At 61.7% G+C, this 89,967-nt stretch carries 76 protein-coding genes, 3 tRNA genes, 3 rRNA genes and 1 pseudogene (2 of these 83 only partly in view); 51 read left to right on the forward strand and 32 right to left on the reverse strand.

The window, feature by feature from the left end; all coding sequences use genetic code 11:
- Window positions 1-455, reverse strand: partial view of an FAD-dependent monooxygenase gene (locus tag K3758_RS01980; RefSeq protein ID WP_259947219.1) — the start only. It extends 772 nt beyond the left edge of the window; 455 of the gene's 1,227 nt are visible here — the first part of the coding sequence; the start codon lies at window positions 453-455; its stop codon lies off the left edge, out of view.
- Between the two features lie 85 nt (window positions 456-540).
- Between K3758_RS01980 and K3758_RS01985 the strand changes: the two genes are divergently transcribed.
- The 4 genes from K3758_RS01985 to K3758_RS02000 all read left to right on the forward strand — a co-directional run bounded on the left by K3758_RS01985 (window position 541) and on the right by K3758_RS02000 (window position 6,905).
- Window positions 541-1,875 carry an amidase gene (locus K3758_RS01985; protein ID WP_259949951.1) on the forward strand — a complete coding sequence of 445 codons (1,335 nt, stop codon included), beginning with the start codon at window positions 541-543 and terminating at the stop codon, window positions 1,873-1,875.
- Between the two features lie 124 nt (window positions 1,876-1,999).
- Window positions 2,000-3,181, forward strand: coding sequence for an aminotransferase class I/II-fold pyridoxal phosphate-dependent enzyme (locus K3758_RS01990; protein ID WP_259949953.1), 1,182 nt, complete (start codon window positions 2,000-2,002; stop codon window positions 3,179-3,181).
- Window positions 3,182-3,193: 12 nt separating this feature from the next.
- Window positions 3,194-6,124: a DNA translocase FtsK gene (locus tag K3758_RS01995; protein ID WP_259947220.1), complete on the forward strand. Its 2,931-nt coding sequence runs from the start codon at window positions 3,194-3,196 to the stop codon at window positions 6,122-6,124.
- 175 nt (window positions 6,125-6,299) lie between these two features.
- Window positions 6,300-6,905, forward strand: a complete 606-nt coding sequence (locus tag K3758_RS02000) for an outer membrane lipoprotein carrier protein LolA (protein WP_259947221.1) — start codon at window positions 6,300-6,302, stop codon at window positions 6,903-6,905.
- 71 nt (window positions 6,906-6,976) lie between these two features.
- On the opposite strand, the gene K3758_RS02005 is transcribed toward K3758_RS02000, so the two are convergent.
- Entirely contained in the window at window positions 6,977-7,567 is a 591-nt protein-coding gene (locus tag K3758_RS02005; protein WP_067936426.1) for a lytic transglycosylase, read from the reverse strand.
- 306 nt (window positions 7,568-7,873) lie between these two features.
- On the opposite strand from K3758_RS02005, the gene hspQ reads away from it, so the two are divergent.
- Window positions 7,874-8,200: a heat shock protein HspQ gene (gene hspQ, locus K3758_RS02010; RefSeq protein WP_067261750.1), complete on the forward strand. Its 327-nt coding sequence runs from the start codon at window positions 7,874-7,876 to the stop codon at window positions 8,198-8,200.
- Between the two features lie 36 nt (window positions 8,201-8,236).
- Here hspQ and K3758_RS02015 read toward each other — a convergent pair whose 3' ends face one another.
- From K3758_RS02015 to K3758_RS02025, 3 genes are all read right to left on the reverse strand, one after another.
- The gene (locus tag K3758_RS02015) at window positions 8,237-9,814 is read right to left on the reverse strand and encodes a gamma-glutamyltransferase family protein (protein ID WP_259947222.1); all 1,578 of its coding nucleotides are present in this window, start codon (window positions 9,812-9,814) and stop codon (window positions 8,237-8,239) included.
- Window positions 9,815-10,037: 223 nt separating this feature from the next.
- A complete protein-coding gene (locus K3758_RS02020; protein WP_067631267.1) occupies window positions 10,038-10,502 on the reverse strand; it encodes an ATP-binding protein in 465 nt (154 codons plus the stop codon).
- A gap of 4 nt (window positions 10,503-10,506) precedes the next feature.
- Window positions 10,507-10,845 carry an STAS domain-containing protein gene (locus tag K3758_RS02025; protein ID WP_120352124.1) on the reverse strand — a complete coding sequence of 113 codons (339 nt, stop codon included), beginning with the start codon at window positions 10,843-10,845 and terminating at the stop codon, window positions 10,507-10,509.
- Window positions 10,846-10,932: 87 nt separating this feature from the next.
- Here K3758_RS02025 and K3758_RS02030 point away from each other — a divergent pair, with 87 nt between their 5' ends.
- The 4 genes from K3758_RS02030 (at window position 10,933) to K3758_RS02045 (ending at window position 14,171) form a co-directional block, all read left to right on the forward strand.
- Window positions 10,933-12,105, forward strand: coding sequence for an acetyl-CoA C-acyltransferase (locus tag K3758_RS02030; RefSeq protein ID WP_259947223.1), 1,173 nt, complete (start codon window positions 10,933-10,935; stop codon window positions 12,103-12,105).
- Window positions 12,106-12,179: 74 nt separating this feature from the next.
- On the forward strand, window positions 12,180-12,638 hold the full coding sequence (locus tag K3758_RS02035) for a GAF domain-containing protein (RefSeq protein ID WP_259947224.1): 459 nt from the start codon (window positions 12,180-12,182) through the stop codon (window positions 12,636-12,638).
- 48 nt (window positions 12,639-12,686) lie between these two features.
- Window positions 12,687-13,334 carry a pseudouridine synthase gene (locus K3758_RS02040; protein ID WP_259947225.1) on the forward strand — a complete coding sequence of 216 codons (648 nt, stop codon included), beginning with the start codon at window positions 12,687-12,689 and terminating at the stop codon, window positions 13,332-13,334.
- Between the two features lie 183 nt (window positions 13,335-13,517).
- The gene (locus K3758_RS02045) at window positions 13,518-14,171 is read left to right on the forward strand and encodes a peroxiredoxin (RefSeq protein WP_259947226.1); all 654 of its coding nucleotides are present in this window, start codon (window positions 13,518-13,520) and stop codon (window positions 14,169-14,171) included.
- A 7-nt stretch (window positions 14,172-14,178) separates the two neighbouring features.
- Here the strand turns inward: K3758_RS02045 and K3758_RS02050 are convergent, their stop codons facing one another.
- The 9 genes from K3758_RS02050 to rbfA all read right to left on the reverse strand — a co-directional run bounded on the left by K3758_RS02050 (window position 14,179) and on the right by rbfA (window position 22,384).
- On the reverse strand, window positions 14,179-14,931 hold the full coding sequence (locus tag K3758_RS02050) for a glycosyltransferase family 25 protein (RefSeq protein ID WP_259947227.1): 753 nt from the start codon (window positions 14,929-14,931) through the stop codon (window positions 14,179-14,181).
- Between the two features lie 53 nt (window positions 14,932-14,984).
- On the reverse strand, window positions 14,985-15,689 hold the full coding sequence (locus K3758_RS02055) for a glycosyltransferase (RefSeq protein ID WP_259947228.1): 705 nt from the start codon (window positions 15,687-15,689) through the stop codon (window positions 14,985-14,987).
- A gap of 61 nt (window positions 15,690-15,750) precedes the next feature.
- Window positions 15,751-17,892: a polyribonucleotide nucleotidyltransferase gene (gene pnp, locus K3758_RS02060; protein WP_259947230.1), complete on the reverse strand. Its 2,142-nt coding sequence runs from the start codon at window positions 17,890-17,892 to the stop codon at window positions 15,751-15,753.
- A gap of 278 nt (window positions 17,893-18,170) precedes the next feature.
- On the reverse strand, window positions 18,171-18,440 hold the full coding sequence (gene rpsO / locus K3758_RS02065) for a 30S ribosomal protein S15 (protein WP_067624299.1): 270 nt from the start codon (window positions 18,438-18,440) through the stop codon (window positions 18,171-18,173).
- Between the two features lie 168 nt (window positions 18,441-18,608).
- On the reverse strand, window positions 18,609-19,601 hold the full coding sequence (locus K3758_RS02070; protein WP_259947235.1) for a calcium-binding protein: 993 nt from the start codon (window positions 19,599-19,601) through the stop codon (window positions 18,609-18,611).
- Window positions 19,602-19,688: 87 nt separating this feature from the next.
- Window positions 19,689-20,198: a DUF1643 domain-containing protein gene (locus tag K3758_RS02075; RefSeq protein ID WP_259949954.1), complete on the reverse strand. Its 510-nt coding sequence runs from the start codon at window positions 20,196-20,198 to the stop codon at window positions 19,689-19,691.
- Window positions 20,199-20,204: 6 nt separating this feature from the next.
- Entirely contained in the window at window positions 20,205-21,131 is a 927-nt protein-coding gene (gene truB, locus K3758_RS02080) for a tRNA pseudouridine(55) synthase TruB (RefSeq protein WP_067626952.1), read from the reverse strand.
- A gap of 78 nt (window positions 21,132-21,209) precedes the next feature.
- Window positions 21,210-21,956: a phosphodiester glycosidase family protein gene (locus tag K3758_RS02085; RefSeq protein ID WP_259947237.1), complete on the reverse strand. Its 747-nt coding sequence runs from the start codon at window positions 21,954-21,956 to the stop codon at window positions 21,210-21,212.
- Window positions 21,953-22,384, reverse strand: coding sequence for a 30S ribosome-binding factor RbfA (gene rbfA, locus K3758_RS02090; RefSeq protein ID WP_067626238.1), 432 nt, complete (start codon window positions 22,382-22,384; stop codon window positions 21,953-21,955). Before rbfA ends, K3758_RS02085 begins: the two co-directional genes overlap by 4 nt.
- A gap of 97 nt (window positions 22,385-22,481) precedes the next feature.
- Between rbfA and dapB the strand changes: the two genes are divergently transcribed.
- Window positions 22,482-23,300, forward strand: coding sequence for a 4-hydroxy-tetrahydrodipicolinate reductase (dapB, locus tag K3758_RS02095; RefSeq protein ID WP_259947239.1), 819 nt, complete (start codon window positions 22,482-22,484; stop codon window positions 23,298-23,300).
- Window positions 23,301-23,377: 77 nt separating this feature from the next.
- Window positions 23,378-23,737: a dihydrodipicolinate reductase gene (locus tag K3758_RS02100; protein WP_259947241.1), complete on the forward strand. Its 360-nt coding sequence runs from the start codon at window positions 23,378-23,380 to the stop codon at window positions 23,735-23,737.
- Between the two features lie 6 nt (window positions 23,738-23,743).
- Here the strand turns inward: K3758_RS02100 and K3758_RS02105 are convergent, their stop codons facing one another.
- Window positions 23,744-23,944, reverse strand: a complete 201-nt coding sequence (locus K3758_RS02105; RefSeq protein WP_201722073.1) for a DUF1674 domain-containing protein — start codon at window positions 23,942-23,944, stop codon at window positions 23,744-23,746.
- A 199-nt stretch (window positions 23,945-24,143) separates the two neighbouring features.
- On the opposite strand from K3758_RS02105, the gene K3758_RS02110 reads away from it, so the two are divergent.
- Window positions 24,144-25,415 (forward strand): RsmB/NOP family class I SAM-dependent RNA methyltransferase, encoded by a 1,272-nt coding sequence (locus tag K3758_RS02110; RefSeq protein ID WP_259947243.1) that lies wholly within the window; start codon window positions 24,144-24,146, stop codon window positions 25,413-25,415.
- A gap of 3 nt (window positions 25,416-25,418) precedes the next feature.
- Here the strand turns inward: K3758_RS02110 and K3758_RS02115 are convergent, their stop codons facing one another.
- On the reverse strand, window positions 25,419-26,168 hold the full coding sequence (locus K3758_RS02115) for a phosphate/phosphite/phosphonate ABC transporter substrate-binding protein (protein ID WP_259947244.1): 750 nt from the start codon (window positions 26,166-26,168) through the stop codon (window positions 25,419-25,421).
- A 165-nt stretch (window positions 26,169-26,333) separates the two neighbouring features.
- Here K3758_RS02115 and K3758_RS02120 point away from each other — a divergent pair, with 165 nt between their 5' ends.
- The 6 genes from K3758_RS02120 (at window position 26,334) to K3758_RS02145 (ending at window position 33,484) form a co-directional block, all read left to right on the forward strand.
- On the forward strand, window positions 26,334-28,082 hold the full coding sequence (locus K3758_RS02120; protein ID WP_259947247.1) for a heparinase II/III family protein: 1,749 nt from the start codon (window positions 26,334-26,336) through the stop codon (window positions 28,080-28,082).
- Between the two features lie 16 nt (window positions 28,083-28,098).
- The gene (gene purH / locus K3758_RS02125) at window positions 28,099-29,685 is read left to right on the forward strand and encodes a bifunctional phosphoribosylaminoimidazolecarboxamide formyltransferase/IMP cyclohydrolase (protein ID WP_259947249.1); all 1,587 of its coding nucleotides are present in this window, start codon (window positions 28,099-28,101) and stop codon (window positions 29,683-29,685) included.
- A gap of 15 nt (window positions 29,686-29,700) precedes the next feature.
- Window positions 29,701-30,189, forward strand: a complete 489-nt coding sequence (lspA, locus tag K3758_RS02130; RefSeq protein WP_259947251.1) for a signal peptidase II — start codon at window positions 29,701-29,703, stop codon at window positions 30,187-30,189.
- A gap of 52 nt (window positions 30,190-30,241) precedes the next feature.
- The gene (locus tag K3758_RS02135; RefSeq protein ID WP_259947253.1) at window positions 30,242-30,754 is read left to right on the forward strand and encodes a DUF3035 domain-containing protein; all 513 of its coding nucleotides are present in this window, start codon (window positions 30,242-30,244) and stop codon (window positions 30,752-30,754) included.
- A 64-nt stretch (window positions 30,755-30,818) separates the two neighbouring features.
- The gene (locus K3758_RS02140; RefSeq protein ID WP_259947255.1) at window positions 30,819-32,165 is read left to right on the forward strand and encodes a pitrilysin family protein; all 1,347 of its coding nucleotides are present in this window, start codon (window positions 30,819-30,821) and stop codon (window positions 32,163-32,165) included.
- A complete protein-coding gene (locus K3758_RS02145) occupies window positions 32,162-33,484 on the forward strand; it encodes a pitrilysin family protein (RefSeq protein ID WP_259947257.1) in 1,323 nt (440 codons plus the stop codon). The genes K3758_RS02140 and K3758_RS02145 overlap by 4 nt, the downstream gene beginning before the upstream one ends.
- A 55-nt stretch (window positions 33,485-33,539) precedes the next feature.
- Here the strand turns inward: K3758_RS02145 and K3758_RS02150 are convergent, their stop codons facing one another.
- Together K3758_RS02150 and deoC are read right to left on the reverse strand one after the other, a co-directional pair.
- Window positions 33,540-35,885 carry an aldehyde dehydrogenase family protein gene (locus tag K3758_RS02150; RefSeq protein ID WP_259947259.1) on the reverse strand — a complete coding sequence of 782 codons (2,346 nt, stop codon included), beginning with the start codon at window positions 35,883-35,885 and terminating at the stop codon, window positions 33,540-33,542.
- 44 nt (window positions 35,886-35,929) lie between these two features.
- Window positions 35,930-36,943 carry a deoxyribose-phosphate aldolase gene (gene deoC, locus K3758_RS02155; RefSeq protein WP_259947262.1) on the reverse strand — a complete coding sequence of 338 codons (1,014 nt, stop codon included), beginning with the start codon at window positions 36,941-36,943 and terminating at the stop codon, window positions 35,930-35,932.
- Window positions 36,944-37,118: 175 nt separating this feature from the next.
- Between deoC and K3758_RS02160 the strand changes: the two genes are divergently transcribed.
- From K3758_RS02160 to K3758_RS02215, 12 genes are all read left to right on the forward strand, one after another.
- Window positions 37,119-38,108, forward strand: a complete 990-nt coding sequence (locus tag K3758_RS02160) for a metal ABC transporter solute-binding protein, Zn/Mn family (protein ID WP_409202614.1) — start codon at window positions 37,119-37,121, stop codon at window positions 38,106-38,108.
- Window positions 38,109-38,111: 3 nt separating this feature from the next.
- Entirely contained in the window at window positions 38,112-38,906 is a 795-nt protein-coding gene (locus K3758_RS02165; protein WP_259947264.1) for a metal ABC transporter ATP-binding protein, read from the forward strand.
- Window positions 38,903-40,108 carry a metal ABC transporter permease gene (locus K3758_RS02170; RefSeq protein WP_093927897.1) on the forward strand — a complete coding sequence of 402 codons (1,206 nt, stop codon included), beginning with the start codon at window positions 38,903-38,905 and terminating at the stop codon, window positions 40,106-40,108. The genes K3758_RS02165 and K3758_RS02170 overlap by 4 nt, the downstream gene beginning before the upstream one ends.
- A complete protein-coding gene (locus tag K3758_RS02175; protein WP_259947268.1) occupies window positions 40,105-41,034 on the forward strand; it encodes a metal ABC transporter permease in 930 nt (309 codons plus the stop codon). Before K3758_RS02170 ends, K3758_RS02175 begins: the two co-directional genes overlap by 4 nt.
- Before the next feature lie 283 nt (window positions 41,035-41,317).
- Window positions 41,318-43,204, forward strand: coding sequence for a DNA mismatch repair endonuclease MutL (gene mutL / locus K3758_RS02180; RefSeq protein WP_259947270.1), 1,887 nt, complete (start codon window positions 41,318-41,320; stop codon window positions 43,202-43,204).
- Window positions 43,201-44,445, forward strand: a complete 1,245-nt coding sequence (locus K3758_RS02185) for a DNA recombination protein RmuC (RefSeq protein WP_259947271.1) — start codon at window positions 43,201-43,203, stop codon at window positions 44,443-44,445. Before mutL ends, K3758_RS02185 begins: the two co-directional genes overlap by 4 nt.
- Window positions 44,446-45,459, forward strand: coding sequence for a pyridoxal-phosphate dependent enzyme (locus K3758_RS02190; RefSeq protein ID WP_259947272.1), 1,014 nt, complete (start codon window positions 44,446-44,448; stop codon window positions 45,457-45,459).
- A 138-nt stretch (window positions 45,460-45,597) separates the two neighbouring features.
- Complete coding sequence (locus K3758_RS02195) at window positions 45,598-46,917, forward strand: NAD(P)/FAD-dependent oxidoreductase (protein WP_259947273.1); 1,320 nt, start codon at window positions 45,598-45,600, stop codon at window positions 46,915-46,917.
- Window positions 46,914-47,702, forward strand: a complete 789-nt coding sequence (locus K3758_RS02200) for a DUF1365 domain-containing protein (RefSeq protein WP_259947274.1) — start codon at window positions 46,914-46,916, stop codon at window positions 47,700-47,702. The genes K3758_RS02195 and K3758_RS02200 overlap by 4 nt, the downstream gene beginning before the upstream one ends.
- Window positions 47,699-48,934 carry an MFS transporter gene (locus K3758_RS02205; protein ID WP_259947276.1) on the forward strand — a complete coding sequence of 412 codons (1,236 nt, stop codon included), beginning with the start codon at window positions 47,699-47,701 and terminating at the stop codon, window positions 48,932-48,934. The genes K3758_RS02200 and K3758_RS02205 overlap by 4 nt, the downstream gene beginning before the upstream one ends.
- On the forward strand, window positions 48,931-49,497 hold the full coding sequence (locus K3758_RS02210; protein ID WP_067629629.1) for a DUF3833 family protein: 567 nt from the start codon (window positions 48,931-48,933) through the stop codon (window positions 49,495-49,497). Before K3758_RS02205 ends, K3758_RS02210 begins: the two co-directional genes overlap by 4 nt.
- Entirely contained in the window at window positions 49,494-50,225 is a 732-nt protein-coding gene (locus K3758_RS02215; RefSeq protein ID WP_259947278.1) for an SDR family oxidoreductase, read from the forward strand. The genes K3758_RS02210 and K3758_RS02215 overlap by 4 nt, the downstream gene beginning before the upstream one ends.
- A gap of 3 nt (window positions 50,226-50,228) precedes the next feature.
- Here K3758_RS02215 and K3758_RS02220 read toward each other — a convergent pair whose 3' ends face one another.
- The 3 genes from K3758_RS02220 to K3758_RS02230 are packed head-to-tail and all read right to left on the reverse strand — an operon-like array spanning window position 50,229 to window position 52,581.
- Entirely contained in the window at window positions 50,229-51,284 is a 1,056-nt protein-coding gene (locus tag K3758_RS02220; protein WP_259947281.1) for a saccharopine dehydrogenase, read from the reverse strand.
- A complete protein-coding gene (locus tag K3758_RS02225) occupies window positions 51,281-51,904 on the reverse strand; it encodes a glutathione S-transferase family protein (RefSeq protein WP_259947283.1) in 624 nt (207 codons plus the stop codon). Before K3758_RS02225 ends, K3758_RS02220 begins: the two co-directional genes overlap by 4 nt.
- A gap of 26 nt (window positions 51,905-51,930) precedes the next feature.
- Window positions 51,931-52,581, reverse strand: coding sequence for a histidine phosphatase family protein (locus K3758_RS02230; RefSeq protein WP_259947285.1), 651 nt, complete (start codon window positions 52,579-52,581; stop codon window positions 51,931-51,933).
- A gap of 162 nt (window positions 52,582-52,743) precedes the next feature.
- Here K3758_RS02230 and fdhF point away from each other — a divergent pair, with 162 nt between their 5' ends.
- Entirely contained in the window at window positions 52,744-55,509 is a 2,766-nt protein-coding gene (fdhF, locus tag K3758_RS02235) for a formate dehydrogenase subunit alpha (protein ID WP_259947287.1), read from the forward strand.
- A 15-nt stretch (window positions 55,510-55,524) separates the two neighbouring features.
- Window positions 55,525-56,718: a Zn-dependent hydrolase gene (locus tag K3758_RS02240; RefSeq protein WP_259947288.1), complete on the forward strand. Its 1,194-nt coding sequence runs from the start codon at window positions 55,525-55,527 to the stop codon at window positions 56,716-56,718.
- A gap of 6 nt (window positions 56,719-56,724) precedes the next feature.
- Here the strand turns inward: K3758_RS02240 and K3758_RS02245 are convergent, their stop codons facing one another.
- The gene (locus tag K3758_RS02245; protein WP_259947290.1) at window positions 56,725-57,441 is read right to left on the reverse strand and encodes a response regulator transcription factor; all 717 of its coding nucleotides are present in this window, start codon (window positions 57,439-57,441) and stop codon (window positions 56,725-56,727) included.
- On the reverse strand, window positions 57,438-59,348 hold the full coding sequence (locus tag K3758_RS02250; RefSeq protein ID WP_259947291.1) for a PAS-domain containing protein: 1,911 nt from the start codon (window positions 59,346-59,348) through the stop codon (window positions 57,438-57,440). The genes K3758_RS02245 and K3758_RS02250 overlap by 4 nt, the downstream gene beginning before the upstream one ends.
- A 114-nt stretch (window positions 59,349-59,462) precedes the next feature.
- On the opposite strand from K3758_RS02250, the gene K3758_RS02255 reads away from it, so the two are divergent.
- The 9 genes from K3758_RS02255 (at window position 59,463) to K3758_RS02295 (ending at window position 70,531) form a co-directional block, all read left to right on the forward strand.
- The gene (locus tag K3758_RS02255; protein WP_259947292.1) at window positions 59,463-59,885 is read left to right on the forward strand and encodes a cytochrome c; all 423 of its coding nucleotides are present in this window, start codon (window positions 59,463-59,465) and stop codon (window positions 59,883-59,885) included.
- Between the two features lie 176 nt (window positions 59,886-60,061).
- The gene (locus K3758_RS02260) at window positions 60,062-62,032 is read left to right on the forward strand and encodes an AMP-binding protein (protein WP_259947295.1); all 1,971 of its coding nucleotides are present in this window, start codon (window positions 60,062-60,064) and stop codon (window positions 62,030-62,032) included.
- A 50-nt stretch (window positions 62,033-62,082) separates the two neighbouring features.
- Window positions 62,083-62,901, forward strand: coding sequence for an ABC transporter ATP-binding protein (locus K3758_RS02265; RefSeq protein WP_259949957.1), 819 nt, complete (start codon window positions 62,083-62,085; stop codon window positions 62,899-62,901).
- A 56-nt stretch (window positions 62,902-62,957) separates the two neighbouring features.
- Window positions 62,958-63,947, forward strand: coding sequence for a branched-chain amino acid ABC transporter permease (locus K3758_RS02270; protein WP_259947297.1), 990 nt, complete (start codon window positions 62,958-62,960; stop codon window positions 63,945-63,947).
- Window positions 63,948-64,145: 198 nt separating this feature from the next.
- The gene (locus K3758_RS02275; RefSeq protein WP_259947298.1) at window positions 64,146-65,222 is read left to right on the forward strand and encodes a branched-chain amino acid ABC transporter permease; all 1,077 of its coding nucleotides are present in this window, start codon (window positions 64,146-64,148) and stop codon (window positions 65,220-65,222) included.
- A gap of 82 nt (window positions 65,223-65,304) precedes the next feature.
- Window positions 65,305-66,585 carry an ABC transporter substrate-binding protein gene (locus K3758_RS02280; RefSeq protein ID WP_259947300.1) on the forward strand — a complete coding sequence of 427 codons (1,281 nt, stop codon included), beginning with the start codon at window positions 65,305-65,307 and terminating at the stop codon, window positions 66,583-66,585.
- A 66-nt stretch (window positions 66,586-66,651) separates the two neighbouring features.
- Window positions 66,652-67,488 (forward strand): ABC transporter ATP-binding protein, encoded by an 837-nt coding sequence (locus K3758_RS02285; protein ID WP_259947301.1) that lies wholly within the window; start codon window positions 66,652-66,654, stop codon window positions 67,486-67,488.
- 91 nt (window positions 67,489-67,579) lie between these two features.
- A complete protein-coding gene (locus K3758_RS02290; RefSeq protein ID WP_259947302.1) occupies window positions 67,580-68,806 on the forward strand; it encodes a phenylacetate--CoA ligase family protein in 1,227 nt (408 codons plus the stop codon).
- A gap of 54 nt (window positions 68,807-68,860) precedes the next feature.
- Window positions 68,861-70,531 carry an iron ABC transporter permease gene (locus K3758_RS02295; RefSeq protein WP_259947303.1) on the forward strand — a complete coding sequence of 557 codons (1,671 nt, stop codon included), beginning with the start codon at window positions 68,861-68,863 and terminating at the stop codon, window positions 70,529-70,531.
- A 260-nt stretch (window positions 70,532-70,791) separates the two neighbouring features.
- Here K3758_RS02295 and K3758_RS02300 read toward each other — a convergent pair whose 3' ends face one another.
- The 4 genes from K3758_RS02300 to K3758_RS02315 form a co-directional block, all read right to left on the reverse strand.
- Window positions 70,792-71,808: a Fe(3+) ABC transporter substrate-binding protein gene (locus tag K3758_RS02300; protein ID WP_132444155.1), complete on the reverse strand. Its 1,017-nt coding sequence runs from the start codon at window positions 71,806-71,808 to the stop codon at window positions 70,792-70,794.
- Window positions 71,809-71,937: 129 nt separating this feature from the next.
- Entirely contained in the window at window positions 71,938-72,813 is an 876-nt protein-coding gene (yghU, locus tag K3758_RS02305; RefSeq protein WP_259947307.1) for a glutathione-dependent disulfide-bond oxidoreductase, read from the reverse strand.
- Window positions 72,814-72,940: 127 nt separating this feature from the next.
- Window positions 72,941-73,066, reverse strand: coding sequence for a type B 50S ribosomal protein L36 (gene ykgO, locus K3758_RS02310; protein ID WP_005850168.1), 126 nt, complete (start codon window positions 73,064-73,066; stop codon window positions 72,941-72,943).
- Window positions 73,067-73,141: 75 nt separating this feature from the next.
- Window positions 73,142-73,216: transfer RNA gene (locus K3758_RS02315), tRNA-Val, on the reverse strand.
- Window positions 73,217-73,361: 145 nt separating this feature from the next.
- Between K3758_RS02315 and K3758_RS02320 the strand changes: the two genes are divergently transcribed.
- Window positions 73,362-74,222, forward strand: a complete 861-nt coding sequence (locus K3758_RS02320; protein ID WP_067630037.1) for an N-formylglutamate amidohydrolase — start codon at window positions 73,362-73,364, stop codon at window positions 74,220-74,222.
- 1 nt (window position 74,223) lies between these two features.
- Here K3758_RS02320 and K3758_RS02325 read toward each other — a convergent pair whose 3' ends face one another.
- Window positions 74,224-75,477: a DNA polymerase IV gene (locus K3758_RS02325; protein WP_259947309.1), complete on the reverse strand. Its 1,254-nt coding sequence runs from the start codon at window positions 75,475-75,477 to the stop codon at window positions 74,224-74,226.
- Between the two features lie 60 nt (window positions 75,478-75,537).
- On the opposite strand from K3758_RS02325, the gene K3758_RS02330 reads away from it, so the two are divergent.
- Window positions 75,538-75,960: an NUDIX hydrolase gene (locus K3758_RS02330; protein ID WP_259947311.1), complete on the forward strand. Its 423-nt coding sequence runs from the start codon at window positions 75,538-75,540 to the stop codon at window positions 75,958-75,960.
- Between the two features lie 193 nt (window positions 75,961-76,153).
- On the opposite strand, the gene pyrF is transcribed toward K3758_RS02330, so the two are convergent.
- Entirely contained in the window at window positions 76,154-76,849 is a 696-nt protein-coding gene (pyrF, locus tag K3758_RS02335) for an orotidine-5'-phosphate decarboxylase (RefSeq protein ID WP_259947313.1), read from the reverse strand.
- Window positions 76,850-77,110: 261 nt separating this feature from the next.
- Window positions 77,111-77,425, reverse strand: a complete 315-nt coding sequence (locus tag K3758_RS02340) for an orotidine 5-phosphate decarboxylase (protein WP_067942287.1) — start codon at window positions 77,423-77,425, stop codon at window positions 77,111-77,113.
- Window positions 77,426-77,780: 355 nt separating this feature from the next.
- On the opposite strand from K3758_RS02340, the gene clpB reads away from it, so the two are divergent.
- Window positions 77,781-80,396 (forward strand): ATP-dependent chaperone ClpB, encoded by a 2,616-nt coding sequence (gene clpB / locus K3758_RS02345; protein WP_259947317.1) that lies wholly within the window; start codon window positions 77,781-77,783, stop codon window positions 80,394-80,396.
- 74 nt (window positions 80,397-80,470) lie between these two features.
- On the opposite strand, the gene K3758_RS02350 is transcribed toward clpB, so the two are convergent.
- The gene (locus K3758_RS02350; protein WP_259947319.1) at window positions 80,471-80,905 is read right to left on the reverse strand and encodes a DUF302 domain-containing protein; all 435 of its coding nucleotides are present in this window, start codon (window positions 80,903-80,905) and stop codon (window positions 80,471-80,473) included.
- Window positions 80,906-81,027: 122 nt separating this feature from the next.
- Here K3758_RS02350 and msrP point away from each other — a divergent pair, with 122 nt between their 5' ends.
- From msrP to rrf, 7 genes are all read left to right on the forward strand, one after another.
- Window positions 81,028-81,933, forward strand: coding sequence for a protein-methionine-sulfoxide reductase catalytic subunit MsrP (msrP, locus tag K3758_RS02355; protein WP_259947321.1), 906 nt, complete (start codon window positions 81,028-81,030; stop codon window positions 81,931-81,933).
- Window positions 81,934-82,006: 73 nt separating this feature from the next.
- Window positions 82,007-82,645, forward strand: a complete 639-nt coding sequence (gene msrQ / locus K3758_RS02360) for a protein-methionine-sulfoxide reductase heme-binding subunit MsrQ (protein WP_259947323.1) — start codon at window positions 82,007-82,009, stop codon at window positions 82,643-82,645.
- A 627-nt stretch (window positions 82,646-83,272) separates the two neighbouring features.
- Window positions 83,273-84,736: ribosomal RNA gene (locus K3758_RS02365) — 16S ribosomal RNA — on the forward strand.
- Between the two features lie 148 nt (window positions 84,737-84,884).
- Window positions 84,885-84,960, forward strand: a tRNA-Ala gene (locus tag K3758_RS02370).
- A gap of 163 nt (window positions 84,961-85,123) precedes the next feature.
- Window positions 85,124-85,200, forward strand: a tRNA-Ile gene (locus K3758_RS02375).
- 432 nt (window positions 85,201-85,632) lie between these two features.
- A 23S ribosomal RNA gene (locus K3758_RS02380) occupies window positions 85,633-88,466 on the forward strand.
- A 182-nt stretch (window positions 88,467-88,648) separates the two neighbouring features.
- Window positions 88,649-88,763: ribosomal RNA gene (gene rrf, locus K3758_RS02385) — 5S ribosomal RNA — on the forward strand.
- The 16S, 23S and 5S rRNA genes sit together here with 2 tRNA genes alongside, the layout of an rRNA operon.
- A gap of 505 nt (window positions 88,764-89,268) precedes the next feature.
- Here rrf and K3758_RS02390 read toward each other — a convergent pair.
- Window positions 89,269-89,967 (reverse strand): annotated as a pseudogene (locus K3758_RS02390) (IS3 family transposase); it runs 551 nt beyond the window's last position.

The following is an 89,967-nucleotide window of genomic DNA, read 5'->3' on the forward strand; positions in this document are numbered from 1 at the left end:
GTCAGGGTGATGCCGGTCGGCTCGACCGTTTGATCGGTGACGCGGGTGTCGTTCAACATGGTGATCGCCGGATCAGCCGCGACGGCCTTTAGCAAGGCGCGCCGCAGGTGGCGGTCTTCGACCATATGTCCCATCGGGCCTTCTTCGATCTCGGCATGGTCGAAATGCATGAACATGGGCGAGGGGCCGGTTCCGGCGCGCCCATCGGTGACCTTGATCTCAAGCATCGGCTGGGCGTCGCCGGCGATCTCGGGCCAGATGCCGATGCCTTCCATCAACCTGACCGAGGTCAGCGCCAGCGCATAGGCGCGGCCATCGAAGTCGGCGTTCTCAAAGGTCTGCGCGGGCAGGGCGTCAACCACCGCCACGCGCAATCCAGCGCGGCTGAGGGCCAGAGCAAGGGCAGGGCCGTTCAGCCCGCCGCCGATGATCGCGATATCGTGGTCAAAATCCATGGCCCTAGATATGACCTGCGCGCGGGGATTGTCCATGCGCCGAACGGTCGCTAGGTTCGCCAAGAACATCGGCAAGGGGTACGACATGCGCGAATGGTTGGAAATGACGGCAGCGGATCTGGGGCGCGGAATCGCGGCGGGCGATATCGACCCTGTGGCGCTTTGCGATACCTTTCTTGATGCCATCGACGCGCACCCGATGCGCGACCGCATCTATGCCCGCGTCACCCCTGACCGCGCCCGCGCCGAAGCCGCCGCAGCGGCTGAGCGGGCCCGCGACGGCCAGCGCCTGTCGCCGCTCGATGGGGTGCCGATCTCTTGGAAAGACCTCTTCGATACCGCCGGAACGGCCACCGAGGCGGGCTCTAAACTGCTGGAAGGTCGCGTTCCTGAGCGCGACGCCGAAGTGCTCGCCAGCGCGACGGCCTTGGGGCTGGTCTGCTTGGGCAAGACGCATATGAGTGAATTGGCCTTCTCGGGCCTTGGCCACAACCCCAGCACCGCCACACCGCCCTGCGTGAACGAGCCGGACAGCGTCTCGGGCGGGTCGTCCTCAGGCGCGGCGGCCTCGGTTGCCTTTGGCTTGGCGGCGGCGGCGATCGGGTCGGATACCGGCGGCTCGGTGCGCATTCCGGCAGCCTGGAACGATCTGGTGGGGCTCAAGACCACCGCCGGCCGTGTGTCCCTTGCCGGGACCGTGCCGCTGGCGGCGAAGTTCGACACGGTTGGCCCGCTTTGCCGTTCGGTCGAAGACGCGGCGCTGCTGCTTGCCGCCTTGGAGGGGGGCAAGCCTGCCGATCTGCAAGAGAGCGAGTTGGAGGGCAGCCGTTTCGCGGTGCTGACCAATGTTGTCATGGATGAGCTTTCCGATGAGCCCAAGGCTGCTTTTGACGCGGCGGTGGCGCGGTTGCGAGAGGCCGGTGCCACGGTAGATGAAATCGCCGTGCCCGAAGTCGAAGAGGCGATGCCGCTGAGTTCCTGTCTCTACACCACCGAAGCCTATGGGCTGTGGCGCGATGTGATCGAAGCCGACCCGGAAGCGATGTTCAGCGAAATTCTTGAGCGTTTCCGCCTGGGTAAGGGTTTCTCCGGCCCCGATTATGTCGCTGCTTGGGCCAAGCTTGATCTGGCGCGGGCAGGCTATGACCGGGCCGTGGCGGGCTATGACGCGGTGCTCGTGCCGACAGCACCCATGCTGCCGCCGAACATCGAGCGGCTGAACAGCGATCACGACTACTACCTTGCGCAGAATCTCCTATCCCTGCGCAACACGCGAGTCGCGAATCTCATGGGGCTTTGCGCGCTTACCTTGCCGACCGATACGCCCTCTTGCGGCATTTCTCTGATGTGCGCACCGGGGGCCGAAGAACAGCTTTTGCGCCTTGGTGCAGCGGCTGAAGCGGCCCTGCGCGAGGCCTAAGACTGCACGACCGAAAAGCCACAAGGGCGGCAAAACTCCCCGGTTTTTCTGGACGGGAGAGGCGCCCTTGGGTACCTTGGGGCAAACGGGGCGCGAATGATCCCGATCCGAGGCAGTTTTGATGATGTATACCGAGCGGTTTTCGAACCTTCCGGCCCACGTGTGGCCGCGCCTGCGCGCATTGCTTGACGGGCATGAGGGCGGCGGCACGCCGATCCATATGACCATCGGCGAGCCGAAACATGCGTTTCCGGCTTGGGTGACCGATGAGATCACGAAACACGCCGCAGGGTTCAACAAATACCCGCCGAACGACGGCTCGCCCGAATTGCGCGCGGCCATCGCTTCATGGATCGCGCGGCGCTACGGGGTCGAAATGGACCCCGAGAGCGAGGTGATGGCCCTGAACGGCACGCGCGAGGGGCTCTATAACGCCGTCATCGCGCTTTGCCCGCCCACCAAGAATGGGGAGAAATCGGCCATCCTGATGCCGAACCCCTTCTACCAAGTCTATATGATCGGCGCGATCTCCGGTGAGGCGGACCCGATCATGGTGCCCGCCACTGCCGAGACCGGGCATCTGCCAGATTTCGCGAGCCTGCCCGAAGAAGTGCTGCGCCGCACCACGGCGGCCTATCTCTGCTCCCCCGCCAATCCGCAGGGCGTTGTCGCCTCGCGCGATTACTGGGCCGATCTGATCGCACTGGCCGAGAAGTATGACTTTTTGATCTTCGCCGACGAATGCTATTCCGAGATCTACCGCGACACGCCGCCCACCGGCGCGCTGGAGGTGGTTAAGGAACTCGGCACCGACCGCAACCGGGTGGTGATCTTTCACTCGCTGTCGAAACGCTCCAACCTGCCGGGGCTGCGCTCGGGCTTTGCCGCCAGCGGGGCAGAGACGATGCGCGAGATCAAGCAGTTGCGCAACTACGCGGGTGCGCCATTGCCGCTGCCCTTGCAACAGGCCGCTGCCGCTGTTTGGGCGGATGAGGCGCATGTGGAAGAGAACCGCGCGCTCTACCAAGAGAAATACGCCATCGCCGACCGTATTTTCGGCAATGTGCCGGGCTATGCGAGCCCCGAGGCAGGGTTCTTCTTGTGGCTCCCGGTCGAGGATGACGAGGCCGCAGCGCTGAAACTGTGGCGCGAGACAGGCGTGCGGGTGCTGCCCGGCAGCTATCTGGCGCAGAACGTAGACGGGGTTAATCCCGGTCAGAATTACATTCGGGTCGCCTTGGTGGCCCCAAAAGACGAAACGACGCGCGGGTTGGAAGCCATCCGCGACTGTCTGTATTCGACATAAGCGAGGGACGACATGGCATATCAGACACGGGGACGCGATCCATTGCTAGACAGCAACATGGCCGAGGCAATCGAAAAGCGCGGTCGTGAACTGCTGGGGCTGGCGCTGATCATGCTGGGCATTATGGCTGCCATGATGATCGGCAGCTACACGCCCGACGATCCCAACTGGATGGTCTCGACCGATGCGCCGGTGCAAAACTGGATGGGCCGGATCGGTGCCTCCATTGCTGCACCGTTGTTCATGATCGTTGGCTGGGGCGCTTGGGGCATTGCCATTGTTCTGCTGTTCTGGGGCGGGCGTTTCGCGCTGCATCAGGGCGATGACCGCGCCCTTGGGCGTCTGATCTTTGCCCCCATCGCCGTGGCGCTTGGGGCCATCTATGCCGCCACGCTTGCCCCCGGTCAGGAATGGCTGCTCACCCATAGCTTCGGTCTGGGCGGGCTTTTTGGCGATACCGTCATGGGCGCGCTGCTGACGATCTTGCCCATTGGCTCGACCCTGACGGTCAAGCTGATGTCGCTTTTGATGGGCGTGGCGATTCTGGCTCTGGGTGCCTTTGTACTGGGCTTTACCAAGGCTGAGTTGATGCGCATCACGCGGTTCCTGCTGGTCGGTCTGATTATGGCCTATGCCGGGTTGATGACCTTGTTGGGCCGGGGGGCCAGCGGTGCCGTCGTTGCCGCGCAGAACCTGTCGGCCCGTCAGGCCGAACGCCGTGAGCGTCGCCGTCAGGAGGCTGAGGAAGCCGAGACTTGGGCCGCACAGGATGCTGGTCAGGATTATTACGCGCAGCAAGCCCCCATGGCCGAGCCGGAAGCAGAGCCGCGCAGCCTGTTTGGCCGCATGCCCGGTCTTATCAAACGGCCCGAAGCGGACGACATGCCCGAGCCGGAACTGATCGAGACCTACAGCGACGCCATCGTGGATGAGACTCCGGGCGAGGAACGCATCAAGAGCAAGATCGCCGATGTCATCAAGAACCGCGTCCGCAATGCCAATGCGATCCACACGCCCACAACCGCCCCGCTGACCAAAGGCCGGGGCCGTGGACCGGACCCGCTGTTGCTGAACACCAGTCAGCCTGCCACCCTGCGCGCCGAGCCGCCGCTGACCGCAGGCGCGGCCACCCTGCGCCCTGAGCCGCTGCTGCGCAAACCGCAGGTTCAGCCCGAGCCGGCACCGGCACCGATGCACGAAGAGCGGGTGATGCAAGAGCCGATGATGCAAGAGCCGATGGTTCAGGGCTACGAGGATACAGTGGCCTCTGAAACCCTGCCTTTGCAGCAAGCGCCTGCGCCGGAGGCGATGAAAATCCCCGTGGCCGAGCCGCGCAAAGTGGTGCAGCAGCCGGTCCGCAAGGCCGTCCAACCCTCGAAACAGGCGCAGGTCGAAGCGCAGCCCACCTTGACCTTCGACGACACGCACCCCGGTTTCGAATTGCCGCCGCTGAGCCTTTTGGAAAGCCCCGAGAGCGTGCAGCGTCTGCACCTGAGCGACGAGGCGCTGGAAGAAAACGCGCGGATGCTGGAAACCGTGCTCGATGATTACGGCGTCAAGGGCGAGATCGTCGCCGTGCGCCCCGGCCCCGTGGTCACCATGTATGAGCTTGAGCCTGCGCCGGGTCTTAAGGCCAGCCGCGTCATCGGTCTGGCAGATGATATCGCGCGCTCCATGGCCGCGCTGTCGGCGCGTGTTTCCACCGTGCCGGGCCGCAGCGTGATCGGCATCGAACTGCCCAACGAGAACCGCGAGAAGGTGATCCTGCGCGAGATCCTGTCGAGCCGTGATTTTGGGGACGGCAATCAGCGCCTGCCGCTGGCGCTTGGTAAGGACATCGGCGGTGATCCGGTTGTCGCAAACCTTGCGAAAATGCCCCACCTGCTGATCGCGGGGACCACCGGCTCGGGTAAATCCGTGGCGATCAACACGATGATCCTGTCGCTGCTGTACAAGCTGACACCGCAGGAATGCCGGATGATCATGATCGACCCCAAGATGCTGGAACTGTCGGTCTATGACGGCATCCCACACCTGCTGTCCCCGGTCGTGACCGACCCGAAAAAGGCCGTCGTCGCGCTGAAATGGACCGTGGGCGAGATGGAAGAGCGCTATCGCAAGATGTCCAAGATGGGCGTGCGCAACATCGAAGGTTACAACGGTCGCGTCCGCGAAGCGCTGGCCAAGGGCGAGAAGTTCTCTCGCACTGTGCAAACCGGCTTTGACGAAGATACCGGCGAGCCGATCTTTGAGACCGAGGAAAACACCCCCGAGGCGCTGCCCTATATCGTCGTTATCGTCGACGAGATGGCAGACCTGATGATGGTCGCGGGCAAAGAGATCGAGGCCTGCATTCAGCGTCTGGCGCAGATGGCGCGGGCATCGGGTATCCACCTGATCATGGCGACGCAGCGGCCCTCGGTCGATGTTATCACCGGCACGATCAAGGCGAACTTCCCGACGCGGATTTCCTTCCAAGTGACCTCGAAAATCGACAGCCGCACGATCCTGGGTGAGATGGGTGCCGAGCAGCTGCTGGGCATGGGCGACATGCTTTATATGGCGGGCGGGGCCAAGATCACCCGCTGCCACGGCCCCTTCGTCAGCGACGAAGAGGTCGAAGAGATCGTCAACCACCTCAAGCAGTTCGGTGAGCCGGACTATGTCGGTGGCGTGGTCGAAGGCCCATCTGAGGATAAGGAAAGCAACATCGACGCGGTGCTGGGCCTTGGCGGTAATACCGATGGCGAAGACGCGCTTTATGACACCGCTGTTCAGGTGGTCATCAAAGACCGCAAATGCTCGACCTCTTACATCCAGCGCAAACTGGCGATCGGCTATAACAAGGCCGCGCGTTTGGTGGAGCAGATGGAGGAAGAGGGGCTCGTGTCTCCGGCCAACCATGTCGGCAAACGCGAGATTCTGGTGCCGGAACAGGCATAAGGCTACGCGCCCCCTCCCCTCTCAAGGGGCGATCATAAAAAACACCGCCGGGCCTTCCTCCCGGCGGTGTTTTTTTTAGGGGCAGAGGCCGCGATAGCGAAAAACCGCCCCCTGATATCGAATATCACGCCCACCCGCCCTATGTCAGAACGTGAGGCAACACAGGACGAACAACATGCGTAAACTTACTTCTGCTATTCTGGCGGTTGGTCTGGCCGTATCGGCCCCCCTCGCGGCGGCGGCGCAGCAACTGTCGCTGAACGAGATCTCGGGCTATCTGAACCAGCTTCGCACCGCCAAGGGCGACTTTACCCAGATCAACGACGATGGGTCGATCAGCTCGGGCACGATCTATATCAAACGCCCCGGTAAGGTACGTTTCGAATATAACGCCCCCGATTCCGGTCTGGTCGTCGCGGGTGCCAATACGGTTGTGATCTATGACAAGAAATCCAACCAACCGGCAGAGACTTACCCGTTGGCGCGCACCCCGCTGTCGATCATCTTGGCGGAAAACGTCAATCTGGGCCGCGCCAAAATGGTGACGGGTCACAGCTATGACGGCACCGCCACTACGGTCACGGCCCAAGACCCCGCCAACCCGCAATATGGCAACATCCAGATGAAGTTCACCGGCAACCCGGTGCAGCTGCGTCAGTGGATCATCAACGACGGCAATGGCAGCGCCACGACCGTTGTGCTGGGTGACATGCAGGTGGGGGGCAATATCTCCAACAGCCTGTTTGACACCGCAGGCGCACGGGCAGGCAGCAAACGCTAAGCGGCCCTGCTGAACAAAAAAAACGCCCCGGCTGATCCAGCCGGGGCGTTTTGCATTGGATTAGATCGTTTTTACCAGCGGCCCAAACGGCAGCCGGCGATCTGTCTTTCATACAGTTTGGCGCGGGAATCGACCTTGCCCGCGACCCCGACCAGCCAAGCCTTGCTGTTGTAGCTCTGCCGGGAAAAACCCGTGTGCCCCTCGTGATAGGCGAGGTATTGGTTCCGGGCGTCGTGCAGGGAAATGCCGTTCCGGTCGCGCGTCAGGTTCATGTACCAGCCCATGAAATCGCTCGCGTCGCGGATCTCATCGCGCTTCGCACGCCAGCGGCCTTCGGATTCCAGATATTCATCCCATGTCGCGTCCAAGGCCTGTGAATAGCCAAAGGCGCTAGACTGGCGGCCCATCGGGATCACGCCCAGCACGTATTTGAACGGCGTCCGCGCGTCGGCCACGAATTTGCTTTCTTGATGGATGGTGGCCATCTGCACGTGGATCGGTACACCCCATTTGCGCTCGGTCGCGCGGAATGCCCTCAGATAGTCGGGGTGCTCTTTCAGGATCGTGCAGGCGTTATCCAGATCACGCGGGGCCGTTTGAGGTCCGCCGCCGCAGGATGCCACCAGCAGTACGATCATCATTGCGCAAAAATGCTTGCTCATCTGCCTCTCGCCTCTCGTTTTTTGTTAGGGGACGTTTTTTCAAAGGACTTTAACCGATTCACCCCCTTCATCACATCACTAAATTGGGAAATTACGCGCCGCGTTGCGCGATATTGCGCTGACCGCGCAGCCCTGCGCAGGCGGTATTCCGCGAAATTCCGACAAACCTGTTGATCGCCCGCGCAACGTGCTGCCGGAAACCCACTGTCGGTGCTGCGTTCACAGTCTGTTTCCCCGCGCAGCGCCGCCTTGATTGGACAAAAGCCCCTTGAAAGGGCTACCGTCGAGGGGTAGGGGCAGCATGTTATGATACGTACGCGCGCAAAATATCACCTCGGGCAAATCGTCCGTCACAAGAAGCATCCCTTTCGGGGTGTGATTTTTGACGTCGACCCGGAATTCGCCAATACCGAAGAATGGTATGAGGCGATTCCCGAAGAGAACCGTCCGGTGAAAGACCAGCCGTTCTATCATCTCTTGGCCGAGAATGATCAGAGCTACTATGTGGCCTATGTGTCCGAGCAGAACCTCGTGGCTGATTATTCGGGGGAGCCTGTGGACCACCCCGATATCCCCGATCTTTTCGGCCCCTTCACCGACGGTGCCTATCCGCTGCATTTCCAGATGAACTGAGCCCGGCGGGCCGTTGCCAGCCCGCCAGACGTTTCATCAATACCCCAAGGCACAGCCGTCCTTACGCGGGTCGCTCGCGCCTTCCAGCACGCCATCTTCGCGGATGCGGATCGCCTGTGCGCCGCCGATTGCCGTTTCAGGCACCTCAACCTTATGGCCCAGATCGCTCAAGGTTTGGCGGACCTCGTCGCCAAAGCCGCGTTCGACCTTCATCACTTGCCCATCGGCAAAGGCGCGCGGCGCGTCGATGGCGCTTTGAACGTCCATGCCGAAATCGGTGAGGTTCGAGGCAAAGCGCGCGTGGCCGCAGGGCTGATAGGCGCCGCCCATCACGCCAAAGGGCATGGTCACGCGACCGTTTTCGCGGATCATGCCGGGGATGATCGTATGCATCGGGCGTTTGCCGCCTTTCAGCTCATTCGGATGGCCTTGTTCCAGCGTAAAGCCCGCGCCACGGTTTTGCAGCAAGATGCCGAACTTGTCCGACGCGATGCCAGAGCCGAAGCCATGGAAGATCGAATAGATCAGCGAGACCGACATCCCGTCCCCATCCACCACGGTGATATAGATCGTGTCTTTGTGCACCGCCTCGCTGATCGGCGCGGCGGCGGCCATGGCGTGTTTGGGATCGATCAGCGCTGCTAGGGCGCGGGCGGTCTCAGGCGCTAACATATGCTCCAACCGCGTGGTGTGATCCGGGTCCGCCAGAAACCGGTTGCGCGCGTCATAGGCAAGCTTGGTGGCCTCGGCCTCGATGTGAAGACGTTCGGCTCCCAGTGGGTCCATTCCGGCGATGTCGAAGTGATCTAGGATATTCATCAGCAGCAGGGCGGTCGCCCCTTGGCCATTGGGCGGATGTTCGACCACTTCGAGGTCTTTGTAGTGGCCCGACACGGGCGTCGAGACCTCGGCGCGGGCGCTGGCGAAATCCTCGGCGCTATGGCTGCCACCTGCGGCTTGCAGGGTGGCGATCATGTCTTCGGCGATCTCTCCGGTGTAGAAGGCATCGCGCCCTTTCGCGGCCACGCGGCGCAGCACTTCGGCCTGTCCCGGCGCGCGGAAAATATCACCGACGCGGGGCGTTTTGCCGTTGATGAGGAAGTGGTCCCGCGCGCGCCCCTGAAGGGTGCCGCCGTCCGTGGCCCAATCAAAAGCCACGCGCGGGGCGATGGGTACCCCGGCGTCGGCATAGTGGATCGCAGGGGCCAGCAACGCGTCCAGCCCCAGCTTGCCGAGGCTGTCTGACAGGTGGCAAAAGGCATCTATGGCGGTGGGAATGGTCACCGCATCGGCGGAGCGCAGCGGCACCGTCTTCTCGCCCTTTTCGCGCAGCTTGGCGGCGTCCAGCGCCGCGGGTGCACGGCCTGAGCCGTTGAGCGCATGGACTTCTTCGCTCCCTGCCGGAGAGTAGAGCACGAAGCAATCGCCGCCGATCCCGGTCATCTGTGGCTCGCAAATGCCCAGCAGGACCGCCCCGGCAATGGCCGCGTCCATGGCGTTGCCCCCACGCGCAAGGATATCGACCGCCGCCCGCGCGGCGAGCGGGTGCGACGTGGCGCAGATGCCATTGGTGGCCAAGACCGGTGACCGGCCGGGAAAGTGAAAATCGCGCATGTGCTGTCCCTCGCTGATATATCAGCGTGACCCTAGACGGTCATTTCGGTTCTGCCAATGCGGGGAAAGATCCTCGGCACCGCGTACTGGGTGGGGGCTATTAAACACGGTGCCGAGGGAAGCTATTTGCAGCTACAGGCACTCTTTTGCCCTACAACAAAGGCGCAATTGTGATCCGAGCGGGGCCGTTTTGCGAAATCTGCTTGCTCCACTGCCGCAGGGGTTAACGCGGCGGCAACCCGACCGGGAGCCGCAGGTCGATCCGGTTCTCTTGGGCCAAACGGCGATAGCTCAGGTCTTTTGCCAGATCGCGGATCAGAAACCAGCCAAAGCCCCCTTCGGGAAGATCGCAGACGGGGCGGTCGATCTCCTGCGGCAGGCCCAAGGGCGCTTGCAGATCGGGCATCGGCAGCCCCTCGTCCGACACGGCAAGGTGCAGGCCATCGGGCGCATGATGACAGGCAATATGGATGGGGCCGGGAAGGTCGGCATCCGAATAGGCATGTTCGACGATATTGTTGAGCATTTCGGCGACGACCAATCGCACCACGCAGACCTCTTCGGCCTCAAGCGCAAGGCAGGTGAGCCCGTCCAGCAAGAGCGTCAGTGCCTCCCGCGCGGCGTGGGGGCCGCTGTGAACGGTGATCTCAAACGGGCAAAGCGCAGAGCGCGCGGCGGGCTGCCGCATGGCGCTATCCCCGGTGCGCGCTGAGGGCGGCGTCCAGCGTGTGAAAAATGCCAAAGACCGTATCCATCCGGGTAAGGGTAAAGACCTTTTCCACCGCCGGAGTTAGCCCGGCCAGCACCAAGGCCCTCTGCGGTGCCAAGTGTTTCATTGCCGCCACGATCGCGCCCAGCCCGCTGGAATCGATGAAGTTGACCCGGTGGAGGTCTAGGATCACCACCGATGGCGCTTGGGTCGTGGCGCGGCGCACCGCGTCCTTGAACTCCAGCGCGGCGGCGGCGTCGATCCGTTCGTGCAGCACGCTGACCACGCAAAAGCGGTCTTCTGTTTTGGCGGAAACTTCCATAAACATGCCTCGAGACTTTGAAGTTCGAGACGTGATTAACCGTAAAACCTTACCAACTGGTGTGCGGTGCAACTCTAGGAGAACGTGATGCGCAATGTCGTGATAACCGGTGCAGCCAGAACCCCGATGGGCGGTTTTCAAGGGGCTTTCCAAGGGCTGACGGCCGCGGAATTGGGCGGCAGTGCGATCAAGGCGGCGTTGGGAACGACGGACCCCGCCGAGGTGCAGGAGCTGCTGATGGGCTGCGTTTTGCCCGCAGGGCAGGGCCAAGCGCCCGCGCGTCAGGCCGGGTTCAAGGCCGGGCTGGGCGAAGAAGTGCCCGCCACTACGCTCAACAAAATGTGCGGCTCTGGCATGAAAGCGGCGATGATGGCCTTTGACCAGATCGCGCTTGGCCATACCGATGTGATGGTCGCGGGCGGCATGGAGAGCATGACCAACGCGCCCTATGTGCTGCCGAAAATGCGCGGCGGCGCGCGGTTGGGCCATGGGCAGGTGATCGACCATATGTTCCTTGATGGCTTGGAAGACGCCTATGACAAAGGCCGCCTGATGGGCACCTTTGCCGAAGATTGCGCCGAGCGGTTTCAGTTTACCCGTGAGACGCAGGACAACTATGCACTCGCGTCGCTGTCGCGGGCGATTGAAGCCCAAGAGAGCGGTGCCTTTGCCGATGAAATCGCCCCGGTTGAGGTGACATCGCGCAAGGGCAGCACCACGGTCGGCGCGGATGAGCAGCCTGCCAGCGCCCGGCCCGAGAAGATCCCTCAGTTGAAACCGGCCTTCCGTGAGGGGGGTACGGTGACGGCGGCGAATTCCTCGTCGATCTCAGACGGGGCGGCGGCGCTGTTGCTGGCGGATGAGGAGACTGCCAAGACCCGCGGCCAGACCATCCGCGCTCGGATCGTCGGCCATGCCAGCCACGCCCAAGCGCCGGGGCTTTTCACCACCGCACCCGTGCCCGCAGCGCAGAAACTGCTGGAGCGGATCGGCTGGAAGAAAGAAGACGTGGACCTGTGGGAGGTCAATGAAGCCTTCGCCGTGGTGCCGCTGGCCTTCATGCATGAGATGGACCTGTCGCATGACATCGTGAACGTCAACGGCGGCGCCTGTGCGCTTGGCCACCCCATCGGTGCCTCGGGGGCGCGGATCATGGTGACCCTGTTGAACGCGCTGGAGAAACGCGGGTTGAAGCGCGGTATCGCGGCGATCTGCATCGGCGGCGGCGAAGGCACGGCCATCGCGATTGAACGCCCCTGATCCCACGGCTTTTTGACGTATCCGAAAGGGGGGCATGCTGCCTCCCTTTCTCTATCTGCAATATGAGTTTTTCCATGACAGTCGACTACCAAACCCTATCGAAAACCATTGCCGCTTTGACGGAGGGCGAAGACGATGCCGTGGCGCTGATGGCCACCATCGCCTGCGAGGTACATCACGCAGATGACCGGTTCGACTGGACCGGGTTCTACCGTGTCACCGCGCCTGAGTTGCTTAAGATCGGGCCCTATCAAGGCGGACACGGCTGTTTGGTGATCCCGTTTTCGCGCGGGGTCTGCGGGGCTGCGGCCCGCACGGGCGAAGTGCAATTGGTGGAAGATGTCGATGCCTTCCCGGGGCATATCGCCTGCGCCTCGTCGACGCGGTCGGAATTGGTGCTGCCGGTCTGGAACGGCGCGGGGGACTTGCTGGGGGTCTTTGACATCGACAGCGACCAGCCCAATGCATTCACCCAAGCGGATGCCGATGCATTGGCCGCGATCCTCAAAGACAGTTTTGCCGCGGTCGCCTGACGGCCACGCGCCGCTTGATCCGCGGGGCGGCATCTGCGAGGGGGAGCCATGGATAGCGAATATAACCCGCCGCAGGACCCGCTGGTCATTCTGCACGAAGACGCCGAAGTTTTGCTGGTCGATAAACCTTCTGGTTTGCTGAGCGTGCCCGGCAAAGGCGAGCATCTGGCCGATTGCCTGATCGCGCGGGTGCAGGCGGTCTTTCCCGAGGCGTTGCTGGTGCATCGGTTGGATCGGGACACCTCGGGCGTGATGATCTTTGCGATGACGGCCCATGCACAGCGCCATCTTGGGCTGCAGTTTGAAAAGCGCATGACGCGAAAAACCTATGTTGCCCGGGTCTGGGGGGTGCCGGAAGAGAAGTCCGGCACGGTCGATCTGCCGCTGATCGTTGATTGGCCCAATCGTCCGCTACAGATGGTGTGCCATGAGACCGGCAAGCCCGCGCAGACCGACTGGAAGAGGATCAAGTCCGATGGCGAGACCGCGCGCATGCGCCTGTTCCCCAAAACAGGACGCAGCCACCAGCTGCGCGTGCATATGCTGGCGCTTGGGCATCCTATTCTGGGCGATCCGTTCTATGCCACCGGGCCTGCGCGAGATTTTCCGCGGTTGATGCTGCACAGTGAAGAGTTGCGGTTTAACCATCCGCAGGGCGGGGCATCGACCAAGGTCCGGGCGAAGGCGCCGTTCTGAAGGGCGCTTCGTGCCCAGCCTTTCGATGTGAGGCGGGCGCGGGATCGGTATTTAAGAAAGGATGAAGGGGAAGGGGCCGTGGCGCTGCGGTGAAGTTTTGCTTTGTGGCAATCGGGGGGTGAAAATGGCGGGGTTTGCGATTACCTCTAGCCTATCTGTTCACAGATTGACCCGGAGGATATCATGGGCTTGCGTATCAACGACACTATTCCCGACCTTACCGTCGAAACCGATCAGGGCAGTTTTTCGCTGCATGAGTTTGTCGGTGACAGCTGGGCGATCCTGTTCTCGCATCCGAAGGATTTCACCCCCGTTTGCACGACCGAATTCGGCGCCGTGGCGCGGCTCTCCGATGAGTGGGAAAAGCGCGGCACCAAGGTGATCGGCGTCAGCGTTGACGGGGTTGAAGAGCATAAAAAGTGGAAGGGCGATATTGAGAAGGTTGCGGGCACAAAGGCCGGTTTCCCGATTATCGCTGACGCAGGGCTGGAGGTGTCGAAGGCTTTTGATATGCTGCCTGCCGAAGCCTATATGCCTGATGGGCGCACGCCGAATGACAGCGCCACTGTGCGGTCGGTCTTTATCATTGGGCCGGATAAGCAGTTAAAGCTGAGCATGACCTACCCGATGAACGTGGGCCGCAACTTTGCCGAGGTTCTGCGGGCGCTGGATGGGTTGCAGACTGCTGGTAAGAATGGCGTGGCCACGCCTGCGGATTGGCAGGTGGGCGAGGATGTGATCATTCCCGCGACCGTGTCAGACGAGGACGCCAAGGCGAAGTTCGGGGCGTTCGATACTGTGTTGCCCTATCTGCGTAAGGCCAAGCTGCCGGGTTGATGCGCTGTTAGCGATGGCCCAGCTTATGCGCGAAGGCCATCGCTTTTTCATGCAGCAAGCGGCGCTGTTTGCGCAGACCATAGAGCGGCGACCGGCGGAACTGACCTCGGTTTCCGCCTGAACGGGCGGAAATGTCACTGTCGAACCGGCCAGCGGTCACGAGGCTTTGGGCGGTTGCCAGCCCCATGTCGGAACGTGTGAGGACTTGTCTTAACATGTTGTCTGCGGGGCAGAAAATTGGCTCGGAGGCGGCAAGGAAAGCATTGGCTCCGGCGCGGTTCCAGATCAGCGCATGGGCGAGCATGGGGAAATAGTGGGCGCGGAGCACCTCAATGCCTGCGACCTGGGCCATGGGGCTGGTGATTTTCAAGCGCGTTGCGCCCAAGTTGACGCAGTGCCAATCGTCGCGGGCGCGGAGCCATTCTATCAGTTGCGGCACGGCGGTTTTGAACTCAGGCTGCAGGGCGATATCATCTTCGAAAACGAAGCCGATCTCATCGCCGCTTTCTAGGAAGGCTGTGGCGGCGCGTTGGTGGGAGACGAAGCATCCGACCTCACCTTGGGTCATCGAGCGGCCCATGAACCGACGGGCTTTGCTATCATCATAGAGCGCGAACTGCGCAAGGTCGATTTCTCGCCCGTCAAATGCGTCGACGCGGATCGGGTCGATTTGCGCCCCGTCCAGTTCGGCCTTCGCGCTGTCCAGCCGCTGGGGGGAGGCGGCGAGATTGATGACGAATCCTTTGGGGCGCTGCGGCATGGATTTGACCTCATCCCTGTCGGCCCAGAGGGGCTGCGACAGGTTCTTACGGGTTAAACTTTGGGGGTGGGCCGCCCGCGCAGCCAGTTCTTGAATCGTTTGAAGGCGGAGGGCGGTTTGTGGGCGACGCTGACAAACCCGATGTGCTGGCAAGCGCCGGGTTTCAGGAAAGCGGTGAATTTACCCTGTTTGCGCAATTGGCGCGAGATGTGGCTTTCGCGTTTGAAACCGCTGAAGCCGCCGACCTCTTTCCAAAGGGAAAGCGGGGCCAGATGCGGATTAAAGGTATAGCCGTACCATTTAGGGCTGAGCGCATCCATCCGCGCATAGAGGATGCCGGCGCATTCTTCGGTGACGATCTGGGCGCGGGCCGCGTCTTCGATGAAGAAGTTATCGGTGTCGCGGAAACAGACCGAGGAAACATCGGGATGTGCCTCTAGCAGGCGCAGGGCGTCATCTAAAAAATCGTGGCGGGCGAATTCCCAGTCGTCTTCCATGTGAAAGACATAAGGCGTGCGCACCTTGGCATACATGGCGTCAACGGCGGGGTGGTGTCCGACCTGTTTGCCAAGATCAATGCGTGTGCCGTGGGGGCAGAGACGGTCGAAGACCGCACTTGTTTCGGCATCGCCAAAGTCGTTGATGCCAATGATGGGGAGCTTACGCAGTTCCGGGCCGAGGCTTTCGAGCGTTTGTTGCAGGACATCGGGGCGCAGCCCCATGGTGATGCAAATCGTGACCAGATTCTCTGCGCTCATGTCTTGTACTGCCCTGCGGGAAAAACTGCGGACCCCGGTGAGGGTCCGCAGCAGGTTCTAATCAACCTTCTGCCGGTTCTTTCTTCTCGGCAGCGACTTCTTCACCAGTCTCCTGATCGACAACTTTCATCGACAGGCGCACCTTGCCGCGATCGTCAAAGCCCAGCAGCTTCACTTTCACTTCCTGACCTTCCTTCAGAACGTCCGAAGGGTGGTTCAGGCGGCGGTTTTCGATCTGGGACACGTGGACCAGACCGTCGCGCTTGCCAAAGAAGTTCACGAAGGCGCCGAAATCGACGATCTTCACGACGGTGCCGGTGTAAACCGCGCCTTCTTCGGGCTCTGCCACGATCGAATAGATCATGTCATAGGCCTTTTTGATGGCTTCGCCGTTGGGGCTTGCGATCTTGATGATGCCTTCGTCGTTGATGTCGACCTTGGCACCAGAGACTTCGACGATCTCGCGGATCACCTTGCCGCCGGACCCGATCACTTCACGGATCTTGTCGGTGGGGATCTGCATGGTCTCGATGCGTGGTGCGTGCACGGAGAAGTCCGCCGCGCCGGAGATCGCTTTGTTCATCTCGCCAAGGATGTGGATACGGCCTTCTTTGGCCTGAGCCAGAGCTTTTTCCATGATCTCGGGCGTGATGCCTGCAACCTTGATGTCCATCTGCAGCGACGTGATGCCCGCTTCGGTCCCGGCCACTTTGAAGTCCATGTCGCCGAGGTGATCTTCGTCACCCAGGATGTCCGACAGGATCGCGTAGGAGCCGTCATCTTCGAGGATCAGACCCATCGCCACACCGGCCACAGCCGATTTCAGCGGCACGCCTGCGTCCATCATCGAGAGCGAGCCACCGCAGACCGATGCCATCGACGAGGAGCCGTTGGATTCGGTGATCTCGGACACGAGACGGATGGTGTAGGGGAAGTCTGTCGCTGCGGGCAGAACCGCCTGCAGAGCACGCCAAGCGAGCTTACCGTGGCCAACTTCACGACGGCCGGGAGGGCCCACGCGACCAACTTCACCAACCGAGTAGGGGGGGAAGTTATAGTGCAGCAGGAAGTTCGATTTGAAGTTGCCGTGCAGCGCGTCGATGAATTGCTCATCGTCGCCGGTACCCAGTGTGGTCACGACGAGGCCTTGCGTTTCACCACGGGTGAACAGTGCCGAGCCGTGGGTCCGCGGCAGGATGCCGGTTTCTGCCACGATATCGCGGATTTCGTCGGTGCGACGACCGTCGATACGCTTGCCGGTTTTCACCACGTCGCCGCGCAGGATGCTGGCCTCAAGGCCCTTCATCGCGGAGCCGAGGTTCTTGTCCTCAAGCTGCTCTTCGGTGAGCTTGCCTTTGATCGTCTCGCGGGCGGCGGCAACAGCGGCGGTGCGCTCTTGCTTATCGGCGATGGCGAATGCAGCGCGCATTTCGTCTTCGCCAGCGGCTTTAACGGCAGCTGACAGCTCAGAGTAATCGTCGGGCTGGAAGTCAAACGGCTCTTTCGCGGCGTCTTCGGCCAGATCGATGATCAGGTCGATGACCGGCTGGATCTGGTCGTGGGCGAATTTCACCGCACCCAGCATTTCCTCTTCCGACAGTTCATAGGCTTCGGATTCGACCATCATCACGGCGTCTTTGGTGCCGGCGACAACCAGATCGAGGCGCTGCTCAGGGTTCAGGCGCAGGTCCTGCATGTCGTCGATTGTTGGGTTCAGGATGTAATCGCCATCCTCATAGCCCACGCGGCAGCCAGCGATCGGGCCACGGAACGGCGCGCCGGAGATCGTCAGCGCGGCGGAAGCGGCGATCATCGCGACCATATCGGGGTCGTTGACCAGATCGTGGCTCAGCACGGTGCACATCACCAGAACTTCGTTTTTGAAGCCGGGGACAAAGAGCGGGCGGATCGGACGGTCGATCAGACGCGCGGTCAGTGTTTCTTTCTCGGTGGGGCGGGCCTCACGCTTGAAGAAGCCACCCGGTACTTTACCGGCGGCATAGTATTTTTCTTGGTAGTGCACGGTCAGGGGGAAGAAATCCTGGCCCGGCTTTTGCTGACGTGCATACGTCACGTTGGCCATAACGCTGGTTTCCCCCAGCGTGGCAATCACCGACCCGTCCGCCTGACGGGCAACCTTACCGGTTTCCAGTGTGAGCGTCTCTTCGCCCCACTGGATCGATTTTTTCGTTACATTAAACATCTACGTTTCCTTTTTGGCCCATTGGCCATTGCATAGGGGCCGTATTGCCCCTGACTCCGGTATCTTCTTTTTCAGGCGCAGGAGTCCGCGCGCCGGATTTCAGATTGCGCGGACATACAGGTTTTCAAGGCAAATGGGAAGCGTTCTATCGTGGCAGAGCTATAAGCGGCGGGTTCTTTCCGCTGCGCTATCGTGCAGGCTGCGCGTACAAAAAAACCTCCCGGCGCGGGCCGGGAGGTTTTATCAGTTCTGTCACCGGGTAACCCGGTGGCGTGCGCTTAGCGGCGCAGGCCCAGACGCTTGATGAGGTCCTGATAACGGGACTCATCTTTGGCCTTAACGTAATCCAGCAGCTTGCGGCGCGTCGCGACCATTTTCAAAAGACCACGGCGGCCGTGGTTGTCTTTTTTGTGGGTCTTGAAGTGCTCGGTCAGCGTGACGATGCGCGAGGTCAGAATGGCAACCTGTACTTCGGGCGAACCGGTGTCGCCTTCTTTGGTGCCGAAATCTTTCATGACTTTTGCTTTTTCTTCAGCAGTAATCGACATCGGGGTCTCCTTTCGAAAAGAGTTTAAATGGATGGCGCAGGCCGGGATGTCGTCCAGCTCAGGCCCATGGAGATATCACCCGCTGACGGAATCAGCAGGCGATGGGGGCGTATAGGAGGAATTCGCGCCTTTGGCAAAGGGTGATTTATGCGCCGATAGCGCGCCGTGTCACGCCGCAAGGCCAAGGTCAAAGGCCGCAGACAGCGGGATCAGCGCGATATCGTCCGTCGTGACGCTGTCGCCCACCACCCGCGCGACGATGATATCGTCCAGCAGGACAAGTGTTTGTCCCGCGTCTTCGGGGTCGGGCAGGATGGACAGCGGCGGCTCTGCCCCGTTGGCGCTGCTGTCGTCCCACACAAAAAGCAGCGAATCGTCATCGGCGTGATAATCCATGATTTGCGCCGCTCCGCCTTGGCCGATCCAGTCCCCCAAGGCGATTTGATCCGTGCCCTCGCCGGATGTCACCACGTCCCCGGCGCCCGCAACGATCAGGTCATCCCCGCCGCCGCCGTTAAGGTAATCGCGGCTTTGCAGGTCATCCGCTCCGGTCAGCGTATCATCGCCCCAGCCGCCAAAAAGCGTATCATCGCCCCAGCCGCCAAAAAGCGTATCTTCGCCCGCGCCGCCGCGCAGCGCATCATCGCCAAGCCCGCCTTGCAGCGCGTCATTTCCGGCTTCGCCATTCAGCAGGTCATCCCCCGCGGAGCCTTGCAGCGCATCATTGCCTGCGCCGCCAAAGAGGAAGTCATCGCCATTATGGCCAAAGACGCTGTCGTTCCCCGCGCCGCCAAAAAGGTCATCATCCCCGTCGTTGCCATGCAGATTGTCGCCGCCATCGCCGCCGCGCAGCGTATCATTACCGTCGTGGCCGTGCAGGTCATCAGCGCCGCCACCGCCCTGCAACAGATCATTCCCGCCGTAGCCGCCAAGCTGATCATCGCCCGTGCCGCCCTGCACCGTCTCGCTGTCATCGCTGCCTGAAAGGATATCTCCGACCGTGCCGGGACCGCCGTGGGGGATATCTCCCTCCGGCATCTCCTCCTCAGGTGGGGTTTCGATTTCTACGAGAGTGACAGCGCCGACCGCCATCAGACCCATTACACCAGCCAGCCACAACATGCGCAGTTCCACCCGTTCATTGCTTGATGCCCCACACATCATCCCGCCCTTAAAAGGGCATGCTGTGGCCGTAAAATCAAAGGAATAGCGGGGAAGTGGTTAACGAATGCCTGCCAGCGCGCGACGCTAGGGCTGCCACAAAACCGGCTCTTGTGTGTAGGGCAGGTAGAGGGGGTGGCGCGGATGTCCGGCCTTGGAGAGACCAAGATGGTAGAGCGGTTTGGCCCCCGCCGCCAGCTGTGCGGCAACGCTAATACCCCGGTCCAGATGGGCACCATGCACGCCCCAAGCGGCGATGATGAGGTCGGCCCAATCTGCTCCGTCGATCAGCGTGGCGTCGTTGTCGGGGCCGATCGGATCGGGGGCGGCCCGCATGTCGCGCGGATCGGTGGCGCGGAAGGCAAAGATATTGGTCACCCGGAAACCGCCGAAGCCCAGCACCCGCGCCCGACGCTCGCAACGCTCGACGGTGGGGTCGTTCTGCACCTCCGTCGCGGTGGAGGGATTCAGCATGACAAACATCACCCGCGGCGCAGCGCTGTCCCAGATCCGCGTGAGGCTGTAGCGATACTGCTCACAGGGGGAATAGACAGCGGTCGAGGGCGCATCGCCCTTGGTATGGCTGCGGGTGATCAGGGCCATTCAGCCCTCGTTCGTGTCCGGGGATAGGTTGAACACCCGGCTGGGGTGCAATTCGCCCGCCTTGAAGCGGCCCACGGCGACGGGCTGGCCATCGAGCGAGGCCCAGCATTCATCGCCGTATTCCACGTCATGAGCGATTACCATGCCGGGGTTGCCATTGCGCAGACGGGTGGCGCCTTCGGGCGTGGCTTTGACCTCGGGCAACTCCGCCAGCCCTTCGGCGAGCGGCAACAGATGCGTGTCCAGTTCCGGTGTGCGGGCGATTTCGTCGATCTGTGCCAGCGTCAAGGCATTTGCCGCCTCAAACGGGCCGGACCACGTGCGGCGCAACTCGCGGACGTGACCCAAGCAACCGAGTTTCTGCCCCAAATCGCGCGCGATGGAGCGGACATAGCCGCCTTTGCCGCAGACCATTTCAAGCGTAACGTGATCGGCGTCGGGCCGGTCGAGCAGCAGCAGGCTTTCCACCCAAAGCGGGCGGGCGGCGATCTCCATCTCTTCGCCATCGCGGGCGCGTTTATAGGCGCGCTGGCCGTCGATCTTCACGGCAGAGAACTGCGGCGGCACCTGCTGGATGTCCCCGATGAAGTCGCTCAGCGCGTCCTTGATGGCTGCATCGTCGGGGCGCAGATCAGAGGTGCCGATGACCTCGCCTTCGGCATCGTCGGTGTTGGTGGCAATGCCAAGACGCACGGTGAACTCATAGGCTTTCAGCGCGTCGGTGATATAGGGCACGGTCTTGGTCGCTTCGCCCAAGGCAATGGCCAGAACACCGGTCGCTTCGGGGTCAAGCGTGCCTGCGTGGCCCGCCTTCTTGGCCTCCAGCGCCCAGCGGACCTTGTTGACCACGGCGGTCGATGTCGGCCCGGCGGGTTTGTCCACTACCAGCCAACCTGAAATATCGCGACCCTTGCGTTTGCGTGCCATGTCTTGCCCCTTCGCCTTTGTGGTGCTGCCCTCTAACGGAGCCATGCCGCGCTGCCCAGCCCCCAAGCGGGGAAAAGGTCACTTTGCAGGCGTGACAATGCCGACGATCGGCCCCAGCGTGGTGAACCCCGCCCCGGTGCGGCGCAATCCCGGCGCGCGCAGGCGCGAGATATTGCCGTCGAAATACAGTGCGTTAGGCAGGTCCAGTTCATCCCGATAGAGTCGGGCAAACTCATGAAAGGTTACCACGTCATTGGAAATCGCAAAGACCGCACGTTTGCCATCGGTGCTGGTGCCAACCCCATTGCGGATATAGCGCGAGGTGCTGTCGGGCAAAAACCGCGGATGCAAAGCGCCATCGATTACCAGCATCGGGCCGGATTGCGTGGCAAAGCGGCAAGCGGGCCTGTTCCTAAGATAGCGCTTGGTCTCAATCACATCGGCGCGGCCATCGCGTAGGCAGAAGACGCCATTGGGCAGCAGGCCAAAGTTGCCGGGCCCCGCGCTGTCGATCACGCCGCGCGCCTCGACACCCTCTTCGACGTAATGCCCGACCGGAGAGCGATCCTCGTGGTACATGCCCGCGTTCATGGCAAAGCCCAGCCGCAAGCCCTGCGCCTTCAATGCCTCATCAAGCGAGCCGAAGAACCCATAGGGCGCGCCTGCGTCATCGTTGAGAAAGAGCCGCAGATCGTCACGCTCCAGATCGACCTCGCAAACGGTGTAGGAGCTGCCGTCGAACGTGATGTTGCGGCATTCAGCAGCGTCCGAAGGCGTGCCTTTCAGCGCGATCAGCGCCATTGCGATCAGACCGGCGCGGATCACTGATCCGGCGCGCTGTCTGCAGCGTCATCGTCTGGCGCGTCCGCATCGCGGCGCACCACATCTTGGTTCAACATCCGGCGCGTGTCGTCCATCCGGTCGAATGTCCGGTCCAATTGAAAGCGCAGATCAGGAGAGAACTTGAGCGTGAGTTTCTTAGCCACCTGTCGGCGCAATTCGTTCTTATTGCGCGCCAGCAGCTTGAGCACCTCATCCTGACCTTCACCACCCAGTGGCAGCACATAGGCCGTTGCGATCTTGAGATCAGGAGAGATGCGCACCTCGCCCACGGTGATCGACAGCCGGTTGAGATCGGTGTCATGCACGTCCCCACGTGCGAGAACATCAGACAAGGCGCGGCGGACGGTTTCGCCCACGCGGAGTTGTCGTTGCGACGGGCCTGCGCCCTCATGAAACTTGTTCTTTGCCATGAACCCCATCTAAGGCTTCGGTTGCACTTTGCCAAGCGCTCGCCGACGGGCTAAACCAGCCGAGCCATTCATGCCCCCGAACCGCAGGAGTTACCTCATGACACAGACCCCCGGCATCGCCGTTACAGGCGCCTCTGGCCGCATGGGCCAAATGTTGATCCGTGAGATCACCGCCAGGGACAAGATGCATCTGGCCGCAGCGGTAGAGCGGACGGGTCATGATTGGGTTGGCCGCGATGTGGGAGAGGCGATGGGCGGTGCGGCGCTGGGCGTCACCGTGACCGATGATGCCGCTGCGGCCTTTGCCAAGGTGCAGGCCGTGATCGACTTCACCGCGCCCCAAGCCACGATCGCCTTTGCCGCTGCGGCTGCGAAGGCCGGGATCGTGCATGTCATCGGCACCACCGGGATGACCGATGAGGAAATCGCGCAGCTTGCCCCAGCCGCCGAACAGGGGGCCATCATCATCCGTGCGGGCAATATGAGCCTTGGCGTGAACCTGCTGACACAGCTCACCCGTCAGGTCGCGGCTGCACTGGACGTGGATTACGACATTGAGATCATCGAATCGCACCACAACCAGAAAGTCGATGCCCCCTCTGGCACGGCTCTGATGCTGGGCGAAGCCGCCGCCGAAGGGCGCGGCGTAAAGCTGGCTGATGTGGCAGACCGGGGCCGCGATGGGATCACCGGCGTGCGACAGCAGGGCGACATCGGTTTCACCGCGATCCGGGGCGGTGACATCGTGGGGGAGCATGACGTAATGTTCGCCGCCGCCGGGGAGCGGATCATCCTGCGCCACATCGCGTCTGACCGCGCGCTTTTCGCGCGCGGCGCGCTGAAGGCCGCGCTTTGGGGGCAGGGGCAGGGGCCGGGCGAATATGACATGCTTGATGTGCTGGGCCTGAAACGCTGAACCAGATGCAGATTATCTGAAACTTTACCTCTTTTGCTTACGTGAATGCCAAAGGCAATTCACCAAGGGAGGTTTCGATGAGGATTACCTTTGCACTCGCCGCGACTGCGGTGCTGGCGCTAAGCGGCCTGCCCGCGGCGGCGGAGTATGCCCGTATTCAGAGCAAATCAGACTTTGTCGCGGCGGTGAATGGCAAAAGGCTGACCCGTCCGCTCGTTAATCTGCAGGTGACCCCCGGCGGGGCCATCGCTGGCAAGGGGGCCGCTTGGCAGATCACCGGCAGTTGGTCGTGGAAAGGCGGCTATTTCTGCCGCACGCTGGTCTGGGGCGGCAAGGATTTGGGCTATAATTGCCAGGTCGTCATGCGCGATGGCGCGAAAATCCGCTTCACCTCTGACAAGGGTGCGGGCGAGTCGGCGGTGCTGACCCTGCGCTAAGGCCGCTTAGAAATCGACGGCGATGCCTTTTTTCTCCCAATCGCCATAGCGCACCGGCTCTGGCCCATCGCGCCCTCCCAGTTCAGCGGGCAGGTCCAGCGCGGCTGCGGCCTTGCGGCGCGCGGCGGCCTCGGCCAGCGCGCGCTGTGCGGCGGCTGGTAGATCGGGGCCGGGCTGCGGCGTCGGGTCATGCGGCGTGTCGGGGATCGGCTTTGGCCCCGGTTTGGGTTGCGGTGGCAGGTCCGGCGCGGGGCTGGGCGTTGGGTCAGGGCCGGGTTTGCTGTCGGGAATGGGGCGTTGATCGGGCATCATGGTCCTCTTGAGCCAAGTTCTCCCTTGATATACGTCGCGCGCTGGCCCAGACAACCCGGCAACCCCTTAAGCGAGACCCAGATAGGACATGACCATGGCAGACACAGGCGTTCAGGCCCGCAGAAGCGCGGTATATCTGCTGGATCAGATTTTGGGCGAAGAGCCGCGGCTGATGTCCGAGCTTCTGGCCTCGGGTGCGCTGGACAAGCTGCCCCCCGATGACCGCGCCCGTGCCCAACGTCTGGCGCAAGACACGCTGCGCGGGTTGGAACGTGCCGACAGGCTGTTGCAAAAACACCTGCAAAAGGCCCCCCCGCTGACCGTGCGCAACGTGCTGCGCGTCGGCACGATTGAGCTGTGTCAGGGCGGCGCGGCGCATGGGGTCGTGAACACGATGGTCAATCTTGTGTCGCAGCATCGCACGCTGAGCCATCTCAAGGGGCTGACCAACGCCGTGCTGCGCAAGATCGCCGCACAGGGGCCTGAGGCTTGGGACGCTCTGCGTGCGCCGCGCCTGCCGAAATGGCTGCGCGGCCCGCTGGCCGAAGCTTGGGGCACCGACGCCATCGCTAAGATGGAAGAGGCGCATTTTGCGGGCGCACCGCTGGATCTGACCGCCAAGGGGGATCCCGCAGCCTTGGCCGAGGCCGTGGGCGGCGCGCTGTTGCCGACAGGGTCCGTTCGGGTGACGGGGGCCGGGCAGGTCTCCACCATGCCGGGATTTGCCGAAGGTGACTGGTGGGTGCAGGATGCCGCCGCCGCGATCCCGGTGCGGGTGCTGGCCCCGACGGAAGGCGAAATCGTGCTCGACCTCTGCGCCGCGCCGGGGGGCAAGACCATGCAGCTTGCCGCTGCGGGGGCTGTCGTGACCGCCGTTGACCAGTCGCATCCACGGATGCAGCGGGTGAAGGAAAACCTTGCCCGCGTGGGACTCAAGGCCAAGACGCTCACTAAGGACGCCCGTGCCGTAGAGGGCGCGTTCGACGCGATCCTGCTTGACGCGCCCTGTTCCGCCACCGGCACCATCCGTCGCCACCCCGATCTGCCCCATGCCAAGGATGGCTCGGAATTCGGGGACCTGATTGAACTGCAATCCGAGTTGATCGACCACGCATGGACTCTGCTGAAACCCGGCGGGCGGCTGGTGTTCTGTACCTGTAGCCTGCTGCCCGACGAGGGCGAAGTGCAGGTCGACGAAGCCTTAGAACGGCATGGTGACATGACGGTCGACCGCGGCGCGCTGGACCTGCCGGGGGTCGAGGCTGAGTGGGTCACCGAAGAGGGCGGGTTGCGTCTGCGTCCTGACTTTTGGGCCGATAAGGGCGGGATGGACGGGTTCTATATCGCGTGCCTGCGGAAGGGCTGACCCTCACGCCCCATCGGGTGGGGAGGGCACGGCGAGATATGCTGATTTCGGTATCTCGACCAAGCCGCGCAGGCCCAGCGTCGCGGCATCCTCGGGCGTAAGCCCTGCGATGGCATCGCGGACCGCCGCACATGTGGCTTCGCGATCGGTATCTGCCGCCGCGATATAGGGCAGGCCGGGCGTCGGCGTCGTGGTTTCCAGCACCCGCAAGCCACCCGCGAAAGCGTCATACCGCTGGATCAGCCGCCACGACACCTCGTCCAGCGCCGCAATATCCGCCCGCCCCTCGGCCACGGTTTTGGCAGAGTTCCGGTGCCCGTGGCTTTGACTGCGATCTGCAAACCAGAAACCCTTTGCGCTGCAATGCGCATAGGCGGCGGCGTAGCCTGACTGCGAAAACGACTGGTTGTAGGTGAACCGCGCCGCGCGAAAGTCGGAAATTGTTTCACGGGGATCATTGGCGCGGACCACGAAGACGCTGTGGTAATAGCCCGGCGGGCAGCCCTCGACGGCAAAGTCAGGTGTCCCGATCAGCGCAACTTGGTCGTGCAGCCACAGGCGGTAGGGCATCCCGCAGGTTTGCGAAAGGGTCAGGTCGCGGGCTTTCCAGACCGCGAATTCCTCTCGCGCATTGTCCAACCCTTCCGGGGCCACAACGCCCCGCGCACGCAGCCCATCGCGGATCAGCGCCCAGTAGCGGGCCGTGGCCGCGGCGGTTTCTGGCCGCAGGTACATCATCAGGCTGGCGATCATCGGTGCGCTCCGGTTGCGGTGCCCTTGTTTAGGCGGCACCCCTGCGGGCTGGCAACCGTCCGTTCCCCGCCGATCCCCCGGCGCGCGGGGAAAATCCGGTGACTCATTGCAGGGCCGCGGCTATGCTGCCGCCAAACGCCATCAGAGCGTCAGGGGCAGCTTGATATGATTAATCTTTCCAGCGTCATGGCCCGAAGGGTGCGGTTTTTGAACCGCTGGCACGCTTGGCGTGCGACCCGGGGCCGGGGGCGGGTGGCGGGTTTCACCGCGTCGCCCGAGCCGCGCACCATCGGCTCTTTCGCGCGGGGGCGGCAGTTGATGGCGGGCAATTACCTTTTTGCCGGCAGCCTGCTGACCGCGCCGCAGACCGCGATGTGGGATCTGACCCCGCCTGACCCTGCCTTTGCGGCGGAACTGCACGGTTTTGCATGGCTGGATGATCTTGCCGCCGTGGGGGATGCACGGGCGCGGGCGTCAGCGCAGGATTGGCTTTGGGGCTGGATCGACCGTTTCGGGCGCGGGCAGGGGCCGGGCTGGACCCCGGCGCTGACCGGTCGGCGACTGATCCGCTGGATCAACCACGCACTTTTCATGCTGCGCGGGACGGAGACCGCGCAGAGCGATGCCTTCTACCGATCCCTCGAACAGCAGACCCGTTTCCTGTCAAAACGCTGGCGCGCCTCTGCGCCGGGCCTGCCGCGCTTCGAAGCGCTGACCGGGTTGATTTACGCGGGCCTGTCGCTGGAGGGGCTAGAGGAACTGGCCGATCCCGCCATCAAGGCATTAGCACGCGAATGTGCCAGCCAGATCGACGCCGAGGGTGGTCTGCCGACCCGAAACCCCGAAGAACTGCTCGCCGTTTTTACCCTGCTCACATGGGCCGCAGCGGCGCTCAGCGATGCAGGTCGCAGCACGCCCAAAGAGCACCTCACCGCGATTGAGCGTATCGCGCCGACCCTGCGCAGCCTGCGTCATGCCGATGGCGCCTTGGCGCGGTTTCATGGCGGCGGGCGCGGTATGGAGGGCTGGCTGGATCACGCGCTGGCGGCGGCCAAGGTCAAGACGCGGCAGCCTGATGGGCTGGCCATGGGCTATGCAAGGCTGTCGGCGGGGCGCACCAGCGTGATCGTCGATGCCGCACCCCCGCCGGGCGGCGCGGCATCGGGCAATGCCCATGCCTCGACACTGGCGTTCGAGCTGACCTCAGGGCGGCGGCCCTTGGTGGTGAACTGCGGCTCAGGCGCGTCTTTCGGGCTGGAATGGCGGCGGGCGGGGCGGGCCACGCCGTCGCATTCGGCCCTGTCGCTCGTCGGCCATTCCAGCGCCCGACTGGCCGAGCCCGACCCCCACAGCGGGACAGAGGCGCTCATCGCTGGTCCGCGCCAAGTGCCAGTGGAGATCGGAGAGGCGGCGGATGGGCTGCGTTTTGAGGGCGGCCATGACGCCTATCTGCGCAGTCACGGGCTGACCCATGCGCGGCGGCTCGAACTCACCTCGGACGGGCGCGGGCTGACGGGGGAGGATATGCTGCTGGCGATAGAGGGGGCAGAGAAGCGGCGCTTTGATAAAGTGTTGAGCGCCACGCAACTGAAGGGCGTGCCTTTCGACATCCGTTTTCACCTGCACCCGGATGTGGATGCCACGGTCGACCTTGGCGGGGCTGCAATATCCATGGCACTGAAAAGCGGTGAGATTTGGGTGTTTCGCCATGACGGTACGCATAATCTGTCTTTGGAACCGGGGGTTTACCTTGAGACGACCCGGCTGAAACCACGTGCGGCGCAGCAGATCGTGCTCTCGGGTTATGCCATGAACTATGCCACGCGGGTGCGCTGGTCGTTGTCAAAAGCGCAGGAAACTGCGATTGGCGTGCGAGATTTGTCGATCGACGATCCCTATGCTGATGAAGACTGACCAAGGAACCAGCCCCATGCCCGACCTCTATCCCATCAAACGCGCGCTTCTTTCCGTATCTGACAAGACCGGTCTTTTGGACCTTGGCAAAGCTTTGGCGGCGCGGGGCGTTGAGTTGCTCAGCACCGGCGGCACCGCGAAAGCGCTGCGCGAGGCGGGGCTTGAGGTGTTGGATGTGGCCGATGTGACGGGCTTTCCCGAGATGATGGACGGGCGCGTGAAAACGCTGCATCCGGTGGTCCACGGCGGTCTGCTAGCTCTGCGCGACAACGATGAGCACGTCGGCGCGATGAACGAACATAACATCGGCGCGATCGATCTGGTGGTGGTGAACCTTTATCCGTTTGAGGAAACCGTCGCCAAGGGCGCGGAATACGGCGAGGTGATCGAGAACATCGACATCGGCGGCCCGGCGATGATCCGTTCGGCGGCCAAGAACCACGGGTTCGTCAATGTCGTGGTCGATGTCGAAGACTACGCCGAAGTGATCGCGGAGCTTGAGGCCAACGACGGCCAAACCACCTATGCCCTGCGCCAGCGTTTGGCCCAAACCGCCTATGCCCGCACCGCGGCCTATGACACTGCCGTCAGCACTTGGATGGCCGAGCAGGTCGCAGGCACCCCGCGCCGCCGCACCTTTGGCGGCACGCTTGCGCAAACCCTGCGCTATGGCGAGAACCCGCACCAGCAGGCGGCTTTCTACACCGACGGCTCCACCGCACCCGGTCTGGCGAACGCCGTGCAGCATCAGGGCAAGGAGCTCTCCTACAACAACATCAACGACACCGACGCAGCCTTCGCGCTGGTCAGCGAGTTTGACCCTAAAGACGGCCCCGCCTGCGCGATCATCAAACACGCCAACCCCTGCGGCGTGGCGCGGGGCGAGACGATGCTCGACGCCTACAAACGCGCCTTTGACTGTGACCGCACCTCGGCCTTTGGTGGCATCATCGCGCTGAACCAGCCCCTCGACGGCCCGACTGCCGAAGCCATTGCTGCGATCTTTACTGAGGTCGTCATCGCCCCCGGCGCGGATGAGGATGCCAAGCGCATCTTTGCCGCCAAGAAGAACCTGCGTCTGCTGACCACCGAAGGTCTGGCCGACCCGGCAAGCGCGGCACTGGCCGTGCGCCAAGTCTCCGGCGGGTTTCTGGTGCAAGACAAAGACGTGGGCCGGGTTAGCCGCGATGATCTGAAAGTGGTGACCAAGCGCAAGCCGTCGGATCAAGAACTCGACGACATGCTGTTCGCTTGGACCGTGGCAAAACACGTTAAATCCAACGCCATCATCTATGTCAAAGACGGTGCCACAGTCGGCGTTGGCGCAGGCCAGATGAGCCGGGTGGACAGCACCCGCATCGCCGCGCGCAAGGCCCAAGACATGGCCGAGGTGATGGATATCGGCGCACCCCTGACCCAAGGGTCGGTCGTGGCCTCCGATGCGTTCTTCCCCTTTGCCGACGGTCTGATCACGGCGGCAGAAGCCGGTGCCACGGCGCTGATCCAGCCCGGCGGCTCCATGCGCGACGACGAGGTGATCGCCGCAGCGGATGAAGCGGGCCTTGCCATGGTCTTCACCAACATGCGCCACTTCCGGCACTAAGCGAAGGGCAGCACCATGCGGACATTCGGCATCGCGGCCTTTGTGGCCTTTCTGGTCGATCAGATCAGCAAATATGTGGTCATTCACATGATGGAACTGGCACGTATCCGCTCCATCGACGTGCTGCCCCCGGTGCTGAATTTCCGCTATGGAGAAAACCGGGGCATCAACTTTGGCCTCGGCGGTGACATGAGCCAATGGGTTCTGATCGTGGTGGCGTTGGTGATCTGCGCGGGCGTCACCCTGTGGCTCTGGCGCAGCCCGCATGGGCGGTGGGCACAGCTGAGCGGCGGCCTGTTGGTCGGCGGGGCGCTGGCGAATGTGGCGGACCGGCTGATCTATGGCTATGTGCTGGATTTCCTGAACAACTCTTGCTGTGGCATCAACAACCCTTTCGTCTACAACTTGGCGGATGTCTTTATCTTCGCAGGTGCCTTGGGGCTGATCCTCTTTACCGGAGAGCCAAAAAGCGCGCCCAAGCGCCGGGGCAAAAAAGGTCAGTGACATTGCCCGCTTGCCTGCGATATTGAACAAGCAGACCCCGAAAGGAGACACCATGCGTCGCATTGCCCTCATCAGCTTGATCCCGCTGGCCCTCGCCGCCTGCAGCAATCAGGGCCTTCGCGATTTGCAGCCGACTTCTGACGGACCTGACGAATTCCTGATCCAGCCAGTCAAGCCGCTGGAACGCCCCGACAATCTGAACGCTCTGCCTGCCCCCGTACCGGGACAGGCGAACCTGACCGACCGGTCGGCGGTGGCAGAAGGGGTGGCGGCATTTGGCGGGCGTCTGGATACCTCTACCGGCATCCCGGCGGGGGATGCGGCGCTGGTGCAACATGCGGGCCGGATGGGCGTGCAACCCGGCATCCGGGCCAGCTTGGCGCAGTCTGACGCGGAATTCCGCAAGCGCAAAGGCCGCTTTACCCAGTTTCGCATCGTGCCGGTCGACCGCTACAGCCAAGCCTACAAGAACCAAATCCTCGACGCCCATAACGAGGCAGAGCGTTGGCGCAACGCGGGTGGGCGCACGCCGTCTTACCCCCCACAAGACACACGTTTTCGCTAGGCTTCTTGAAAGTAGCGCCAGACCGCGTAGGTAATGCGGGAGGCGATATATTTCGAGGTAAGCAATGATCCGACTGCCGATGATGGCGGCCCTGGTGGCGACGCTCTTCACAGCCCCCTCCGCGCAGGCGCGCGATAATGAGAATGAGGCGGTAACCCATTTCACCCTCGATAACGGCATGGAGGTCGTGGTCGTCGAAGACCACCGCGCCCCGGTCGTGCAGCAGATGGTCTGGTACCGCGCGGGCTCAGCCGATGAGCCTAAGGGTTCATCCGGCGTGGCGCATTTTCTTGAACACCTGCTGTTCAAGGCCACCGACAAACTGGAGTCGGGCGAGTTTTCGGCCACCGTCGCGGCCAACGGCGGGCGCGACAATGCCTTCACCAGCTACGATTACACCGCCTATTTCCAGCGCGTCGCCGCCGACCGTCTCGGCCTGATGATGGAGATGGAGGCCGACCGGATGAAGAACATCCGCCTCACCCCCGAAAACATCGAAACCGAACGCGATGTGATCTTGGAAGAGCGCAACCAGCGGACCGAGAACAACCCCGCCGCGCTGTTCAGCGAGCAACTCAACGCCGCGCAATTTCTCAACCACCGCTACGGCGTGCCGATCATCGGGTGGAAACATGAGATGGAGGAGTTGGACCTCGAAGATGCGCTGTCGTTCTATGAGCTCTACTATTCGCCCAACAACGCCATCCTCGTCGTCTCCGGCGATGTCACGCCAGAGGACGTGCGCGAACTGGCCGAAGCCACCTATGGCCAGATTCCCGCCAACCCTGACCTGCCCGAGCGCCTGCGCACCGAAGAGCCACCGCAGTTTGCCGAACGCCGGTTGATCTACAAAGACGCCCGCGTGGCCCAGCCCTATGTGCGCCGCTCCTACCTTGCTCAAGAGCGGGACAGCGGTGCGCAGGAAGAGGCGGCGGCGCTCTTTCTTCTCAGCGAATTGCTGGGCGGCGGCACCACCTCCTACCTCGCTGAAAAGCTGCAATTCGACGAACAGATCGCCAATTACACCGGCGCCTTCTACAAGGCTGATACGCTCGACGACACGACCTTTGATGTCGTGGTGCTGCCCGTGCCCGGTGTCAGCCTCCAGCAGGCCGAAGAGGCGCTGGACGAGGTGCTCGTGCAGTTCATGGAAGCCGGAGTGGACCCCGAGCATCTTGAGCGCCTCAAGGCGCAATTGCGCGCCGATCAGATTTACGCCCGCGACGATGCCGACCGCGTGGCAAACCGCTATGGCTCGGCCCTTGCTATCGGTCTGACCGTCGAAGACGTGCAGGACTGGCCCGGTGTGCTGCAAGCCGTCACCGCTGAAGACATCATGCAGGCGGCCCGCACCCTGTTCGACAAACGCGCATCGGTCACCGGTTGGCTGATGAAGGAGGACGCGCAATGAAACTGTTCTACGCCCTGATCCTGACGGTTTTCGCCGCACTTCCCGCCCGTGCTGAAGTCGACATTCAGCCCGTCACCAGCCCCGGCGGCATCGACGCTTGGCTGGTCGAAGAACATTCGATCCCCTTCGTTGCCTTGGAAATCCGTTTCCGGGGCGGCGCGTCACTGGACGCCCCCGGCAAACGCGGCGCGATCAACCTGATGACCGGCCTCTTGGAAGAGGGCGCAGGCGACATGGACGCGCGTGCATTTAGCCGCGAGACCGAAGCGCTGGCAACCAACCTCAGCTTTGACGTGTCGGACGATTCGCTTTCCGTCTCGGCCCGTTTCCTGACCGAAAATCGCGAAGCCTCCATCGAGCTTCTGCGCGCCGCATTGTTAGAGCCGCGTTTTGACGAAGACGCGGTAGAGCGGGTGCGCGGTCAGGTGATCTCAAACATCCAGTCGAACCAGAAAGACCCGAACGACATCGCCCGCCAGACCTTCGACAAGATCGCCTTTGGCGACCACCCCTACGGAAGTTCGCTGAACGGCACGCTTGAGACGGTGGCCGGGTTGACCCGCGACGACCTGATTGGGGCGCATAAGGCCGTGCTGGCCCGTGACCGCATCTATGTCGGCGCGGTGGGCGACATCACCCCCGAAGAACTGGGCGAGTTGCTCGATACGCTGCTGGGCGATCTGCCCGCCAAGGGCGCGCCGATGCCCCCGACTGCAGATGTGGATATCCCCGCGGGCACGACAGTGGTCGATTTCGCCACGCCGCAATCCGTTGCAATCTTTGGCCAGGCGGGCCTCGCGCAGGACGATCCCGATTGGTTCACCGCCACGGTGCTGAACCACGTCCTCGGCGGTGGCGGTTTCGAATCCCGCCTGATGACCGAGGTGCGTGAGAAGCGTGGTCTGACCTATGGCGTCTATTCCTACCTCGCCCCGCGCGATCTGGCTGAGACCTACCTCGGCTCCGTCAGTTCAGCCAACGACCGTATCGGTGAGGCTATTGAGGTGATCCGCGCCGAATGGGCCAAAGCCGCGACCGAAGGCATCACCCAAGAGGAACTGGAGGCCGCCAAGACCTATATCACCGGCGCCTATCCGCTGCGGTTTGACGGCAACAGCCCGATCGCCAACATCCTCGTCGGCATGCAGATGCTTGGCCTGCCGACCGACTATATCGCGACCCGCAACGACAAGGTCGAAGCGGTCACGCTGGACGACGTCAAGCGCGTCGCGGCGGATTTGCTGGACCCCGAAAACCTGCATTTCGTCGTCGTCGGCCAGCCCGAAGGGCTTGAGGCTTCAACCTCGCCGCAGGAATGAAAAAAGCGCCGCTCCCGACGGGGGCGGTGCTTTCAATGCATCACGGCGATAGGGCTTATTCGCCGTAGGGCACCCAGATATTCTTGACCTCTGTCGCGGCTTGCAGGAATTCACGCCCCGCGCCCTCGGCCCCGAACCAATCGCGCGCCATACCGTGGTTGACCCAAGTGCGCTTGATGTTGCTCGCCGCCCCTTTTTCGACCACGGCCGAGAGTTCCGCCGCGCCAAAGCTCCAGACGGCATCAATGTCCATATGCCGCGCCATCGGCTCGGCCAGATCGGCCTGCGACCCGGTCAGGATATTCACCACACCCGCAGGCACGTCGGAAGTCTCCAAAACCTGCACGAAATCGGTCGCCGCCAGCGGGAAGGGTTCGCTCGCCGAAAGGATCACGCGGTTGCCCATGGCAATCGCAGGCGCCATGCAAGAGATCAGCCCCAAAAGCGGTGCCTCTGCCGGGCAAAGCGCCCCGATCACGCCCACAGGCTCCTTCATCGCCAAGGCCACGCCCCGGATCGGCACGCCGTGCACCTGACCGTCGTATTTGTCGGCCCAAGCGGCATAGGTGAACAGCCGGTCAATAGCGGCATCAACCTCTTTGCGACCCGCCTTCGTCCCCTGCATCGCATCCAGCCGCGCGGCAAACTCATCGCTCCGCGCCGAGAGGTTTTCGGCAATATAATAAAGGATCTGCGCCCGCAGATGGCCGGTGGTTTTCGACCACCCCTTTGCCGCATGCGCCGCCTCAACGGCGTTGCGCACATCCTTGCGGTTGGCGAGGCTCACATGGCCCAATAGCCCACCGGACTTACCCCAGACCGGCGCGGAATAGCCGCCATCGGGCCGCGCTTGCTTGCCCCCGATATAAAGCTTCGCTGTGCGGTCGATCCCGTCTTCCGGGCCACCTTCACCGCTGAAGGTTTCGATCTCTTTCAACGGCTTCTGAGCGGTCTTGGGCTTGGTATAGCCCGCCAGACCTTCCCAGCCGCCTTCACGGCCAAAGCCGCTCTCGCGCTTGCCGCCAAACCCGGCCGCCGCATCCATCATATTGGTCCCGTTGACCCAAACAATCCCGGTCTCCAACTGCGGCGCAATATCAAGGGCGAGGTTCACATTCTCGGTCCAGACCGTCGCCGCCAGCCCATAGCGCGTGTTATTGGCCAGCTGCACAGCTTCGCCGGGCGTGCGGAAAGTGGTCGAGACCAGAACCGGCCCAAAGATCTCTTCCTGCATCAGCGTATCGGCCGGGTTCAGCCCGGTGATCAACGTCGGCGGATAGAAACACCCATGCTCAGGCATGTCGCCCGGGGTGACAAACCGCTCGCCTGCAGTATTCGCCTCCACCATCTCGCTCACGCGCTTGTATTGCACCGGGTCCACCAGCGCGCCCACGTCAATGCTCTTGTCCAGCGGATCACCGATACGCAGCTTCTCCATCCGGGTGCGCAGCTTGGCATAGAAGCGATCCGCAACAGGCTCATGCACCAACAACCGCGAGCCCGCACAGCAGACCTGCCCCTGATTGAACCAAATCGCGTCAACCAGCCCTTCGACCGCGCTGTCCAGATCGGCGTCATCAAACACGATGTAAGGCGACTTGCCGCCCAACTCCAAAGTCAGCGCCTTGCCCGAGCCTGCCGTCGCCTCACGAATGCGGCGGCCCACGGCGGTGGAGCCGGTAAAGGCGATTTTGTCGATATCCTCATGGGTAACAATCATCTCGCCCACAGCGCCATCACCGGTGACAATGTTAACCACACCCTTCGGCAATCCAGCCTGACGGCAAATGTCAGCAAAAAGCAGCGCCGTCAGCGAAGTATACTCCGCAGGCTTCAACACCACCGTGTTGCCCATCGCCAGCGCAGGCGCGATTTTCCACGCCAACATCAGCAGCGGGAAGTTCCACGGAATGATCTGACCGCAAACCCCGAGCGGCTGCGCATCAGGCAACTCGCTCTCCATCAGCTGCGCCATGCCCGCGTGATAATAGAAATGCCGCTGCGCCAAAGGCACATCAATGTCGCGCGCCTCGCGGATCGGCTTGCCGTTATCCAATACCTCCAGCACGGCAAACAACCGCGCGTGTTTCTGCAACAACCGCGCCAGCGCATAGATATGCCGCGCTCGGCCATGGCCGCCCAGCTTCTCCCACTTCGGCTGCGCCTTGCGCGCGGCTTTTACCGCACTATCCACATCGCCCTGCGTCGCCTGCGTCAGGCTCGCCAAAACCTCTCCCGTCGCCGGGTTGGTGCTGTCGAAACCCGCGCCCGGCGCGGTGAAAGCGCCATCAATGAAATGACCAAAACGCCCGCCTTGATCCACGATCCACGCCAGCGCATCTGCCGCCGATTCCGGGGCTGGCCCGTATTCCATGCTCTCAAAAATCTCGGACACGCTCATGCCTTCATCCTTTTCCAAATACCATCCTGCAGCCTGCAACAGGCTCAGGAGGTCGCGTGGCGGTAAGCCGCCGAATAGTTGCCGGTCACATGATGCTCCAACTGCCGCTCGATATCGCCCAGAAGCGAAGACGCCCCAAAGCGGAACAGATCAGGCTGTAACCAACGGTCGCCCAGCTCTTCCTTCATCAGCGCCAAATAGGTGATCGCATCCTTGGCTTTCGAAATGCCCCCCGCGGGCTTGTAGCCCACACGCACCCCGGTGCGTTCATAATACTCACGGATCGCCCGGATCATCACGAGGCTGACGGGCAGGGTGGCGTTGACGCTTTCCTTGCCGGTCGAGGTCTTGATGAAATCGGCCCCGGCCATCATGCAGACCAGCGACGCACGCGCCACATTGCGCAGCGATCCCAATTCGCCCGTCGCAAGGATCGCTTTCACATGGGCCTCGCCACAGGCCTCACGGAAGGCGCGCATCTCATCATAAAGCGCCTGCCAGTCGCCCGAGAGCACGTGGCGGCGCGAGATCACGATGTCGATCTCTGTCGCCCCTGCTTCAACGCTCATCTCGATCTCACGAATGCGCAGTTCCAGCGGCGACAGGCCCGCCGGGAAACCGGTGGAGACGGCAGCAATCGGGATATTGGTCCCTTCCAGCGCCTTGCGCGCGGCGGGGATCATCTCGTGGTACACACAAACCGCACCGGTGGTGATCGGGGCCATGCCAAGGGCATCAAGCAGATCCGGCGCAATCGGTTGGCGCGCCTTGGCGCAGAGCCGCTCAACCCGGCGCGCGGTGTCGTCGCCCGAGAGGGTCGTCAGGTCGATACAGGTCACGGCGCGGAGCAGCCACGCGGCCTGATGTGCTTTTTTCAGCGAACGGCGGGCGGGCAGGGCGGCGGCGCGGCGCTCGATCGCCGAGGTGTTCGCCTGCACAGAGCGCAGCCAATCCATATCAAGCGGCATAGGCTCGACACGCTGTTCGGTCACCTGCGGCAGATGCCCGGTCGCGCCGGTTTCCGTCGTGCTTTCCTGCGGGGTCGTCTGGGTGGCCATCGGGTCTCTCCGGTTTGGTCAGGCGCGCAAAATGACATGGGGCCCGGGGCAAGGCAAGCGACGCTAACCCCGCGTCACGAGGGGAATGCCTGAAAAACAGCCAAAATGCCGTAATTGTTAATGAGAACCATTCGCAACTGTTGACTTACATGAGAATCGTTCTCATTAATAACCCATGAAACATGCATCTGACCCTTTTCGCCCGTCCCGCCGCTCTGCTTTAATCGGTGGTATGAGCGCCTTTGCCCTGCTGGGGGCTGCGCCTGCCGCCTTCGCTGCGCAAAAGCTTAACGTTGTCGCCACGACAGGTATGATCGCCGACGCCGCCCGGCGGATTGGTGGCGATCTGGTCGAGGTCCGCTCGCTCATGGGCTCGGGCGTCGATCCGCACAGCTACCGCCAGACGCGCAGCGATATCGTGGCGCTGACCCGGGCCGATCTGGTGCTTTGGCACGGCCTCTACCTTGAGGCGCAGATGGAGCGGTTTTTCGAAGATCTGGGCCGCAAGCGCGCCGTGGTTGCCGTGGCCGATGCGCTGCCCAAGGACGATCTGCTCAGCCACCCAGACTACGAGGGCCGCTATGACCCCCACGTCTGGATGGACCCGAAAACTTGGATCGCCGTGGTCGATGAGGTAACCCGCGCCCTGACCGAGGCGCATCCCGTAGGGGCCGAGACTTTCGCCCAGAACGCGGCCACCTACCGCGCCGAGCTGGAACAATTGGCCACCTATGCCGCCGAGACCGTGGCACAGGTGCCAGAAAGCCAGCGCGTGCTGGTCACGGCCCATGACGCTTTCAGCTATTTCGGGCGCGCCTTTGGGTTCGAGGTGATCGGCATTCAGGGCATCTCAACCAACAGCGAAGCGGGGCTGAACCGCATCTCTGCGTTGGTCGATGAACTGGTCGACCGCGAAATCGGGGCGGTCTTTGTCGAGACCTCGGTTTCCGACCGCAACATGCGTGCGCTGGTCGAAGGGGCTGCGGCGCGCGGTCATGAGGTCGTGATCGGCGGATCACTCTATAGTGACGCCATGGGGGAACCGGGCAGCTATGAGGGCACTTATATCGGTATGATCGATCACAATGTCACCACCATCGCCCGCGCGCTTGGCGCGCCGGTGGATGCGGGCGGGATGAACGGCAAGCTGGTACAGGGAAGCTGATCCATGACACTTGAACTCGCCAGCAGTCGCGAAACCGCGCCCACCTCCCGCGCCGATAGCCCGCTTGCCGTGCGCGGCATGACAGTCTCCTATGGGCAGAAACCTGCGGTGTTTTCTGTTGATATGACGGTGCAGCCGGGCAAGATGACCGCGATCATCGGCCCGAATGGCGCGGGCAAGTCGACTTTGCTCAAGGCTGCTTTGGGCATTCTGACCCCGCTGGCGGGCACCGCCACCGTCTATGGCAAGCCGGTCGCCGAACAACGCCACCGTATCGCCTATGTACCGCAGCGCGCCAGCGTGGATTGGGATTTCCCGACCCGCGTGATCGACGTGGTGCTGATGGGGCTCTATCCGCAACTGGGCCTGCTGGGCCGCATCCGCCCTGTGCACCGCGCCCGCGCCACCGATTGTCTGGCCCGCGTCGGCATGGAAGATTTCGCCACCCGCCAGATCGGCCAACTGTCTGGGGGCCAGCAACAGCGGGTCTTTCTCGCCCGCGCCTTGGCGCAGGAGGCGGACCTCTATCTGCTGGACGAACCCTTCGCCGGGGTCGATGCGGCAACTGAAAAGGCGATCATCGCCGTGCTGAAATCCCTGCGCGACGCAGGCAAAACGGTTGTGGCGGTTCACCATGACCTATCGACCGTGGCCGAGTATTTCGACAACGTCTTCCTGATCAACACCCACCGCGTCGCCGAAGGCAGCGTCGAAGAGGTATTCCAAGCCAACCACCTGCAAGACGCCTATGGCGGTCGCTTGGCTGGCGCACAAATGGATGCGTTGCAGCTGTCATGATCTGGGACGCGCTGACGCTGCAACTGGGCTATAACGCCACGCTGGTAACACTTGGGGCGACGCTGCTGGGCATGGCCGCGGGCGTTGGCGGCACCTTTCTATTCCTGCGCAAACGGGCGTTGGTGAGCGATGCGATCTCGCATGCGACGCTGCCGGGTGTGGCGCTGGCCTTTATGGTGATGGTCGCGCTTGGCGGGGACGGCCGCAACCTGATCGGCCTGCTGCTGGGCGCGGCCTTGTCTGCGGCGGCGGGGCTGCTTTTGGTCTCATGGCTCAGCAACCGCACGCGGCTGGCCGAAGATGCGGCGATTGGCTCGGTCCTGTCGGTTTTCTTTGGGCTTGGCATCGTTTTACTGACGGTGATCCAGACCATGAGCGCCGGACGACAAGCAGGGCTGGAGGATTTCCTTCTGGGGTCCACCGCCGGGATGCTGCGCAACGACGCCCTGATCATTGCGGTGGCCGCGGCGCTGACGCTGGCGCTGGTGCTGTTGCTTCGGCGTCCGCTGACGCTCGCCTCGTTCGATCCTGAATATGGCACCGCCATCGGCCAGAACGTTCCGCGCACCGATCTTGCGATGATGGGGCTGGTGCTGGCGGTGACCGTGGTGGGCCTTAAAATCGTTGGGCTGATCCTGATTGTCGCGCTCTTGATCATCCCGCCCGTCACCGCCCGGTTTTGGAGCGAGCGCACCGATCACGTGGTGCTGATCTCCGGTGCGCTTGGCGGTATCGCGGCCTATGTCGGCGCAGCGCTGTCTGCGGCCCAGCCGAACCTGCCGACGGGGCCGATCATTGTGCTGGTGGGCTTTGCGCTCTTTGCGCTGTCGCTGCTGTTGGCACCGGGGCGCGGCGCGCTTTCGGCTCTGCTGCGCCACCGCCGGTATCAGCGCCGGGTGCATCTGCGACAGGGGCTGCTGGCGCTTGCCCATGGACAACCGATCTACGAACAACTGACCCTGCGCCTGCTGCGTGCCGAAGGCTATGCGCTGCCCGATGGGGTCGCCACCAAAGCGGGCCGGGGCCGCGCCGCCAAGGCGCTGCGGGACGAAACCCGCTGGCAGTTGATCCGCCGCGATCCAGCTTACGAGGCGGCGGCCCAGCAATATGACGGTCTGACCCCCATCGAGACGGTGCTGACCGCCGACCAAATCCGCGAAATTGACAGCCGCATCGACATGCGCGGCGGGGTGATGGCATGAACGGTTCTGAATTTGTGCCCCTGTCGTTGGTGCCGATGCTGACGGGCATCTTCGTCGCCGTGGCCTGTGCCTTGCCGGGGAACTTCCTCGTCCTGCGCCGCCAAGCGCTAATCGGCGATGCGATCAGCCATGTGGTGTTGCCGGGGATCGTGGTGGCGTTTTTGCTGACCGGCGTGGTCAGCACCTGGCCGATGCTGCTGGGGGCCGCGGGGGCGGCGCTTGTCTCTGTTTTGGCCATCGAGGGCGTGCGCCGTCTGGGCAAAATCGAATCCGGTGCGGCGATGGGCGTGGTCTTTACCGCTATGTTCGCGGGCGGCGTGCTGCTGCTTGAGCAATCGGACACCAGCAATGTGCATCTCGACGTGGAACATGCGCTTTACGGCAACCTTGAAAGCCTGATCTGGCTGGATGCGACCGGCTGGGGGTCGCTGTTCGACCCCGAGGCGCTAGCGACCCTCCCGGTGGAGCTGCCGCGCATGGCGGTGACGCTGGTTTTTGTTACGCTTTTTACCGCGATCTTCTGGCGGCCGCTCAAGATCAGCACCTTCGACGAGGGCTTCGCCCGTACCATCGGCATGAAGACCGGGCCACTGGGTCTTGGTCTGGTCATCGTTGCGGCGATTGCCGCTGTGGCTGCCTTTGACGCGGTGGGCAGTATCATCGTCATCGCCATGTTCATCTGCCCCCCCGCCGCCGCGCGGATGATGACCAACCGATTGGAGTACCAGATTGCGTGGTCGGTGCTCTTTGCCACTTTGGCCGCTGTGCTGGGCTATGTGCTGGCCGGATACGGGCCGCTGTGGATCGGCATGCGGGATTCGGTGTCAGCGGCGGGGATGATCGCCACGGTTTCGGGTGTTATCCTTGGGTTTGCGGCACTTATGGGGCCGCATCGGCAAAGAGGCGCCGCTGCCCCCGCCGCTTAATCGAATCGCAACGATTCGTTTTCTGGGCAACCGATTCGATTTTGCTTTGACCTGTGATTCGTCCTGCGTCTATACAGGGTGCAAGCTCCGCCGGAGACGACTTGTACCCGGGTCGCCCGCCGCTCTGATAAGACCGGAATAACAAAAGCACCAGTGCGCCGAGTAGCCGACCCAGAAGCGGATCGCCCCAGTCTTGGCGGCGGTCCGCTGACTCTGTCTTCCCCCTCTGATAGACGCAATCCGATCTGGCAGAATCGGAATGGCCCATGCTAGGTCTTGCGGTATGCCAAGCCCGACCCCCAATATAAGCGAAAACCGCCCCGTCATCCGCCAGTTGGACGATTCCGCGATCAACCGCATCGCTGCGGGCGAGGTGGTCGAGCGCCCCGCCTCTGCCGTGAAGGAACTGGTCGAAAATGCCATCGACGCGGGCGCGCGGCGCATCACCGTGGAATATGCCGACGGCGGCAAGACGATGATCCGCGTGACCGACGATGGCTGCGGCATCGCGCCCGAGGATTTGGCGCTGGCCTTGTCGCGCCACGCGACCTCCAAAATCGATGGCTCTGACCTGCTTGATATCCACACTTTCGGGTTTCGGGGGGAGGCCCTGCCGTCCCTCGGTGCTGTCGGGCGGCTGACCATCACCAGCCGAGCGTCGGGGTTTGACGGGGCCGAGATCACCGTCGACGGTGGCCGCATGGGCGAGGTACGCCCGGCGGCGCTGAACAGCGGCACCATCGTCACCCTGCGCGATCTGTTTTTCGCCACACCTGCGCGGCTCAAGTTCCTGCGCACCGACCGGGCAGAGGCGCAGGCCATCGGCGATGTCATCAAGCGGTTGGCCATGGCCGAGCCTTTCGTGCGTTTTGTGCTGCGCGATGTCTCGGGTGACGGTAAGGGCCGCGATGTATTCCGCGCCGAGGCTGAGCAGGGCGATCTGTTTGAGGCGCTGCATGGCCGCTTGGCGCAGGTGCTGGGCCGAGAGTTCGCGGAAAACTCCCTGCCCATCGACGCCATGCGCGAAGGGCTGCATCTGACGGGGTTCGCAGCACTGCCGACCTACTCGCGTGGCTCTGCGGTGGCGCAGTATCTCTTCGTGAATGGCCGCCCGGTGCGGGACAAACTGCTGACAGGCGCATTGCGCGGCGCGTACTTCGATTTCCTCAGCCGGGACCGCCACCCGGCGGCGGCGCTGTTCGTGGAATGCCCGCCAACGCTGGTCGATGTGAACGTGCACCCGGCGAAATCCGAGGTGCGTTTCCGCGATCCCGGTCTGGCACGGGGGCTGATCGTCTCGGCCCTGCGCCATGCGCTGGCCGAGGCGGGGCACCGCGCTTCGACCACCGTGGCTCAGGCGACTTTGGGCGCGATGCAGCCCGAACCGCAGGGCGCGCGGGTCTACCAGATGGACCGCGCGGGCATGGACCGCCCCAGCCCCGCCGCGCGGCAAGCGGCCTATAACGCGCAGGCGCCGGGCTTTGCCGAAACTGCAGGCGTCTGGGGCCGGGTGGAGGGCACGCCGATGCCCGAAGCGCCCGCGCCGTTCACTGCCGCGCCCGAGGGCGAAGAGGCGGCCCCCGCCCCGGACTACCCGCTCGGCACCGCGCGGGGGCAGGTGCATGAGAATTACATCATCGCGCAAACCGCCAGTGGCATGGTCATCGTAGACCAACACGCCGCGCATGAGCGGTTGGTTTACGAGAAGCTGAAGCGCCAGATGGAAACCAACGGCGTCGCCGCCCAAGCGCTGCTGATCCCCGAAATTGTCGAGCTTTCCGCCAATGACTGCGCGCGGCTGCTGGAACTGGCGGACGAGCTTGCCAAACTCGGCCTTGGCATCGAAGCCTTCGGCGGCAGCGCTATCGCCGTGCGCGAAACGCCCGCGATCCTTGGCACCGTGAACGCCCGCGCGCTGATCCTTGATGTGCTCGACGAATTGGACGAAGGCGACAGCAGCAACATCGTGCAGGCCGAGATCGAAGCGATCCTGAGCCGTGTCGCCTGTCATGGGTCGATCCGTTCGGGCCGCTGGATGCGCGCCGAAGAGATGAACGCGCTCTTGCGCGAGATGGAGGCGACCCCGCATTCCGGCCAGTGCAACCACGGGCGGCCCACCTATGTCGAACTCAAACTCGCCGACATCGAACGGCTTTTCGGGCGCACTTGATGGAGCTTGGCGGCACGACGTTGAACCTGTCTGACCCTGTGACGCTGGCCGCCCTTGCCGGGGCCGGGCTGCTGTTGCTCATCGTTATCTTGCTGATCATGGCGGTGCGCGCCGCTGGCCGCTCGGCCCGTGTGGCCGCCCCCTTGGCGCAGCAGATGCGGGTGCTTGGGGGGCATGTGCAGCAGTTGGGGCAGGGACAGGAGCAGCTGCGCGGCGGGTTGCAGATGGTCTCGGACACACAAAGCAATACCCAAGCGCAAATGATGCAGAGCATGGAGGCGCGGCTCGCCTATGTGCAGCAGCAGATGCAGGACCGGCTGGCCGACAACGCCGCCCGCTCGGCCCGGTCCTTGGCCGAGATGCAGCAGCGCATGACCGAGACGCTGCACGGCTCGTCGAAACGCACCACCACCAGTCTTGCGCAGTTGCAGGAGCGTCTGGCCTCAATCGACAAGGCGCAGGATAATATCACGAAACTGTCGGGCGACGTGTTGTCGCTGCAAGACATCCTCAGCAACAAACAAACGCGCGGATCCTTTGGTGAAATCCAACTGCGCGATATCGTGTCGAAAGCCCTGCCGAGCGACAGCTATTCTTTGCAAGCCACACTCAGCAACGGCAAGCGGCCCGATTGCCTGATCCATCTGCCCAACCCACCGGGCCCGATCGTGATCGACAGTAAATTCCCGCTGGAGGCCTATGAGGCCCTGCGCCGTGCCAAGACCGAAGCCGAGACCCGCGCCGCCGCCCAGCAGATGAAAACCGCCGTGCGGGTGCACCTCAACGCCATCGCCGACAAATATATTCTGGAGGGCGAGACGGCCGAGGGCGCTTTGATGTTCCTGCCCTCCGAAGCGGTCTACGCCGAGTTGCACGCCAACTTTCCCGAACTCGTCCGCGAGGGGTTTGAAAAGCGGGTCTGGATCGTCAGCCCGACGACCTGCATGGCCACGCTCAACACCATGCGCGCGATCCTGAAAGATGCGCGGATGCGCGAACAGGCAGGCGCGATCCGCAAGGAGTTGGGCAATCTTAACAAGGATGTCGAGCGTCTGGCAATGCGTGTCGGCAACCTTGATCGGCATTTCAGCCAAGCGCGGCGCGATGTCGAAGAGATCAAAGTCAGCAGCGAAAAAGCCGCCAAACGCGCGGGCCGCTTGCATAATTTCGACTTCGAAGAACTGGCAGAAGACAAAACCGAGGCTATTGTTCCCCTGAGGACACCCGAAGGGAACGGCTGAATGAACGACGTGGACATTACCGGGATGACGCTGGAGGCGATGCAGACGCGGGCCGCCGCGTTGCGGGGCGATATCGTGCAAACACCGGTGATGACGCTCTCTTCTCCCATGGTCGACGATGTGCTGGGCGGCGCACAGGTTGCGCTCAAGCTGGAGTGTTTTCAGCATACCGGCACCTTCAAGGCCCGCGGCGCGCTTTCGGTGGCACGACAGCTTGACGATGACACCCGCGGACGCGGGATCACTGCGGCCAGCGCGGGCAACCATGCCATCGCTGCCGGTTGGGCCGCTGCAAAGCTGGGGATCAGCGCCAAGGTGGTGATGCAGGACAACGCCAACCCCTTTCGCGTCGCCCTTGCCCGTGCCACCGGGGCCGAGGTCGTGATGAAACCTGCCGGGCAAGAGACCTTTGCCGAGGCGGAGCGGCTCGTGCGCGAAGAGGGGCGGTTTTTTATCCACCCTTTCGAGGGGCTGCACACGTCGCTCGGCACCGCGGGGGTGGGGCTGGAACTGATGGCGCAGGTGGCGGATTTAGATGCGGTCGTCGTCTCTGTTGGCGGTGGCGGGCTGATCAGCGGTGTGGCCGCCGCGGTCAAGGCGGTTAACCCCGCTTGTCGGGTGTACGGCGTTGAGCCGACAGGCGCCGACAGCATGTCGCGAAGCCTCGCCTCTGGCGCGCCTGTGACCATCCCTCAGGTCAATACCATCGCCGACAGTCTTGGCCCGCCGATGGCGCTGCCCTTTGGCCATGCGCTTTGTGCGGTCTATGTCGATGATGTGGTGACGGTCAGCGACGATGCGATCTGCGCCGGGATGGTGGTACTGCAACAGGCCGCGAAATTGGCGGTGGAGCCTGCCGCCGGGGCCGCGATGGCCGGGGCGCTCGGGCCCCTGCGCGCGCAACTGGCGGGGCGGCGTGTGGGGGTGATCGTCTGTGGGGCCAATATCGACACCGAAACCTATCTGGGACAGTTGAGCCGCGGCCAAGCGGCGCTTGAAGGCCTCCTGTCATAGCGCCCCCTTTTGCGCGTGTGCAGGCCGTCTTGCGGCGGCGTGACCCTCTCCAAGAAAATGTATCGGGCAGTGCAACTTTAACTCCTTTTTACCCGTGTGTGCCCCATATCCAAAGTCCCGGACTAAAGCAGGACCCTTATGCCTTTTGAAGCTCTGAACGACAGCACCGACCCCCAGCATCCGCGCGGCCGGCGCGTCGCCGTGATTGGTGGCGGTATTTCCGGCATGGGGGCGGCGCATATGCTGGCGCCAACGGACCGCGTGACCCTGTTTGAGGCGGGAGCCAAGATCGGCGGCCATGCGCGGACGGTGATGGCCGGAAAGAACGGCGATCAGCCGGTCGATACCGGGTTTATCGTGTTCAACTATGCCAACTATCCGCATCTGGCAGCGCTGTTTGCCGAATTGGACGTGCCGGTGGTGCCGTCGAACATGAGCTTCGGCGCGTCGATTGATGGCGGGCGGCTGGAATATGCGCTGACCAATTTCAACGCGGTCTTTGCCCAGAAACGCAATATGTTCAGCCCGCCTTTCCTGCGGATGCTGCGCGATATCGTGCATTTCAACAAGAACGCGCTGGCGGTGTCGCGTGACCCGTCGATGACCATTGCCGAGTTCCTCGACCGGCTTGGCACCGGGCGCTATTTCCGCGACTTCTATCTCTCGCCGCTTTCCGGCGCGATCTGGTCCACCCCAACCGAGAAAATCATGGACTTCCCGGCCCATGCCATGGTCAACTTTTTCGAGAACCACGCGCTGCTGAACTATTCCGGCCAGCATCAGTGGTACACGGTGAAGGGCGGCTCACGGCAGTATGTCGACCGGTTGGAGAATGCTCTGCGCGCCAATGGCGTTGACCTGCGCACCGACTGCCCGGTGCAGGCCGTGCGCCGCACTACGCAAGGCGCAGAGGTCCGCGCATGGGGCGGCGAGTGGGAGGCGTTCGACGAGGTGATCTTTGCCACCCATTCCGATGACACGCTGGCTATGCTTTCCGATCCGACTGAGGCCGAGAAACGCACCCTGGGCGCAATCCGCTATCAGCCCAACGACATCGTTTTGCACGCCGATGCCAGCATCATGCCAAAGCGGCGTTCTACTTGGGCGTCTTGGGTCTATACCGAGGATCGAGAGCAGAAATCAGACCGGATCGACCTGACCTATTGGATGAACTCGCTGCAGCCGATCCCGCAGGACGATCTGCATTTCGTGACGCTCAACACCAAACGTAGCATCCGCGAAGATCTGATTTACGATCAAGTCACTCTGCGCCATCCGGTCTATGACCTTGCCGCCTTGGCAGCACAAGACGAGGTGCGCGCCTTCAACGGCAGCCAGAATACATGGTTCTGCGGCGCTTGGATGCGGCATGGCTTTCACGAAGACGGGCTGGCCAGCGCGGTGGATGTGGTCGAGCGGATGCAGGCCGCGCGGGCGGCTCCCTTGGCGGCGGAGTGACGGCGGGCGTCGATCATATCCGGGGCCAGACCTTTCATGGCCGCAAAGGCACGGTAGAGAACCGTTTCCGCTATTCGGTCGACTATGTGATCTGCGATGCCGAGGCCACGGCGCTGAGGACGCCCGCGCTTTTCGCCCGCAACGGGGCGGGCCTGACCAGCCTGCAAGACAGTGACCACGGCGGCGCGCCGGGGCAGGGGCGTGGAGCCCTTTGGGTGCGCGAGGTATTGGCCGCGCATGACATCGTGGGGGTCGCTCGGATTGAGCTTGTGGCGCAGCCGCGGGTGCTGGGCCATGTCTTCAACCCGGTCAGCTTTTGGCTGTGCCGTCGGGCGGATGATGCGCTGATCGCGGTGATCGCCGAGGTGACGAACACCTATGGCGACCGGCATTCCTATCTGTGTCATCATGCAGACCTACGCCCGATCGCGCCCGACGACAGGCTGAAGGCCGCAAAGCTCATGCATGTCTCCCCCTTCCAAGATGTCTCGGGTAGCTATGTCTTTCGTTTTGATATCACCTCTGAGCGGATCGGCATCTGGATCGATTTCTCGGACGGGGAGAACGGGTTGATTGCCACATTGACCGGGCCGCGTGCGCCGCTGACCAATCGCGGTATCCTTTGGTCGCTGCTGCGCCGCCCTTTCGGTGCGCGGCGGGTGCTGGCGCTGATCCATTGGCAGGCGCTGAAGCTTTGGCTGAAGCGAGCGGGGTTTCGCGCCCGCCCCGAGGCGCCCAATGTCGAGGTGTCTCGTGATGCGGCCCATGGCGCGGAGGGCCGATGACGGGCCGCGCGGCCCGGCTGCCCGCCTATGCGCTTTTCGCGGCATTGCTCGCGTCGGCGGGGCTGCCAATCTACATTCACGCGCCGAAGTTCTATGTCGATGAATACGGGGTCTCGCTGACGGCACTTGGGTCGGTGCTTTTTGGTTTGCGGCTGTTAGATGTGGTGCAAGACCCCGCCCTTGGTTGGTTGGCCCAAAAACTGCGCGACAGGCGCGGCACTGCAGTGACGGTGGCGGGCGCGGTGATGGCGCTGGCGATGCTGGGGCTTTTTGCCATGCCCGCCCCGGTGGCGCCGGTGCTGTGGTTCGCGCTGATGCTGACGCTGGTGTTTTCCGCCTTCAGCTTTCTGACCATCTGTTTCTATGCCCAAGGGGTTGCCAAGGCCGACAGTCTGCCGGGCGCGGGGCATTTGACCCTTGCGCGCTGGCGCGAGACGGGCGCGCTTTTGGGGGTTTGTCTGGCCTCTGTCGCGCCTTTGGTTCTGGGCGTGGGGCTGGATCGTCCCTTTGCCGGGTTCGCTGTTGGCTTTGCGATCTTGGCGCTTTGTGCCACGGTCGCCATGCGGGGCGAGTGGCGGGCGGCGGTGCTGCCGATGGAAAGTGGCTTCGGCACCGTGTTGCGCGATGCGCAGGCGCGGCGGCTACTGTTGATCGCGCTGGTCAATGCCGCCCCGGTTGCCGTCACCTCGACCCTGTTTCTTTTCTACGTCGAACTGGCGCTTGAGGCGCCGGGGTGGGAGGGGCCGCTTTTGCTGCTGTTTTTCCTTGCCGCGGCAGCGGCGGCACCGCTTTGGGGGATCTTGGCAGAGCGGCACGGCCCGCGTCGGGTGCTGCTGGCCGCAATGGCTTTGGGCATCGCCTCCTTCGGCGGGGCGCTGTTGCTGGGGCCGGGGGATGTTGCGCTTTTCGCCTTGGTCTGTCTGGCCTCAGGCGCGGTATTGGGCGCGGATTTGACCCTTTTGCCTGCCATGTTCGCCAGCCGCATGGCGCAGATTTCCCCCTCGGCTGCCGAAGGTTTTGGCCTCTGGTCCTTCGTCTCCAAATTGACCTTGGCTTTCGCGGCCGTTGCTCTACTTCCAGCTTTAGAACGCGCAGGGCTGCAGACCGCAGCGGGAACCAGTTCCGACACATCCATATCCCTGTTGATCTGGTTCTATGCCGGTGTACCTTGCGCCTTGAAATTGCTGGCGATCGCTCTGCTCGCCAGTGCAAAAGACGTGGAGACATCGTGACAGAGCCGTTGATCTTTATCGCTGTCGGGCTTGGCCTTGGTCTATTGCTCACTTTTTTGCGACGCCGTTTAGGGGAGTTTCATGGCCAGTCGCCAAGCGACTATGTCGATTCTTTCCCCGTCTTCGACCTGCGGTTGCATCTGCGCGATGAGATGATTTGCGAAGGTGTGATTTTCGGCCCCCTAGGCCGGGTCACCAGCAGCTTCACGGCCAAGTTCGACGTGTCTTGGGAGGGGAATGTGGCCACCGTGGCCGAAACCTTTCGATATAACGACGGTTCGCGTCAGGAGCGCGAGTGGACCGTCACATTGGGCGAGAACGGCAATTTCACCAGCACCGCCCCGGATGTGATCGGCGTGGGGCAGGGCGTTCAGGCTGGACCGACCTTGCAGTTGCGCTATCGTATCCGACTGCCCGAAGAACTGGGCAGTCATGTGCTGAAAACTGTCGATTGGATGTATCTCACCCCCGATGGCACCATCGTGAACCGCAGCCAGTTTCGGAAATTCGGGATCAAAGTAGCAGAATTGGTCGCCACGTTGCGACCGGCGGAGGAAAGATGAAAGACTGGCAAGGCAAGACCTATTGGCTGGTAGGCGCAAGCGACGGGCTTGGGGCGGCACTGGCACATCAGCTTAGCCGCACCGGGGTCGAGGTGATCCTCTCGGCCCGTTCCGAGGACAAGCTGACCGAGCTGGCGCAGGCGCTGCCGGGCCGGGCGCGGGTGCGGGGCTTGGATGTGACCGATGATGCGGATGTGGCGCAGGCGGCAAAGGATGTGGGGCCAATCGACGGGTTGGTCTATCTGGCGGGGGCCTATTGGCCCTTTGGTGCGCAGGAGTGGCAGGCCCCGCATGGGGTGACCATGGCCGATGTGAACTTCACCGGGTTGATGCGTGTCTTGGGGCAAGTCGTGCCAGAGATGGTCGCGCGCGACCACGGGCATATCGTCATCACCTCCAGCCTGACCGCCTATCGCGGTTTGCCCGGCTCAATCGGCTATACGGCCTCCAAGGCCGCGACCCTGTCTTTGGCGGAATCGATGCACGCCGATCTGCGCAAGACCGGCGTACAGGTTCAGGTGATCAACCCCGGTTTCATCAAGACCCAGTTGACCGACAAGAACGATTTCAAAATGCCCTTCTTGATGGAGCCGAAAGACGCTGCGCGGCGGGTCTATGAGCATATGAACGGCGACAGTTTCAAACTGGATTTCCCTTACGGGTTTTCGCTGCTGTTCCGTTTGGGGCGGTTCTTGCCAGACTGGCTTTACTACCGGTTCTTTTCCTGAAGGTCAGACCTCGGCGATATGATTGCCAAAGAGATCACGCGCGCGTTGCCAGACGGGATTTCCCGCCTCTGGCAAGGCCCGCAGGGTCGGTAGCAACTGGGCTGCAAAATCCTCAGAGCTTTCGCGCGGCAGCATGGAAGGCAGGTTATCGATGGCCATGACATCCAGCGGCGGGGCATCATGCACACGCAGGGCGGGCGTCTCCCAAGTTGTGGCGCGGTCGTAGACCTGCACAGGGTTAAAGGCGCTGTCCGGGTCGCAGGCGATGTCGCCGATCACCCGCAGCGCACGCTCTGCCTTGGGGGTATCGGGGCGGACGAAGGCAGGGGTGTCTGGCCCCGCGAGGATGCAATTGAAGAAATAGGCATGTTCAAGGATCTCAGGGAACGGCCCCCCGTGGGCGGTCTCAGGCATATCCCAGCCGGTGACGGGGATGCCCAAAGCCGCGCAAAGATCGCTCGCCCCGCGCCCCACGCGGCCCAACGCGCCGATCACCAGCGCGCGGTCGCCGCTTGCGTCGACCTCCGCAAGGTCCGCGGACAGCGCAGATTTTAAGGCGTCGGCGTCGGGGTAGGGCTGCACCGGGCCGCAGGGCTCACCGCGCAGTTGCGCGATGCGGCATTTGACAGACACCGCAGCCCCGGCAAATCCGGCCCAATAGCCAAAGGCGGCAACGCGGCGGCCATTGTCATCGGTCAGATATTCCAAATCCAGCAAGGTGCCGCCACCGGCCTTGAACCGTTCTAACAGTTTGCGGCCCGAGGATTGGCCCTTGTAGGCGTGGCCGAACATGATGTGGACATGGGGCAGGGGCGTGCCGTCTTCGGGCAGTTCCTTCAGACCAAAGATCACGGCATCGTGCGGGGCGTCGGGCCAGCTATGCGCGGGGACGATCTCGCAGCCCGCCTGCGCATAGGCGGCGGTGGGGATCACGCGGCTGTCGCTGTCTTCGACGCTCACCTTCATGCCTGTCGCGATCAGCGCGGCGGCCCCTTCGGGCGTCAGCCCGGTGCGGGTCTCATTGTCGCGCTGTTCGGCGCGCAGCCACAGATGGGTCATGCCAACATTCCTTTCTCCCGAATGGCTTTCACGCTGGCGCGGTCCTCCATGCGGGCGGCGAAAGCCTTTAGCCGGGGGAAATTGGCGCGGTCGACCCCGTCCCCTTCGAGCCAGCCCGACACGACAAAGAGATAGGGATCGGCCAGCGAGAGCCTGTCGCCCGCGACGTAATCACCCCGGAAAGCATGGTTTTCGGCATAGGCCGCGCAATCGGCCATGGTCTGCGGCACCTTGGCTTTCATGTCGTCAAAGCTCGATTGCTGATCGGCCCAGCGGTGGCCGCGCATCTTATGGGCATGGGCCACATGCATGGTCGAGGCGAGGTAGTACATCACCCCGCGCATATGCGCCGCGCGTTCAGGGTCGGCAGGGACCAGCCCCGCCTTGGGCGCGCGGGCGGCGACATAGTCCAAAAGCGCGCCGGTCTCGGTCAGGGCGCTGCCCGCTTCGGTCACGAGGGTCGGCACGCGGCCTTTTGGGTTCAACGCCAGATAGGGCGCGCCGGTCTGTTCGGCGGCGGCGAAATCGACCTTTACCGGCTCATAGGCCAGCCCCGCTTCTTCAAGTGCAATAGCAACGGCGACTGAGATTGTGCCGGGGGCGTAGTGGAGTTTCAGCATGGGGGCAGCCTTTCGCGGGCGAGGGATCAGATATGCGTTTGTGCAAGGCGGCGGTCGGGCCGGTCAAGATGCGGCACGGCATTGAACAGCACGGGCGACCAATGCCCGCCGATGGGAAAGAGCCGGTGCATCGAAGTATGCATGATCGCCAGCGCCAAGCGCGCCATGGCCGGGATGCCCACGCCCATGGCCTGCGCCATCGCCAAAGAAATCAGCCCGCCCGAGGTCACCACCAGCGCCGGGCCTTCGCCCTCGGCAATCTCGGCCAGCGCGGATTGAACGCGGGTCTCAAAGCTCTCGTAGGTTTCGGGCGTGTCGTCCAGCTTGCCCGCTTTCCAATAGTCAAAGACCTGCGGCAAGTGGTGCACGAATTCGCCCGCGCGGGGGAAGGGCACCTTGTGCTGTTGCTCCATCAGATTGGCGAGGGTGAAATATTCCAGCTCATTCAACCGCGCGTCGCGGATGGGTTCCAGCCCGGTCTTCATCGCCTCGGCGGTTTCGATATGGCGGGTCAAGGTGCCGGTATAGAGCCGCGTGTGGTGGCTTTCGCTGTGACGCAAATGCTCGCCCAACCATGCGGCTTGCTCATGGCCAAGCGGGCTAAGTTGGTCATAGCTTAGCTCGTCCTTGGCGGTGGAATTGGCTTGGCCGTGGCGGATCAGGGTAATGTGGGACATCAAAAGGCTTTCACTGTTCGCCCAAGTGATAGGGCAGCTTGTCGGGCCATACAATCCAATGCGCTGCGGCGGCGTTTATCCGTGACGGGGTGTCGGGATTGGCCCCTGACACGGGCCGGGTTTTGCCTATAGTTTGGTCAATAGCCAGCGGGAGGGGTAGCCATGTCCGAGAGGATCACATTCACGCTTGATGGTCAGACCGTCGAGGCCGAGACCGGCATGACCATCTGGGAAGTGGCCAATGGCCGGGGTCTGAAGATCCCGCATCTCTGCCACAAACCTGCCCCCGGTTACCGCCCCGACGGAAACTGCCGCGCCTGTATGGTCGAGATCGAGGGCGAGCGCGTGCTGGCGGCTTCGTGCATCCGCGAACCAGCCGAGGGGATGGTTGTCACGACCAACAACGCGCGGGCCGAAAATGCGCGCAAGATGGTGATGGAGCTGTTGCTGGCCGACCAACCCTCGCAGGACCTGGCCCACGACAAGTCGAGCCATATGCGCGAGATGGCGACGCTGAGCGGGGTGGAAAGCAGCCGTTTTCCCAAGCTTGAGCGGGACCGCATTCCGCTGTTGGACGACAGCCATGTCGCGATGCGCGTGAACCTTGATGCCTGTATCCAGTGCAACCTCTGCGTCCGCGCCTGCCGCGAGGTGCAGGTCAACGACGTGATCGGTATGGCCGGGCGCGGGCATGATGCCTATCCGGTTTTCGACATCGACGATCCGATGGGCGCATCGACCTGTGTGGCTTGCGGCGAATGCGTGCAGGCTTGCCCAACGGGCGCGTTGATGCCCGCCACGGTGGTAGATGAAGCGCAGGTGGGCGACTCGGCGGATTACGACGATGAGGTCGCCAGCGTCTGCCCCTTCTGCGGCGTCGGCTGTCAGATTTCGCTTAAAGTGAAGGACAATAAGGTCAAATACGTCGAAGGCATCAATGGCCCGGCCAACGAAGGGCGGCTCTGCGTCAAGGGGCGCTTTGGCTTTGACTATATCCATCACGATCACCGTCTGACCAAACCGCTGATCCGCCGCGAGGATGCGCCCGCCAAGGGGCTGAACGTCGATCCCGGCAACTGGAGCGAGGTTTTCCGCGAGGCCACATGGGACGAGGCGCTAGATTTCGCAGCGCAGGGGCTCAAGGGCCGTGGCCGCGAAGTGGCGGGGTTCGGCAGCGCCAAATGCACCAATGAAGAAGCCTATCTGTTCCAAAAGATGATCCGTCAGGGCTTTGGCCATAACAACGTCGATCACTGCACGCGGCTGTGCCATGCCTCATCCGTCGCCGCGCTGATGGAGAATGTGGGTTCGGGTGCAGTGACGGCGACCTTCAACGAGATCGAAAACGCCGATGTGGCGATCGTGATCGGGGCCAACCCGGTTGAGAACCACCCCGTTGCCGCGACCTATTTCAAGCAGTTCACCAAACGTGGCGGCAAGCTGATCGTGATGGACCCGCGCGGCGTGGGGTTGCGTCGCTTCGCCAGCCATATGCTGCAATTCCGCCCCGGCACCGATGTGTCGATGCTCAACGCGATCATGCATGTGATCGTCGAAGAGGGGCTCTATGACGCACAATATATCGCGGCCTATACCGAGAATTGGGAGGCCGAAAAGGCACATCTGAAGGACTTCAGCCCCGAGAAGATGGCCCCCATCTGCGGGATCGAGGCCGAGGTGCTGCGCGATGTGGCGCGGACCTTTGCCCGTGCCAAGGCAGGCATGATCTTTTGGGGCATGGGGGTCAGCCAGCACATCCACGGCACCGACAATGCGCGCTGTTTGATCAGCCTCGCGCTGATGACCGGTCAGATTGGCCGTCCCGGCGCTGGGCTGCACCCGCTGAGGGGGCAGAACAACGTGCAGGGTGCCTCTGATGCTGGGCTGATCCCGATGTTCCTGCCAGATTACCAACCTGTCGGCGACGACGGCGTGCGCTCGGCCTTTATCGAGGTCTGGGGCTCGGGCGATTTCAGCGCCGAAAAGGGGCTGACCGTGACCGAGATCATGGACGCGGTGCATGATGGGGACATCAAGGCGATGTATGTGTTGGGGGAAAACCCGGCGATGTCGGACCCGGATGTCGACCACGCCCGCGCGGCCCTTGCCAAGCTTGATCATCTGGTGGTGCAGGACATTTTCCTGACCGAAACGGCGAATTACGCCGATGTGATCCTCCCCGCCAGTGCCTTTGCCGAAAAGGCGGGCACTGTGACCAACACCAACCGACAGGTCCAAATGGGCCGCCCCGCGGTGACACCCCCCGGCGAGGCGCGCGAGGATTGGTGGATTGAGGTGGAACTGGCCAAGCGGCTGGGGCTGGACTGGTCCTACGAAAGCCCGGCGGATGTCTTTGCCGAGATGAAGCTGAACATGAAGTCCTTTGACAACATCACATGGGACCGTTTGGCGCGTGAGAATGCAGTGACCTACCCGTCGCTCAGCGAAAGCGATCCGGGGCAGGCAATTGTCTTTAGTGAGGGTTTCCCGCGTCCTGAAGGCCGTGCCAAATTCACCCCCGCCGCGATCGTGCCACCCGATGATGCGCCCGATGCGGAGTATCCGATGATCCTGACCACCGGGCGACAGTTGGAGCATTGGCATACCGGATCGATGACGCGGCGGTCCAAGGTGCTCGACGGGCTGGAGCCGGAGGCGAATTGCTCGCTGCACCCGTCGACCCTGCGCCGCCTCGGCGTGGCACCGGGGGAGCATGTGCGGCTTTCGACCAAACGCGGCAGTATCGAAATCATGGCCCGCGAGGATCGCGCGGTGGCACCCGATATGGTCTTCCTGCCCTTCGCCTATGTTGAAGCGGCGGCGAATATTCTGACAAATCCAGCGGTTGACCCCTACGGCAAGATCCCGGAGTTTAAGTTCTCTGCCGTTAGGGTGGAGGCGGCAAAAGGGGCCGTCGCCGCCGAGTAAGGAAGGTTTTGAAGAATGAAGATTGATGCCGCCCGATTTTTGAAAGACCTGCACGACCTGCGTGCCATCGGTGCTGCGGGTGTGGGCAAGGGCGTGGTGCGCCCGGCCTATTCCGCCGCCGATGTTGAGGCGCGGGAATGGCTTGCTGGGCGGATGCGCGACGCAGGGCTGACCGTTGAGGTCGACGCGATGGGCAACCTCTTTGGGCGTGCCGAAGGGCCGTCGATCCTGCTGGGGTCGCACTCCGACAGCCAGCCCGAAGGCGGCTGGCTTGATGGTGCCTTGGGCGTGATCGCCGCCCTTGAAGTGGCCCGCGCGGCACAGGAGGCCGGGGGGCCTGCGGTCTCGGTCGTGTCCTTTCAGGATGAAGAGGGGCGCTTTGGCGTGACCACTGGTTCGACTGTCTGGTCCGGCGCTCTGGATCAGGCGGATGCTGACGGTCTCACCGATCATGCTGGGGTCAGCTTGGCGGAGGCGCGCAAGGCGATGACGGGCATGGTGACCGGCCCGGTCGATCCGGCGCAGTTCACCGGCTATATTGAGCTACACATCGAACAGGGGCCGACGCTGGATGACAGTGACGAGCAGATCGGTGTCGTCACTGATATCGTCGGCATTCGCGATATGAAGGTGACCTTTGAAGGCCAGCAAAACCACGCGGGCACCACGCCGATGGCGGTGCGCAAGGATGCCTTTCAAGCGGTATCTGCCTTCAACAGCCTGCTTAATGACCGGCTGCGCAATGTGGTAACGCCCAGCACTGTCTGGACGATCGGCCATGTCAGCCTGCATCCCAATGCCTCGTCCATCGTGCCGGGCAAGGCGGTGTTTTCCATGCAGTGGCGGGACGGCGACAGCGACCGTCTGGCACGGATGGAGGCGATCATCCGCGAGACTGCCGAAGAGGTCGCCCAGACACGCGGGATGGAGCTGTCTTTTGGTCCGATGCTGGGGTTGGAGCCGGTGGCGATGGATGCCCGGCTGCGCGACGCGCTGGCCGAGGCGGCGGAAACGGTGGCGCCGGGCAAGTGGCGCAAGATGCCCTCGGGTGCTTTGCACGACGCGACCAATGTGGCCCGGCTGATGCCCGTGGCGATGTTGTTCGCACCATCGATCAACGGGATCAGCCATGCTTTTGAAGAGGACACAGCCGAAGCCGATCTGGTCGCGGCGGTCGAGGTGCTGGGCCGGGCTGTCGCGGCGCTTTGAGCGCCGTCAGTCCCAATCCACATCGCCAAGGAAGATATAGCCCGCGCCATAGATCGTCTTGATCAACTGCGGGTTCTTCGGGTCTTCGCCAAGTTTCGTGCGCAACCGCGAGATGCGCACGTCCATGGCCCGGTCAAAGCTCTCCGAGGCGACGCCACCAAGGCTTTCTTGCATCTGCGCGCGGCTGATCAGGCGTTTCGGCGCGTCTAGGAACAGCCGCAGCACCTCGCCTTCGGCGTGGGAAAATGTCACCTCGGCGCCTGTCGAATCCTGCAAAACATAGCGGTCGAAATGCGCGGTCCAGCCGTTGAAGCGCGCGGTGGTGCTGGCCTGCGGGGTGGGCTTGGCGCTGCGCAAGCGGGCGCGGATTCGGGCGACCACTTCCGCCGGGTCGAAGGGTTTGATGATGTAATCGTCGGCCCCAAGCTCCAGCCCTGTCACCCGGTCCTGCACCTGCGCGCGGCCCGAGATGATGATGACGATCGCGCCTTGTTCCAGCGCCAGCCGATGTACCAGCGTCAGCCCGTCAGTGTCGGGCAGGCTGAGATCGACAAGACAGACATCGGGCGTATGGCTGGCCAAGGCGGCCTCAAAAGCCCGTGCACGGCCAAAGCTGAGGGTGTCGAATCCGGCTTCCTCAAGCGTGTCCGACAGCATTTGACGGATCTCGGGTTCGTCATCCAGAATGGTAACCAGCGGGCGCGGGGCGGTATCACGGCTCATGGGGCGGTGGCTTTCAATGGGGCGATCAACGCTTGCAGATCGTCTTTTTCAAAGGGTTTGCGCAGCACCGGCGCGAGGGTTTGCGCCTCGACAAACAGCGGGTGATCGGCGGGCAGAGAGGTCATCAGCAACAGTGGCAGGCTGCTGCCGACGCGCCGGGCAAGGTCGATGCCGGTGCCTTCGCCGGTGAGTTGGATGTCCGAGAGGACAAGGGTGATTTCGGGCAGATCGGCGATCAGGGCCGTGGCCTCATCGGCGCTGGTGGCCTCGATCACCGAATGGCCCTGATCCATCAACATGTCGCGCACCACGGCGCGGATATCACTGGTGTCTTCGACCAGCAGCACCAGCCCCGTCGTGGCAGGCACGGCGGCACGGTAGGGCAGACGCAGGCTGATCTGCGCGCCGCCCTCGGGGGCATTGCTCAGCCGCAAATCGCCGCCTGCGGATTTGGTCATGTCGTAGACCATCGACAGGCCCAGCCCCGACCCTTCGCTGCCCTTGGTGGTGAAAAACGGCTCGACCCCACGCTCCAGCGCAGAGGGCGAAAAGCCCGGCCCGGTGTCGTGGATCACCCATTCGATCCATGTGTCATGCACCAGCCGTTGGGTCAGCGTGATCGTGCCCTGCGCGCCGCAGGCATCGCGGGCATTAAGGATGAGGTTCAAAAGCGCGTCCTGCACCCGCCCTTTATCGAGCAGGACAGACCCCTCTGGTGCGTCATTGCGCACCACCAGCGCGCATTTCGGCGGCAGAGTGGGGGCGGCGAGGGTCGAAAGCTCGTTCAGCAGGTCGGCGAGATCGGTGGCCGCGGGGCGCAGGGCGCGGGGTTCGGTCACATCGGCGATGGAACTTAGCAGCGTGCCGCCCCGCCGCGCAGCGGCCAAGGTGCCTTCGACCAATTCGCCCGCTTGGCGCGGCATGTCGGGCAGGCGGGCGAGTTTCGACTGCATCCCCAGAATGATCGTCAAAAGGTTTGAGAAATCATGCGCCAGCCCAGAGATCATCCGTGAGGCGAGTTCGCGTTTCAGCGTCTGTTGCAGGGCGACGCGGGTCTGGGTTTCTTCGGTGATGTCCATCGACAGGATATAGACCCCGCCGCGCCCATCGGGGGTAAAGGCACCGCGTATCCGGCGGGCAGAGGCGTCATGAGTGAACTCGATCACCGCCGGACTGCCTGCATAGGCTTGGGTCAGCGCGGGTTTGATCCGCGCATAGGCAGAGGCCCCAAGCGCGTCGCTGATGTGCAGACCGTAGATATTGCTGGGCCGTCCTGGCATGACACTGCTCAGACGGCGGTTGGAATAGATATAGCGGCTATTCTCGTCGACATGGGCGATATGGGCGGGCATCATCTCGGTTGTCAGGCGGGTGCGGGCTTCGCTTTCGGTGACCTGCCGTTTGGCTTCTTCCAGCGCCGTGATCGTCGCTTCGAGTTTGCGGTTGCTGGCGGCGAGTTGTTCGGCATGGGAGAGCAGTTGATCGCTCAGCGCATCGGACCGCGCGCGCAACAGCGCCTCTTGCCGTTTGGTGTTGGTGATGTCGGTATAGACGGTGACCCAGCCGCCCTGCGGCAGCGGAGAACCTTCGACGCTGATGGTGCGCCCGTTCGCGCGGGTGCGTTCCATGTAATGCGGCACAAAGGCCTGCGCTTGTTCGACACGCTCGGCCACGAAAGCATCGACATCCGTGACCTCACCATATTCGCCGGTTCCGGCAAGATGGCGGATCGTATCCTCAAAGGGCGCACCGGGGGTGACCAGTTCATCGGGCAGGTCGAACATGGATTGAAACGGCCCGTTGCAGACCGCAAGGCGCAGGTCGCTGTCATAGATCGTCAGCGCCTGAGCGATCAGGTTCAGACCGGCTTGGGTCAGGGCTTTGGTTTGGTCATCGGTGATCTGCATTGGCATCCGTCGACGGTAGGGCCAGCACCGCGCAGAGGAAAGGCCAAATGGCGCTTGACCTTCTTGCGCTGGAGGCCCGGAGAAGCGCGGCAAATGAAACCCGAAAGGCAGAGCATGGACAAGAACTTTGGAATGGCGGCGGTGGCTGCGGTGGTCGCGATTGGCGGATATATGTGGTGGCGTGCCGGAGAGGCCCCTGCCCCCACAGCAAGCGGCGCGGCGATGGCAGCCGTCACCCTGCCGGAAAGCCTGAGCGAGCAGGCGCAGATCGGCGCGCGTGCATTTGAAGCGAAATGCGCGGCCTGCCACGGCGTCAATGTCGCCGGGCGCGAAGGCGCAGGCCCGCCGCTGATCCATAAAATCTATGAACCCAGCCACCACGGCGATGGCGCCTTTCTGGTCGCGGCAACCAATGGCGTGCGCCAGCATCACTGGTCTTTCGGCAATATGCCCCCGGTCGAAGGGATCACCCAGGCCGAGGTTAAATCCATCGTGACCTATGTGCGCGAGGTGCAGCGCGCAAATGGCATTGATTAGGCGCAAAAGAAAGTAGGCGCAAAAGGCGGCTAAATCGCGCTGTAACAATTCGTTAGGATTCGGAAAAGATCAGGAAAAAGTTGACCTCCACAAAAAAGAGAACGTCACTTGTGAGATCATAGAATCGCACAAGCGATCGAACCCGCCGGGGAGGGCGGGCATGGGAGGAAGACAATTTGGCCAAGCCGCTGACGCGTGCCGACGGACCTCAGTCCGTGCCGGCGCTGTTGCATCGCAACGCAAGTGAATTCGCAAACGCCCCCGCTTATCGGGAGAAGGAATACGGGATCTGGCAAAGCTGGACCTGGTCGCAGACCCGCGACGAGGTCGAGGCGCTGGCGCTCGGATTTCTGGAGCTGGGACTGGATGAGGGCGATTTCGTCGCCGTTATCGGGCGCAACCGACCATACCTCTATTGGGCGATGATGGCGGCACAGATGGCTGGCGCCATCCCCGTCCCGCTTTACCAAGACGCCAACGCCGAAGAGATGGCCTATGTCATGGGCCACTGCGGCGCGCGCATCGCCGTGGTGGGCGATCAGGAGCAGGTCGACAAGATAATCGAAGTGCAGGCGCAGCTGCCCGACTTTGAGCGGATGGTCTATCTCGATCCGCGGGGCCTGCGGAAATACGACCACTCCAAGCTGGACCAATACAGCGCCGTGCAGGAACTGGGCCGGGCCAACCGCGAAAAGCACATCGCCGAGTTGGAGGCGCGTCAGGCCAAGCTGAATTACGACTCGACCGGTGTGATGCTTTACACCTCGGGCACCACAGGCAAGCCCAAGGGCGTGGTGCTGAGCAACCGTAACGTGATCGAGACGGCGAAGTCGTCTTCGGAATTCGACAACCTCAAACGCAATGACGAGATCCTCGCCTATCTGCCGATGGCATGGGTTGGGGATTTCATCTTCTCCGTGGGCCAAGCGCTTTGGACCGGGTTCTGCACCAACTGCCCCGAAAGCGCCGACACGATGCATGTCGACCTGCGCGAGATCGGGCCGACCTATTATTTCGCCCCGCCGCGGGTGTTCGAGACGCAGCTGACCAGCGTTATGATCCGCATGGAGGACGCGAGCCGCTTCAAGAAATGGCTGTTCGATACCTTCATGGCTCATGCCCGCAAGGTTGGCCCCGCGATTCTGGACGGCAAGAAGGTGTCGTTCATGGACCGTGCGAAATACGCCTTGGGCGAGTTGATGATTTATGGCCCGCTGAAGAACACGCTGGGGTTCAGCCGCGTCCGCGTCGGCTATACCGCCGGCGAGGCGATCGGCCCGGAGATTTTCGACTTCTACCGCTCGCTCGGCATCAACCTCAAACAACTCTACGGCCAGACCGAGGCGACGGTGTTCATCACCGCCCAACCCGACGGCGAAGTGCGCAGCGATACCGTGGGCGTGACCTGCCCCGGCGTTGAGTTGAAAATCGCGGACAATGGCGAGGTCTTTTACCGCTCGCCGGGTGTCTTCGTGGAATACTACAAGAACCCCGAAAGCACCGCAGACACCAAAGATGCCGAAGGCTGGGTCGCCACGGGCGACGCGGGCTTTATTGAGGAAGGTTCGGGCCACCTGCGCATCATCGACCGCGCCAAGGATGTGGGCCAAATGGCCGATGGGCGGCTCTTTGCGCCGAAATATGTGGAGAACAAGCTCAAGTTCTTCCCCAACATCCTTGAGACTGTGGTTTTTGGCAACCAGCGCAGCGAATGCACCGCTTTCATCAACATCGACCTCACGGCGGTGGGCAACTGGGCCGAGCGCAACAACATCGGCTACGCGTCCTATCAAGAACTGGCGCGGCATCCGCAGGTGATGGACACGATCCAAAGCCATGTGGAAGAGGTGAACCGCTCGGTCGCCGAGGATGAGATGCTTTCGGGCTGTCAGGTGCACCGTTTTGTCGTGCTGCACAAAGAGCTCGACGCCGACGATGGTGAATTGACCCGCACCCGCAAAGTGCGCCGCAAGATCATCGAAGAGAAATACGCCGATATCATCACCGCGCTTTATGACGGCTCCAAACAGGTCAGCACCGAGACGGAAGTGACCTATGAGGACGGCCGCAAGGGCTCGATCAAGGCGACGCTCGAAATTCGCGACGCCGCGGTGCAGCCGACCAGCCACAAGATGGCAGCGGAATGAGCGCGGCCGGGGCCAGCGCCGGGCAGGCGGGAACTATGGAAAGGGACAGCGTGAAAGATCAGGCTGACAGCTATGTCACCGACGACGGCCGCACCATCGGCCCCACGGTGATGGAGATGAAAAACATCACCCTGCGTTTCGGCGGTGTGGAAGCGATCAAGGACATCTCATTCGACATCCGCGAGGGTGAAATCCGCGCGATCATCGGGCCGAACGGGGCGGGCAAGTCCTCGATGCTCAATGTGATCAGCGGCTTCTACGTCCCGCAGGAGGGTGAGGTTTGGTACAAGGGCGCGCAGCGTCCGCCGATGAAACCCTATCAGGTGGCGCAGCAGGGCATCGCCCGTACCTTTCAGAACATCGCGCTGTTTGAGGGCATGTCGGTGCTCGACAACGTGATGACGGGCCGCCTGACCCAGATGAAATCGGGCCTGCTGGCGCAGTCCCTTTGGAAGGGCAAGGCCGAGCGCGAGGAAGTGGAGAACCGCGAGATCGCCGAGAAGGTCATCGACTTTCTGGAGATTCAGGCGATCCGTAAAACCCCGGTCGCGCGTCTGCCTTACGGTCTGAAAAAGCGCGTCGAACTGGCCCGCGCCTTGGCGGCGGAGCCGACGATCCTGCTGCTGGATGAGCCGATGGCTGGCATGAACGTCGAAGAGAAAGAGGACATGTCCCGTTTCATCCTCGACGTGAACGACGAGTTCGGCACCACCATCGCGCTTATCGAGCACGATATGGGCGTGGTCATGGACCTTAGCGACCGCGTTGTGGTGATGGATTATGGCCGCAAGATCGGCGACGGATCGCCCGACGAAGTGCGCAACAATCAAGAGGTGATCGACGCCTATCTGGGGGTGGCCCATGACTGAGCGCCGCACGATCACCCGCAACGACACAGCCGTTCTGACTTTGGGGAGGGCCAATGATGCCTGAGCAACTGGCGTTTACAATTGAGGTCTTTCTCAACGGGCTGATGGCCGGGGTGCTTTATGCGCTCGTGGCACTTGGCTTTGTGCTGATCTACAAGGCTTCGGGCATTTTCAACTATGCCCAAGGTGTTATGGCGCTTTTCGCCGCGTTGACACTGGTCGGGATCATGGACGGGCAGGTGCCCTTTAGCCATCTGATCAACGCGATCTTGGGCACCGAAGTGCATCACTTTGGTTGGCATGTGCCTGCCTTCCTTGCCATCGTATTAACAATGATCGTGATGATCGTGCTGGCCTATTGCGTGCAGCGTTTCGTGTTCCGCTACCTCGTGGGCCAAGAGCCGATCATTCTGTTCATGGCGACCATCGGTCTGGCCTATTTCCTCGAAGGCGTCGGCGACCTGATGTGGGGGTCCGAGATCAAGACGCTTGATGTCGGTCTGCCGCAGGGCATTAACATCTGGATTGATGAATTTACCTTCGACGCGACGGGCTACGGCTTTTTTATCGACAACCTCGATATCGTGGCTTCCATCGTGGCCGCAATCCTCGTGATTGGGCTGGTGATGTTCGCGCAATACACCAAACAGGGCCGCGCGATGCGGGCCGTGGCGGACGACCATCAGGCCGCGCTGTCGGTGGGGGTCTCGCTCAACTTCATCTGGATCTTGGTCTGGTCGCTGGCGGGGTTCGTGGCGCTGGTGGCGGGCATCATGTGGGGCGCCAAGTCGGGCGTGCAGTTCTCGCTGTCGCTGATTGCACTCAAGGCTCTGCCGGTGCTGATGCTGGGCGGCTTCACCTCGATCCCCGGCGCGATTGTTGGCGGGCTGATCATCGGTGTGGGTGAGAAACTCTTTGAGTTCCTGATCGGTGCCCCCTTCCTTGGCGGCGCGACCGAGAACTGGTTCGCTTATATGCTGGCGCTCGTGTTCCTCGTCTTCCGCCCGCAGGGCCTGTTTGGGGAGAAGATCATTGAACGGGTTTGATTGGTCATGGGCTACGCTTGCTCCCATCACACTCCTTATTATCGGAGCCCTGTATGAGAACTCTAAGCGGAAACAAGAGATTGCTTCGCTTAGGGAAGCGCTTTCAGAAGCGTTGGAGAAACTCGAAATTGAACGCCTACGCGTAGATAGCATCCGCACCTGGATCTCTCGCGGCGCACCGAAAAGTGGAGCCATCTAATGTTCTATCGTGAAGCAGGCGATTTCAGCACAACTTACGCCGAAGACCAGCAGACCTTTCCGATCAAATTCGACCGCTACCGCTACTATGTGGTGCTGTTCGTTGCGATCTTTGTCATCCCCTTTATGGTCAATGACTACTGGGTAAACTCGCTGTTCCTGCCCTTCCTGATCTACGCCATCGCAGCGATTGGGCTGAACATCCTTGTGGGCTATTGCGGGCAGGTGAGCCTTGGCACCGGCGGTTTCATGGCGGTGGGGGCCTATGCCTGCTACAAGCTGATGACGGCGATGCCAGATGTCAGCATGTTCATCCATATTCTGCTCGCCGGGTTGATCACCGCGGCCGTTGGGGCGCTCTTTGGTCTGCCAAGCTTGCGGATTAAGGGCTTCTACCTTGCCGTGGCGACGCTGGCGGCGCAGTTCTTCCTTGTCTGGCTCTTCAACCGGGTGCCGTGGTTCTACAACTACTCTGCCTCTGGCCAGATCAGCGCGCCTGAGCGGGATACTTTCGGCATTCTGATCACCGGCCCCAACACCGAGGCTTGGGCCACCTATATGTTCTGCCTGATCTTCACCGTCTTCTCGGCGCTGGTGGCGCGCAACCTGACGCGCGGCTCGGTCGGTCGTAAATGGATGGCGATTCGCGACATGGACATCGCGGCCGAGATCATCGGGGTGAACCCGCTGCGTGCGAAACTGACGGCCTTTGCGGTGAGCTCTTTCTTCATCGGCATCTCCGGCGCGCTGTTTTTCTCGATCTATCTCGGCGCGGTCGAAGTGGGCGAAGCCTTCGGCATCAACAAATCGTTCCTTGTGCTCTTCATGATCATCATCGGAGGATTGGGCAGCATCTTTGGCAGCTTTGCGGGGGCCGCGTTCCTTGTGCTCTTGCCGGTGCTTTTGAAAATCGTCGGCGTCGACTGGCTGGGCTGGCCCACCGATATCGTGGCGCATTTGCAGCTGGTGATTGTCGGCGGGCTGATCGTGATCTTCCTGATCGCAGAGCCGCACGGGCTGGCGCAGCTGTGGCGCGTGGCCAAGGAAAAACTGAGATTGTGGCCCTTCCCGCACTAAGGGACGGCCATGAAAAGCGAGGCCGGGGGGAGGAAACCCGGCCCAAACACCCAAGTCGGACAATCCAAGGGAGGAAACACCGATGAAATATAAACTGGGAACACTGGCCGTAGCTGGCCTGATGGCCGCAAGCCCCGTGATGGCGGACCTTGTCTTTCCATCGCTGAGCTATCGTACCGGGCCCTACGCGGCGGGCGGCATCCCCTTCGCCGACGGTTACGCCGATTACTTTACGCTGCTGAACGAGCGTGACGGCGGCATCGGTGGCGAAACCATCCGCGTGCCGGAATGCGAAACCGCCTATAACACCGAAAAAGGCGTGGAGTGCTACGAGTCGACCAAGGGCGAAGGCGCGCTGGTGTATCAGCCGCTCTCGACCGGCATCACCTACCAGCTGATCCCCAAAGTCACCGCCGACGACATCCCGATGCTGACATCGGGTCTGGGCCGTACCTCGGCCAAGAACGGCAACACTTTCAGCCACGTCTTTAACTTCCCTGCGAACTACTGGGATGGCGCGTCGGTTGCGATCAAGCACATCATGGAGCAGGAAGGTGGCAGCCTTGAGGGCAAGAAGATCGCGCTCGTGTACCACAACTCTGCCTATGGCAAGGAGCCGATCCGCACGCTGCAAGAACTGAGCGAGAAGCATGGTTTCGAGCTGAAAGAAGTGCCCGTCGATCACCCCGGTCAGGAGCAGAAATCGCAGTGGCTGCAAATCCGCCGCGACAAGCCTGACTATGTGATCATGTATGGTTGGGGCGTGATGAACCAAGTTGCGGTTCAAGAAGCCGCCAACATCCGCTTCCCGATGGATAAGTTCATTGGCATCTGGTGGTCCGGTTCGGAAAACGACGTTCTGGCGGCGGGTGCCAAGGCCGATGGCTACAAGGCCCTGACCTTCCACAACGTGGGCTCCGACTATCCGCTTTATGACGATCTGCAGAAATACGTTGTCGATGCGGGCAAAGCTGCCGGTGCAGGCGATCAGGTCGGCTCGGTGCTTTATAACCGTGGCGTCTATGCCGCCATGCTGGTGTCAGAGGCGGCCCGTACGGCGCAGGAAATCCACGGTGTGACCGACATCACCGGCGGCCAGATGCGCGACGGGATGGAGCAGCTTGAGATCACCGAAGAGAAGATGGCGGCGCTTGGCCTGCCGGACTTCGGGCCTGAGTTCTCGGTCTCCTGCGAAAACCACGGTGGTGAGGGCTTTGTCGCCGTGACCCAGTGGGATGCGGAAGCCAAGGAATGGAACCTCGTGTCGGACTTCATGCAGTCGGATCAAGACGTGATCCAGCCGCTGATCGATGAGGATAGCTCGGCCTATGCCGACGAAAACGCCATCGAAGGCAACTGCTAAGACACCGCTCCCGGCTGCCCTCTGGGTGGCCGGGAACCTACCCAAGCGCCAAGAAAGGTCCTTCCCATGCTGGATGCCGCCAACACCAATGACGTCGCAGTCGACAACCTGCTTGAGGTCAACAATATCGAGGTGATCTACAACCACGTTATCCTCGTGCTGAAGGGCGTCAGCCTGAACGTGCCCAAGGGCGGCATCACCGCGCTGCTGGGCGGCAATGGCGCGGGCAAGACGACGACGCTCAAGGCGATCTCGGGGCTGCTGGCCTCGGAGCGGGGCGAGGTCACCAAAGGCTCGATCAAATACCGCGGCGGTGCGATCCAGCATCAGGATCCTGCCGAGACCGTGAAGAAAGGTGTCGTGCAGGTCATGGAAGGCCGCCACTGTTTTGAGCACCTGACCATTGAAGAAAACCTCCTGACTGGGGCCTATACCCGCACCGATGGCAATGCCGCGATCCAGCAGGACCTTGAGATGGTCTATAACTATTTCCCCCGTCTGAAAGAGCGCCGCCGCTCGCAGGCTGGCTATACCTCGGGCGGTGAGCAGCAGATGTGCGCCATTGGCCGCGCTCTGATGTCACGGCCTGAGACGATCCTTTTGGACGAGCCGTCGATGGGCCTTGCCCCGCAACTGGTTGAGCAGATTTTCGAGATCGTGAAATCGGTGAACGAACAGGAGGGCGTGACCTTCTTGCTGGCCGAGCAAAACACCAACGTCGCGCTGCGCTTTGCGCATTACGGCTACATCCTCGAATCCGGTCGCGTGGTGATGGACGGCCCAGCCAAAGACCTGCGCGAGAACCAAGACGTGAAGGAATTCTACCTCGGCATGTCCGACGAAGGCCGCAAAAGCTTTCGCGACGTGCGCAGCTACCGCCGCCGCAAACGCTGGCTGAGTTAAGCCGGTACACGACCGGACCAGTAAGACCCAAGACAAGACCAGAGCGGGCCTGTGCCCTCTCCAGTGATGCCATAGCAGGAAAGTGACAGGGATGCTGACCAAGCCCCATTTCGACGATCTGGAAACCCGCAGCGCCGACCAACGGGCGGCCGATCTGGCGCAGGCGTTGCCGCAGCAGATCGCCCGCGCACAGGGCTTGCCGGGTTATGGCGAGACGCTGAAGGGGGTGGATGCGGCGCAAATCACCTCTGCCGAAGCGCTGGCCGACCTCCCGGTGCTGCGCAAATCTGAGCTTGGCAAGGCGCAGGCGGGGCAGACGCCCTTCGGCGGGTTCACGACCAAGCCGGTGACGGAGTTCAGCCATGTCTTCCAGTCGCCCGGTCCGATTTACGAGCCCTCCAGCAACGATCCTGACTGGTGGCGGATGGGGCGCTTCCTCCATGCCGCGGGGATCGGCGCGGGCGATGTGGTGCACAACTGCTTTGGCTACCACCTGACCCCTGCCGGCATGATCTTCGAATCCGGTGCGCGCGCGGTGGGGGCGACCGTCTTGCCCGCTGGCACCGGCCAGACCGAGCTACAGGTCACCGCCGCCCGTGATGTGGGCTCGACCGCCTATGCGGGCACGCCGGACTACCTCAAGGTGATCTTGGAAAAGGCCGATGCCATGGGGGTTGATCTGAAGATCACCAAGGCGGCGGTCGGCGGCGGCGCGCTTTTCCCCAGCCTGCGGGCCTTCTATCAAGAGCGCGGTATCACCTGTCTGCAATCCTATGCCACCGCCGATCTGGGGAATATCGCCTATGAAAGCCCGGCAATGGAGGGGCTGATCGTCGACGAGCAGGTCGTCGTCGAGATCGTCACCCCCGGCACCGGAATCCCGGTCGCGCCCGGTGAGGTCGGTGAGGTGGTGGTCACCACGCTGAACCCCGATTACCCGCTCATTCGCTTCGCCACCGGAGACCTTAGCGCCGTTTTGGAGGGCGAAAGCCCCTGTGGGCGGACCAACATGCGCATCAAGGGCTGGATGGGCCGCGCCGATCAGACCACTAAGATCAAAGGCATGTTCGTCCGGCCCGAGCAGGTGGCGGCGCTGGTTGCCCAACACGAGGAGATCGAAAAGGCCCGCGTCATCGCCAGCCGGGAAGGCGAGGCAGATGTGATGACCGTGCAGATCGAAACCGTCGGAGTGGACAAGGACGCCTATGCCCGATCCGTGGCCGATCTCCTCAAGCTCAAGGGCCGGGTCGAGCTGGTTGCCCCCGGCAGTCTGCCGCGCGACGGGCTGGTGATCGAAGATACCCGCAGCTACGATTGAGGCGCGGCGTCGCGCCCTCTGGCATTTCCGAGTGAAATCGTCGAAATAGGGCGCATGACGCTGAACACCGCCTCCTCTGAGACGCCCAATCTGCGCCGCGCCCGCGACGGGCTGCGCGCGCTGTCGGCTGTCGCCCTGACCGTCGCCACCATCTGTGCGCTGCCGATGCTGGCGGTGCTGATCGCCGCGCTGAGCGGCGGGACGGAAACGGTGCAACACTTGATCGACACGGTGCTGGGCCGCTACACGGTGACGACGCTGCTCTTGGTGCTGCTGGTATCTTTCGGCACCTTTGCCATCGGTGTGGGGGCGGCATGGCTGGTAACGATGACACGTTTCCCCGGCGCCAAGCTGTTGGAGATTGCACTGGTGTTGCCGCTGGCCTTCCCGGCCTATGTGCTGGCCTACGCCTATACCCATGTGCTCGACCATCCCGGCATTGTGCAGACCATGCTGCGCGACGTAACGGGCTGGGGCCCGCGGGACTACTGGTTCCCCGAGATTCGCTCGCTTGGCGGGGCGGCGGCGATGCTGGTGTTGGTGCTTTATCCTTACGTCTACCTGCTGGCCCGCGCCGCTTTTCTGCAGCAAAGCGGGACGACATTCCTAGCCGCCCGCGCGCTCGGCTCCAGCGCTTGGGCGGCGTTTTTCAAGGTCAGCCTGCCGCTGGCCCGACCCGCCATTGCAGGCGGCGTGTTGCTGGCGGTGATGGAGACCATCGCCGATTTCGGCACCGTGGCCTATTTCGGCGTCCAGACCTTTGCCACCGGCATCTACACCAGCTGGTTCTCCATGTTCGACCGGGCCGCCGCCGCGCAACTGGCGCTTTGCCTGCTGAGTTTCGCGCTATTGCTGGCGATGCTGGAGCGGGCGCAGCGCGGCAAGGCCAAGTATCACGACCCCGCGCGTCGGACCCAATCCGCACCGCCAGCCGAGCTGAAAGGCTGGCAGGCCGCAGCGGCGATCGTGCTTTGTGGTGTGCCGGTGCTCTTTGGCGCGGTGCTGCCGGTGGTCATCCTCGTGACCATGGGGCTTGATAGCGAGCAGAGCCTTTTCAGCCCGCGCTACCTCGGTTTCATGCGCAATTCGGTGACGCTGGCGGGGGTCGCGGCTGCGCTGACGGTGCTGGCGGCGATCAGCGTGGGGTTTTACCGGCGGCTGCGCCCGGGCCGCGTCTCGCAGGGGGCGGCTTATGTCGCGCGGTTGGGCTATGCGGTGCCGGGCGGGGTGATCGCCGTGGGGCTGCTGGTGCCCTTTGCGGCTTTCGACAACGCGCTCGACGCCTGGATGCGCGAGACCTTTGATGTTTCCACCGGGCTTTTGATTACCGGCTCGATCTGGCTCTTGGTGCTGGCCTATCTGGTGCGTTTCCTCGCGGCGGCGCTTGGGGCCTATGAGGGCGGGCAGTCGATGGTGCATGCCAATATGGACGCCGCCGCGCGGTCACTGGGGCAGACGCCCTTGGGGACGCTGCGCCGGGTGCATCTGCCGATCCTTGCGCCGAGCCTGCTGACCGCGCTGCTGATCGTCTTTGTCGATGTGATGAAGGAACTGCCCGCCACGCTGATCATGCGGCCTTTCAACTATGACACGCTGGCGGTGCAGGCGTACCGTTTGGCGAGTGACGAGCGGCTCAATGGGGCGGCGGTGCCGAGCCTTGTGATCGTCGCGATGGGGCTGCTGCCGGTGATCCTGATCTGTCGGCAGGTGGGGCGGCAGCGGTAACGCGGAAGGGCCACCGCCTGCCCGTGGGGTGGCGATCACAACGTGCCTTCGTGCCACTTTATGGCGCAACCGTGATGTGCGTTCGCGAGGTTGCACCCAGCCTTACCAAATCGCCTCCCCGCCGGGACGGGCAGACGATGGCCCGGCGCCTGCGGCTTGATTCCGGGCCGGGGTGCCCCGGGCGAAGCGTTTGCTGCACGCCGCGCGCATAAAAAAGGCGGGCCCGAAAGCCCGCCTTCTGCACTACTCGCTAGGTTGAATTATTCCCAGCCGACCGAGTTGAAGATCTTCTGCGCGGTGCCGATGTTCTCGGCCACGTCCGACAGGTTCACCTCGTCGGCTTTGAACTCACCCAACTGCTTGACGCTGTCGGCCAGTTCCACGCCTTCCACGGTGGGGAATTCATCGTTGCCCGCCGAGAAATAGACCTGCGCCTGATCGGAGGCGAGATACTCAAGGAACTTCACCGCGTTCTCACGGTTCGGGGCGTTCTTGGCCACGCCGCCGCCCGAGAGGTTCATATGCGCGCCGTTGCCTTCTTGGTCCGGCCAGATCAGGCCGATCTTGCCAATATCGGCGCTCACGCCGTCGACGTCGGTGCGGATCGCGCGCGCGAAATAGTAGCTGTTGGAGACCGCGATGTCGCACTCACCCGAAACGATGCCGCGCAGCTGGTCGGTGTCGCCGCCTTGGGGTGCGCGCGCCATGTTGTCGACCACGCCCTGCGCCCATTCGGTTGCGGCTTCTTCGCCCTCATGGGTCACGATGGAGGCCAGCAGTGTCTGGTTGTAGGTGTTGGTCGAAGACCGGATGCAGACCTGACCTTTGTAGGCCGGATCGGCAAGATCCATGTAGGTCGCTGGCGGATTGTCCATCGTCTCTTTGTTGTAGAAGATGATCCGCGCGCGTTGGGACAGACCGAACCACTGGTTGTCGTCGTCCTGCAGGTTGCCGGGGATGCGCTCTTCGAGCGTGTCGCTCTCGACCGCTTGCAGCAGGTCCATGTCTTTGGCGCGTTTGAGGCGGCTGGTGTCCACGGTCAGCAGGACGTCGGCGGGAGAGTTCGCGCCTTCGGCTTCCATACGGGCCAGCAGTTCGTCGGCTTTGCCTTCGATGCGGTTGATGGTGATGCCGGTCGCTTCGGTAAAGTCGGAGTAGAGCCGCTCGTCAGTGTCGTAGTGACGCGAAGAGTAGAGATTCAACTCGCCATCGGCCAGCGCAGGAAGGGCCAGCGCCATCAGCGCGGCGGCGGCAGTCGATGTTTTGCAGAAGGTCATATCAGGGTCCTGTTCCATTTGGGATAACTTGACTGAAACAGTAAGAAACAGATTTTATCCGGCCCTGCAACCAATTCCGATAAATTTTGTCGGAAAGCCCCCGGCCGCATGAGGCCGAGGGCTATGCGGTCAGTCTTTGCCGCCGATCTTGTCTTGGGTCTTGGTGTCGAAATCGCTGGCGTCGTGCCGCTCATGCAGTTGCATCGACAGGTCATCGCCGAAGGCGCGGTTGACCATACGGCCCCGGGTCACGGCAGGGCGTGCGTCAATCGCTTCGGCCCAACGCTTGACGTTTTTGTAGGACGTCACGTCAAGGAACTCAGCCGCCGAATAGAGCCGCCCGAGCACCAATTGACCATACCAGCTCCAGATCGCCATATCGGCGATGGAGTATTCATCGGCGAAATACTCATGATCGGCCAAATGCTTGTCCATCACATCAAGCTGACGCTTGGTTTCCATCGCGAAACGGTTGATGGGGTATTCGAACTTCTCTGGGGCGTAGGCGTAGAAATGGCCGAAGCCGCCGCCAAGGTAGGGCGCGCTGCCCATCTGCCAAAAGAGCCACGACAGCGCCTCGGTCCGGCGGGCGGGGTCTTGGGGCAGGAAGGCGCCAAACTTCTCAGCGAGATAGAGCAGGATCGCCCCCGATTCGAAGACCCGCTGGGGCGCATCGCCAGAGTGGTCCATCAGCGCGGGAATTTTGGAATTGGGGTTCACCTCGACAAAGCCCGAACCGAACTGATCGCCCTCGGAAATATCAATCAGCCAAGCGTCGTATTCAGCCGCCTTATGGCCCGCCTCTAGCAGCTCTTCGAACATCACCGTGACTTTGACGCCATTGGGCGTGGCGAGGGAATAAAGCTGAAAGGGATGCTCGCCGACGGGGAGGTCCTTGTCATGGGTCGCACCGGCGATGGGCCGGTTGGTGCTGGCGAATTTGCCGCCGCTTTCTGATTCCCATTTCCAAACCTTTGGGGGCGTATATTCGGGCATGTCCGACATGATGGTCTTCCTTGTTATTCAAGTCTGCTTTGAAGGTGGGGTTTTCCGCCGGGGTTGCAAGCCGTTATCCGCAACGAAAAAGGCCGCCCCCGAAGGAGCGGCCTTTAGTTCTAAAAAGCTGCGAAGCTCAGCCCTGACGGGCTTTGAACCGGCGCTGCGTCTTGTTGATGACGTAAACGCGGCCTTTGCGACGCACAACACGGCAATCGCGATGCCGATTCTTGAGCGAGCGGAGCGAATTGCGAACCTTCATGGTCGTCTCCTCATGTCGTGGCGCGGGCCAGCGCCTGGGTTGCGGGCAACCTGCCAAAGGCAGGTCGATGAATAATGGTGGGCGATACTGGGATCGAACCAGTGACCCCTTCGATGTCAACGAAGTGCTCTACCGCTGAGCTAATCACCCACTTTTAAGCGTTTCCATGCCGGCCCCAAAACTAAATGGGGCGCGAAATTTCGCGCCGTTGGGGTCCTATAAAAGGAGTCGGCGACGGGATCAAGGGCTTTTGGAGCGGAATAAACACGCTATGTTCGACTTAGAGGGAAATATTATGCCGATGACCGCCTACGAAGTACTGCATCCCGACCGAAACCGCTCTTGCGTGGTCTTTGCCTCGCCCCATTCGGGTCGGGATTATGCGGCGTCTTTCCTGCGGCGGTCGGTTTTGGACGAACATGCGATCCGCTCGTCCGAGGATGCTTTTGTCGATCTGTTGTTCGATTGCGCGCCGCTGCATGGGGCCTCTTTCATCAAAGCTGGCGCGCCGCGGGCCTATATCGACCTCAACCGCGCGCCAGAGGAATTGGACCCATCGGTCATCGAAGGGATCCCGCGGCAGGGTCATAACCCGCGCGTGGCCTCGGGGCTTGGGGTGATTCCCCGCGTGGTGGCCAATGGTCGGGCGATTTATCGCGGCAAGCTTTCCCAAGAAGAGGCGCAGCTGCGCATCGACAGCTACTGGCGGCCCTATCACGCGAAACTGCAAGAGTTGCTGAGCGGGGCGCATCGCCGTCACGGGCAGGCGGTGCTGGTCGATTGCCACTCCATGCCGCATGAGGCGATGGACGGTGTGGCACGCGGCGGGATGCGGCGGCCCGATGTCGTGTTGGGCGACCGCTTTGGCGCGGCGGCGGGGGGCGAGGTGGTCGACCGGATCGAAGCGGCCTTTGTCGAGGCGGGGTTCGTGGTGACGCGGAATTCGCCCTTCGCCGGGGCCTATATTACCCAAGCCTATGGCCGTCCCTCGCGCGGGCAGCATGCCGTGCAGGTCGAGATCGACCGGGCGCTCTATATGAACGAGCGGTTGATTCGGCCCAACGGTGCTTTCGAGGCGGTGCAGGCAGCGTTGCAACGTGTGGTGGCCGAAGTGGCGCAGATCGGACAGCAGCGGCTTCCCCTCGCTGCGGAGTAGGTCAGCGCAGGGCGCGGCCTTTCACGATTGCTTTATCGCCGAAACGGCTGCGGATGCTGTCGGCGGCGCGTTCGGCGCGGCTGCGCTGTGCGGCTCCGGGGTCAAGTAGATCGCCGGCCATGTCCGCCCCCTCTGCGCCCGAAAGATCCGATAGCCCCACGCCGATCAGCCGATAAGCGCTATTGTGGTCGACCTGATCGAACAGGGCGCGGGCGGTGCGATAAATGCGGTCGGCCAGTTGCGTTGGATCGTGCAGCGACAGGCGGCGAGACAGCAAAGAGTGATCGGCGCGTTTCAGTTTTAGCGTCACCACTCGGCCTGCCATCTCTTTCGCCTTGGCACGGTCTGCCACCTTTTCCGCCAAGCGCCAGATGTGGGCATCGAGAATCTCTGCATCGCCGGTATCGTCAGAGAATGTCGTCTCATTGCTGATCGACTTCACCGGACGGTGCCGCGACACGCGCCGTTTGTCTTGCCCGCGCGCGAGATGCCACAGCCGGTCGCCCATGCTGCCAAAGCGGGCGATGAGATCGGTCTGGTCCCACCGCAAGAGATCGGAGAAACTGCGGATGCCGGCCTTTTCCAGCGCGGTCTGCGTGGCGGCACCGACGCCCCAGATCATGCCCACCGGTTTGTCGCGCAAAAACGCCGCCGTTTCGCCCGCGCCGATGACAGAGAACCCATGCGGCTTGTCGAGGTCCGAGGCGACCTTGGCCAGAAACTTGTTATGGCTCAGCCCGATGGAACCTGTCAGCCCCAGTTCCACCTTCATCCGCCGCACCAGCCGCGCCAGCATCACCGCCGGGGGCTGGCCGTGCAGCCGCGCGGTGCCGGTCATATCGAGAAAGGCTTCGTCCAGCGACAAGGGCTCAATCGCCGGGGTCATCTCTTCCATCATCGCGCGAATCGCGCGGGAGGCTTCGACATAGACCTCCATTCGTGGCTTAATGATCACCGCCTCGGGGCACAGCTTGAGCGCCTGAAACATCGGCATGGCCGAGCGCACGCCGCGGATCCGCGCGACATAGCAGGCGGTCGACACGACCCCGCGCCGCCCGCCGCCGATGATGACGGGTTTGCCAGCCAGTTCGGGATTGTCGCGTTTTTCGACCGAGGCATAGAAGGCGTCGCAATCCATATGGGCGATGGAGAGGTCAAAGAGTTCCGGGTGGGACAGCACGCGCGGGCTGCCGCAGCGCGGACAGCGCCGCGCCGGCGGGATTTCAGTCAGACAATCGCGACAGAGGGTAGCCATGGGTACACCGGGAGGGCAGGGTTCGGGCGACGATTCTAAACAGATCGCGAGGGATTGAACATGGTCTTTGATGGCGCAAAGCTCGCGCTCTACCTTGGGGAGAAGCTGGCCGTGATCCTGCGCGATGATCTGCCGGGGCTGCTCTTTGCTGATCACTGGGATTTGCCCGGCGGGGGCCGCGAGGGGGATGAGACACCGCTGGCCTGCGCGCTGCGCGAATGCCGCGAAGAGTTGGGGATCGTGGTGCCTGAAGACGCGGTGATCTGGCAAGGCAGTTTTGATGAGGCGGGACGGATCAAATGGTTCTTCGTTGCACGCTTGCCCGCCGAAGCCGAGGCCCAGATCGTCTTTGGCGACGAGGGGCAGCGCTGGCGTTTGATGACGCAGGATGAGTTTCTGACCCACCCCCGCGCGGTGCCCGCATTTCAGGACCGCTTGCGGGTCTATCTGGCGCAAAGCGCGACAGAAAAAGACCAGCACTAGAGGGGGAAATAAAGGCCCCCCGCCTGCGTGAGCGGGGGGAGGTGACGAACATCAGGAAGAACCAGTTCGTCGGGGAGTATCACCTGAGTTCAACATAACATGTTACGCGGTTTTCGCCTAACATTGATGGCCGCCCCCGCGGCGCATCCCGGCGCGCTGTGGTCGATTTGCTACAGGGCGAGGGAGGTTCTTGTTAACGTTCAGAAATTTCCTGAAGCACGGCGCGTGCAGCGGCAGCGGGGTTTTCGGCCTGCCAGATCGGGCGGCCCACCACGATGTGATCGGCGCCATCCGCGATGGCCTGACCGGGGGTGGCGACCCGTTTCTGATCGCCCAATGCGGCACCTTGGGGGCGCACGCCGGGGGTGACGATAAGCTTGCCGTTTGCTTCGGGGAGGGCGCGGATCGCGGCGGCCTCTTGAGGAGAGGCGATGACGCCATCCGCGCCTGCGTCCAACGCGCGGCCCGCACGGGTCAGCACCAGATCGCCCAGATCGCCCGGTTGGATCAGCGCGGCGTCAAGGTCGGCGCGGTCAAGTGAGGTGAGGATCGTGACGGCGAGGATCTTCATGTCGGTGCCGGCGGCACCTTGCTTGGCCGCCGCCACCACATGCGGGTCGCCGTGGACGGTCAGGAAATCCAGATCGAACTGGGCCAGCCCGCGCACCGCCGCCTCTACGGTGGCACCGATGTCAAATAGCTTCATATCAAGGAAGATGCGCTTGCCATGTTCCTGTTTCAGTTCATTGGCCAAGGCCAAGCCGCCGCCCGTCAGCATGCCGAGGCCGATTTTGTAAAAGCCCACCGCATTTCCGAGCTTTTCGGCCAGTTCCAGCCCCGCGACCGCATGTGGAACATCAAGGGCGACAATCAGACGGTCATCAGACATGCGAGGGCTCCTGCCAATTTTCAAACGGCTTTGACCTACGCCGCGGCGCGGGGCAAGTCCATCATTCATGCAATAGGGGCGCAAAAAAATAGGGGCGCAAAAAAGAGGCCCGAACACCGCGTTGCGGGGTCCGGGCCAAGTGATCAGAGACTTAGCAGGCAGGCACTGGTCTCTGGTATGCGGAACGCCACATCGGGACAGATGAGGTGGCAGCAGGTCCGCGGGCAGCCGCGCGGCAGGCAGGTGCCGCACGGAAGAGGGTTAGGCTGCGTCGCGGCCGGGGAGGTCCATGACCTCTTCCAACCAACGCAGCGGATCGAAGCTGCGGCGTCCGGCCCGCTGAGCGGGGACGTGGCGCAGGACTTCGGAACTCAAACCACGCTTCTGGGCGTGGCGGCGGAGCGCTTGACGGGACAGGCCGTCAGCGGCATCGCGGTATGACATGGTAATCGGGGCATCGATGGCACAAGCGTAGCGGCGCAGCTGCTCCCCGTCTTGGACGGTCACCAGCGCTTCGAAACACTGAGTGGCCGCATTGTAGGTGACATCTGTCAACTGGATAGGGCGCGTCTGCATCGTTTCACCTCTTGTGTTCTTCTGAACCTTGGCAGGCTTTGTCGTCCTGCTCTCGTCTGAGGAATAAACGCGAGAGGCAGCCAAATGGTTTCATTATGGTTACACTTTCTGTGGATAAAGGTTAACAATGTATTTATATCAATGGCATAGGATGGTATTTTTTGACGCAAAGTTGCCGTATTTTCGCCTTATTGGCTGAATTCTTCCTATTGGCGGCTTTTTCGGCGGCGGTATTTTGCGCCCGTACGGTCTTGAACCCGCAGCACCGCTTCCCAAATTGATACCGAGGCTCAGACCGCTGCGTGCCACATATCGGGCGCGGCATTTTGGAGCGCTTGTAGAAAAGGAGAGACCCATGGACTTGAGCAAGTTCACGGAAAGATCGCGCGGCTTTATTCAAGCGGCGCAAACCATTGCGACACGGGAAAGCCATCAGCGGCTGTCCCCTGAACATGTACTCAAAGCACTGCTGGACGACGACCAAGGGCTGGCGCGCAACCTGATCGCGGCCTCGGGCGGCGATGGTGCGCGCGTGATGCAGGCGCTTGACCTCGCGCTTGGCAAAATCCCGAAAGTCACCGGCGATGCGGGGCAGGTCTATTTGGACGGCACCACCGCCAAAGTGTTGGCTGAGGCCGAAACCATGGCCAAGAAAGCGGGCGATAGTTTTGTCACTGTCGAACGCATTCTGACCGCGCTTTGCATGGTGAAGTCCGGCGCGAAGACGGCGTTGGAAGCGGGCAAAGTAACGGCCCAAGCCCTGAACACCGCGATCAATGATGTGCGCAAGGGACGCAAGGCCGACAGCGCCACCGCCGAAGACAGCTATGAGGCTTTGGAGAAATACAGCCTCGACCTGACCGCGCGGGCCGAAGAGGGCAAGATTGACCCTATCATTGGCCGGGATGAGGAAATCCGCCGCGCGATGCAGGTGCTGAGCCGCCGGACCAAGAACAACCCGGTGCTGATCGGTGAGCCGGGTGTGGGTAAGACCGCCATTGCCGAAGGCTTGGCCCTGCGGATCGTGCACGGTGACGTGCCTGAATCGCTGCGCAACAAACGCCTGCTCGCGCTCGACATGGGCGCGTTGATCGCCGGGGCGAAATACCGTGGCGAGTTCGAGGAGCGGCTGAAGGCGGTTCTGACCGAGGTGACCGAAGCCGCGGGCGAGGTGATCTTGTTCATTGACGAGATGCACACGCTGGTCGGTGCCGGTAAGGCCGACGGCGCGATGGATGCGTCGAACCTGCTGAAACCTGCGCTGGCGCGGGGGGAGCTGCACTGTGTGGGTGCCACCACGCTCGAAGAATACCGCAAATATGTCGAGAAAGACGCAGCACTTGCGCGGCGGTTCCAGCCAGTAATCGTGCAGGAGCCGACGGTGGAGGACACCGTTTCGATCCTGCGTGGCATCAAAGAGAAGTATGAGTTGCACCACGGTGTGCGCATTTCCGACACTGCGCTGGTCGCGGCGGCGACGCTGAGCCATCGCTACATCACCGACCGTTTCCTGCCCGACAAGGCGATCGACCTGATGGACGAGGCCGCGAGCCGTCTGCGGATGGAAGTCGACAGCAAGCCTGAAGAACTGGACGCGCTGGACCGTCAGATCCTGCAGCTTCAGATCGAGGCCGAAGCGCTGAAGAAAGAAGATGATACCGCGTCCAAGGATCGGCTGGAAGCTTTGCAGAAAGACCTGAGCGATCTGCAGGACCGCAGCGCCGAGATGACAGCGCAGTGGCAGGCCGAGCGGGACAAGCTGGCCGGTGCGCGCGACATCAAGGAAAAGCTGGATCATGCGCGGGCCGACCTCGACATTGCCAAACGCGAAGGCAACCTCGCGCGCGCGGGCGAGCTATCTTACGGCGTGATCCCGCAGTTGGAGCGCGACCTTGAGGCCGCCGAGGGCCGCGAAGACGACATGATGGTCGAAGAGGCCGTGCGCCCGGATCAGATTGCCAGCGTCGTCGAGCGTTGGACCGGTATCCCTGCGGGCAAAATGCTTGAAGGGGAGCGGGACAAGCTGTTGCGGATGGAAGAGCAGTTGCATGATCGGGTGATCGGTCAGAGCGCGGCTGTCAAAGCGGTCGCCAATGCCGTGCGCCGCGCGCGGGCTGGGCTGAATGACGAAAACCGCCCGCTTGGCAGCTTCCTCTTCCTCGGGCCGACTGGCGTGGGTAAGACCGAATTGACCAAGGCCGTGGCCGAGTTTCTCTTTGACGACGACAATGCGATGGTTCGCATCGACATGTCCGAGTTCATGGAGAAGCATTCGGTGGCCCGTCTGATCGGTGCCCCTCCGGGCTATGTCGGCTATGACGAGGGCGGTGTGCTGACCGAAGCGGTGCGGCGGCGTCCTTATCAGGTCGTGCTTTTTGATGAGGTCGAAAAGGCGCATCCGGATGTCTTCAACGTGCTGCTGCAGGTGCTCGACGATGGTGTGCTGACCGATGGTCAGGGCCGCACGGTCGACTTCAAGCAGACGCTGATCATTCTGACCTCAAACCTCGGGGCGCAGGCGCTGAGCCAACTACCCGAAGGCGGCGACATGGCCGGGGCCAAGCGCGACGTGATGGACGCGGTCCGGGCGCATTTCCGGCCTGAGTTCCTGAACCGTCTGGACGAGACAATCATCTTTGACCGTCTGGGCCGTGCGGATATGGACGGGATCGTCGATATCCAGATGGCACGCCTGCTCAAGCGGCTTGCGGGGCGGAAGATCACGCTTGATCTGGATGACGCCGCGCGCAAGTGGTTGGCTGACGAAGGCTATGATCCGGTCTTTGGGGCGCGGCCCCTCAAGCGGGTGATCCAGCGCACCGTGCAGGATCCGCTGGCCGAGATGCTGCTGGCCGGAGACGTGAAGGACGGCGATACCGTCACCGTCCGCGCCGGGACCGATGGTTTGATCATTGGCGATCAGGTGGCCGCGTCGAACCGGCCCAAACCGGATGATGCCACGGTGCATTAAACGCCCAAGACATTAAGAAAGGCCGGGGTTATCCCGGCCTTTTCGCTTGGACTAAAACCCGCGAAAGGCGCCCATTATTCGCCAATCGCTTCTTTCACGATTGCGTCTAGCAGGCTCTGCACCTCTTGCATGGCTCCTTCGGGAAAGGCGCGGTAGCCGACGGTCACTTCGTCACTCTCAGGCAATTGCATGACGAAAATGTCGTAGGGGCAAAAGCCGATGTTCATCACATCCGCCTCCATCACTTTGCGCGACAGCGCGGCGGAGCAAAAGCTGAACACCTCCGCCGCCTCGAACAGCACCACGTCAGAGCCGACATCCGCGCGGGTGCGGTCCAGCATCTCACCCACATGGCTGACGTTTTCGGGGATCAGCCCTTGGTTCAGGATCGCATTCTCCACCCCAAAGGTCACATCGCCGTAGCTCTGATCCGTGGTATAGGTCACCATCTCATCCGCCTGCGCGGCGCTGGCCAGCATCAGACCGGCGGCAAAAAGGAAACGGATCATGGCAGCACTCCTTTAATAACGGCGCCTGACATTTCGGTGTGCTGGCTGAAATCCGGGCGAAAGGATTTGGTGCCACCCGCGGCGGGCGCTAACTTCTATTGAGTATAGTAGGGAGTGCTGAAATGGCCAATCGTTGGATCAATCGACTGACAGACCGAGACGTAACCGACGAGGCGCAGTACTTTAACCGGCGTCAGATCATGGGCGGCGCGATGGCAGGGCTGGGTCTTGCCAGCTTGGGGCAGGGGGCCATGGCCCAAGAGGGGCTGACCCCGAATGACTATGAGGACATCACCCAATACAACAATTACTACGAATTCGGCACCGGCAAGGGTGACCCCGCGAAATACGCAGGGAGCCTGACGACCAAGCCGTGGTCAGTGGCCATCGAAGGGATGGTCGACAAGCCGGGCGATTACGCTTTTGAGGACATCATGAAGGCCATGACAGTCGAAGAGCGCATCTACCGCCTGCGCTGCGTCGAAGCTTGGTCGATGGTGGTGCCGTGGAACGGGTTCGAGTTGGCCGATCTCCTGAATATGGCCGGGGTGCAATCCGGTGCGAAATACGTCGCGTTCGAGACCGCCTACCGGCCTGAGGAAATGCCCGGCGTCCGCTTCCCCGTGCTCGACTGGCCCTATGTCGAAGGGCTGCGTCTGGATGAGGCGATGCACCCGCTGACAATCATGGCCACCGGCATCTATGGCAAAGACATCCCAAACCAGAACGGCGCGCCCCTGCGTTTGGTGGTGCCATGGAAATATGGCTACAAGTCGATCAAATCCGTCGTGCGGATCACCCTGACCGACAAACAGCCGCCCACCAGCTGGAACAAGGCCGCGCCGCGGGAATACGGCTTCTACAGTAACGTAAACCCCGAAGTGAGCCATCCACGCTGGTCGCAGGCCGATGAGCGCCCCATCGGTGGCGGGCTGTTTGCGCGGCGTCAGCCGACGCTGATGTTCAACGGCTACGAAGAAGAGGTGGCAGGGCTCTACGAGGGCATGGACCTGACCGCGAACTTCTGATGCGCGACACACTATATATGCACAGAAATTTTGACCGCCTCGGCGGACGCGCGTTGCCCGGGCTGGCCGGCTGATGGCGGGGGCGATTGATACTCTGAACAGTCTCGCCCGGCGCGTTCCGATCTGGTCCGTCTATCTGCTTCTGGCCCTGCCGATCCCGTGGTTCTTCTATCAGGGGCTCAACGGTGGGCTGGGTCGTGACCCGGTGAAAGGGCTGGAGCATCTCTATGGCCTATGGGCGCTGCGCCTTTTGATTGCTGGGCTGATTGTCACTCCCCTACGCCGGACACTTGGGCTGAACTTGCTGCGCTTTCGCCGGGCCATTGGCGTTATGACATTTGTCTATGCGCTTGCGCATCTCACAGTCTGGGCCGTGTTGGATGTACAGACGCTCTCGCGAGTCTGGGCGGATATTCTAAAGCGGCCTTATATCACCATCGGTATGGCGGGGTTCCTCTGTCTGATCCCCTTGGCGGCAACCTCCAACAACTGGTCCCTGCGCAAGCTTGGCGCCCGCTGGCGCAAACTCCACCGTCTTACCTATGCCGCGGCGCTGCTGGCGGCGCTTCATTTTATGTGGCTGGCAAAGGGTCTTCAATTGGAGCCGCTGATCTACGCCGGAGTGATCTTGGCGCTTTTAATCTACCGCCTCCCGTTCAAGCGCATCCGGCAGAGGCTTTCGCAGGGCGGGGTGAATTGGATTCGCAGTTAGAAGCCGTGATTCACGCCCCTGAATCGCACCTATCGGCTCTATGGCCTGTGGATAACTGGTGGCGTTAACATAATGGGGCTGCGCAAGGAGGAGGTGGGCAGGATTTCGCAAATGATGTCAGGTGCTAAGTCGCTGTTTTAACATGGTTTTTAAGTCGTTTCACAAAAACTCCACAAAACCTCAAAAAATGGGTTGCGGGTTTCTGTCACTCGCCTTAGAACCCCCTCTACCGGCGGCGCAGAGATGCAGCGACGGGGCGCTAGACGGGGCGGACGGAAGCGGAGACGCTGGGTTCGGTTCGGAAGGTGGATAAAAATTCGAGGTACTAGAGGCGGGGCGCGCCAAGGTTATAGGGCGCATCTCAGTTTCTTTTGTCTCAACGCTGTTTGAAAATTTGATATCTGAAGAGATATGTGGGCGGTTTGGTTCATTCGATGGATCTACGTCTGTATATCGCGCTCTTAGGGTTTAGGCCCGATGATAGAGTGTCAGCTTCACTGTTTGGACGGCTTTCGACTACTTTGTAGTCTCAAGCACAACAAACAGAGAATGGCTTGTATCTTTCAGTAAGGGATACAGGTCGATGTGCAGAGGTTCGACGTCAAGGATAAGCTAGCAATAGCTTTTCAACTTGAGAGTTTGATCCTGGCTCAGAACGAACGCTGGCGGCAGGCCTAACACATGCAAGTCGAGCGAGACCTTCGGGTCTAGCGGCGGACGGGTTAGTAACGCGTGGGAACGTGCCCTTCTCTGCGGAATAGCCACTGGAAACGGTGAGTAATACCGCATACGCCCTTCGGGGGAAAGATTTATCGGAGAAGGATCGGCCCGCGTTAGATTAGATAGTTGGTGGGGTAATGGCCTACCAAGTCTACGATCTATAGCTGGTTTTAGAGGATGATCAGCAACACTGGGACTGAGACACGGCCCAGACTCCTACGGGAGGCAGCAGTGGGGAATCTTAGACAATGGGCGCAAGCCTGATCTAGCCATGCCGCGTGTGTGATGAAGGTCTTAGGATCGTAAAGCACTTTCGCCAGGGATGATAATGACAGTACCTGGTAAAGAAACCCCGGCTAACTCCGTGCCAGCAGCCGCGGTAATACGGAGGGGGTTAGCGTTGTTCGGAATTACTGGGCGTAAAGCGTACGTAGGCGGATCAGAAAGTAAGGGGTGAAATCCCAGGGCTCAACCCTGGAACTGCCTCTTAAACTCCTGGTCTTGAGTTCGAGAGAGGTGAGTGGAATTCCAAGTGTAGAGGTGAAATTCGTAGATATTTGGAGGAACACCAGTGGCGAAGGCGGCTCACTGGCTCGATACTGACGCTGAGGTACGAAAGTGTGGGGAGCAAACAGGATTAGATACCCTGGTAGTCCACACCGTAAACGATGAATGCCAGTCGTCGGGCAGTATACTGTTCGGTGACACACCTAACGGATTAAGCATTCCGCCTGGGGAGTACGGTCGCAAGATTAAAACTCAAAGGAATTGACGGGGGCCCGCACAAGCGGTGGAGCATGTGGTTTAATTCGAAGCAACGCGCAGAACCTTACCAACCCTTGACATCCTGTGCTAACCCGAGAGATCGGGCGTCCACTTCGGTGGCGCAGTGACAGGTGCTGCATGGCTGTCGTCAGCTCGTGTCGTGAGATGTTCGGTTAAGTCCGGCAACGAGCGCAACCCACATCCTTAGTTGCCAGCAGTTCGGCTGGGCACTCTAAGGAAACTGCCCGTGATAAGCGGGAGGAAGGTGTGGATGACGTCAAGTCCTCATGGCCCTTACGGGTTGGGCTACACACGTGCTACAATGGCAGTGACAATGGGTTAATCCCCAAAAGCTGTCTCAGTTCGGATTGGGGTCTGCAACTCGACCCCATGAAGTCGGAATCGCTAGTAATCGTGGAACAGCATGCCACGGTGAATACGTTCCCGGGCCTTGTACACACCGCCCGTCACACCATGGGAGTTGGTTCTACCCGACGGCCGTGCGCCAACCTTTCGAGGAGGCAGCGGACCACGGTAGGATCAGCGACTGGGGTGAAGTCGTAACAAGGTAGCCGTAGGGGAACCTGCGGCTGGATCACCTCCTTTCTAAGGATGTTCCTAGCCAGATGAGCTTGCTCATCTCATGGAACACTTAGCAGGTCGGCATACAAAGCCGGCCATATTTAGAACCGAGCCGTCCTCATATCTCTTCAGAAAATAGGTCCTGCGCTGAACGCGTAGGTCTCAAAAGTTTGGGGCCTTAGCTCAGCTGGGAGAGCGCCTGATTTGCATTCAGGAGGTCAGGAGTTCGATCCTCCTAGGCTCCACCAAGCCTTTTGCAGAGCAAAAGGCGTCGCCCTGGCAGTCGTTGCGCAGCAACGATGAGAAGGGCAGGCCAGCCACAAACCAGGTCTTACTATCACACGCTGGCACAACTCGCACATTGCTTCGCAATATGCTGTTTGTGCGACGTGCGCGCCTCCGGCGCACACTGGGTCGGTAGCTCAGGTGGTTAGAGCGCACGCCTGATAAGCGTGAGGTCGGAGGTTCAAGTCCTCCTCGACCCACCATCTTCCCTAAGGTGGTACACGGAACATACCTTCAAGCACATACAGTGTGTTTGAACGTCTGTTCCCGGATGAAGCATCGCTTCGTCCTTCAGACGAATTGACATCGTAAAGAGAGATACTAACAACATGTTTGATCGCCCCGCGTTAGGGGATGATCTCGGTTGCTGCCCCTCGGGGCCGGTGTTTGACGGGCTGTTTCCTCGGCCTTTCAGACATATCGCGACCGAAACGAATATGTTGTCCAAGTCAAGTACACTAACCAGAGCGATGACGCGGACCTCCTGCACGGACGGTTCGCTATCTGCATCGCTCATTGTCCAGACGAATGTCTGGGCGGGTAAAAGTATGCTTTTGATACAGGATAAAGAGGATCAGTTTCTTACCAGCTTCTGATCTTCGCGCGAGACGCTAAGTCTTGCTTTTTCTGGATCAAATCAAGCGCGAAAAGGGCGTTTGGTGAATGCCTTGGCAGTAAGAGGCGATGAAAGACGTGATACTCTGCGATAAGCCATGGGGAGCTGAGAATAAGCTTTGATCCATGGATTTCTGAATGGGGCAACCCACCTGATACTTTGTTATTACTGCACTTCGGTGCAGCTAATAACTTGGTAAACCAGGTATTTTTAGGCTGAATATATAGGCTTAAAAAGGCAAACCCGGGGAACTGAAACATCTAAGTACCCGGAGGAAAGGAAATCAATATGATACTCCCCTAGTAGCGGCGAGCGAACGGGGACCAGCCGAGCCATGAGTGTGGTTAGAATGCGTTGGAATGCGCAACCAGAGTGGGTGATAGTCCCGTATAAGAAGCATGATTGGACGTATTAAGTAGGGCGGAACACGTGAAATTCTGTCTGAAGATCGGAGGACCACCTTCGAAGGCTAAGTACTCCTTACTGACCGATAGTGAACCAGTACCGTGAGGGAAAGGTGAAAAGCACCCCGACGAGGGGAGTGAAACAGTACCTGAAACCGAACGCCTACAAACAGTTGGAGGGACCTTGCGTCCTGACAGCGTACCTTTTGTATAATGGGTCATCGACTTGGTCTCACGAGCAAGCTTAAGCCGTTAGGTGTAGGCGTAGCGAAAGCGAGTCTTAATAGGGCGTTGAGTTCGTGGGATCAGACCCGAAACCGAGTGATCTAGGCATGGCCAGGTTGAAGATAAGGTAACACTTATTGGAGGACCGAACCCACATCTGTTGAAAAAGATCGGGATGAGCTGTGCCTAGGGGTGAAAGGCCAATCAAACTCGGAGATAGCTGGTTCTCTGCGAAATCTATTTAGGTAGAGCGTCGACCGAATACCCTCGGGGGTAGAGCACTGGATGGGTAATGGGGCCCCACAGGCTTACTGATCCTAACCAAACTCCGAATACCGAGGAGTACTAGTCGGCAGACACACGGCGAATGCTAACGTCCGTCGTGAAGAGGGAAACAACCCTAACCTCCAGCTAAGGCCCCTAATTCATGGCTAAGTGGGAAAGCAGGTGAGACGACCAAAACAACCAGGAGGTTGGCTTAGAAGCAGCCATCCTTTAAAGATAGCGTAACAGCTCACTGGTCTAAATAAGTTGTCTTGCGGCGAAGATGTAACGGGGCTCAAGCCATGAGCCGAAGCTGAGGATGCATTTATTGCATGGTAGCAGAGCGTAGTGTGACATAGTTCCATGTGTCCTTATCGTCCCTCGGGACGTATTGGACACAAGGAGCTTTCTGTGAAGCTGGCGCGTGAGCGATCCGGTGGAGAGATCACTAGTGAGAATGATGACATGAGTAGCGACAAAGAGTGTGAGAGACACTCTCGCCGAAAGTCCAAGGGTTCCTGCTTAAAGCTAATCTGAGCAGGGTAAGCCGACCCCTAAGGCGAGGCCGAAAGGCGTAGTCGATGGGAACCAGGTTAATATTCCTGGGCCAGATGGAAGTGACGGATCTCGAGGGTAGTTCATCCTTATCGGATTGAATGGGCTGCTTAGAGGTCCCTGGAAATAGCTCCATCGCTAGATCGTACCCTAAACCGACACAGGTGGACAGGTAGAGAATACCAAGGCGCTTGAGAGAACTATGTTGAAGGAACTCGGCAAAATACCTCCGTAAGTTCGCGAGAAGGAGGCCCGGTTTCTAGGCAACTAGAGGCTGGGGGCACAAACCAGGGGGTGGCGACTGTTTATTAAAAACACAGGGCTCTGCGAAGTCGCAAGACGACGTATAGGGTCTGACGCCTGCCCGGTGCCTGAAGGTTAAAAGGAGGGGTGAGAGCTCTGAATTGAAGCCCAGGTAAACGGCGGCCGTAACTATAACGGTCCTAAGGTAGCGAAATTCCTTGTCGGGTAAGTTCCGACCTGCACGAATGGCGTAACGACTTCCCCGCTGTCTCCAACATAGACTCAGCGAAATTGAATTACCGGTCAAGATGCCGGTTACCCGCGGTTAGACGGAAAGACCCCGTGCACCTTTACTACAGCTTCACACTGGCATTAGGCCGAACATGTGCAGGATAGGTGGTGGGCTTTGAAACCGAGACGCCAGTCTCGGTGGAGCCTCCCTTGAGATACCACCCTTGTTCTGCTTGATGTCTAACCGCGGACCGTTATCCGGTTCCGGGACCCTGTGTGGCGGGTAGTTTGACTGGGGCGGTCGCCTCCTAAATCGTAACGGAGGCGCGCGAAGGTTGGCTCAGAGCGGTCGGAAATCGCTCGTTGAGTGCAATGGCAGAAGCCAGCCTGACTGCGAGACTGACAAGTCGAGCAGAGTCGAAAGACGGCCATAGTGATCCGGTGGTCCCAAGTGGGAGGGCCATCGCTCAACGGATAAAAGGTACGCCGGGGATAACAGGCTGATACTGCCCAAGAGTCCATATCGACGGCAGTGTTTGGCACCTCGATGTCGGCTCATCTCATCCTGGGGCTGGAGCAGGTCCCAAGGGTACGGCTGTTCGCCGTTTAAAGAGGTACGTGAGCTGGGTTTAGAACGTCGTGAGACAGTTCGGTCCCTATCTTCCGTGGGTGTAGGATACTTGAGAGGAGTTGCCCCTAGTACGAGAGGACCGGGGTGAACGATCCACTGGTGGACCAGTTGTTATGCCAATAGCAGTGCTGGGTAGCTATGATCGGACAGGATAACCGCTGAAGGCATCTAAGCGGGAAGCCCCCCTCAAAACAAGGTATCCCTGAGAGCCGAGGTAGACCACCTCGTCGATAGGCCAGAGATGTAAGCGTGGTAACACGTTCAGTTGACTGGTACTAATTGCTCGATAGGCTTGATTTGATCCAGTAGAAGCAAGACTGCTTAACTGGGCAAAAGCATACACATACAATCAGTGGTACTTGACTTGGACAAAAACACGCTTTGCGCTCCAATGGAGACGGTGCGGGAACGGGCATCCTTCGGATACCCCGCCTCCCGCCGTCGCTCTGCTGCGCAGAGCGCTGTATCAGGAATTTATTTGGTTTGGTGATCATAGCGCGAGCAAAACACCTGGTCCCATCCCGAACCCAGCCGTTAAGTGCCGTAGCGCCGATGGTACTGCGTCTTAAGACGTGGGAGAGTAGGTCATCGCCAAACCTAATAAGTTCCTGATATTAAGTATCTCTCGACGATGAACAGAATAACAAAACCGCCGCAGCTATAAAGCTGCGGCGGTTTTGTGCTTGGCGGGCGAATGGAGCGTTATCGGCACGTCTCTGTGCCCCCAAACTCACGCGCGAACTTTGGCGGGACCGTCGACGTTGTCGGCGTTCACCGCGTGAGCGCCACCACCGGCGAGGGGGGCTCCATCGTCCATTTTCGCTGTTTGGTGTCCCATCTACGTGTGGAACGCCGATTGAAGGACTGTTGTGATCCGCCGCATTGCCTCCATCTCAGAATTGCTCCCCCGCCGTCTTAGCGAAACACCAAGCTGGCTCTTGAGATGCCGCATTTCTTACATTTAGAATTGCTCCCCTGCCGCTCGAACGGAATTCCCAAGCTGGGACTCGCAGTGTCACCTCGATTCATAGAGAATCCGGCTCTATCCTTCTTAGGATTGGGAGTGGACCTGTCCCGCTTTTGTGCCGCTCCAAGGGCTCGTTTAAGCCACCTTCCGTTCAAAAGCGACCGGGCTTTTCCAGCCTAATGCTGAGTGTCGGCGGCGCGGATTGTAGAACCCGTTGATGTATTCGAAGATCGCTAATCTCGGCTTTGCGCCGTGTCTCCCAAGGATGCCGCTAGATCAGTTCGGCTTTGATCGTCTTGAAGAACGTCTCGACTGCCGCATTGTCGTAGCAATTGCCCTTCTCAGACATCGACACCTTGAACCCATGTTGGCGCAGGATCTTCTGGTAGTCGTGTGAACAATATTGCGACCCACGATCAGTTTGGTGAATGCAGCCCCTGGGCGGTGTCCTGAATGCGATGGCCATGTTCAGCGCCCTGATTGCCAGGTTCCGTTTCATGCGATTGCTGCAACATTGCCCGGCAGTGCATAGCACAGCAATGTCACGAGAGAGGGCCCAGCCGATGACCCTTCGGGAATGCAGGTCCAATATAACAGCCAGATACAACCAACCCTCGCTTGTCCAAATATAACTGATGTCGCCAACCTATTTCTGGTTTGGCGCATCTGCCGTGAAGTCACGATCCAACAGATTGGGCGCGATGTTGAACTTGTGATCGCTACCCCCCTCTCGGCAGATTGCTCCGCAATCGCCTGCCGGGCAATGGTTTTGACCTTGTGCTTACGTGTTCGCGCAATAGATATGCCATTCAGGCGCATCCACTGCCCGGCAGT

The sequence above is a fragment of the Sulfitobacter sp. W002 genome (genome assembly GCF_025142135.1).
GTDB classification, from domain to species: domain Bacteria; phylum Pseudomonadota; class Alphaproteobacteria; order Rhodobacterales; family Rhodobacteraceae; genus Sulfitobacter; species Sulfitobacter profundi.

Bases quoted from the DNA above. Each gene is read 5' to 3' on its own strand.
- K3758_RS01985 (WP_259949951.1), top strand. From the start codon at position 541: ATGCGCGAATGGTTGGAAATGACGGCAGCGGATCTGGGGCGCGGAATC.
- K3758_RS01990 (WP_259949953.1), top strand. From the start codon at position 2,000: ATGTATACCGAGCGGTTTTCGAACCTTCCGGCCCACGTGTGGCCGCGC.
- K3758_RS01995 (WP_259947220.1), top strand. From the start codon at position 3,194: ATGGCATATCAGACACGGGGACGCGATCCATTGCTAGACAGCAACATG.
- K3758_RS02000 (WP_259947221.1), top strand. From the start codon at position 6,300: ATGCGTAAACTTACTTCTGCTATTCTGGCGGTTGGTCTGGCCGTATCG.
- K3758_RS02005 (WP_067936426.1), bottom strand. From the start codon at position 7,567: ATGAGCAAGCATTTTTGCGCAATGATGATCGTACTGCTGGTGGCATCC.
- hspQ (WP_067261750.1), top strand. From the start codon at position 7,874: ATGATACGTACGCGCGCAAAATATCACCTCGGGCAAATCGTCCGTCAC.
- K3758_RS02015 (WP_259947222.1), bottom strand. From the start codon at position 9,814: ATGCGCGATTTTCACTTTCCCGGCCGGTCACCGGTCTTGGCCACCAAT.
- K3758_RS02020 (WP_067631267.1), bottom strand. From the start codon at position 10,502: ATGCGGCAGCCCGCCGCGCGCTCTGCGCTTTGCCCGTTTGAGATCACC.
- K3758_RS02025 (WP_120352124.1), bottom strand. From the start codon at position 10,845: ATGGAAGTTTCCGCCAAAACAGAAGACCGCTTTTGCGTGGTCAGCGTG.
- K3758_RS02030 (WP_259947223.1), top strand. From the start codon at position 10,933: ATGCGCAATGTCGTGATAACCGGTGCAGCCAGAACCCCGATGGGCGGT.
- K3758_RS02035 (WP_259947224.1), top strand. From the start codon at position 12,180: ATGACAGTCGACTACCAAACCCTATCGAAAACCATTGCCGCTTTGACG.
- K3758_RS02040 (WP_259947225.1), top strand. From the start codon at position 12,687: ATGGATAGCGAATATAACCCGCCGCAGGACCCGCTGGTCATTCTGCAC.
- K3758_RS02045 (WP_259947226.1), top strand. From the start codon at position 13,518: ATGGGCTTGCGTATCAACGACACTATTCCCGACCTTACCGTCGAAACC.
- K3758_RS02050 (WP_259947227.1), bottom strand. From the start codon at position 14,931: ATGCCGCAGCGCCCCAAAGGATTCGTCATCAATCTCGCCGCCTCCCCC.
- K3758_RS02055 (WP_259947228.1), bottom strand. From the start codon at position 15,689: ATGAGCGCAGAGAATCTGGTCACGATTTGCATCACCATGGGGCTGCGC.
- pnp (WP_259947230.1), bottom strand. From the start codon at position 17,892: ATGTTTAATGTAACGAAAAAATCGATCCAGTGGGGCGAAGAGACGCTC.
- rpsO (WP_067624299.1), bottom strand. From the start codon at position 18,440: ATGTCGATTACTGCTGAAGAAAAAGCAAAAGTCATGAAAGATTTCGGC.
- K3758_RS02070 (WP_259947235.1), bottom strand. From the start codon at position 19,601: ATGTGTGGGGCATCAAGCAATGAACGGGTGGAACTGCGCATGTTGTGG.
- truB (WP_067626952.1), bottom strand. From the start codon at position 21,131: ATGGCACGCAAACGCAAGGGTCGCGATATTTCAGGTTGGCTGGTAGTG.
- rbfA (WP_067626238.1), bottom strand. From the start codon at position 22,384: ATGGCAAAGAACAAGTTTCATGAGGGCGCAGGCCCGTCGCAACGACAA.
- dapB (WP_259947239.1), top strand. From the start codon at position 22,482: ATGACACAGACCCCCGGCATCGCCGTTACAGGCGCCTCTGGCCGCATG.
- K3758_RS02100 (WP_259947241.1), top strand. From the start codon at position 23,378: ATGAGGATTACCTTTGCACTCGCCGCGACTGCGGTGCTGGCGCTAAGC.
- K3758_RS02110 (WP_259947243.1), top strand. From the start codon at position 24,144: ATGGCAGACACAGGCGTTCAGGCCCGCAGAAGCGCGGTATATCTGCTG.
- K3758_RS02115 (WP_259947244.1), bottom strand. From the start codon at position 26,168: ATGATCGCCAGCCTGATGATGTACCTGCGGCCAGAAACCGCCGCGGCC.
- K3758_RS02120 (WP_259947247.1), top strand. From the start codon at position 26,334: ATGATTAATCTTTCCAGCGTCATGGCCCGAAGGGTGCGGTTTTTGAAC.
- purH (WP_259947249.1), top strand. From the start codon at position 28,099: ATGCCCGACCTCTATCCCATCAAACGCGCGCTTCTTTCCGTATCTGAC.
- lspA (WP_259947251.1), top strand. From the start codon at position 29,701: ATGCGGACATTCGGCATCGCGGCCTTTGTGGCCTTTCTGGTCGATCAG.
- K3758_RS02135 (WP_259947253.1), top strand. From the start codon at position 30,242: ATGCGTCGCATTGCCCTCATCAGCTTGATCCCGCTGGCCCTCGCCGCC.
- K3758_RS02140 (WP_259947255.1), top strand. From the start codon at position 30,819: ATGATCCGACTGCCGATGATGGCGGCCCTGGTGGCGACGCTCTTCACA.
- K3758_RS02145 (WP_259947257.1), top strand. From the start codon at position 32,162: ATGAAACTGTTCTACGCCCTGATCCTGACGGTTTTCGCCGCACTTCCC.
- K3758_RS02150 (WP_259947259.1), bottom strand. From the start codon at position 35,885: ATGAGCGTGTCCGAGATTTTTGAGAGCATGGAATACGGGCCAGCCCCG.
- deoC (WP_259947262.1), bottom strand. From the start codon at position 36,943: ATGGCCACCCAGACGACCCCGCAGGAAAGCACGACGGAAACCGGCGCG.
- K3758_RS02160 (WP_409202614.1), top strand. From the start codon at position 37,119: ATGAAACATGCATCTGACCCTTTTCGCCCGTCCCGCCGCTCTGCTTTA.
- K3758_RS02165 (WP_259947264.1), top strand. From the start codon at position 38,112: ATGACACTTGAACTCGCCAGCAGTCGCGAAACCGCGCCCACCTCCCGC.
- K3758_RS02170 (WP_093927897.1), top strand. From the start codon at position 38,903: ATGATCTGGGACGCGCTGACGCTGCAACTGGGCTATAACGCCACGCTG.
- K3758_RS02175 (WP_259947268.1), top strand. From the start codon at position 40,105: ATGAACGGTTCTGAATTTGTGCCCCTGTCGTTGGTGCCGATGCTGACG.
- mutL (WP_259947270.1), top strand. From the start codon at position 41,318: ATGCCAAGCCCGACCCCCAATATAAGCGAAAACCGCCCCGTCATCCGC.
- K3758_RS02190 (WP_259947272.1), top strand. From the start codon at position 44,446: ATGAACGACGTGGACATTACCGGGATGACGCTGGAGGCGATGCAGACG.
- K3758_RS02195 (WP_259947273.1), top strand. From the start codon at position 45,598: ATGCCTTTTGAAGCTCTGAACGACAGCACCGACCCCCAGCATCCGCGC.
- K3758_RS02205 (WP_259947276.1), top strand. From the start codon at position 47,699: ATGACGGGCCGCGCGGCCCGGCTGCCCGCCTATGCGCTTTTCGCGGCA.
- K3758_RS02215 (WP_259947278.1), top strand. From the start codon at position 49,494: ATGAAAGACTGGCAAGGCAAGACCTATTGGCTGGTAGGCGCAAGCGAC.
- K3758_RS02220 (WP_259947281.1), bottom strand. From the start codon at position 51,284: ATGACCCATCTGTGGCTGCGCGCCGAACAGCGCGACAATGAGACCCGC.
- K3758_RS02225 (WP_259947283.1), bottom strand. From the start codon at position 51,904: ATGCTGAAACTCCACTACGCCCCCGGCACAATCTCAGTCGCCGTTGCT.
- K3758_RS02230 (WP_259947285.1), bottom strand. From the start codon at position 52,581: ATGTCCCACATTACCCTGATCCGCCACGGCCAAGCCAATTCCACCGCC.
- fdhF (WP_259947287.1), top strand. From the start codon at position 52,744: ATGTCCGAGAGGATCACATTCACGCTTGATGGTCAGACCGTCGAGGCC.
- K3758_RS02240 (WP_259947288.1), top strand. From the start codon at position 55,525: ATGAAGATTGATGCCGCCCGATTTTTGAAAGACCTGCACGACCTGCGT.
- K3758_RS02245 (WP_259947290.1), bottom strand. From the start codon at position 57,441: ATGAGCCGTGATACCGCCCCGCGCCCGCTGGTTACCATTCTGGATGAC.
- K3758_RS02250 (WP_259947291.1), bottom strand. From the start codon at position 59,348: ATGCAGATCACCGATGACCAAACCAAAGCCCTGACCCAAGCCGGTCTG.
- K3758_RS02255 (WP_259947292.1), top strand. From the start codon at position 59,463: ATGGACAAGAACTTTGGAATGGCGGCGGTGGCTGCGGTGGTCGCGATT.
- K3758_RS02270 (WP_259947297.1), top strand. From the start codon at position 62,958: ATGCCTGAGCAACTGGCGTTTACAATTGAGGTCTTTCTCAACGGGCTG.
- K3758_RS02275 (WP_259947298.1), top strand. From the start codon at position 64,146: ATGTTCTATCGTGAAGCAGGCGATTTCAGCACAACTTACGCCGAAGAC.
- K3758_RS02280 (WP_259947300.1), top strand. From the start codon at position 65,305: ATGAAATATAAACTGGGAACACTGGCCGTAGCTGGCCTGATGGCCGCA.
- K3758_RS02285 (WP_259947301.1), top strand. From the start codon at position 66,652: ATGCTGGATGCCGCCAACACCAATGACGTCGCAGTCGACAACCTGCTT.
- K3758_RS02290 (WP_259947302.1), top strand. From the start codon at position 67,580: ATGCTGACCAAGCCCCATTTCGACGATCTGGAAACCCGCAGCGCCGAC.
- K3758_RS02295 (WP_259947303.1), top strand. From the start codon at position 68,861: ATGACGCTGAACACCGCCTCCTCTGAGACGCCCAATCTGCGCCGCGCC.
- K3758_RS02300 (WP_132444155.1), bottom strand. From the start codon at position 71,808: ATGACCTTCTGCAAAACATCGACTGCCGCCGCCGCGCTGATGGCGCTG.
- yghU (WP_259947307.1), bottom strand. From the start codon at position 72,813: ATGTCGGACATGCCCGAATATACGCCCCCAAAGGTTTGGAAATGGGAA.
- ykgO (WP_005850168.1), bottom strand. From the start codon at position 73,066: ATGAAGGTTCGCAATTCGCTCCGCTCGCTCAAGAATCGGCATCGCGAT.
- K3758_RS02320 (WP_067630037.1), top strand. From the start codon at position 73,362: ATGCCGATGACCGCCTACGAAGTACTGCATCCCGACCGAAACCGCTCT.
- K3758_RS02325 (WP_259947309.1), bottom strand. From the start codon at position 75,477: ATGGCTACCCTCTGTCGCGATTGTCTGACTGAAATCCCGCCGGCGCGG.
- K3758_RS02330 (WP_259947311.1), top strand. From the start codon at position 75,538: ATGGTCTTTGATGGCGCAAAGCTCGCGCTCTACCTTGGGGAGAAGCTG.
- pyrF (WP_259947313.1), bottom strand. From the start codon at position 76,849: ATGTCTGATGACCGTCTGATTGTCGCCCTTGATGTTCCACATGCGGTC.
- K3758_RS02340 (WP_067942287.1), bottom strand. From the start codon at position 77,425: ATGCAGACGCGCCCTATCCAGTTGACAGATGTCACCTACAATGCGGCC.
- clpB (WP_259947317.1), top strand. From the start codon at position 77,781: ATGGACTTGAGCAAGTTCACGGAAAGATCGCGCGGCTTTATTCAAGCG.
- K3758_RS02350 (WP_259947319.1), bottom strand. From the start codon at position 80,905: ATGATCCGTTTCCTTTTTGCCGCCGGTCTGATGCTGGCCAGCGCCGCG.
- msrP (WP_259947321.1), top strand. From the start codon at position 81,028: ATGGCCAATCGTTGGATCAATCGACTGACAGACCGAGACGTAACCGAC.
- msrQ (WP_259947323.1), top strand. From the start codon at position 82,007: ATGGCGGGGGCGATTGATACTCTGAACAGTCTCGCCCGGCGCGTTCCG.